General features: G+C 71.2%; 76 protein-coding genes (1 of these 76 running past the window's edge). 38 read left to right on the top strand and 38 right to left on the bottom strand.

What is annotated here, in order from left to right; all coding sequences use genetic code 11:
- On the top strand, positions 1–2,148 hold the 3' portion of the coding sequence (locus tag BLT97_RS18965) for a tetratricopeptide repeat protein (protein WP_176953823.1). Its footprint begins 1,056 nt before the window's first position; only the last 2,148 of its 3,204 coding nucleotides appear in the window; the start codon falls outside the window, past its left edge; its stop codon occupies positions 2,146–2,148.
- A gap of 81 nt (positions 2,149–2,229) precedes the next feature.
- On the opposite strand, the gene greA is transcribed toward BLT97_RS18965, so the two are convergent.
- Both greA and BLT97_RS18975 read right to left on the bottom strand, forming a co-directional pair.
- The gene (gene greA / locus BLT97_RS18970; protein WP_093611764.1) at positions 2,230–2,727 is read right to left on the bottom strand and encodes a transcription elongation factor GreA; all 498 of its coding nucleotides are present in this window, start codon (positions 2,725–2,727) and stop codon (positions 2,230–2,232) included.
- Positions 2,728–2,916: 189 nt separating this feature from the next.
- On the bottom strand, positions 2,917–3,321 hold the full coding sequence (locus BLT97_RS18975; protein ID WP_093611766.1) for a DUF4307 domain-containing protein: 405 nt from the start codon (positions 3,319–3,321) through the stop codon (positions 2,917–2,919).
- Between the two features lie 106 nt (positions 3,322–3,427).
- On the opposite strand from BLT97_RS18975, the gene mca reads away from it, so the two are divergent.
- Together mca and BLT97_RS18985 are read left to right on the top strand one after the other, a co-directional pair.
- Positions 3,428–4,309: a mycothiol conjugate amidase Mca gene (gene mca, locus BLT97_RS18980; RefSeq protein WP_093611768.1), complete on the top strand. Its 882-nt coding sequence runs from the start codon at positions 3,428–3,430 to the stop codon at positions 4,307–4,309.
- The gene (locus tag BLT97_RS18985; RefSeq protein WP_425442728.1) at positions 4,302–4,565 is read left to right on the top strand and encodes a hypothetical protein; all 264 of its coding nucleotides are present in this window, start codon (positions 4,302–4,304) and stop codon (positions 4,563–4,565) included. The genes mca and BLT97_RS18985 overlap by 8 nt, the downstream gene beginning before the upstream one ends.
- Positions 4,566–4,644: 79 nt before the next feature.
- Here the strand turns inward: BLT97_RS18985 and BLT97_RS18990 are convergent, their stop codons facing one another.
- The 3 genes from BLT97_RS18990 to ilvA all read right to left on the bottom strand — a co-directional run bounded on the left by BLT97_RS18990 (position 4,645) and on the right by ilvA (position 7,952).
- Entirely contained in the window at positions 4,645–5,505 is an 861-nt protein-coding gene (locus tag BLT97_RS18990) for an ABC transporter permease (RefSeq protein ID WP_093611772.1), read from the bottom strand.
- Positions 5,502–6,527 carry an ATP-binding cassette domain-containing protein gene (locus tag BLT97_RS18995; RefSeq protein WP_093611774.1) on the bottom strand — a complete coding sequence of 342 codons (1,026 nt, stop codon included), beginning with the start codon at positions 6,525–6,527 and terminating at the stop codon, positions 5,502–5,504. Before BLT97_RS18995 ends, BLT97_RS18990 begins: the two co-directional genes overlap by 4 nt.
- 177 nt (positions 6,528–6,704) lie before the next feature.
- Positions 6,705–7,952 (bottom strand): threonine ammonia-lyase, encoded by a 1,248-nt coding sequence (gene ilvA, locus BLT97_RS19000; RefSeq protein WP_093611776.1) that lies wholly within the window; start codon positions 7,950–7,952, stop codon positions 6,705–6,707.
- A 171-nt stretch (positions 7,953–8,123) separates the two neighbouring features.
- On the opposite strand from ilvA, the gene BLT97_RS19005 reads away from it, so the two are divergent.
- The 3 genes from BLT97_RS19005 to BLT97_RS37900 all read left to right on the top strand — a co-directional run bounded on the left by BLT97_RS19005 (position 8,124) and on the right by BLT97_RS37900 (position 9,621).
- Complete coding sequence (locus BLT97_RS19005) at positions 8,124–8,657, top strand: MarR family winged helix-turn-helix transcriptional regulator (RefSeq protein WP_093611778.1); 534 nt, start codon at positions 8,124–8,126, stop codon at positions 8,655–8,657.
- Positions 8,658–8,888: 231 nt separating this feature from the next.
- Positions 8,889–9,386 (top strand): sigma factor-like helix-turn-helix DNA-binding protein, encoded by a 498-nt coding sequence (locus BLT97_RS37895; protein ID WP_176953824.1) that lies wholly within the window; start codon positions 8,889–8,891, stop codon positions 9,384–9,386.
- Complete coding sequence (locus BLT97_RS37900) at positions 9,373–9,621, top strand: hypothetical protein (RefSeq protein WP_342742749.1); 249 nt, start codon at positions 9,373–9,375, stop codon at positions 9,619–9,621. The genes BLT97_RS37895 and BLT97_RS37900 overlap by 14 nt, the downstream gene beginning before the upstream one ends.
- A gap of 199 nt (positions 9,622–9,820) precedes the next feature.
- On the opposite strand, the gene BLT97_RS19015 is transcribed toward BLT97_RS37900, so the two are convergent.
- Positions 9,821–10,990, bottom strand: coding sequence for a cystathionine gamma-synthase (locus BLT97_RS19015; protein WP_093611780.1), 1,170 nt, complete (start codon positions 10,988–10,990; stop codon positions 9,821–9,823).
- 232 nt (positions 10,991–11,222) lie between these two features.
- Between BLT97_RS19015 and BLT97_RS19020 the strand changes: the two genes are divergently transcribed.
- From BLT97_RS19020 to BLT97_RS19045, 6 genes are all read left to right on the top strand, one after another.
- Complete coding sequence (locus BLT97_RS19020; RefSeq protein ID WP_093611782.1) at positions 11,223–12,080, top strand: MerR family transcriptional regulator; 858 nt, start codon at positions 11,223–11,225, stop codon at positions 12,078–12,080.
- The gene (locus tag BLT97_RS19025; RefSeq protein WP_245769412.1) at positions 12,077–13,096 is read left to right on the top strand and encodes a BtrH N-terminal domain-containing protein; all 1,020 of its coding nucleotides are present in this window, start codon (positions 12,077–12,079) and stop codon (positions 13,094–13,096) included. Before BLT97_RS19020 ends, BLT97_RS19025 begins: the two co-directional genes overlap by 4 nt.
- Before the next feature lie 200 nt (positions 13,097–13,296).
- Positions 13,297–14,418, top strand: a complete 1,122-nt coding sequence (locus BLT97_RS19030) for a hypothetical protein (RefSeq protein WP_093611784.1) — start codon at positions 13,297–13,299, stop codon at positions 14,416–14,418.
- Between the two features lie 98 nt (positions 14,419–14,516).
- Positions 14,517–15,179 carry a peptide-methionine (S)-S-oxide reductase MsrA gene (msrA, locus tag BLT97_RS19035; RefSeq protein ID WP_093611786.1) on the top strand — a complete coding sequence of 221 codons (663 nt, stop codon included), beginning with the start codon at positions 14,517–14,519 and terminating at the stop codon, positions 15,177–15,179.
- A 332-nt stretch (positions 15,180–15,511) separates the two neighbouring features.
- Positions 15,512–16,801: a glycoside hydrolase family 18 protein gene (locus tag BLT97_RS19040; protein WP_093611788.1), complete on the top strand. Its 1,290-nt coding sequence runs from the start codon at positions 15,512–15,514 to the stop codon at positions 16,799–16,801.
- A 67-nt stretch (positions 16,802–16,868) separates the two neighbouring features.
- Positions 16,869–17,096 carry a hypothetical protein gene (locus BLT97_RS19045; protein WP_093611790.1) on the top strand — a complete coding sequence of 76 codons (228 nt, stop codon included), beginning with the start codon at positions 16,869–16,871 and terminating at the stop codon, positions 17,094–17,096.
- Between the two features lie 67 nt (positions 17,097–17,163).
- On the opposite strand, the gene BLT97_RS19050 is transcribed toward BLT97_RS19045, so the two are convergent.
- The 5 genes from BLT97_RS19050 to BLT97_RS19070 all read right to left on the bottom strand — a co-directional run bounded on the left by BLT97_RS19050 (position 17,164) and on the right by BLT97_RS19070 (position 22,328).
- Positions 17,164–17,859, bottom strand: coding sequence for a hypothetical protein (locus BLT97_RS19050; protein WP_093611792.1), 696 nt, complete (start codon positions 17,857–17,859; stop codon positions 17,164–17,166).
- Between the two features lie 71 nt (positions 17,860–17,930).
- A complete protein-coding gene (locus BLT97_RS19055; protein ID WP_176953826.1) occupies positions 17,931–18,839 on the bottom strand; it encodes an alpha/beta hydrolase fold domain-containing protein in 909 nt (302 codons plus the stop codon).
- Positions 18,840–18,922: 83 nt separating this feature from the next.
- Positions 18,923–19,813, bottom strand: a complete 891-nt coding sequence (locus tag BLT97_RS19060; RefSeq protein ID WP_093611794.1) for a LysR family transcriptional regulator — start codon at positions 19,811–19,813, stop codon at positions 18,923–18,925.
- 350 nt (positions 19,814–20,163) lie between these two features.
- Positions 20,164–21,096, bottom strand: a complete 933-nt coding sequence (locus BLT97_RS19065; RefSeq protein WP_093611796.1) for a ketopantoate reductase family protein — start codon at positions 21,094–21,096, stop codon at positions 20,164–20,166.
- A gap of 188 nt (positions 21,097–21,284) precedes the next feature.
- Positions 21,285–22,328 (bottom strand): NAD(P)-dependent alcohol dehydrogenase, encoded by a 1,044-nt coding sequence (locus BLT97_RS19070; RefSeq protein WP_093611798.1) that lies wholly within the window; start codon positions 22,326–22,328, stop codon positions 21,285–21,287.
- 154 nt (positions 22,329–22,482) lie between these two features.
- On the opposite strand from BLT97_RS19070, the gene BLT97_RS19075 reads away from it, so the two are divergent.
- The gene (locus tag BLT97_RS19075) at positions 22,483–23,400 is read left to right on the top strand and encodes a helix-turn-helix domain-containing protein (RefSeq protein ID WP_093611800.1); all 918 of its coding nucleotides are present in this window, start codon (positions 22,483–22,485) and stop codon (positions 23,398–23,400) included.
- A gap of 39 nt (positions 23,401–23,439) precedes the next feature.
- Here BLT97_RS19075 and BLT97_RS19080 read toward each other — a convergent pair whose 3' ends face one another.
- The 6 genes from BLT97_RS19080 to BLT97_RS19105 all read right to left on the bottom strand — a co-directional run bounded on the left by BLT97_RS19080 (position 23,440) and on the right by BLT97_RS19105 (position 32,219).
- Entirely contained in the window at positions 23,440–24,222 is a 783-nt protein-coding gene (locus tag BLT97_RS19080; protein ID WP_093611802.1) for a group II truncated hemoglobin, read from the bottom strand.
- 114 nt (positions 24,223–24,336) lie between these two features.
- The gene (locus BLT97_RS19085; protein ID WP_093611804.1) at positions 24,337–27,651 is read right to left on the bottom strand and encodes a S8 family peptidase; all 3,315 of its coding nucleotides are present in this window, start codon (positions 27,649–27,651) and stop codon (positions 24,337–24,339) included.
- Between the two features lie 152 nt (positions 27,652–27,803).
- Positions 27,804–28,487: an ABC transporter ATP-binding protein gene (locus BLT97_RS19090; protein WP_093611806.1), complete on the bottom strand. Its 684-nt coding sequence runs from the start codon at positions 28,485–28,487 to the stop codon at positions 27,804–27,806.
- A gap of 117 nt (positions 28,488–28,604) precedes the next feature.
- The gene (locus tag BLT97_RS19095; RefSeq protein ID WP_093611808.1) at positions 28,605–30,071 is read right to left on the bottom strand and encodes an ABC transporter permease; all 1,467 of its coding nucleotides are present in this window, start codon (positions 30,069–30,071) and stop codon (positions 28,605–28,607) included.
- A 161-nt stretch (positions 30,072–30,232) separates the two neighbouring features.
- The gene (locus tag BLT97_RS19100) at positions 30,233–31,486 is read right to left on the bottom strand and encodes a L,D-transpeptidase (RefSeq protein ID WP_093611810.1); all 1,254 of its coding nucleotides are present in this window, start codon (positions 31,484–31,486) and stop codon (positions 30,233–30,235) included.
- A gap of 244 nt (positions 31,487–31,730) precedes the next feature.
- The gene (locus BLT97_RS19105) at positions 31,731–32,219 is read right to left on the bottom strand and encodes a hypothetical protein (protein ID WP_093611812.1); all 489 of its coding nucleotides are present in this window, start codon (positions 32,217–32,219) and stop codon (positions 31,731–31,733) included.
- Positions 32,220–32,327: 108 nt separating this feature from the next.
- On the opposite strand from BLT97_RS19105, the gene BLT97_RS19110 reads away from it, so the two are divergent.
- Complete coding sequence (locus BLT97_RS19110; protein WP_093611814.1) at positions 32,328–32,636, top strand: LAETG motif-containing sortase-dependent surface protein; 309 nt, start codon at positions 32,328–32,330, stop codon at positions 32,634–32,636.
- 85 nt (positions 32,637–32,721) lie between these two features.
- Here BLT97_RS19110 and BLT97_RS19115 read toward each other — a convergent pair whose 3' ends face one another.
- Entirely contained in the window at positions 32,722–33,528 is an 807-nt protein-coding gene (locus tag BLT97_RS19115; RefSeq protein WP_093611816.1) for an enoyl-CoA hydratase/isomerase family protein, read from the bottom strand.
- Between the two features lie 143 nt (positions 33,529–33,671).
- On the opposite strand from BLT97_RS19115, the gene hutH reads away from it, so the two are divergent.
- Both hutH and BLT97_RS19125 read left to right on the top strand, forming a co-directional pair.
- A complete protein-coding gene (gene hutH, locus BLT97_RS19120; protein ID WP_093611818.1) occupies positions 33,672–35,210 on the top strand; it encodes a histidine ammonia-lyase in 1,539 nt (512 codons plus the stop codon).
- A 393-nt stretch (positions 35,211–35,603) separates the two neighbouring features.
- Complete coding sequence (locus BLT97_RS19125; protein WP_093611820.1) at positions 35,604–36,740, top strand: GGDEF domain-containing protein; 1,137 nt, start codon at positions 35,604–35,606, stop codon at positions 36,738–36,740.
- Between the two features lie 83 nt (positions 36,741–36,823).
- Here BLT97_RS19125 and BLT97_RS19130 read toward each other — a convergent pair whose 3' ends face one another.
- Positions 36,824–38,053 (bottom strand): adenylate/guanylate cyclase domain-containing protein, encoded by a 1,230-nt coding sequence (locus BLT97_RS19130; RefSeq protein ID WP_093611822.1) that lies wholly within the window; start codon positions 38,051–38,053, stop codon positions 36,824–36,826.
- 144 nt (positions 38,054–38,197) lie between these two features.
- Positions 38,198–39,088, bottom strand: coding sequence for a biotin--[acetyl-CoA-carboxylase] ligase (locus tag BLT97_RS19135; protein ID WP_093611824.1), 891 nt, complete (start codon positions 39,086–39,088; stop codon positions 38,198–38,200).
- A 129-nt stretch (positions 39,089–39,217) separates the two neighbouring features.
- On the opposite strand from BLT97_RS19135, the gene BLT97_RS19140 reads away from it, so the two are divergent.
- Together BLT97_RS19140 and BLT97_RS19145 are read left to right on the top strand one after the other, a co-directional pair.
- Positions 39,218–40,822: an acyl-CoA carboxylase subunit beta gene (locus BLT97_RS19140; protein WP_093611826.1), complete on the top strand. Its 1,605-nt coding sequence runs from the start codon at positions 39,218–39,220 to the stop codon at positions 40,820–40,822.
- A gap of 34 nt (positions 40,823–40,856) precedes the next feature.
- Positions 40,857–41,066, top strand: a complete 210-nt coding sequence (locus BLT97_RS19145) for an acyl-CoA carboxylase epsilon subunit (RefSeq protein WP_093611828.1) — start codon at positions 40,857–40,859, stop codon at positions 41,064–41,066.
- Positions 41,067–41,225: 159 nt separating this feature from the next.
- On the opposite strand, the gene BLT97_RS19150 is transcribed toward BLT97_RS19145, so the two are convergent.
- Positions 41,226–42,527 carry an SGNH/GDSL hydrolase family protein gene (locus BLT97_RS19150; protein ID WP_093611830.1) on the bottom strand — a complete coding sequence of 434 codons (1,302 nt, stop codon included), beginning with the start codon at positions 42,525–42,527 and terminating at the stop codon, positions 41,226–41,228.
- A 197-nt stretch (positions 42,528–42,724) separates the two neighbouring features.
- On the opposite strand from BLT97_RS19150, the gene mmpB reads away from it, so the two are divergent.
- From mmpB to BLT97_RS19165, 3 genes are all read left to right on the top strand, one after another.
- Complete coding sequence (gene mmpB / locus BLT97_RS38915; RefSeq protein ID WP_093611832.1) at positions 42,725–42,853, top strand: morphogenic membrane protein MmpB; 129 nt, start codon at positions 42,725–42,727, stop codon at positions 42,851–42,853.
- 127 nt (positions 42,854–42,980) lie between these two features.
- Positions 42,981–44,459, top strand: a complete 1,479-nt coding sequence (locus BLT97_RS19160) for a peptidoglycan D,D-transpeptidase FtsI family protein (protein WP_093611834.1) — start codon at positions 42,981–42,983, stop codon at positions 44,457–44,459.
- A gap of 109 nt (positions 44,460–44,568) precedes the next feature.
- Positions 44,569–45,189 carry a Maf family protein gene (locus BLT97_RS19165; RefSeq protein WP_093611836.1) on the top strand — a complete coding sequence of 207 codons (621 nt, stop codon included), beginning with the start codon at positions 44,569–44,571 and terminating at the stop codon, positions 45,187–45,189.
- Positions 45,190–45,218: 29 nt separating this feature from the next.
- Here BLT97_RS19165 and BLT97_RS19170 read toward each other — a convergent pair whose 3' ends face one another.
- Entirely contained in the window at positions 45,219–45,674 is a 456-nt protein-coding gene (locus tag BLT97_RS19170; RefSeq protein ID WP_093611838.1) for a hypothetical protein, read from the bottom strand.
- A gap of 355 nt (positions 45,675–46,029) precedes the next feature.
- On the opposite strand from BLT97_RS19170, the gene BLT97_RS19175 reads away from it, so the two are divergent.
- The gene (locus BLT97_RS19175; RefSeq protein WP_093611840.1) at positions 46,030–47,784 is read left to right on the top strand and encodes an acetyl/propionyl/methylcrotonyl-CoA carboxylase subunit alpha; all 1,755 of its coding nucleotides are present in this window, start codon (positions 46,030–46,032) and stop codon (positions 47,782–47,784) included.
- 335 nt (positions 47,785–48,119) lie between these two features.
- Here BLT97_RS19175 and BLT97_RS19180 read toward each other — a convergent pair whose 3' ends face one another.
- Together BLT97_RS19180 and BLT97_RS19185 are read right to left on the bottom strand one after the other, a co-directional pair.
- Positions 48,120–49,070, bottom strand: coding sequence for a DeoR/GlpR family DNA-binding transcription regulator (locus BLT97_RS19180; protein WP_093611842.1), 951 nt, complete (start codon positions 49,068–49,070; stop codon positions 48,120–48,122).
- Positions 49,071–49,278: 208 nt separating this feature from the next.
- Positions 49,279–50,727, bottom strand: a complete 1,449-nt coding sequence (locus BLT97_RS19185) for an NAD(P)H-quinone dehydrogenase (RefSeq protein ID WP_093611844.1) — start codon at positions 50,725–50,727, stop codon at positions 49,279–49,281.
- A gap of 143 nt (positions 50,728–50,870) precedes the next feature.
- Here BLT97_RS19185 and BLT97_RS19190 point away from each other — a divergent pair, with 143 nt between their 5' ends.
- The 4 genes from BLT97_RS19190 to BLT97_RS19205 all read left to right on the top strand — a co-directional run bounded on the left by BLT97_RS19190 (position 50,871) and on the right by BLT97_RS19205 (position 56,129).
- Positions 50,871–51,308 carry a gamma-glutamylcyclotransferase family protein gene (locus BLT97_RS19190; RefSeq protein ID WP_093611847.1) on the top strand — a complete coding sequence of 146 codons (438 nt, stop codon included), beginning with the start codon at positions 50,871–50,873 and terminating at the stop codon, positions 51,306–51,308.
- Positions 51,309–52,059: 751 nt separating this feature from the next.
- Positions 52,060–52,875 (top strand): purine-nucleoside phosphorylase, encoded by an 816-nt coding sequence (locus BLT97_RS19195; RefSeq protein WP_093611849.1) that lies wholly within the window; start codon positions 52,060–52,062, stop codon positions 52,873–52,875.
- A 195-nt stretch (positions 52,876–53,070) separates the two neighbouring features.
- Positions 53,071–54,705 (top strand): phospho-sugar mutase, encoded by a 1,635-nt coding sequence (locus BLT97_RS19200; protein WP_093611851.1) that lies wholly within the window; start codon positions 53,071–53,073, stop codon positions 54,703–54,705.
- Positions 54,706–54,929: 224 nt separating this feature from the next.
- Positions 54,930–56,129, top strand: coding sequence for a glycosyltransferase family 39 protein (locus BLT97_RS19205; protein WP_425442729.1), 1,200 nt, complete (start codon positions 54,930–54,932; stop codon positions 56,127–56,129).
- Positions 56,130–56,197: 68 nt separating this feature from the next.
- Here the strand turns inward: BLT97_RS19205 and BLT97_RS19210 are convergent, their stop codons facing one another.
- The 3 genes from BLT97_RS19210 to deoC are packed head-to-tail and all read right to left on the bottom strand — an operon-like array spanning position 56,198 to position 59,581.
- Entirely contained in the window at positions 56,198–57,094 is an 897-nt protein-coding gene (locus BLT97_RS19210; protein WP_093611853.1) for an aldehyde dehydrogenase family protein, read from the bottom strand.
- Complete coding sequence (locus tag BLT97_RS19215) at positions 57,087–58,523, bottom strand: aldehyde dehydrogenase family protein (RefSeq protein WP_093611855.1); 1,437 nt, start codon at positions 58,521–58,523, stop codon at positions 57,087–57,089. The genes BLT97_RS19210 and BLT97_RS19215 overlap by 8 nt, the downstream gene beginning before the upstream one ends.
- A gap of 5 nt (positions 58,524–58,528) precedes the next feature.
- Positions 58,529–59,581, bottom strand: a complete 1,053-nt coding sequence (gene deoC / locus BLT97_RS19220; protein WP_245769413.1) for a deoxyribose-phosphate aldolase — start codon at positions 59,579–59,581, stop codon at positions 58,529–58,531.
- A gap of 163 nt (positions 59,582–59,744) precedes the next feature.
- Between deoC and BLT97_RS19225 the strand changes: the two genes are divergently transcribed.
- Positions 59,745–60,392 (top strand): PH domain-containing protein, encoded by a 648-nt coding sequence (locus BLT97_RS19225; RefSeq protein WP_093611857.1) that lies wholly within the window; start codon positions 59,745–59,747, stop codon positions 60,390–60,392.
- A gap of 145 nt (positions 60,393–60,537) precedes the next feature.
- Here the strand turns inward: BLT97_RS19225 and BLT97_RS19230 are convergent, their stop codons facing one another.
- Positions 60,538–60,963 carry a hypothetical protein gene (locus BLT97_RS19230; protein ID WP_093611859.1) on the bottom strand — a complete coding sequence of 142 codons (426 nt, stop codon included), beginning with the start codon at positions 60,961–60,963 and terminating at the stop codon, positions 60,538–60,540.
- A gap of 114 nt (positions 60,964–61,077) precedes the next feature.
- Here BLT97_RS19230 and BLT97_RS19235 point away from each other — a divergent pair, with 114 nt between their 5' ends.
- Positions 61,078–61,716: a uridine kinase family protein gene (locus BLT97_RS19235; protein ID WP_107407027.1), complete on the top strand. Its 639-nt coding sequence runs from the start codon at positions 61,078–61,080 to the stop codon at positions 61,714–61,716.
- 602 nt (positions 61,717–62,318) lie between these two features.
- On the opposite strand, the gene BLT97_RS19240 is transcribed toward BLT97_RS19235, so the two are convergent.
- Entirely contained in the window at positions 62,319–63,083 is a 765-nt protein-coding gene (locus tag BLT97_RS19240) for a SigE family RNA polymerase sigma factor (RefSeq protein ID WP_093611861.1), read from the bottom strand.
- Positions 63,084–63,277: 194 nt separating this feature from the next.
- Here BLT97_RS19240 and afsQ1 point away from each other — a divergent pair, with 194 nt between their 5' ends.
- The 5 genes from afsQ1 (at position 63,278) to BLT97_RS19265 (ending at position 67,617) form a co-directional block, all read left to right on the top strand.
- Positions 63,278–63,955 carry a two-component system response regulator AfsQ1 gene (gene afsQ1, locus BLT97_RS19245; protein ID WP_176953839.1) on the top strand — a complete coding sequence of 226 codons (678 nt, stop codon included), beginning with the start codon at positions 63,278–63,280 and terminating at the stop codon, positions 63,953–63,955.
- Entirely contained in the window at positions 63,952–65,730 is a 1,779-nt protein-coding gene (locus BLT97_RS19250) for a sensor histidine kinase (RefSeq protein ID WP_425442730.1), read from the top strand. The genes afsQ1 and BLT97_RS19250 overlap by 4 nt, the downstream gene beginning before the upstream one ends.
- Positions 65,727–66,329, top strand: coding sequence for a hypothetical protein (locus BLT97_RS19255; RefSeq protein ID WP_093611865.1), 603 nt, complete (start codon positions 65,727–65,729; stop codon positions 66,327–66,329). Before BLT97_RS19250 ends, BLT97_RS19255 begins: the two co-directional genes overlap by 4 nt.
- A gap of 432 nt (positions 66,330–66,761) precedes the next feature.
- A complete protein-coding gene (locus BLT97_RS19260) occupies positions 66,762–67,310 on the top strand; it encodes a VanZ family protein (protein WP_093611867.1) in 549 nt (182 codons plus the stop codon).
- Positions 67,311–67,401: 91 nt separating this feature from the next.
- The gene (locus BLT97_RS19265; RefSeq protein ID WP_093611869.1) at positions 67,402–67,617 is read left to right on the top strand and encodes a PspC domain-containing protein; all 216 of its coding nucleotides are present in this window, start codon (positions 67,402–67,404) and stop codon (positions 67,615–67,617) included.
- 128 nt (positions 67,618–67,745) lie between these two features.
- On the opposite strand, the gene BLT97_RS19270 is transcribed toward BLT97_RS19265, so the two are convergent.
- Both BLT97_RS19270 and BLT97_RS19275 read right to left on the bottom strand, forming a co-directional pair.
- Positions 67,746–68,153, bottom strand: coding sequence for a hypothetical protein (locus BLT97_RS19270; protein ID WP_093611871.1), 408 nt, complete (start codon positions 68,151–68,153; stop codon positions 67,746–67,748).
- Positions 68,154–68,300: 147 nt separating this feature from the next.
- Positions 68,301–69,446: an adenosine deaminase gene (locus tag BLT97_RS19275; RefSeq protein ID WP_093611873.1), complete on the bottom strand. Its 1,146-nt coding sequence runs from the start codon at positions 69,444–69,446 to the stop codon at positions 68,301–68,303.
- Between the two features lie 225 nt (positions 69,447–69,671).
- Here BLT97_RS19275 and BLT97_RS19280 point away from each other — a divergent pair, with 225 nt between their 5' ends.
- Positions 69,672–70,439, top strand: coding sequence for a prolyl oligopeptidase family serine peptidase (locus tag BLT97_RS19280; RefSeq protein WP_093611875.1), 768 nt, complete (start codon positions 69,672–69,674; stop codon positions 70,437–70,439).
- Positions 70,440–70,486: 47 nt separating this feature from the next.
- Here BLT97_RS19280 and BLT97_RS19285 read toward each other — a convergent pair whose 3' ends face one another.
- Complete coding sequence (locus BLT97_RS19285) at positions 70,487–71,470, bottom strand: LysR family transcriptional regulator (protein WP_093611877.1); 984 nt, start codon at positions 71,468–71,470, stop codon at positions 70,487–70,489.
- A gap of 62 nt (positions 71,471–71,532) precedes the next feature.
- On the opposite strand from BLT97_RS19285, the gene BLT97_RS19290 reads away from it, so the two are divergent.
- The 4 genes from BLT97_RS19290 (at position 71,533) to BLT97_RS19305 (ending at position 75,321) form a co-directional block, all read left to right on the top strand.
- Positions 71,533–72,822, top strand: a complete 1,290-nt coding sequence (locus BLT97_RS19290) for an MFS transporter (RefSeq protein ID WP_093611879.1) — start codon at positions 71,533–71,535, stop codon at positions 72,820–72,822.
- Positions 72,823–72,969: 147 nt separating this feature from the next.
- Positions 72,970–73,671, top strand: coding sequence for a L,D-transpeptidase family protein (locus tag BLT97_RS19295; RefSeq protein ID WP_093611881.1), 702 nt, complete (start codon positions 72,970–72,972; stop codon positions 73,669–73,671).
- 262 nt (positions 73,672–73,933) lie between these two features.
- Positions 73,934–74,884: a sigma-70 family RNA polymerase sigma factor gene (locus BLT97_RS19300; RefSeq protein WP_245769430.1), complete on the top strand. Its 951-nt coding sequence runs from the start codon at positions 73,934–73,936 to the stop codon at positions 74,882–74,884.
- Between the two features lie 98 nt (positions 74,885–74,982).
- The gene (locus BLT97_RS19305) at positions 74,983–75,321 is read left to right on the top strand and encodes an STAS domain-containing protein (protein WP_093611885.1); all 339 of its coding nucleotides are present in this window, start codon (positions 74,983–74,985) and stop codon (positions 75,319–75,321) included.
- A 109-nt stretch (positions 75,322–75,430) separates the two neighbouring features.
- On the opposite strand, the gene BLT97_RS19310 is transcribed toward BLT97_RS19305, so the two are convergent.
- From BLT97_RS19310 to BLT97_RS19335, 6 genes are all read right to left on the bottom strand, one after another.
- Positions 75,431–76,708: a thymidine phosphorylase gene (locus BLT97_RS19310; protein WP_093611887.1), complete on the bottom strand. Its 1,278-nt coding sequence runs from the start codon at positions 76,706–76,708 to the stop codon at positions 75,431–75,433.
- A gap of 97 nt (positions 76,709–76,805) precedes the next feature.
- A complete protein-coding gene (locus BLT97_RS19315; RefSeq protein ID WP_093611889.1) occupies positions 76,806–77,210 on the bottom strand; it encodes a cytidine deaminase in 405 nt (134 codons plus the stop codon).
- Positions 77,207–78,469 carry an ABC transporter permease gene (locus BLT97_RS19320; protein WP_093611891.1) on the bottom strand — a complete coding sequence of 421 codons (1,263 nt, stop codon included), beginning with the start codon at positions 78,467–78,469 and terminating at the stop codon, positions 77,207–77,209. Before BLT97_RS19320 ends, BLT97_RS19315 begins: the two co-directional genes overlap by 4 nt.
- Entirely contained in the window at positions 78,466–79,578 is a 1,113-nt protein-coding gene (locus BLT97_RS19325; protein ID WP_093611895.1) for an ABC transporter permease, read from the bottom strand. Before BLT97_RS19325 ends, BLT97_RS19320 begins: the two co-directional genes overlap by 4 nt.
- Positions 79,575–81,236 (bottom strand): ABC transporter ATP-binding protein, encoded by a 1,662-nt coding sequence (locus BLT97_RS19330; protein WP_093611897.1) that lies wholly within the window; start codon positions 81,234–81,236, stop codon positions 79,575–79,577. Before BLT97_RS19330 ends, BLT97_RS19325 begins: the two co-directional genes overlap by 4 nt.
- A gap of 234 nt (positions 81,237–81,470) precedes the next feature.
- The coding region (locus BLT97_RS19335) for a BMP family lipoprotein (protein ID WP_143041355.1) at positions 81,471–81,860 on the bottom strand (390 nt) is incomplete at its 5' end.

Genomic DNA, 81,860 nt, shown 5'->3' on the forward strand with positions numbered 1-81,860 from the left:
CCCGAGCGCTCCGACTCCCTCGTCCTCGTCACCGCGCGCAAGCCCCTCGACCTGGGCGCGGACACACCCGCCTGGGTGCACCAGCTCCCGGTCGAACCGCTCGACGCGGCCGGCGCGGAGGAGCTCCTCAAGGCCTCCGCCGAGGACGCGAGCGGACCGTACGACGCCCAAGCGGCCGACAGCATCCACGCGTTGTGCGGCGGACTCCCGCTCTCGCTCCGCATCGCCGGATCCGCCCTCGGCCCCCGCACCCCGCTCCAACTCGCCCGCGACCTGGAGGCGTACGGGCCGGTCGACGCCGTCGAACGCGTCCTGTGGCTGCGCTACACCGACCAGAGCGAGCCCGGCCGCCGCCTCCTTCGCCGGCTCGCGCTCGCGGGCCGCGCCTCCCTCGGCGCCGCGGCCGCCGCCGCCCTGCTCGCCACCGACGAACCCGAAGCCGCCCGCCACCTCACCGCGCTCGCCCGCGCCGGCCTCATCGACCACGTCCGCGGCAGCCGCTACCGGCTGCACGACCTCGTACGGGCCTTCGCCCAGGCCCGCCTCCTCGACGAGGAGGAACCCGCCGAGCGCACCGCCGCGCAGGAACGCCTCATCGCCAACTACGCCGAACTCGCCGACTCGGTGATCCGCCTCGTCGACGGCAAGACCTCCACGCGCGCAGGCCAGTTCGGACCGCACGGCTTCACCTCCCTCGACGCGGCCCTGCGCTGGCTCGACGACGAGTCCTCCTTCATCACGGCCGCGCTGCGGCACGCGGAGGGCGTGGACCAGCAGGCCGTACTCAACCTGCTCGGCGCCCTGTGCGACTACTGCCTGCTGCGCGGCGACCTCTACCGGCTCGGCGAGATCAGCGAGTTGACCGCCGCGGTCGACCAGGGCCTGCTCGGCCGCTCGGTGCAATGGCGTACGGGCATCGCCGCCCGCCAGCTCGGCGAACTCGACAAGGCCCGCACCACCCTCGCCTCCGTCGTCGACCTCTACTTCGAGGCCCACCACGAGGCCGGCGCCGCCCGCGCCCTGTGCTCCCTCGGCATCACCCTGCACCACCAGGGCCAACTCGCCGAAGCCGCCGCCAAGTTGCGCGAGGCCCTCGACCTCCAGGCCTCCCCCTCACTCGACGCCGACCGCGCCTGGACCCTGCACGCCCTCGCCGCCGTCGAACGCGACCGCGCCCAGATCGCCGAAGCCCTCCGCCTCCTCGACCAGGCCCTCGTCCTGCACCAGGCGAGCGAGTCCGTGCACGGACAGGCCTGGGCCCACTTCCAGCTCGGCCAGGTGTGCCTGCGCATGGGCGACGTCCCGCGCGCGGAAGCCGAACTGACCACCGCACTCGACCTGTACGGACGCACCCGCGACCCGCGCGGCGAGGCCTGGGCCCTCACCCAGCTCGCCCGGGCCCGACTCGTCGAGGGGGACATCTCCCCCGCCGTGGACGGCCTGCGCCAAGCGGTCTCACGCCACCGCGACAACGAGGACGCCCGCGGCCAGGCCTGGACCCTCTACTACCTCGGCCAGGCCCTGGAGGAACGCGGCGACCTCGACCAGGCCGTACGGGAGTTGGAGCGCGCCCGCACGATGTTCTCGCGCATGCGGGACGTCTACGGACTCGCCTGCGCCCGCCACCACTCCGGCCGCGTCACCCGCGACCAGGGCGCCGCCCGCACCGGATCGCTCCGCAACTCCGGCTTCGCCCGCCAGCTCCTCGCCGACGCCCGCGCCGACTTCCACCGCATCGGCGTCGCCCACGGCGAGGCCTGGACCTGCCTGGAGCTCGCCGTCGTCGACGCCGGCAACAACCGCTCGGCCCAGGCCCTCGACCTCTGCGACACCGCCGCCGCGCTCTTCGCCTCGTACGGGGACCGCCGCGGCGAGGACTGGGCCCGCTTCCTGCGCTGCACCCTGCTCCCCTACGCCTCCCCCGGCGGCTCCGAAGTGGGCGCCGCCGTGGCCCACGAAGAACTCCTCCAGCTCACCGCGGCCGACCACCCGACCCGCGACGGCAAACTCGGCGAGTACCTGGCCACGTACGCCCTCATGCTGGAGCGCGAGATCGACCTGGAAGCGGGCTGGCAGGCCTGGCGCCTCGGCATGGTCCCCGGACGGCACGCACGCGAGGTCATGGGAGTCAGCCCGGCCGGAGTCTGAACCCCCGCAGACGACAGGGACCCCGGACACGACGGAGCCCCGGCCGACCGGCCGGGGCTCCGCCCTGTCCTGATACGGAACTCAGCCGCTGTACGGCTTGGCATCGAGGATCTTCACCGAGGCCTTCTTGCCGTTCGGCAGCTCGTACTCCGCGTCCTCGCCCTTCTTCTTGCCATTGACCCCCATGCCGAGCGGGGACTGCGGCGAGTAGGTGTCGATGTCCGCGGAGGCGTACTCACGCGAGGCGAGCAGGAACGTCATGGTGTCGTCCTCGTCGCCGTCGAAGGCGATCGTGACGACCATGCCCGGCTCCACGACGCCGTCGTCGGCCGGCGCCTCGCCGACCTTGGCGTTCTCGAGAAGCTGGGTCAGCTGGCGCACCCGGAGCTCCTGCTTGCCCTGCTCCTCCTTGGCCGCGTGGTACCCGCCGTTCTCCCGCAGGTCGCCCTCCTCGCGCGCAGCGGCGATCTTCGCGGCGATCTCGGTGCGTGCGGGACCAGACAGGTACTCCAGCTCGGCCTTGAGCTGGTTGTACGCCTCCTGGGTCAGCCAGGTGACGTTGTCGCTGGTCTGGGTCACAGGTGCTCCTCGTAGGTACTGGGAATACAAAGCATCGCCCTACCCCGAAGAATGTTCCTTCTTGGGTGGGCGAAACCACGAGCCTAACAATTCAGGCGGAAAAGGGGGAGGACGTAACGGCGAGATCTACGTCGTACGAGGTCAGCGCCGCGCGGCCCTGCTGCTGGTCCTGCTGCCGGCCCTCGCGGGTCAGCGCTGGTGGCAGCCGACCAGCTCGGCGGCCGTGGCCTTCTCGGTCGTCCGCAGCGAGAACACCTTGGTGACCTGCTCGGCCCGCTGCTCGAACGCGAAGTCCTTACGGCCCACCTCGGCACCGCTCTCGGCCAGCGCGCGCACGGTGCACACCCCCGCCGTCCCGGCGTCCTTCCGGATGTCGAGCCGCACCTCGACCTCGTCCGCGGACACCACCTTGGAAGCGATCAGCTCACCGCTGAAGGCGTTCTTGCCGGAGATGTAGTCGTAACCGAACCAGCCGACGATCCCGAGCAGCAGCACCCCGAGCACCGCCCCGATCACCTTGAGCCGACGATCGGCCCGCTCGTCCGACGACGCCCCGTAACGGGACTCGGGGAGCGTCCGCGATGCCGCGCTCATGATCGTCCTCTCGGCAAGGGCTGGTGCGGGGGCCGGGGGAATTATCCCGGCCGGGTTTCCGTCACTATAAGAGCTGCCGAAAGCGACTGATGACCGAGGACCCGCCTTGACTGAGCAACTGCGACTGATGGCCGTGCACGCCCACCCCGACGACGAGTCGAGCAAGGGCGCGGCCACCATGGCCAAGTACGTGTCCGAGGGGGTGGACGTCCTTGTCGTGACCTGCACGGGCGGTGAGCGCGGCTCGATCCTCAACCCGAAGCTGCAGGGTGACAAGTACATCGAGGAGAACATCCACGAGGTGCGCCGCAAGGAGATGGACGCGGCCCGCGAGATCCTCGGCGTCAAGCAGGAGTGGCTGGGCTTCGTGGACTCGGGGCTGCCCGAGGGCGACCCGCTGCCGCCGCTGCCGGAGGGCTGCTTCGCGCTCGAGGACGTGGACAAGGCCGCCGGTGAGCTGGTGCGCAAGATCCGTGCGTTCCGCCCGCAGGTGATCACCACGTACGACGAGAACGGCGGCTACCCGCACCCCGACCACATCATGACCCACAAGATCACGATGGTGGCGTTCGATGGTGCGGCGGACGCGGAGAAGTACCCGGAGTCCGAGTACGGGCCGGCCTTCCAGCCGCTGAAGGTCTACTACAACCAGGGCTTCAACAAGCCGCGCACGGTCGCGCTGCACGAGGCGCTCCTGGCGCGCGGCATGGAGTCGCCGTACGGGGACTGGCTGAAGCGCTGGGAGGAGTTCGAGCGGGCCGAGCGCACGCTGACCACGCACGTGCCGTGCGCGGACTTCTTCGAGACCCGCGACAAGGCCCTGATCGCGCACGCCACGCAGATCGACCCCGACGGCGGCTGGTTCCGCGTGCCGATGGAGATCCAGAAGGAGGTCTGGCCGACGGAGGAGTACGAGCTGGCGAAGTCGCTCGTCGACGTTTCCCTCCCCGAGTCCGACCTCTTCGCGGGCGTACGCGACAATGCCTGACATGAGCGCGAATCTGGCACAGGCGGTCCTGCTCGCGAAGGAGCTGGACGAGGACAAGGTCACCCCGGGTGTCCTGGGCTTCCTCGTCTTCGCGGCCCTCGCGGTGGGCGTCTGGTTCCTGATGAAGTCGATGAACCGCCACATGGGCCGGGTCTCCTTCGAGGAGGCTCCGGAGGAGAAGGCGCAGGACGAGACGGCGCCGAAGGGCACAGCCGGGGCGGGTACCGCCCGGCAGGGTGAGGCGCCGAAGGCTTAGCCCGGTCGGTTTTCCGGGGTACGGCGAAGCCCCCGGTCCGGATGAGGTTTGTCCGGGCCGGGGGCTTCGCTGCGTTCGATCAGGCCGAGGCGTTGCGGTACTTGCGGACCGCGAGCGTGCGGAAGACCACGATGATCAGGATCGACCAGATCAGGGAGGCCCAGATCGGGTGCTCCATCGGCCAGGCGCCCGTGACGGACTTCGGGACGCCCGGGATCGTGTTGCCGAAGAGCTCGCGCGCCGCGGCCACGGTGGCGCTGAACGGATTCCATTCGGCGACGTGCTGGAGGAACGCCGGCATGCCGTTGACGGGCACGAAGGCGTTCGAGATGAAGGTCAGCGGGAAGAGCCAGATCAGACCGCCGGAGGTCGCGGCCTCCGGGGTGCGGACCGACAGACCGATCAAGGCTCCGATCCAGGTGAACGCGTAGCCGAGGAGCAGGAGCAGGCCGAAGCCGGCCAGCACCTCGCCGATGTTCGTGTGCGTGCGCCAGCCGACCAGGAGCGCGACGACGGCGAGGACCGCGAGGGTGATCGCGGTCTGCACCGAGTCGGCCAGGGTGCGGCCGGTCAGGACGGCGCCACGCGCCATGGGCAGCGAGCGGAAGCGGTCGATGAGGCCCTTGTGCATGTCGTCGGCGATACCCGCGCCCGCACCCGCCGTGGCGAAGGTGACGGTCTGCGCGAAGATGCCCGCCATCAGGAATTCCTTGTAGGCGTCAGCGCTGACACCGGCACCCGGGATCGCGATCGAGCCGCCGAAGACGTACGTGAACAGCACCACGAACATGACCGGCTGGATGATCCCGAACAGGATCATCTCCGGGATCCGGGTCATGCGGATGAGGTTCCGCTTGGCCACGACGAGCGAGTCCCTGACGGACCCGCTGATGCCGCTTCCGGCTACCTGAGGCTTGACCGTGTCGGTTACGGCACTCACTGCCCGGCCTCCTTCTTGGCCTTCTTCGCGGCCTTGGCGGCCTTCGGGTCCTCGCCCTCCGTGTCCTCCTCGGCCTCCTCGGCCTTGTGGCCGGTGAGCGAGATGAAGACGTCGTCGAGGGTGGGGCGGCGCAGGCCGATGTCGTCGATCTCGATGCCGCGCGCGTCGAGTTCGCGGATGACCTCCGCGAGGAGCTTGGCGCCGCCGGTGACGGGGACGGTCAGCTTGCGGGTGTGGTCGTCGACCGTGTGGCCGGTCGCCGTCTTGGCGAAGCCGCGCAGGACCTCCTGAGCGGTGGCGATGTGCTCGCGCTCGTGCACGACCACCTCGACGCGCTCGCCGCCGGTCTGGGCCTTGAGCTGGTCGGAGGTGCCGCGGGCGATGACGCGGCCGTGGTCGACCACGCAGATGTCGTGGGCGAGGTGGTCGGCCTCTTCCAGGTACTGCGTGGTCAGGAGCAGCGTCGTACCGCCGTCGACGAGCTTCTTGATGACCTCCCACAGCGCCTGGCGGTTGGTCGGGTCGAGGCCGGTGGTCGGCTCGTCCATGAACATCACCGGCGGCGAGACCACCAGCGCGGCGGCCAGGTCGAGGCGGCGGCGCATGCCTCCGGAGTACGTCTTGGAGGGGCGGTCCGCGGCGTCGGCGAGGTTGAACTGCTCGAGCAGTTCGGCCGCGCGCGCCTTCGCGTCGCGCTTGCTCATCTGATAGAGCTGGCCGACCATCTGCAGGTTCTCACGGCCCGTCAAATACTCGTCGACGGCGGCGAATTGGCCGGACAGGCCGATGGAGCGGCGCACCTCGTTGGGGTGCTTGACGACATCGATGCCCGCGACGACGGCCTTGCCGCTGTCCGGGGTGAGCAGGGTGGTGAGGCAGCGGACCGTGGTGGTCTTGCCCGCACCGTTGGGACCGAGAAGTCCGAGCACGGTGCCTTCGGGGACATCGAGATCGACGCCGTCCAGAGCCTTTACATCGCCGAAGTGCTTCACCAGGCCTTCGGCGTAGATGGCGCCTGGCATGTGGGTTCTCCCAGGGTTTGGGTGATTCAGCTACGGAAAGCTTAGATTTGCCCGTCTTTTTGCGCGCGCGGACCAGCGCTTGTGCCAGCCGTCACACCGTATCGCGATACATCGCGTATCCGCATCCCTCTTACGCGAACCCGCGAACCCACGGGCAGGCCCGGGCTGTCGCCACCCTCAGGCCATCACCGTGTAGCCCGCGTCGCGCAGCGACGCCGCCACCTCGGTGCAGTGCTGCGGCCCCTTGGTCTCCAGGTGCAGCTCCACCTCCACCTCCGTGAGCCCGAGCCGCGGGTCGGTCCGTACGTGACTCACGTCGACCACATTGGCATCCAGCACTGACAACGCCGCGAGCAGCGAGGCCAGGGCGCCGGGGCGGTCCGCGAGGCGCAGCCGCAGCGACAGGTACCGGCCCGCCGCCGCCATGCCGTGGCGCAGGATCCGCTGCATCAGCAGCGGGTCGACGTTGCCGCCCGACAGGACCGCGACCACCGGGCCCGTGAACTGCTCCGGCGCGCTCAGGAGCGCCGCGACCGGGGCCGCGCCGGCCGGTTCGACGACCAGTTTCGCGCGTTCCAGGCACAGCAGGAGCGCGCTCGAGAGCGCGTCCTCGGAGACCGTACGGACTTCGTCCACGAGATCGCCAACGATTTTGAACGGGACGTCGCCGGGGCGGCCGACCTTGATGCCGTCCGCCATCGTGGACGGACTCTCCAGGGCCACCGGGTGGCCGAGCGCGAGCGAGGGCGGGTACGCGGCCGCGCCCGCCGCCTGCACACCGATCACGCGCACGTCGGGCCGCAGCGCCTTGACCGCGACCGCGATCCCCGCCGCAAGCCCGCCGCCGCCGATCCCGACGAGGATCGTGCGCACCTCGGGGCACTGCTCGAGGATCTCCAGGCCGACGGTGCCCTGCCCGGCGATGATGTCGGCGTGGTCGAAGGGGTGGATGAACACAGCCCCCGTCGCGCGTGCGTAGTCCTGCGCCGCGGCCAGGGTCTCGTCCACCACCTGTCCGTGCAGGCGTACTTCGGCGCCGTAGTCACGCGTCGCCGCGACCTTCGGCAGCGGGGCGCCCTTGGGCATGAAGACGGTGGAGCGCACCCCGAGCAGCGAGGAGGCGAGGGCCACGCCCTGCGCGTGGTTGCCGGCGCTGGCCGCGACCACGCCGGCCGCGCGCTCCTCGGCGATCAGGCCGGCGATGCGCACGTACGCGCCGCGCAGCTTGAAGGAACCGGTGCGCTGGAGGTTCTCGCATTTGAAGTGGACCGGGGAGCCGACCAGTTCGGACAGGTGGCGGCTGCCCTCCATGGCGGTGACCCGCGAGACGCCGATGAGCATCTTCTGCGCTCCCCGCACGTCGTCGAGCGTGACCGGATGCCGTGGGTGGGACGGGTGCAAGGAGTCAGCCGTGCGGTAGTTCATGACATCGAGTCTTCCAGCTCGGGGCACTCGTGGCCTGGGCGGGGAACGGACCGCCATCGGTTTGCGCAGCGCCGGTACGACAAGAGCCGGGGCCGCGTACCCTGTCCCCCAATCCACCGACCAGGACCGACCACCCGTCGGTCGGCCTCCAGCGTGAAGTGAGCCCCGGCCATGCCCACAACTCCGGACATGACGACCGAAACGCCCCGCGGCGGGAACGGCGGCGAGAAGAGCGTCCTTCTCGACCACCTCCAGCACGAGGTGGCGGTGTTCGCCCGCCGTGCCGAGCAGACCCGGCTCGGCGGGGTCGGCCAGCTGCGCAACTCCATGGACCGTGCCGCGTATCTGCTGCTCAACCGCCTGGACAACGAAGGCCCGATGGGCGTGAAGGCGCTCGCCGCGGCCATGGGGATCGACTCCTCGACCGTCACGCGCCAGGTGGCGCCGCTGGTGGAATCGGGGATGGTCAAGCGCACCTCGCACCCCGAGGACGGGCGCGCGGTGGTGCTCGCGCTCTCGCCGCGCGGTCAGTCGCGCCTGGAGGAGGTACGGGCCTCACGGCGGGCGCTGATGGCGCAGCTGACCGAGGACTGGGCGCCGAAGGAGCGCGAGGACTTCTGCACGCTCCTGACGCGCTTCAACGATGCGCTGTCGGCGCGTATGGGACAGGGTCCGGCCGCCGAGGAGACTCCGCCCGCGTCGTGAGCTGCGGGCGCCGCCCACCCGCGCGCGCTGCCCCGAACCCTGACCGGCGGGCGAGGCCACGACCCTTGCGCGGCCGGCGAGGTCCCGGCCCTTGACCGGCTGGCGATGCCCCGGCTCCTGACCTGCCGGCTCTGTCCGGACTCTTGACCTGCGGGCCGCTCTGGCTCGGTAATGAGACCGGGACCCTTCGTACACGACCCGGACCCCGGCCCGTGGGTCCCGGGAGGTGCGGTGCGAGAGCGGCAGGCGTATCAAGTCGTCCGTCGGACCCGGGAGTTCGAGTCGTTCGTCGCGGGCGCGGCCGGACGTCTTCTGCATGCCGCGACCCTGCTGACCGCCGAACCGGCCGAGGACAATCCGCGCGCGAGGCGGCTGCTGTCCGCCGCGCTCGCGCGCACGTACGCCGCCTGGAACCGGCTGCACGGCGAGGACCCGTACACCTTCGCGCGCCAGCAACTCGCCTACCGCTTCCTGATGATGAGCTGGCGGCTGCGCGAGGACCGCGGCGGCGTCCTCGGCCCGCTCTCGCCGCAGGAGCGCCTGGTCCTCGTGCTGCGTGTGCACGAAGGGGTGGCCGAGGAGCAGACCGCGGCGCTGCTCGGGCTGCCGATGGAGCGCGTGCGCACCCTGTGCTTCCGCGCGATGTCGATCGTCCTGGCCGGGCGGTCCGACGCGCTGCGGCTCACAAGTGCCGAGACTCTACGGGGAGTTGCCCGTGTCCGACCGTAAGGAGAACGAGGTCCGCCGGCTGCTCGGCGCGGGCGCCGCGCCGCAGGTACCGGCCGACCTCCTCGACGACGTGGTGCGGCGCGGCACCCGGCTGCTGCGGCGGCGGGTGCTCGCGCGGCGGCTCGTGTGGTGGCTGGCGCTGGCCGGGTTCCTGGCGTTCGTGGTGTGGGCGGCGGTGGCGGACCCGTTCGCGCCGCCGCCCTCGGAGGTGACACCGCCGTTGCACGGGTGGTGAGTTCGCGTGCGGGCCTCCGCTGGAGGTGAGTTCGCGTGCGGGCCTCCGCAGGAGGTGAGTTCGCGTGCGGGCCTCCGCAGGAGGTGAGTTCGCGTGCGGGCCTCCGCCGGAGGTGAGTTCGCGTGCGGGCCTCCGCCGGTCGTGCTGCGCCCGTACGGGGTGAACGGCCGGGGAGCCGCTCACCCCGTACACGGCGGTCTCAGTCGCCCAGCGCCTGGCGCAGGTCCGCGAGCAGGTCGTCCGCCGCCTCGATGCCCACCGACAGGCGCACCAGGTCGGCCGGGACCTCCAGGGGCGAGTTCGCCGCCGAGGCGTGGGTCATGCGGCCCGGGTGCTCGATCAGCGACTCGACGCCGCCGAGGGATTCACCGAGCGTGAAGAGCTTCGCCTTGTTGCACACGTCCACGGCCGCCTGCTCGCCGCCCTCGACGCGGAACGAGATCATCCCGCCGAAGGCCCGCATCTGCTTGGCCGCGATCTCGTGCCCGGGGTGCTCGGGCAGGCCCGGGTAGAGGACCTGGGTGACGCGGGGGTGGCGGGTGAGCATCTCGGCGATCCTCGTGGCGTTCTCGCTGTGGCGGTCCATGCGGACGGCGAGGGTCTTGATGCCGCGAAGCACCAGCCAGGCGTCGAACGGACCGGCCACCGCCCCCATCGCGTTCTGGTGGTACGCCAGCTCCTCGCCCAGCGCGGCGTCGCCGGTGACCAGCGCACCGCCGACCACGTCGGAGTGGCCGCCCATGTACTTGGTGGTCGAGTGCACGACCACGTCCGCGCCGAGGGCGAGCGGCTGCTGGAGGTAAGGGCTGGCGAAGGTGTTGTCCACGACCAGCTTCACGCCGGCGGTGCGGGCGATGTCCGCGAGGGCGGCGATGTCGGTGATGCCGAGCAGCGGGTTCGAGGGCGTCTCGACCCAGATCACCTTCGTACGGTCGGTGAGGGCCGCGCGTACGGCTGCCGGGTCGCTCGTGTCCGCGACCGAGAACTCCACGCCCCAGCGCGAGACGACCTTGGCGAAGAGCCGGAAGGTGCCGCCGTACGCGTCGTTCGGGATCACCACGTGGTCGCCGGGGACCAGCAGCGTCCGCAGCAGGCAGTCCTCGGCGGCCAGGCCCGAGGCGAAGGCGAGCCCGCGGGTGCCGCCTTCGAGGGCGGCCAGGTTCTCCTCCAGGGCGGTACGGGTCGGGTTCGCGCTGCGGCTGTACTCGTAGCCGCCGCGCAGGCCGCCGACTCCGTCCTGCTTGTAGGTGGAGACCTGGTAGATCGGCGGGACCACCGCGCCCGTCAGCGGGTCGGCGGTGTTGCCCGCGTGGATGGCCAGGGTCTCGAAACTCCGGACGGCGCCGGGGGTGTTGTGCTCGTCGCTCATGGGGCCGAGGGTAGTCGGGCGGGCGGGGGTTGCGGGGCGCTCGGGACGGTCGGTTACGGCGCGCTCGGGACTGTCGGTTGCGGCGCGCTCGGGGTGTGCGTCGGGGTGTACGTCACGGCGCTCTCCGGGCTGCCCGTCACCGCGTACTCCAGTCGCCCGGTCCTGCACGGTCCGTACGGCTGCCGCGGCGCGCTCTGGACTCTCCCCCGGTGGGAGAGTCCACGATGGCTTCGTGCATCACGAACTGCTCACCATCGGACGATTCGCCCGCCTCACCCGGCTCAGCGTCAAACAGCTGCGGCACTACGACGAGATCGGCCTGCTCGCACCGGTCCGCGTCGACCCGGCCACGGGCTACCGCTACTACGCGGCCGACCAGGCACGCGACGCCCTGACGATCGCCCTCCTGCGCGACCTCGACCTGCCGCTGGCGGTGATCGGCGAGACCCTGGCGAGCGGCGCCCCGGACACCCGCGCGAAGATCCTGCGCGGCGAACGCGACCGCCTCGCCGCGCGGATCACCCGCGACCAGGGGCGGCTGCGGATGCTGTCGCGCGTGGCCGAAGGACTTCCCTCGTACGAGGTGACCCTCGAACGGGAGCACGGGCGCCGCCTCGCCGTGGTGCGGGCGACGTGCGCGGCGGCGGACGTGGGGAAGGCCGTCGGCGAGTGCGCGGTCAGGCTGACGGGGCTGCTGGGCGCGTCCGGGGTGCGGTGGCAGGGGCCGCTGTGGGGGCTGTATCCGCTGGATCTGGAGGAGCGGGTGTCGGTGGCGGTGGGGGCGGAGGTCGCGGGGGTCGCGGGGGTGGACGGCGGGCGGCCGGGCGACGAGCGGCTGGACAGCGGTGGGCTGGACGTGGAAGAGCTGGCCGGCGGGGCCGTCCTGTCGACCGTCCACAGCGGCGCGTACGGCGAACTGCCGCTCGCGTACCACGCGTTGTTCACGGCGGTGCACGAGCGGGGACTGACGGCGCGGGGGCCGGTGCGGGAGGCGTACCTGGTGGGGCCGGGGGACGACGTGGCCGTGGAGGAGTACCGAACGCGGCTGGTGGTGGCGGTGGACGAGGAGGAAGAGGAGGCGGTGGCGTGACGGACGAGGGATCCGGGGCGGCCGTGCTCGTCGACGGGGTCGACACCCGGGGCGGGGAGCACTGCGAGACGACCGCGCTCGGCGTGCTGCTGCGGCATGCGGGACTCGACCTGTCGGAGGCGATGCTGTTCGGGCTCGGATCCGGTCTCTCGTTCGTCTACTGGGACGCGAAGTACCTGGACTTCCCCTTCTTCGGCGGCCGGGTCCGGCCCTTCGAACTGACGCGGAACCTCGCCGCGGCACTCGGCCTCGTACTCGACGTACGGGAGACCTCCTCCGCCCGCAAGGCCTGGTCGAACGCGGCGGAGGCGCTCGACGGCGGTCGGCCCGTCGGCCTCCAACTCGACAGCCACCACCTGGAGTACTTCGGCTCGCGGGTGCACTTCGGCGGGCACGTCGTCGCGCTGTACGGGTACGACCCGGCGCAGGAGCGGGCGTATCTCGTCGACACCGCGCAGCAGGGCGGCGCGGTGACCACCTCGCTGGACTCGCTCGCCGCGGCCCGGGCGGCGAAGGGGCCGATGACGGCGCGGGCGCGGTCGTTCACGGTACGGGTGCCCGAGCGCGTGGAGGTGCGCGAGCGGCTCGTCCCCGCGATCACGGCGTGCGCCTCGGCGTTCCTCCGGCCGCCCATCACCAACCTCGGCCACCGCGGCATCGAGAAGGCGGCGAAGCTGGTGCCCGGCTGGTTCGCCCGCGCCACGGACCCGGTCCGCGACCTGCCGCAGGCGGCGCTCCTGATGGAACGCGCGGGCACGGGCGGTGCCCTCTTCAGGAACCTGTACCGCGACTTCCTCGCGGAGGCCTCCTCCCTGACCGACAGCGCGGACCTGCGCGCCGGACACGCGCTGTACGCGGAGGCGGCGGGGCTGTGGACGGAGATCGCCGCACTGATCGCCAAGGCAGGGGAAACGGGCGAGCAGCACTTCCTGGACTCGGCGAGTACGGCGCTGCAGGAGGCGGCGCGGGTGGAGCGGGAGGCGATGGGGCGGTTGGTGGGGCTGGAGGGCCTTTGAGACTGGGGGTCGGCTTCTGGGGCTGGGCGGCACCTGAGACTCGGGGCTCGCCGATGTGGGGCTCTGAGGCTCTGGGCCTCTGGCCCTGCGGCGCTCTGGCCCTGTGGCGCCGCGGAAACCACGGAAACCACGGAAACCGTGGAAACCGCATCCCCCGACCTCCCTCGCCGTTTGCGCAGCCGATCTGGAACCCTTGAACCATGGAAATCCTCTGGGTCCTGATGGCCTTGCTCATGCTCGGCGCCGCCCTCGCCCCGTTCCTGCGCCGCGGGCGCACCGGCGGTATCCGCCTGACCAGCCCCGGCGCCCCCGACGCCGCGGACCCGGCGAACTACGGATTCGCCCTGCAGGAGGAGCTGGACATCCGGATGCCCGGCCCCGACCAGGACCTGCTCGACGTCCTCGAGGTGGTCCAGGGCACCCAGAACTGGAAGGCCGCGTCCCAGCTGCTCGCCGGCACCCCGGCCGAGGGTGAGCTGCGCTGGCAGCGCGTCCAGGCCTTCGCCGGCGCGGCCGCCCTGGAACTGGCCCAGCGTCCCGGCGGCGTCAGCGAGGCGCCCGGCGGACAGTGGCTCAGGGTGTGGCGGGCCGAGGCGCCGAAGGACGCGGGGGGTGCGGCCGTGCACGCCGAGTTCCTCGTCCAGCAGGCCTTCCGCACGGCCACGCCCGGCACCGACGAGCACCGGATCATCCTGGAGGAGGCCAAGGCGGCCTGCGGCGCGGCCGCGCTGCTCGCCCCCGGCGACCCGGTCCCGTACATCATCGAGCTCGCCATCGCCCGCGCCCTCAACTACTCGCGTGCGGACTTCGACCAGCTGTGGCTGAAGATCCTCGACCGCGACCCGCAGCACATGGGCGCGCACCTCGCGGCGCTGCACTACGCGACCGAGAAGTGGCACGGCTCGCGCGAGCAGGCCTACGCCTTCGCGGAGGCCGCGGCCGCCCGCGCGCCGCAGGGCTCCCTGCTCTCCGCGCTCCCCCTCTTCGCGGTCTTCGACCACCTGCCCGAGGTGCAGACGGTCAGCAGCTTCTGGCAGAGCGAGGTGGTGCGGAACGCGATCGAGGGCGCCCAGTTCGCGGTGCACTCGGCCCGTCCCGACGACCCGATGGCCGCGCACGTACGGCATCTCCTGGTCTTCTTCCTCGTACGGTCCGAGCGCTGGGGCGAGGCGATGCAGCAGCTCGTCGCGGTGGACGGGCACGTGGGGGCCCTGCCGTGGACGCAGTCCGCGGACCCGGCCGCGGCGTATGCGGTGTTCCGGGCGATGGCGGTCGCGGGTTACGAGGCGAACGGCGGCAGCCCGGCGACGCTGCCGCACTGACGCGGAATCCCACCGGCCACGCGGACGTTCTCCCCTCGGAACCCACCCACCCGCCAGCCGCCCGCGCCCTTGCTCCCCGTCCCCTCTGGAGGAACCCCATGATCTTCGGCCGCATCCCCCAGCTCCCCACCCCGGAGGAAGCCCTCCGCGGCCGCCCGGAGCCGGCCTTCGGCGTGCCCGAGCGGCACACCGTGCTCGGCAACCCGCTCGCGGGCCCGTACCCCGAGGGCCTCGAGGTGGCCGACTTCGCGCTCGGCTGCTTCTGGGGTGCGGAGCGCAAGTTCTGGCAGACCCCCGGCGTGTGGACCACCCTCGTCGGCTACCAGGGCGGCTACACGCCCCACCCGACCTACGACGAGGTCTGCTCGGGCCGCACCGGCCACACCGAGGTCGTCCGCGTGGTCTTCGACCCGGAGGTCGTCTCGTACGCGGACCTCCTGAAGCTCTTCTGGGAGAGCCACAACCCGACCCAGGGCTTCCGTCAGGGCAACGACGTGGGCACCCAGTACCGCTCGGCGATCCACACCCACTCCCCGGCCCAGGCGGAGGCGGCCGAATCCTCCCGCGAGGCCTACCAGAAGGTCCTGACCTCGTCGGGCTACGGCACGATCACCACGGAAATCCTCCCGGCGGCGGACCGCCCGTTCTACCCGGCGGAGGCGTACCACCAGCAGTACCTGGACAAGAACCCGGGCGGGTACTGCGGGATCGGGGGGACGGGGGTGTCCTGCCCGATCGGTGTGGCGAAGGCTGATGGGTGAGTGCTGGCACCGCCCCTGACGCTCCGGCCGAACTGTGGCTCGCACGACGGCCCGGCGGCCCGCCGATCGCCCACACCTTCACGTGGTAGTACGCGGACCGCTGGGTGCCTTCCACAGCCACATCTTCGTCGTCACCTCGGCCCCCGAAGAGGACGGTCCCGACCCGGAGTTGCACGTCTGCAGACGTCTGCATGCCAGCACGCATATGGGAGCCGGGTGGTGTGGATGCCCTGAGTAGTATGCCGGGGTCTGACCGAGAGCCCTGGATACGGGTGAGGTCAGGCTCTGAGTCCAGGGGGGACCTGCGTCATATGAAACTCCGTCATCATCCCATGATTCTGGCTTTCGTCGGGGTCCTGGCCATCACCGCATCTTTGCTGCTGCCCGCTCAAGCAGCCGACGCCGCCGGGGCCTCACGCAAGGTCGGCTACTTCTCCCGTGCGGCGACGGACTTCAGCGGTGAGAACTTCCAGATCCGCGATCTGGACCAAAAGGGCTCGGCTGCGAAGCTGACCCACCTTCATTACGCATTCGGCGACATCTCACCGAGCGGCGAATGCTACTTCGGTACAGGCGACGCCAAGCACGACTATCAGAAGGTCTTCGATTCCGGCCGCAGCGTCGACGGAGTAGCCGATCGGCCGGATCAGTCCCTGGCCGGCAACTTCAACCAGATCAAGAAGCTCAAGGCCAAGTACGGGTTGCGGACTTCCATCTCCATCGGCGGCGGATCCCGGTCCACGTACTTTTCCGAGGCGGCCTCCACGCCGGAGTCCCGCGAGAAGTTCGTCCGGTCTTGTATCGATCTCTATATCAAGGGAAACCTCCCGAAGACCGACGGCCTGCCGCAAGGCGGGATCGGCTCCGGTGCCGGAGTCTTCGATGGAATCGACCTCGACTGGGAGTATCCGGGTTCGCCTGGGAACGGCACCGTTGGCCGCAAGGAGGACAAGCAGAACTTCACGCTGCTCCTGGCCGAGTTCCGCCGTCAACTCAACCTCCACGGACAGCAGACCGGCAAGTACTACCTGCTCACCGCCGCTCTCGCCGGCAGCACCTACCGCATCAACCCGGGATACGAACTTCCCAAGATCTTCGACTATGTCGATTGGGCGGTGGTGATGGCCTACGACCTGCATGGCGCCTGGGAAACGCCGTTGATCGCCAACCATCAGTCAGCGCTGTACCTGAATTCCGCCGACCCGTCCGAAACCGCACGTAGCTGCGAGATCTATCTCAACAACTTCGTCAACGGCGGTGGTGTCGATCCGGCCCGGCTGGTGCTGGGCGTCCCCTTCTACAGCCAAGGATGGACCGGCGTCACCAACGCCGACCATGGCCTGTTCCAGGTCGCGAAGTCCGGCACCGCACCGGCGACCGACGACTACCGCAACGTCAAGAACCTGACCAACCTCGGCTATACCCGGTACTGGGACAGCACGGCCAAGGCTGCGTGGTTGTTCAACGGCAGCACATTCTGGACGCTTGACGATGCCCAGGTGATGGCGGAGAAGGCCGCATTCGTGAAGGCCGAAGGCCTCGGCGGCATCGGCATCTGGTCAATGGACGGCGACGACAGCCAGGGCTCCCTGATGGCCGAGATCGACAGTGGGCTGCGATAGGCGGTGGCCCCGCGGCATTCGCAGCGAGCTGGGGCGGCACCCACAGCCCCGCCGTACGATCCCGCCCATGATCAGACCGATAGCCGGCCCACCCCGCCCGAGACACCTCGCCTACGCCCTGCTCCTCGTCGCGCTCCTCACCCTCGGCTGGTACGCGGTGCAGCCGGTGTACGAAAGCTGCGTGGTCCTCGGTGAACCGGAGTCCTACGAGGAGGCGGTGGACGCGGGGCTGTGCCCGGCTCCCCACATGCGCTGGGAGACATGGCTCGACCAGGACCGTTCACTGGAGCATTGAGCAGTGCGGTGAGCTACTGGCGGCTGAAGCACGGCAAGGCTCCCGGGTAACGAAGTGGCCCCGGAGCCTACGGGGCCGAGCCGAGGCCGAAGTGGGCGGCCAGCCGGTCGGCCAGGGCAGGTGCCGGGAGTGTTCCGTCGATCGTGAGGGTCAGGAAGCTCTGCGGAGCCGATGCTGAGGCTGATTGCGTGCGGACTTCCTCGTCCCAGAGGGCGTCCCGGATCAGGCGTTTGGTGAGGGCGGTGGTGAGGTCTTCGGAGCCCCAGGTGGCCCTCCTGCGGGTCGTATCGGCGTAGCGGGAAGTAAGGGTGGCCCTCCTGAACTCGGGGGTCGGGAGCAGGAAGACCGCCTGGGTGTGGGCGCGCACGAGCGGGGCCAAGTGGTGCGGCAGGATGCCGAAGTAGTCGACCAGGACCGGGCGTTCGGCCGGCAGCGCCAGCAGGTCCTCGACGAGGAAGCCGACCGTCTCGCCGTGCAGGCTCGGCATCGTGCGGAACACCTCCTCGCCGCTGCGGCCGTGCCACATCCCTCCGGGCGGCAGCGCGCGCAGGGCGGTGAAGTGCGGGTGGCGGTGCGGGGTGCAGCGCTCCAGCCACGCGTGTTCCGCTCGGTCACTGCTGTAGACCGTCACGTCGTGGCGGTCGGCCAATAAGCGCGTCAGCGTGCTTTTTCCGGAAGCCGTGCCGCCGGTCATCCAGCGCACGTGCGCGAGCCGTTCCGTGAGGTCGTGGAGGGGTTGGGTTTTCGGGGTGGCTGAGGCCATGTCTCCATGGTGACGGGTGGATGGTGGATTGCGGTGGGCGCGTTCAGGCCGTGCGCCCACCCGCGTTCGCGTCATGCGCCCGCCGGCCGCGCTCGGGACGCTCCGTCGCCCAGGCGCTCGTCGATCCACCCGGCCATGCGCGCCAACAGCCGCTCCCCCGTAGGGCTTTGCGGGGTCAGCGCTGTGATCTGGAAGGCGTGCGTCAGGGATTCGTGGAGGTCGACCTCGACCTTCGTGCCCGCCGCCGACGCCGCCCGGGCGAAGCGGAGGGTGTCGTCGAGGAAGGCCTCCGCGCCGCCCACCAGCATCAGGAGCGGCGGCAGCGCGCCGAGGTCGCCGTGGTACGGGGACTGGGGCGGCTCGTCGCGCGGGGCGCCCGCCAGGTAGGCCTCCGTGATGCGGGTCAACAGGGCGCGGTCCACGCCCGGTTCGCGTGCCTCGTCGATGGAGGGGGCGGCAAGGGTGAAGTCCGTGAGGGGGGAGATGGTGAGGGCCGTCGCGGGGAGGTCGCGGCCCGTCTCCTTCAAGCGGAGGAGTGCCGACAGGACCAGCGCGCCGCCCGAGGATTCGCCCAGCAGGGCGATGCTGGAGGCGGGGACGCCTGCGGTGAGGAGTTGCTCGTAGGCCCGCACCACGTCGTCCAGGGGCGCGGGGTAGGGGTCCGCGGGCGCCAGGCGGTAGTGCGAGACGAAGACCGGACGGGCGGTCGCCGCGGAGAGTCGGTGGGCGTAGCGGGCGATGAGCTCCGGCATACGCGAGACGAAGCTGCCCCCGTGGGCGTAGACGATGACACCGTTGGCGAGCGAGGCGCCGGCCGCCGCGACCCAGACGCCCGGGGCGTCGAGTTCCGGCAGCTCCCCGGCTCCGTCCGCGCCCGGCGGCAGGGAGAGGTCGAGGGAGGCGATCCCCTGGAGTGCGGCGGCCACTTCGGCTGCGGCGGTTGCGGGGTCCGGTGTCGCGGGGATGCGCGTGATGTTCATGATCCAGAGGTTGATCTGGAGTTGGGGCCTCGGGCAAGCGTCTTTTGGTGCGGGCGGGGCAGGTCGCAGGCGGGAGCGGAAGTTCACTCCGTGAAAGGGCCCATCTCCCGTACGACGCGTGCCAGTGCCCGTACCGGCTCCGTCTCCGATTCCGTGTGCCAGACCAGGGACCAGCGCAGTGGACGGGCGTCCGGGATCGGCAGGTAGGCGAGGTCGGGCCGGGCGCCATAGCGGGCGACATGGGCGCTGGTGATGTCGATGGCGTGCGAGGTGGCGACGATCGCCGGGACCTCCTCGCAGGCCGTGACCGTGTGCCGCCGCTCGATGGGGCGCCCCGAGGGCGTGGCGAACGGCATGTAGGCGTCCTCCCAGTACGCGGGCAGTGGCACGCCGGCGCCGAACAGGCCGTGGTCGCCGAAGATCTCCATGGACACCTTCTTGTCCAGGGCCAGCGGATGGTCGGCGGCCATCATCGCCACCATCGGCTCGGCGCAGATGACCGGGCCGACGGTCAGGTCGGGCTCCTCGACCGGCAGCCAGGCGACGAGGACATCGACGTCACCCGTGCGCAGCGGGGCGAACGGGTCGATGAACGACGAGCGGCGGATGGACAGTTCCCACTGCGGGTGCCGGGCGCGGAAGGCGTCCCAGAACGGTTTGAGGTCGTACGCGTTGTCGCCGATCATGCCGACCCGCAGCATGGCGGTCTTGCCGCTGGCGGTGAGTGCGGCCCGGTCGAGGCTGCGCTGGAGGCTTGCGGGGATCGCCTGGACGTCGTCGCGCAGCTGCCGGCCGAGCGCGGTCAGACGCACCTGGCGGCTGCTGCGCTCGAAGAGCTTGGCGCCGATGCGGCGTTCCTGCTTGGCGATGGACTGGCTGACCGCCGCGGGCGAGAGGCGCAGCTGTTCGGCGGTGCGGCCGAAGTGCAGCTCCTGCGCCAGTGTCAGGAAGATCTCGATGTCCCGGAGTTCCACGATGTTCCCCGTGTCATGGCGATGGGTCGGACTGTCGTCGGCCCGTCCTCACTTGAAGACTTCGGCTGCCTGCGAAGCCCGCGCATCGTTCAGTTCGGATGAACGCTGTGTGCAGCGAACTGCTGTTGTTGTCGCGGCCCGGTTCCGGAAAGCTGGATTCCCGCCGACCGGCCGGCCGCCGCTGCCGCGACGACCGGGCGATTCTGGCATGCGTGGAGGCCGCCTGAACAGGTGAGCCGCCCCACGGACGGGGGGAACGGGGGACGGCTGGGGCACCCCATCGGGGGAGGGTGCCCCAGCCACGTCAGCCACGCCAGCTGCATCAGCCACGCCCTCGGGCCCGACCAGGCTCAGCCCCCGGCCGCCACCCGGCGCTCATGCACCCGCAGTTGAACCGTCGCCAGATCGAGCAGCGGCGTCGCGACGCCCAACTGCCGCGCCCGCGACGTCAGATCGCCGAAGAGGTGCTCCGCCTCGGTGCGACGGCCCTCCACGACATCGCGGTAGAGGGAGGGGACGAGGGGCGAGCCCGCCGCCGTGACCACGGCCGTGCTGCCCGCCAAGTCGGCCTCCGGGACCGGGTGTCCGGCCGCCGCGGCGACCGCCGCCGCCTCCGCCAGGAGCGCCGGGCCGAGCTCCGGGCCACCGGGGACGGCGTTCACCTCGCCGACCGTGCCCCGCCCGAGGCAGGTGAGCGCGCCCATCGTCACGATGAACGCCCACTTCGACCACATCGCCTCGTACACGTCCGGGGACGCGACGGCGTCGAGGCCGGGCACGTCGAGGATCTCCCGTATCGCCGCGACCCGTTCGGAGATGCCGCCCTTCTGCTCCCCGAAGGTCAGCTGGGACATGGCCGCCATGCGGACGATGTCGCCCTCGGGCGAGAGCTTGGTGACCACCTTGACCGTCCCGCCGAGCACCGCGTCCGCGCCGAACTCGGCGGTGAGCCGGTCGATATGGGCCAGACCGTTGAGGAACGGCACGATCACCGTCGAGGGCCCGACCGCGGGCCGGAGCGCCGCGACCGACTCCTCCAGCGTCGTCGCCTTCACGGCGAGCAGGATCAGGTCGTACGGGGCGGAGATCTCCTCCGCGAGGACGAGCTGCGGCTCCAGGGGCGCCCAGTCCTCCGTGCCCTTGCCGGTGATGCGCAGGCCGCGCGCCCGCAGCACCTCGGCGCGTCCGGGACGTACGAGGAAGGTCACGTCGCGGCCGGCGCGGGCGAGCAGCGCACCGAAGTACCCGCCGGTGGCGCCGGCTCCGACTACCAGGATCTTCATGCGAGTTCCTTTCGCGTTCCGCGTCCCGTGCGGAGGGATCGCGTTCCGCCCCGAGTGAACCACCCGGTCTCGGTGGTGCCTACACCGAGACCGGATCCCGGACAGCCGAAGGGCCCGGCCTCCCGCAGGAGACCGGGCCCACCTCACGCCCGCGCGAACGGACTCAACTCACGTACCGGCAAAGGCGGTCAGATCGTCGCCGTGTCGATCACGAAGCGGTAGCGCACGTCCGAGGCGAGGACCCGCTCGTACGCCTCGTTGATCTGCTCGGCGCCGATCACCTCGATCTCCGCGCCGAAGCCGTGCTCCGCGCAGAAGTCCAGCATCTCCTGGGTCTCCGCGATGCCGCCGATCATCGAGCCGGCGAGGGTCTTGCGGCCGCCGATGACCGAGAAGAGGTTCAGGGACACGGGCTCCTCGGGGGCGCCGACGTTGGCGAAGACGCCGTCGACCTTCAGCAGGCCCAGGTACTGGTCCAGCGGCAGCGGGGCCGAGACCGTGGAGACGATCAGGTCGAAGGTGCCGGCCAGCTCCTCGAAGGTCGCCGGGTCGCTGGTGGCGTAGTAGTGGTCGGCGCCCAGGCGCTCGCCGTCCGCCTTCTTGCGCAGCGACTGCGACAGGACCGTCACCTCGGCGCCGAGCGCGTGGGCGATCTTGACGCCCATGTGGCCGAGACCGCCGAGGCCGACGATGGCGACCTTCTTGCCGGGGCCGGCGTTCCAGTGCTTGAGCGGGGAGTAGAGGGTGATGCCGGCGCACAGGAGCGGCGCGGCCACGTCGAGGGCGAGGCCCTCGGGGATGCGGACGGCGTAGTTCTCGTCGACGACGAGGTGCGTGGAGTAGCCGCCGTAGGTGGGCTCGCCGTTCTTGTCCAGCGCGTTGTACGTGCCCGTCATGCCCTGCACGCAGTACTGCTCCAGGCCCTGCTCGCAGTACTCGCACTCACGGCAGGAGTCCACGAAGCAGCCGACGCCCACCTTGTCGCCGACCTTGTACTTGGTGACCTCCGGGCCGACCTCGCTGACGACACCGGCGATCTCGTGGCCGGGCACCATCGGGAAGATGCCCTCGCCCCAGCCGTCGCGGGCCTGGTGGATGTCGGAGTGGCAGATACCGGCGAACTTGATGTCGATCAGGATGTCGTGCGCACCCACCGCCCGGCGCTCGATGGTGGTGCGCTCCAGGGGCGCGTTGGCGGCGGGGGCGGCGTAGGCGGCGACGGTGGTGCTCATGGTCGGGGTTCCCCTCGTGGGTTCGATCTTCCGGTCGCTGATCAGCCTGCCGGAGCCGCAGAGGGCTACCCAGCCCTCTGTCGTGCCTACGTCCCGTGTTCCTACTACTGGCAGGGTCAGGATCCGTGCGTACGCCGGAGGGATACTGGAACGCATGAGTGAGCAGGAATCCGCCGCATCCCCCGACCCCGCGCTCGACCGGCGCGCGGAGCTGAGCGAGTTCCTGCGCACCCGCCGGGCCCGCATCAAGCCCGCCGACGTGGGGCTGCCCGACTACGGGCACCGGCGCCGTGTGCCGGGCCTCAGACGCGAGGAGCTGTCCCAGCTCGCCGGGGTCTCGGTGGCGTACTACACGCGCCTGGAGCAGGGGAACGGGGCGAACGTGTCGACGGAGATCCTGGACGCGATCTCCCGCGCCCTGCGGCTCACCGACGCCGAGCACGCGCACCTGCTGCACCTGACGAAGCCCAAGCAGCACAAGAAGAAGCGCAAGGGCGGCGCCCGCCAGCAGGTGCGGCCCGCGTTGCAGCAGCTCATGGACGCGATGGAGACGGTGCCGGCGTACGTCGTGGGGCGGCGTACGGACATCCTGGCCTGGAACCGGGCGGCCGCCGCGCTCTTCGGCGACTTCGCCTCCTGGCCGGCCGAGGACCGCAACTGGTCACGGATGATCTTCCTGAACCAGCAGATCAGGGATCTGTTCCGGAAGAACCTGGACCAGAAGTCCGCCGACGTCGTCAGCTATCTGCGGATGGACGCGGGCTGCCACCCCGACGATCCGGAGCTCTCCGCGCTCGTCGGACAGCTCTCCGTGAAGAGCGAGGAGTTCCGCCGGCTGTGGGCCGCGCACGACGTGCAGGAGAAGGGGCACGGCACGAAGACCTTCAGCCATCCCCTGGTCGGCGAGCTGACCCTCGCGTTCGAGACGCTGAGCCTGGCCGACGACGCCGAGCAGTACCTGACGACGTACAGCGCCGAGCCCGGCTCCCCCTCGGCGGAGGCGCTGCGGCTGCTCATCAGCTGGGGCACGGACGCCACCACCGCCGACCGTACGGACCACGCCCAGGGCTGATCCGCGCCCGTACGCGGCGGCACGTACGCGGCGGCGGCCTCAGGGCCGGTAGGGCCCGCCCGGCACTCCCCAGCCCCAGGCCGGCATCGGCTGGTCGGGCGGGCAGTCCTCGTCGGAGGCGTCGTTGGAGTAGTACAGCGCCATCCTGGTGCCCCACTCGACGTACGCGACGAACGCCGAGCGGAACTCGGGGTCGCCCGGCAGCTCCGCCTCGTCGGCGGCATCGAGCAGGAGGTTCACCCAGCGCCGCCGCTGCGCCTCGGTGATGTGCTTGCCGAGGTGCTTCAGGGCCATGTGCCGGTGCCCGCCCAGCTCTTCGCTGTACGTCTTCGGGCCTCCGAACACCTCAGCGATCCACAGCGCGACGTGTCCGGCGTGCTCGTGCGGCAGGTCGCGGAACAGCCCGCCGAGCAGGTCGTCGGCGACGACCTTGGCGTAGAAGGCCTCGGTGAGCCGCTCGAAGCTCTTCGCGCCGCCGGCCCAGGCGTACAGCGAGGGCACCGCCGCGCCCTGCCCGGCCACACCGGTCGGCGCGTAGTGCCGCATCTCGGCGATGTCCTTGACGTACGGGCCGACCTCGGCGAAGAACGCACGGAACTCGGCCGAGGCGCGGAAGGTCTCCATGTGCTCGCGCGTGGAGGTCCAGGTGATGCGCAGGATGAAGCTCTCGGGCTCCTCCTCGCACCGGCGCAGCTCGTAGTCCACGCACTGCGGGGAGGCGGCGAGGGACTCCGCGGCGCGTGCGTACGCGGCGATGAACTCCTCGGCGCCGTCGGCGGCGACGGTGTAGCGGATGTACTCGACAGTCCGGCTGCTGCTCATGCCCCGGACGCTACGTCACGAGGGCGGCCCGCAGGAACCACCGCGGGTTCCTGCGGGCCGCTTCAACTCACCGGCGTACTACGGCAGTTGAACCACCTCTGCTCGTACGTGCGCCTACTTGCCGTAGTACGCGTCGTAGACCGACATGGCGGTGGTGTTGCCCTTCTTGTCGCTGATCTTCGCATGGAAGGAGACCGACTTGCCCTTGGCCGGGTTCTTGAACTCGACCTTGCCGTTCTTGACGGTGAGCTTCTTCCAGTTCTTGCCGGCGTCGTAACTGACGTATACGGAAAGGGACTTGAGGTTCTTCCCGGCCGCGGCACCCTGGACGGTCACGGGCATGCTCGTCCTCGCGCCCGCGGGGGCGGTGGAGTCGAGCGCCGTCTTCGGCGCGAAGCGGGCCACCGAGACGGGGAGCTTCGTGAACCCGGCCGTCTTCTTGGACTTGAAGGTGAACGTCAGGGTGACGCGGCTCGTCACCCGCGCCACCGACAGGTCGCGCCGCACCGAGGAGACCAGCTTGTACGAGGCCTCCGCGGACGGCACCTTGAAGAGGCACTCGTCCAGCGGCCGCGCGCACTCACGGAGCTTGGTGCCGTTGCGGTACAGCTGGGTGCTGCCCGACTTGTGCGGCGCCCAGCCTGAGTGGTTCTGCCCGTCGGAGAACACCGCGACGGCGGCGTTGATGTCGTTGCCCGAACGGAACACCCCCAGCTCGGAGTTGACCTTCGGCCCAAAGACGGCGGTGTTGAACGTCTTCGTGTACGTCTTGCCGGCCTTGAGCACCTGCGGGGTGCCGAGGTCGTAGAGCGCGTCGGCCAGCAGCTCGCCCTCCGGGGTGCGTCCGCGCACCTGGCCGAACTCCAGGTTCCAGGCCGCCCCGTTCGCCGTGGACAGATGGACCGTGCGGGTGCCCGGCAGCTTCTGCTCGATCGGACGGCCCAGCATGTTCCCGCCGGTGGGGCTGTCGGCGAGCGCGGCGAGGACGCCGGTCCTGCCGGGGACGGACGCGCCCAGGCCGACCTTGGCCGTGGCCAGGTCGGTGGCCTTGAAGTGCCGGGTGGCGGCGTGGAACTTCACCGGCTTGGCGGCGAACCAGATGTCGTACTCGGTGGCCGCGCCCTTGGTCCAGGTGCCGCTCCACTGCTGGCTGAGCCCGGACAGCGGCAGGCCGAGGTGGGCGGTGCGCAGGTCGGCGAAGGAGTCCGTCGCCAGACCGAAGTCCCAGCCGGACCGCTCGTAGGCGTACGAGGTGTACGCGAACCACGGCTTCGCCGAGGCGTCCGGCACCGTGATGTTCTGGGCCTTCGCCGTACGGGCGTCGAGCGTCAGCGTCACGTCCTTGGTGACGGTGAGGCTGGGCTGCGCCAGCCAGTCGACACCGCCCTTGAAGGTCACCGGGTCCTTGGTGAACAGGGCGTTCAGGGCGTAACTGCCCTTGGGCACACGCGCGGTGACCGTGCCCGAGGCGTCGTCGAGCTCCAGCTCCAGGCCCTCGCCCGAGCCCAGGAACCCGGTGAGGAAGGTGCGGAAGTCCGCCGTCGGCCGCCCGTCCCGCCCGATGTGCTTGAGCGTCACGTCGTACGACTCGCTCTCGCGCTGCACGGACGCGGCCGTGCGCACCAACTGGCCGCCGCCGCTCGCCGTGACGACCGCGGAGTACGCGCCGTCGAGGGTGCCGCCCAGCTTCGTGTCGGCGACCACGTCCACGGAGACCGTGCCGCCCGCCGGCACCGTGACCTTGGTCGCCCCGAGCGTGAAGAAGCCCGCCGGGGCGGCCTGCCGCTTGGGGTTGTAGCCCTGCACCGCGAGATCGAGGATCACGTCCTCGGTGCCCGTGTTCTTGTACGTGAGCTGCTTCGTCAGCTTCGGGTCGTCGGTGTGCGGCCACCGGGCCACCCCGAACGCCAGCGGCGAGGGTTCGGCGAACACGGCCTGCCGGACGGCCCTGTCGACCTGGATACGGCCCGTGCCCTGCTGGAACGGCGTGTACGCGCCGCCCTTGGCGGAGCCGGTGAGCGCGGACTTGAGGTCCTTGGACGTCCACTCCGGGTGCTGCTGCTTGAGCAGGGCGGCGGCACCCGCGACATGCGGAGTCGCCATCGACGTACCCGAAATGGCCAGGTAGCCCGGCGCCGGGTGGGCGACCTCGGGGTCCTTGTCGATGAGGCTGCCGGGTGCGGCCGCGGCGGCGATGCCCACGCCGGGAGCGGTCACGTCGGGCTTCAGGCCGCCGTCGCCGACGCGCGGGCCCCTGCTGGAGAACGGGGCGAGCTTGTCGGAGCGGTCGACGGCGCCCACGGTGAGCGCGGCGTCGGCGCTGCCCGGCGAGCCGACCGTCCGGTCCCCGTACTCGCCGTCGTTGCCCGCGGCGACGGCGAACAGGACGCCGTTCTGCTCCGCGTACTTGTTGACGGCCGCTTCCATCGGGTCGATCCCGGGGGTGTCGGCCCCGCCCAGGCTCATGTTGATGATGTCCGCGCCCTGGGCCACGGCCCAGTCGATGCCGGCGATGATGCCGGAGTCGTCGCCGGACCCGTCGTCGCCGAGCACCTTGCCGTTGAGCAGCTCGGCGCCGGGCGCGACGCCCTTGTACTTGCCGCCCGACTTGGCGCCCGTACCGGCGGCGATGGACGCGACATGCGTGCCGTGGCCGAACTTGTCCCCCGTACCGGCCGAGGCCGAGAAGTTCTTCGCGGCGACGACCTGGTCCTTCAGGTCCGGGTGCGCGGCATCGACGCCCGTGTCGAGGACGGCGATCCTCACGCCCTTGCCGTCGTAGCCGGCCGCCCAGGCCTTGTCGGCGCCGATCTGCTTGACGCTGCGGTCCAGGCTCGCCTTGCGGACGCCGTCGAGCCAGACCTTGGCGACACCGCTGGCCGTGGTGCGGCCGTCGCCGCGCTCCCGGGTGAGGGCCGCCCAGATCTCGGGGGTGTCGTCCTCGGGTGTCGTCAGGGCCTCGGCGTTCAGGGACCTGAGGACCCTGCGCACCGTCGTGCCGCCCGCGTCGCGTACATCGGACCGGGCGCCGGCCGCCGCGCCCTGGTAGCCGACGATCAGCTTGAGGCCCTTGCGATGGGCCTTGCGGCTCTCGGCCTTGCTCAGCTCGGTGACGTCGAAGAGCCTGCGGTCGAGCCGGCCCTCGGCGATCAACTGCTGTGCGTCCAACGGCACGACGAGCGTGTGTCCGGCGGAGCGCTGGACGCGCACCGGTATCTTCTCGCGCCCCTCGGCCCGCTCGATGCCGACGACCTTGCCCTCGGCGTCCACGACCACCCGGTCACCGGTGATCAGCCGGACGCGGTGGTGCCCGGACCCGCCGGACCCGTCCGCCGCGCTCTGCCCGGTCGCCTGCGGCTTCGCCGCGGACGCCGGTGCGGTCATTCCCCCCGCGAGTGCCACGGCCGCCGCTACGGCGACCGTGGACATACCCGCTCTTTTGACGTGTCTGCGCAACTCTCCCCCTGATATCCGTAGTTCGCGTCACTTAGGACGGTCGCTCGGGGAGTTCGGTTGTGCGTACACAGTCATGTTTCCGGTCGGCCTTCGGGGCTGCTTTCCGGCCGCCGCGCGAGAACGCCTCAGGCCGAGGCGTTCTCCGTGACCGTCAGGCGGCCCTTCCTGATGGTCGCGAGGCGCGGCGCCCGCTTCGCGATCGCGCTGTCGTGCGTGACCATCACGAACGTCAGGCCGTGCTCCTTCCAGAGCCCTTCGAGCAGGTCCATGATCTCGTCGCGCATCGACTCGTCGAGGTTGCCGGTGGGCTCGTCGGCGAGCAGCACCTTCGGCCGCTTCACCAACGCCCGTGCGATCGCGACGCGTTGCTGCTGGCCGCCGGACATCTCGCCGGGCAGATGGCCGCGCCGCTCGCCGAGGCCCACCGAGCCGAGCGCCTCGGCGGCCCGTTCACGCCGGTCCTTCGCCTTGAGCTTCAGGGGGACGAGGGCGGTCTCCACGTTCTCCTGCGCGGTCAGCGTCGGGATGAGGTTGAAGGACTGGAACACGAAGCCGATGCTCTCGCTGCGCACCCGGGTCAGGCGCGCCTCGGGGAGGGTGGCGAGATCGGTGCCGTCGAGTTCGACCTGTCCCGCCGTGGGGCGGTCGAGGCCCCCGAGCATCTGCAGGAGGGTGGACTTGCCGCCGCCGGTGGGGCCCTGGATGACGAGACGGCCGCCGTCCTCGATGGTCAGGTCGACGCCGTCGAGCGCCTGCACGCTCGCTTTGCCGCGGCGGTACGTCTTGGTGACGCCTCTGAGGTGGTACATGGTGGATGACTCCTGGAAAGTCCGTCAGGCGTACGGGAGTTGACGGCCCGAGCGCGTACGGGGCCGAAGCTGGACCTGCGGGACCCCGCGGCCCTCGCGCGGGGCCGGGGCACGCGGTTACTCGACGCGGCGCAGGGCGTCCGCGGGGCGCAGCCGCGAGGCGCGCCAGCCGCCGAAGGCGCCCGCGATCAGGCCGCCGCCGATGGCGAGCGAGGCCGCGAGGACGATGGTCGCGAGACCGACCGGGGCGCTGAGCGCGATGTCGAGGGTGCGCTCGGCGGCCTGTCCCATGGGGCCGCCGCCTCCGCCCGGCCCCGAGACGACCATGCCGCCGCCACCGCCGCCCGGTCCGCCGCCCGTGAGCCCGCCGCCGAGTTCGGCGGTGAGGGTCGGCGAGACCGCGGTCACGGCGTAGGCGCCCGCGAGGCCCACACCGATGCCGAGCACACCGCCGATCAGCCCGTTGACCAGGGCCTCGCCGACGACCTGCCGGGTGACACGGCCCGACTTCCAGCCGAGCGCCTTGAGCGTGCCGAACTCGCGTACGCGCCGGCTGACCGCCGAGGAGGTGAGCAGCCCCGCCACGAGGAAGGCGGCCGCGAGCACCGCGTACGAGAGCCACTTGCCCACGTTGGAAGCGAGGCCGGCCGCCGTGTCCAGCGAGCCCGAGACGGTCTTCGCGAGGTCGGCGGAGGTGGTGACGGTGGTGTCCGGGACGTTCTCCTGGATGGCGTCCTTGACCGCCGCGATCTGCTGCGAGTCGGCGGCCTTCACGTACACCGTCGTGATCTTGTCCTTGGAGTCGGAGAGCGTCTGCGCCTGCTTCAGCGGGATGTAGACGTTCGACGGGGCCTGGCCCTTGTCGGCCGTCGCGATGCCGACGATCTCGAACTCGGTGCCCTTGACGGAGATCTCGTCGCCCGTCGTGAGGTCTTCCTTCTTCGCGTACGCGGAGTCGACGACCGCGACCTTCGCGTCGGTCTCGGAGTCCTTGAAGGTCCGGCCCTTGGTGAGGGTGGACGAGGTCAGCGGGCCGAGGTCCGGCTTCGTGACGTCCGTGCCGAAGACGGTGAAGGAGTTGACGCCGAAGTCCGCGCCGCCGCCGCGCACCCGGCCCTGGCCGCCCTCGCCGGGCTTCTGTCCGGGCTCGGCGGGCGCCGCCTCGATCTCGCCGCGCTTGAACTCGCCGCTGATCTTCAGGTTGGTGAGGCTGAGCCCGCCGACCGCGTCGGCGACGCCGTCCTGCCGCGCCACGGTGTCGACGGTGGAGGCGCCGAGCGTCTGGAAGCCCTGCACCATCAGCTGGTCGCTCGCCTGCTCCTCGCCGTCCTCGTTCGCGTCGAACCGGAAGCGGGGGCGCTGCGGTGCCTCGCCCTCCTCGGGCTCCTCCTGCGCCTTGGTGACGGTCATGTCCGTGCCGAGCCCGTACAGCGACTCGAGGACCTTGCCCTGGGCCTGCTTCATGCCCGCCGAGACGGAGTTGACCACGATGACCAGGGCGATGCCGAGCGCGAGCCCGGAGGCGACGACGAGCGCCGCCTTTCTGCGGCGGCGCAGCTCACGCCGCAAGTAGGTGAAGAACATGCGGCTGAAGGTAGGAAGGGCGCGTGATGGCGGGATAAGGGCCGTGTGAGAGCGCGATGAGAAGGCCAACGGCGCGGAAACACCGCTTCTGGTACGGGAGATGGCCCGCACCTCGCGTGCGAGGTACGGGCCATCGGGGTCCCGGGGGCGGGCGGCGCGGGTCAGGCCTGCGAGCCCGCCGTCCACTCGGCCCAGCTCATGTTCCAGCCGTTGAGACCGTTGTCGGGGGCGATGGTCTTGTCGCCGGTGTTCTTGACGATCACCACGTCGCCGACCATCGAGTTGTCGTAGAACCAGGCACCCGGGGTGTTCGGGTCGTCGGCGCCCTTGGCGTCCTGCAGACCCACGCAGCCGTGGCTGGTGTTGGCGGAGCCGAAGATGCCCTTGCCCCAGTAGTTGCCGTGGATGAAGGTGCCGGAGGTCGACAGGCGCATCGCGTGCGGCACGTCCTTGATGTCGTACTCGCCCTTGCCGTCGTCGTCCGTGAAGCCGACCGTCGCACCGTTCATCCGGGTCTCCTTGAACTTCTCGGAGATCACCATCTCGCCCTCGTACGTCTTGTTCTCGGGCGCACCGGCGGAGATCGGGATGGTCTTGATGACCTTGCCGTCGCGCTCGACGGTCATCTGCTTCGTCTTGGCGTCGACCGTGGAGACCTGCGAGCGGCCGATCTTGAAGGTGATCGACTTCTGCTGGACGCCGTAGACACCGTCGGCGCCCTCGACGCCGTCGAGCTTCAGGTCGAGCGTGACGGTGGAGCCGGCCTTCCAGTAGTCCTCGGGGCGGAAGTCGATCCGCTGCGAGTTGAACCAGTGGCCGACGACCTCCTGGCCGCTGCTGGAGGTGACGGTGATGCCCTTCTGGACATGGGCCTTGTTCTCGATCGCCTTGTCGAAGTTGATCGAGACCGGCATGCCCACGCCGACGGTGGAGCCGTCCTCGGGCGTGAAGTTGCCGATGAAGCTGTTGGTGGGCGCGACCGTGGTGAACGTGGTGTTCTCGTGCGCGTCGCGGCCCTCGGAGTCCTTCGCGACGACCGCGACCTTGTAGGTGGTCGCGCGCTCCAACTGCGCGTCCGGCTTCCAGGTCTTCTTGTCCGCGGAGAGCGAGCCGGCGACCTTCGTGCCGTCGGCGGTGGTCATGGTGACCTCGGTCAGGGTGCCGTCCTTGACGGTGACCTTGCCGGCGTTGTTGATCGAGGCGTTCTTCGACCCGTTCTTCGGGGATACGGATATTCGGGCGGCGGAGGTGTCCTGCGCGGCGGCCTGGTCGGTCTTCTCCTGCTGCGAGTCCTTGCCCTTCGTCCCCTCGTCCCCGCTGCTGCAGGCCGAGAGCACGAGCACGCCACCGAGCAGTGCGGACACGGCCACAAGGCCCCTGCTCCGCTTGCTGTCCGTCATCACACGCTTCTCCATCGTTGCCGAATCCCCGGAAAACCCCGAAAGTCCCCGTTTGTCCCCGTGCCCAGCGAAACTGCGCACACCCTTACAACACGCGTACCAGCTCACCCGGTTCCGAAACGGCACCGGATGTGGCCGAGGACACGCATCCTGTCCAGGCATTTCGACAGGACGGGCGCCCATCGGACGCCACACGACGAAACCCCGGACGAGCGGTCCGACGGACCCGCACGACCGGGGTTCAGTACCCACGTCGAGCCTACGCGCCGACCGCGGCCGCTCCGTAGGGATGCGTGTGATTCTCGTCGCGTTCGCGACCTTGATCGCCTTCGCCGCGTTCGCCGGATCCGCCGTGTTCGCCGTATTCGCCGCGCTCCCCCTCTTCCTCCTCCCACTCGGGCTCCTCCTCTTCGTAGGCGAGGTCGCCGTCCTCGTCCAGGAGGTCCTCGTCGTCCTCGTCCCACGCCTCGTCGGGGACGTGGTCGACGGACTCGCTGCTCCAGGAGGCCTGGGCCAGTTCGACCCCCGGCACCTCCGCGACCAGGTCGAACGGGTCGACGAGGTAGGCGAGCGCCTCGGCCGCCTCCTCCTGCACGGCGGATTCGGCGTGCACGCGCTCGTCGTCCGGCATGTACGCGTCCTCGCCGATGCGGTCGAGCGCGGCACCGGCCAGGGCGCCCTCGTCGGTGACTTCGAGGACGAGTTCCACACGTAGGCGCACGAAACGGGATGTCTCAGAGGTGGTCATGGACGGAGCGTAAGTCGAAAGCCACCCTCCACTTTCGCGCGACCCGCTGGGTTCACTACCATCGCCGCAGACGGTCCAACTTCCGGCACCACTAGGGGGATCGACTCCGTGTCACCCGCACGCCGTTCACTTCTCACCGCCACCGCCGCAGGGTCCCTGCTCGGCGCTCTGTGGTTCGTTCCTTCGGCGACGGCCAGTGGGGAGCAGAAGGAGCAGGCGGCCGCGGACGCGGCGGCCGACCGGGCGCAGTCCACGGGAACGTCGGCCTACGCGGCGCCCGCGCCGAACACCGGCGGGACCCGGCTCGCGGAGACCGGGTCGACGGACACCACCCCGTACATCGCCGGCGGCCTCACCTTCCTGATCTCCGGCGTGGGAATCTTCGCGCTCAGCCGCCGCCGGGTCGTCGAGGCCTGAGCCGCCGCGCCCCCGGGCCCCGGCCGCCACGACCGCGGGCCCCGCCCCCGGGTGGGGCGAGGCCCGGCACAGGCGTCCGCTGCGGCTACTCGCCCGGCCACCGGGGCGCGCGCTTCTCGTTGAAGGCCGCGACGCCTTCCGCGCGGTCGCCGGAGAAGGCCACCGTGCGCCAGGCGGCGTCCTCGACGTCGAGGCCCGCGCGCAGGTCGAGACCGTGCCCGAGCCGCAGCGCACGCTTGGCGGCCCGCAGCCCGACCGGCGAGTTGGCGGCGATGCGGGAGGCGAGCGCGAGTGCCTCCGTACGGTCCTCGCCGGCCGCGACGAGCTGGTCGACCAGGCCCAACTCCCGTGCCTCCGCGGCCTCCACGCGGCGGGCCGAGAAGATCAGCTCGGCGGCGCGCGCGGCACCCACCCGGCGCGGCAGCAGCTGCGTACCGCCGCCGCCGGGGATGACACCCACGGAGACCTCGGGCAGGCCGACCACGGCGGTGGCGTCGGCGACGATCAGGTCGCAGGACAGGGCGAGTTCGAAGCCGCCGCCCAGCGCGAAGCCGTGCACCGCGGCGATGGTGGGCATGGGCAGTTCGAGCACACCGGTGTAGGCGGCGCGGGCGACCGGGCGCTGGCGGAGCAGCTCGGCGTCGGTGAAGGAGTTGCGCTCCTTGAGGTCGGCGCCCACGCAGAAGGCCCGCTCGTGCGAGGACGTGAGGACCACGACGCGGGCGTCACGGTCGGCGGACAGGGCCGCGCAGGCCTCGCCAATCGCGGCCGCCATGGCGCTGGACACCGCGTTCATGGCCTTGGGCCGGTCCAGCACGAACTCGGCGACGTATCCGTGCCGGCGCACGGCCACGAACTCGCCGTACCGCTCCTCGTGTGCCGCCTCTGCCATGGGTCACCCTCCCTGTTAACGGACGTTCACCGACCTGGGCATCATGGCAGACGCCGCCCCGCCGGACGCCCACCGGTAACGGTCACTCCCCGAACCCACCCGTGACACATTGCGATTCAGTCCGTAGGCTGCTGAATATGACTATGCACACCGTGGTGCTCGGGACGACCGGCACCACCCCTGCCGACGTACTTGCCGTGGCGCGCCAGAACGCGAAGGTCGAGCTGTCCGCCGAAGCCGTCACCGCCCTCGCGAAGGCCCGCGAGATCGTGGACGCGCTCGCCGCGAAGCCCGAACCGGTCTACGGCGTCTCGACCGGCTTCGGCGCGCTGGCCACGCGCCACATCAGCACCGAACTCCGGGCCCAGCTGCAGCGCAACATCGTCCGCTCGCACGCGGCCGGCATGGGTCCGCGCGTGGAGCGCGAGGTCGTGCGCGCGCTGATGTTCCTGCGCCTGAAGACCGTCTGCTCGGGCCACACCGGTGTGCGCCCCGAGGTCGCGCAGACCATGGCGGACCTCCTGAACGCCGGGATCACGCCCGTCGTGCACGAGTACGGCTCCCTCGGCTGCTCCGGCGACCTCGCCCCGCTCTCCCACTGCGCGCTCACGCTGATGGGCGAGGGCGACGCGGAGGGCCCGGACGGCACGGTCAGGCCCGCCGGCGAGCTGCTCGCCGAGCACGGCATCCGGCCCGTGGAGCTGCGCGAGAAGGAGGGCCTCGCCCTCCTCAACGGCACCGACGGCATGCTCGGCATGCTGCTGATGGCCATCGACGACCTGGAGCGGCTCTACAAGAGCGCCGACATCACGGCCGCGCTCTCCCTCGAAGCGCTCCTCGGCACGGACAAGGTGCTCGCCCCCGAACTGCACGCCATCCGCCCGCACCCGGGCCAGGGCGCCGCGGCCGCCAACATGCTTGCCGTCCTTGAGGGTTCGGGCCTCACGGGTCACCACCAGGACGACGCCCCGCGCGTGCAGGACGCGTACTCGGTGCGCTGCGCCCCGCAGGTCGCGGGCGCGGGCCGCGACACCCTCGCGCACGCCGCGCTCGTCGCCTCGCGCGAACTGGCCTCCGCCGTCGACAACCCGGTCGTGCTGCCCGACGGCCGCGTCGAATCCAACGGCAACTTCCACGGCGCCCCGGTCGCGTACGTCCTCGACTTCCTCGCCATCGCCGCCGCCGACCTGGCGTCGATCTCCGAGCGCCGCACCGACCGCCTGCTCGACAAGAACCGCTCGCACGGCCTGCCGCCCTTCCTCGCGGACGACGCGGGCGTGGACTCGGGCCTGATGATCGCCCAGTACACGCAGGCCGCCCTGGTCAGCGAGATGAAGCGGCTCGCGGTCCCCGCGTCGGCGGACTCCATCCCGTCCTCCGCGATGCAGGAGGACCACGTCTCGATGGGCTGGTCGGCGGCGCGCAAGCTCCGTACGGCCGTGGGCAACCTCGCCCGCGTGATCGCCGTCGAGCTGTACGCGTCGACGCGCGCGATCGAGCTGCGGGCGGGGCTGACCCCGGCGCCGGCCTCGGCCGCCGCCATCGCCGCGGCGCGCGAGGCGGGCGTCGCCGGCCCCGGCCCGGACCGCTACCTCTCCCCCGACCTGGCGGCCGCGGAGTCGTTCGTACGGGACGGGGGGCTGCTCGCCGCAGTGGAGAAGATCACCGGCCCACTGGCGTAGCCACCGCCTGGGGGGGCGCAGCCGCGCTCCAGGCGCGAGCGCCGGCCGACACCGGCGGGGACGCGCACTCCCACCGGCCGGCAGCCGCGGCTCCGGCGGAAGGGGACGGGGAGGGGTGCCGGTTACACGGGCACCCCCCACCCGGACGACCACGCTCGCAGACCTGCGGCGCCATTGCCCGTGTAACCGGTACCCCGGACCGGCACCGACCCCAAACGAAACCCGCACGCGCATCGGAACGCAGCCGACGGCGACCGCAGACGACGGCGACCGCAACCGACGGCGACCGCGACCGACGGCGACCGCAGGCGACGGACACCACAGACGAGAGGGCAACCCCGACCGGAGGGACGAAAAACCCCCAATTCCCCCATACCTCCCTACGCTGGGGAGATGGCAGAGGAAAACCGCCTGGCCGGCGTCGTACGCGTGGCACAGGCCATGGCCGCCGCGCACAGCCCGCGCGAGTCATGGCTGGCCGCGGCGCACGGCGCCCAGCGCGCGCTCGGCGGCAGCTTCGCCGCGCTCTCGGTCTGGGAGCGCGAGCGCGGACGGCTCAAGGTCCTGGTCAACGCCGGCGAACGGGCCCCCGGGGAGGAGGAGTTCCCCGACAACGAGACCTATCCCGTGCACCAGTTCCCGGAGATCACCGAGTTCCTGCACGAGCGCTGGGCGGGCGGCGGCGAGCCCAACGCCTGGGTCGAGACGGCCGAGGGCCCGACCGACGGAGCCGGCGGCTACTGCCACCAGCGGGTGGCCGCCCTGCGCCGCCGCGGCCGCGGCTGCTGCGTGGTCGCCCCGATCGTGCTGCACGGGCGGGCCTGGGGCGAGCTGTATGTGGCCCGCCCCGCCGGAGCTCCCGTCTTCGGCCGCGAGGACGCCGACTTCGCCACCGTACTCGCCGCCGTGATCGCCGCGGGCCTCGCCCAGACCGAGCGCCTCGAAGAGGCCCGCCGGCTCGCCTTCACCGACGCCCTGACCGGCCTCGCGAACCGGCGCGCGGTGGACGCCCGCCTCGACGAGGCCGTGGAGCTGCACCGCCGCGACGGCACGGTGGTGTCCCTGGTCGTGTGCGATCTGAACGGCCTCAAGCGCGTCAACGACACCCGGGGCCACGCGGTCGGCGACCGCCTCCTGGAACGCTTCGGCTCGGTCCTGTCCCTGTGCGGCGCGATGCTCCCCGGCGCGCTCGCGGCCCGCCTGGGCGGCGACGAGTTCTGTCTGCTCTCGGTGGGTCCGCCGGCCGACGACGTCGTACGGGTGGCGGGGGAACTCTGCGTACGGGCCGCGGACTTGGACCTCGGCGAGGGCGTGGCCTGCGGTGTCGCCTCGACGGGCGACCCGATCGGCCCGCTGCGCTCGGCCCGCCGCCTGTTCCGGCTCGCGGACGCGGCCCAGTACCGCGCGAAGGCGGCCCGCGCGACCGAGCCGGTGGTGGCGGGCCGCGAGGGCCCGGAGGACCCGGTCATCCGCCTGGCGGACACACCGCAGCCGGAACGCAAGGGGGAACGGCGCCGGTTCCGCCGGTGAGGACTGCCCCGTGGGGGTGTGGGGGCGTCAGCCCCCACAGATACGCCGCCGCGGAGCAGCACGCGGGCGCAGCCCGCCACAGCTCAGCCTCGCCGGGTCAGCAGCCAGGGCTCCACCACACCGAGCCCCCGCACCGGCCGCTGCCACATCGGCTGCAACGCGAACCGGTACGACGGCGGCGTCTCCCCCGCGGCCAGCGCCTTCTCCGCCTCGGCCGCCGCCTCCGCCTCCGACACCGGCGCGTCCCCGGAGCGCTGCAGGTCCTGCGCGAACGCCCCGTCCACGAGGACGGCGTCCTTCGGCGCTATGGACGTGAGCCGCGACGCCAGGTTCACCGTCGTACCGAACACGTCGCCCATCCGCGTGGTCACCGTGCCGAACGCGATGCCCACACGCAGCTCGGGCATCGTCTCGTCGCCGGCCATCGTCTCGATGAGCCGCAGCGCGATCTCCGAGGCGGTCCCGGCGTCGTCCGCCGCGAACAGCACCTCGTCGCCCAGCGTCTTGATCAGCCGCCCGCCGTTGGCCGCGACCAGATCCGCGGACGTGGTCTCGAACGCCTCGACCAGCTCGCCGAGTTCCTCCTCCTCCATGCGGCGCGTCAGGCGCGTGAAGCCGACGAGGTCCGCGAAGCCGACGGCGAGCCGCCGGTCCACCATCTCCTCGTCGTCCGCGGCCTGCACGACCCGTCCCGTCGCGGCCGCGAGCTGCCGCCGCCACACGTAGACGAGGAACTCCTCCAGTTCCGGCAGGAGCAGCTCCATGAGCGGATACGTGACCTCGGTGCGGGTCATGCCCGGCTCGGGCGGCTCGGTGAGGCCCGCGAGGAACGAGTCGATCTGCCACTCGGCGAGCCGCGCCGTGGTCTGCCCGGTGGAGCGCGCCACCTGCACGGCCATCGCCTCGCTGAGCAGTCCGGCCTCGACGAGACCGGCGAGCCGGCGCAGCGCGAGCACGTCCGCCTCGGTGAGCGCCTTGGCCTGCCCGATGTCCGCGAAGCCCATCGCGCGCCAGAAGCGGGAGGCCAGCTCCATCGAGACGCCCGCGGTGCGGGCCGCCTGGAACGGGGTGTAGCGCCGCTCCGCGCCGAGGATCAGCCCTTCGAGGCGCAGCGCCAGCGGGTCGGTCTCGCTCTCGGCCCGCTCGGGGCCGCCGGCCGCCGCCTGCGCGGCGTGGTCGACCGGCCGGGGGCCGGGCTCCTCGTCGTGCCCGCCCGGAGCGCCGTCGGCGGTGCCGCCCGGCGTACCGGCGGACGCGTTCTCGGCGTGCGCGGTGGCGGAGCCGGCGTGGGAGCCCGAGTCATCGACGGTCACTGCCTGCTGCCCTGCCCTTCCGCACTCGCTGCCGCTGCGTACACCCGCATCTGCGCCACTTGATCTGTCACGGCCCCATAACGACTGACGAACGGGCTCAACGATACGGCAGGTGTGGGCTGGCTCACGTAGGTACGGAAGTCCTCAGGCGGACTCGCTGTCCGTGCCGTCCCCGGACGCGGCCCTCAGATGCACCACGTCCCCGGCCCCGACCGCCTCGCGGCCGCCGCCGTCCGTGGCGATGACCAGCCGTCCGTCGCCGTCGAGGGCGACGGCCTCGCCGACGAGGCTGCGCTCGCCCGGCAGTTCGGCGCGTACCCGGCGCCCGAGCGTGGCACACCCGGCGGCGTACGCCTCCTGAAGTCCGCACGCGGCCGGGTCGCCGGCCGCCTTGCGCCAGGCCCCGTACCACTGCTCGAGCGAACGCAGCACGGCGCGCAGCAGCGTGTCGCGGTCCAGGAGGCGGGCCCCGGCGAGGGCGAGGGAGCCGGCCGTCGGTACGGGGAGTTCGTCCGCGGCGAGGTCCACGTTGAGGCCGATGCCGAGCACGACGAAGCGCTCGCCTGCGCGTTCGGCGAGGATGCCGCCGGCCTTGCGCTCCTGGCCGTCGACGGTGACGAGGAGGTCGTTGGGCCACTTCAGTGCCGTGTCGATGCCGGCGACGCGCGAGAGGGCGGTCGCGGTGGCGACGCCGGCGAGCAGCGGCAGCCAGCCGAGCCGGTGCACGGGGATCTCCGCGGGCTCCAGGAGCACGGAGAAGAACAGGCCCGAGCGCGGCGGCGCGCTCCAGGTCCGGTCGAGCCGCCCACGGCCCGAGGTCTGCACCTCGGCGACGAGGACCGCGCCCTCCTCCGCCTCCCCCGCGGCGGCGTGCGCGGCGAGGTCGGAGTTGGTGGACCCGGTGGCCTCCACGACGTCGATGTCGCAGTACAGGCCGCCGTCGGTGTTCGTCAGCGCACGGCGCAGCGCGGCCCCGTTCAGCGGGGGCCGCTCCAGGTTCGACCAACGGTTCGCGGAGGGGTTTTCGCTCGTCATGCAAGACAGACTAGGTGTGGGGAACACCGCACTGCCGGTAGCGGTCCGCGCTACTACGCTACGCATCAGTAGCCAAGCGTTCTCATACGAGCATTCGTGTTCTTCGAGCAGGCAGGGAGCCGCATCCCGATGTCCGAGCCGCAGCAGGCGTCCGAGCAGACAGCGCAGATCGACATCCATACGACCGCGGGCAAGATCGCCGATCTGCAGCGGCGTATCGAGGAAGCGACCCATGCGGGTTCGGCGCGCGCGGTGGAGAAGCAGCACGCCAAGGGCAAGCTGACGGCGCGCGAGCGGATCGAACTGCTCATGGACGAGGGCTCGTTCGTCGAGCTCGACGAGTTCGCCCGGCACCGCTCGACGGACTTCGGCCTGGAGCAGACCCGCCCGTACGGCGACGGTGTCGTGACCGGCTACGGCACGGTCGACGGCCGTCCGGTCGCGGTGTTCTCGCAGGACTTCACGGTCTTCGGCGGTGCGCTCGGCGAGGTCTTCGGGCAGAAGATCATGAAGGTGATGGACTTCGCCCTCAAGACGGGCTGCCCGGTGGTCGGGATCAACGACTCCGGTGGTGCGCGCATCCAGGAGGGCGTGATGGCCCTCGGGATGTACGGCGAGATCTTCCGCCGCAACACCCACGCCTCGGGTGTCATCCCGCAGATCTCCCTGGTCGTCGGCCCGTGCGCGGGCGGCGCCGTGTACTCCCCCGCCATCACCGACTTCACGGTGATGGTCGACCAGACCTCGCACATGTTCATCACCGGACCGGACGTCATCAAGACGGTCACCGGCGAGGACGTGGGCTTCGAGGAGCTGGGCGGCGCGCGCACCCACAACTCCACCTCGGGCGTGGCCCATCACATGGCGGGCGACGAGAAGGACGCGATCGAGTACGTCAAGTCGCTGCTCTCCTACCTGCCGTCGAACAACCTGTCCGAGCCGCCGGCCTTCCCCGAGGAGGCCGACCTCGAACTGTCCGACGAGGACCGCGAGTTGGACACGCTGATCCCGGACAGCGCGAACCAGCCGTACGACATGCACACCGTCATCGAGCACGTCCTCGACGACGGTGAGTTCTTCGAGACGCAGTCGATGTTCGCGCCGAACATCCTCACCGGCTTCGGCCGCGTGGAGGGCCGCCCGGTCGGCATCGTGGCCAACCAGCCGATGCAGTTCGCGGGCTGCCTGGACATCAACGCCTCGGAGAAGGCGGCGCGTTTCGTGCGCACCTGCGACGCGTTCAACGTCCCGGTCCTGACCTTCGTCGACGTGCCGGGCTTCCTGCCGGGCACCGACCAGGAGTACGGCGGCATCATCCGCCGCGGCGCCAAGCTGATCTACGCGTACGCGGAGGCCACGGTCCCGCTGATCACGATCATCACGCGCAAGGCGTTCGGCGGCGCGTACGACGTGATGGGCTCCAAGCACCTGGGCGCGGACCTCAATCTCGCCTGGCCGACGGCCCAGATCGCCGTCATGGGCGCACAGGGCGCGGTGAACATCCTGCACCGCAAGACCCTGGCCGCCGCCGAGGACGTGGAGGCCACGCGCGCCCGGCTCATCCAGGAGTACGAGGACACGCTGCTCAACCCGTACACGGCGGCCGAGCGCGGCTACATCGACGCCGTCGTGATGCCCTCGGAGACCCGCCGCCAGGTCGTCCGCGGCCTGCGCCAACTCCGTACGAAGCGCGAGTCGCTGCCGCCGAAGAAGCACGGCAACATCCCCCTCTAGGCCGACCTGACGACGACCGCTAGGAGGTCCGCCGATGATGATCAAGGTGGTCCGGGGCAATCCGACCCCGGAGGAGCTGGCCGCCGCTCTGGCGGTGGTCCAGGCGCGCGCCGCGTCCCTGAGCGCTCAGGGCCCCGGCGCGCCCGCCCCGGCCGACGCCTGGTCCGACCCGGCCCGCGTGGCCCGCGACCGCCTGCCCGCTCCGGGGCCGACGGCGTGGGCGCGTACGTACTGGCCCGGATAGGCACACGGAACACAGCGCACGGATAACGGCGCGCAGAACACAGCACGCGGATAGCGGCGCGCGGAACACAGCACGCGCAAAGGCCGGCGGACCCACGTCCGCCGGCCTTTCCGTACGCGTACGGGTGCAGGAGGCACGCGGGTCCCGGCACCCGTCCCCTCACACGCGCGGCGAGGTCTCCAGGACCCGCTCCAGCTCCGCCGCCATCCGCGCGTACCCCTCGTCATCGGGGTGCAGGGCGTCCCCCGAGTCGTAGCGCGGCGCGATGCGCTCGGGGTCGGCGGGGTCCGCGAGGGCGCGGTCGAAGTCGGCCACCGCGTCGAACTCCCCCGAGGTGCGGATCCACGCGTTCACCTCGTCGCTGACCCGCGCCGCGTGCACCCCGTGGTGGTCCGAGCCGCCGAACGGCAGCAGCGTGGCGCCGACCACGCGCACCCCCCGCGCGTGCGCCTGGCGGATCAACTCCCGGTATCCGGCGATGAGTTCCTGCGCCGAGACCTCGGGGGCCGGCCAGAAGGTCGGCCGCTCGTACCCGGCCTTCTGCGCCTCCGAGAACCCGATGTCGTTCACTCCTTGCAGCACGACGGCCGTGGTGACCCCGGGCTGGTCGAGCACGTCCCGCCCGAAGCGGGCCGTGCCCCGGTCCCCGTACCAGGCCGAGTCGTTCAGGACGAGGTTGCCGCCGATGCCCGCGTTGAGCACCGGCCGCTCGATGCGGTCGGCGAGCGCGTCGGAGTAGCGGCGGTTCGCGCCGGGGGTGGAGCCGAAGCCGTCGGTGATCGAGTCGCCGAAGAGCGCCACCGCGCCCGTGCGCGGCCCCTCTGCCACGTCCACGCCCGTGAGGTAGTACCAGGACTGCGTCTTCTCGTCGAAGGCGCGGCCCGTGACGTCGGCGCGGTGGTCGCCGTCGGCCCGGTAGGTGTCGGCGAAGCCCTGCGCGTGGAACGTGGCCGGTCCCGTGGCGCCCGCCAGGTACAGCGTGACGGTGACGGACTCCTCGGCGCCGACGTCCAGGACGGCCGGATCGCTCGCGGTCTGCCCTCGGGCCGGGATCACCGTCGACTCCTTCCCGCCGAAGGTCAGCCGCCGCACCGACCCTTTCTCCACGGCGGCACCCTCGCCGGAGCGCGCGATGGTCGCGCCGGTGATGTGCAGGGGCCCGGCCCCGTAGGCGTTGGAGAGCCGGATACGGGCCCGCTCACCGGCCTCGCTGACGCGGACGACCTGGCGCAGTGTCTGGTGCGAGAAGCCCTGTTGCGACCAGTTCGCCGTGAACCCCTCGCTCGGGCGCTGCGGGGACGCCGCCCAGGCGGCGGTCCATGCGGAGGTCCGGCTGGCGGATGCGGGTGCGGCTGCGGGATCCGCCGCGGGCCCGGCGGTGGCCTCGGTGCCCGCGAGCAGCGTGAGGCCGAGGGTGGCGGCGGTGAGCGGGGCGAGGGCACGGCGCAAGGACTTGTTCATGACACACCTTCTCTAACGGGATTGCAGTTCCTTTAAGGCCAGACAGACAGTAGCAGACTTCATCGCCCTAACGGAACAGCGGACCCTTTAGCGGCTAACCAGGCCTACGTGAAGGACAGTTGGGGCACGCGGTACGGAGCGGCAGTTGAGTACGCGTACTCAGGCGCCGCGGCGGCGGGAAGCGGAGTATCGACCTCATGCTCTGGTCCGACCCCGAGAACAAGCCGCCCAAGGAACTGCGCGACATGCAGGCGATGATGCGGCGCGCGGGCTTCGTGCTCGCCCTGGCGATGGTGCTCGCGATGTTCGTCCTGGGGGTGCACTGAAGGCTCGTCCCCGGGATGCACCGAGAGACCGGCAGAGGCCGGTATCACCCCCACCCGGGCTGCCGCAACCGGCCGGGGCGTCCTATCGTCCTACTGCGGAAGCAACTGCCGGGGAGGGGCGCACCAAGTGAACAAGCCATTGCGGCACATCGCCATCTTTTGTGGGCTGCTTGTGCTCGCACTGCTCATCCGCGCGAACTGGATCCAGTACGCGCAGAGCGACGATCTGAGCAAGCACGAGAAGAACCGCAGGGTCACCATCGAGCGGTACGCGCAGCCGCGCGGCAACATCCTCGTGGCCGGTAAGCCCATCACCGGTTCCAAGGCCGTCGACGGGCAGGACTACAAGTACAAGCGGACCTTCAAGCAGGGCCCGATGTACGCCCCCATCACCGGCTACTCCTCGCAGGCCTTCGGCTCCACCGCTCTGGAGAACCTGAACGACGAGCTGCTCTCCGGCACCGACGACCGGCTGTTCATCCAGAACACCGTGAACATGCTGACCGGCAAGAAGCAGCGCGGCGGCGACGTCTACACGACCATCGACCCGGACGCGCAGAAGGCCGCCTTCGAAGGCCTCGGCAGGCTCAACCTGAAGGGCGGCGTCGCCGCGATCGAGCCGGAGACCGGCAAGATCCTCGCGCTGGCCTCCACCCCGTCGTACGACCCCTCGACGTTCGCGGGGATGAGCAAGGCCGACGGGGACCAGTGGAAGAAGCTGAACGCCGACAAGGCCAAGCCGCTCGTCAACCGGGCGCTCAAGGAGACCTACCCGCCGGGCTCCACCTTCAAGGTGCTCACCGCCGCGGCGGCCATCGAGGCGGGCAAGGTCACGGACGTCAACGAGCCGACGGACACCCCCGACCCGTACAAGCTCCCCACCACCTCGACCTTCCTGCCGAACCACACCGAGGGCCTGCCCTGCAAGAACGCCACGGTGACGGACGCCATGGAGGTCTCCTGCAACACTGTGTTCGCCAAGCTGGCGGACGAGGTCGGCAAGGACAAGATGCGTGAGGTCGCCGAGGGCTTCGGGTTCAACGACGGCGAGCTCGACACCCCGATCCGGGCCGCCAAGTCCATCTACCCGTCCGAGATCGACCGTCCGCAGACCGCGCTCAGCGGCATCGGCCAGGGCTCGGTGACCGCGAGCCCGCTCCAGATCGCGATGCTCGCCGCCGGGATCGCCAACGACGGCAAGGTCATGAAGCCGTACCTGGTCGACGAGTTGCGCGGCCCCGACCGGGACGTGCTCGCGAAGACCACACCCTCCGTGCGCTCCGAGCCGATCTCCGCCGACACTGCCGCGCAGGTCCGCGAGGCCATGGAGTCCACCGCGAAGAACGGCTCGGGCCGGCCCGCCCTCCTGGAGGACCAGGGCATCACCGTGGGCGCCAAGACCGGTACGGCCCAGCACGGCGCCAACAACGAGCTGCCGCCGTACGCCTGGTTCATCTCCTACGGCAAGAACAGCGACGGCAAGCAGGTCGCGGTCGCCGTCTTCGTGGACCCGGGCCAGGACATCCCGCGCGCGGACATCGCGGGCGGCAAGCTGGGCGGCCCGATCGCGAAGGACGTGATGAAGGCGGTCCTCCTGAAGGACTGACGCCTTCCGCAACTGCCGCTTCCCGTACGGGAGAAGGGCCCCTGACCGTCACGGCAGGGGCCCTTCCTCGCGTACGTGAGCGGCTGCCCCGCCCGTTACCCTGGCCCGCATGACTGCTCAGCCCGCCCGCCGCCTGATCCTCGCCTCCCAGTCCCCCGCCCGCCTGGGCCTGCTCCGCCAGGCCGGCCTCACCCCCGAGGTGATCGTCAGCGGCGTCGACGAGGACGCCCTCACCGCGCCCACGCCCGCCGAACTCGCCCGCGTACTCGGCGAGGCGAAGGCGCAGGCGGTGGCCGCGCGCCCCGAGGCGGCCGGCGCCCTGGTCGTGGGCTGCGACTCGGTGCTCGAACTCGACGGCCAGGCGCTCGGCAAGCCCGCCGACGCCGAGGAGGCCACCGCGCGCTGGAAGGCGATGCGCGGCCGGGCCGGGGTGCTCCAGACCGGGCACTGCGTGATCGACACGGCGAGCGGACGGCAGGTCTCGGCCACCGCGTCCACCACGGTGCGCTTCGGGGAGCCGAGCGACGCGGAGATCGCCGCGTACGTCGCCAGCCGTGAACCCCTGTACGTGGCGGGCGCGTTCACCCTCGACGGCCGCTCGGCACCCTTCGTCGACGGCATCGAGGGCGACCACGGCAACGTCATCGGGATCTCGCTGCCGCTGCTTCGCCGGCTGCTCGCCGACCTCGGTGTGCAGATCACCGACCTGTGGGCGCCCGCGGAGGACTGAGAGGGGCCCTCAGGGCCCTCTCCTGGTGCTCAGGCGGCCTGCGGCGCCCCGTCACCGCCCGCCGGAGCCGGGGGCGCGTCCTCGGGTCCGGCCGGCTGCTTCTCGTATCCCATGAGGCTGAGCACCAGCAGGCCGAACATCACCATCATGAAGACGAACGCCGGCCAGCCGACCATGCCCACGGTGAGCGCGCCGAGCACCGCGTGCAGCACCGCCGCGCTGATCAGCAGGATGCGCGCGAACCGGCCGTGCGAACGGCCCCGGATCGCGGACAGCAGCAGGATCAGGGCGCAGGCGCCGAGGTAGAGGAAGACCACGCCGGCGAGCACGAAGCTGGACGTCGACATGACGTCCGGGTCGAGCCCGGCGAGCGACATCGACTGGGCGTCGGCGATCTTGCCGAGCGCCACGTTGACGATCACCAGGCCGACGGCCTCGACGACCAGCAGGATCGCGGCCACGATTGCCGCCGTTCTGCGCACCACGCGTACCCCTACCCCTGGTTACACCTACACGTCGCCGCGAACGCTACTGACGGGTAGGGCGATCGACAAGGGGTACGGGCCACCCGCCGGGCCGCCGGGCAAAGTTTGATACGGCCATTCGTAGGGACTCCACAAAGAAACGCGCGGAGGCGCTGGTCGCCAAGACAGAGACCTGCACCACATTCCGCGGCTACCGTGCTGTCGGGAAACCCGGCGTACCGTGGTGCGACAAGGGATTTCGCGAGTGGAGCGGCCCTCGCATCACACTCCGTGTGGGCAAGCTCACCCTTGGGGACGGGTCGAAAGCCCGTGTCGGCAGTCCCTAAACTCAGCTTGTTTCAAGGAGGGAGCCATCGTGCGCAAGGTGCTGATCGCCAACCGTGGCGAAATTGCTGTCCGCGTGGCCCGGGCGTGCCGGGACGCAGGGATCGCGAGCGTAGCCGTCTACGCCGACCCGGACCGGGACGCTCTGCATGTACGGGCCGCGGACGAGGCGTTCGCCCTCGGGGGTGACACCCCGGCGACCAGCTACCTGGACATGGAGAAGGTCCTCAAGGCCGCCCGTGAGTCCGGTGCCGACGCCGTCCACCCCGGCTACGGCTTCCTCTCCGAGAACGCGGAGTTCGCCCAGGCGGTCCTGGACGCCGGTCTGATCTGGATCGGCCCGCCGCCGCACGCGATCCGCGACCTGGGCGACAAGGTCGCCGCGCGGCACATCGCGCAGCGCGCCGGCGCCCCGCTGGTGGCCGGCACGCCGGACCCGGTGAGCGGCGCCGACGAGGTCGTCGCGTTCGCCGAGGAGCACGGTCTGCCGATCGCGATCAAGGCCGCGTTCGGTGGCGGCGGCCGCGGTCTGAAGGTGGCCCGCACCCTCGAAGAGGTCCCCGAGCTGTACGACTCGGCCGTGCGTGAGGCCGTGGCCGCCTTCGGCCGCGGCGAGTGCTTCGTGGAGCGCTACCTGGACAAGCCGCGGCACGTCGAGACCCAGTGCCTGGCCGACTCCCACGGCAACGTGGTGGTCGTCTCCACCCGTGACTGCTCGCTCCAGCGCCGCCACCAGAAGCTGGTCGAGGAGGCGCCCGCGCCGTTCCTCACCGAGGAGCAGAACAAGCAGCTGTACGCGGCTTCGAAGGCGATCCTGAAGGAGGCCGGCTACGTCGGCGCCGGCACCGTCGAGTTCCTCGTCGGCCTGGACGGCACGATCTCCTTCCTCGAGGTCAACACCCGCCTCCAGGTGGAGCACCCGGTCACCGAAGAGGTCACCGGCATCGACCTGGTGCGCGAGATGTTCCGTATCGCCGACGGCGAGGAGCTCGGCTACGGCGACCCCGAAATCCGCGGCCACTCCTTCGAGTTCCGCATCAACGGCGAGGACCCGGGGCGCAACTTCCTTCCGGCGCCCGGCACCGTGACGAAGTTCGAGCCGCCGACCGGCCCGGGCGTCCGTCTGGACGCCGGTGTCGAGTCCGGCTCGGTCATCGGCCCGGCCTGGGACTCGCTGCTGGCGAAGCTGATCGTCACGGGTGCGACGCGTGAGCAGGCGCTCCAGCGCGCCGCGCGTGCGCTCGCGGAGTTCAAGGTCGAGGGCATGGCCACGGCCATCCCGTTCCACCAGGCCGTGGTGGTCGACGAGGCCTTCACCGCCTCGCCGTTCAAGGTCCATACCCGCTGGATCGAGACCGAGTTCGTCAACGAGATCAAGCCGTTCGCGGTGACGCCCGAGGCCGAGGACGAGGACGAGGCCGGTCGCGAGACCATCGTCGTCGAGGTCGGCGGCAAGCGCCTGGAGGTCTCGCTGCCTTCCTCGCTCGGCATGACCCTGGCCCGCACGGGACTTGCGGCCGGCGCCAAGCCGAAGCGCCGCGCGGCCAAGAAGTCCGGCCCGGCGGCCTCCGGCGACACACTCGCCTCGCCGATGCAGGGCACCATCGTCAAGGTCGCGGTCGAGGAGGGCCAGGAGGTCGCCGAGGGCGATCTCATCGTGGTCCTCGAGGCGATGAAGATGGAGCAGCCGATCAACGCGCACCGGGCCGGCACGGTCAAGGGCCTGTCCGCCGAGGTGGGCGCGTCGCTCACGTCGGGTGCGGTGATCTGCGAGATCAAGGACTGATCAGCACGGGTCAACTCCCGTACGAGAAAGGGCTCCTGGCGCTGCGCCGGGGGCCCTTTCCCGTGTCCAGGCCCGGGCGTGTGTGGTGCCTTGTCCCGTACGTCGGACGCGTACGGCATCTTCCCGTACGTCGGACGCGTACGGCATCTTCCCGTACGTCGGACGCGTAGGGCGCCTTCCCGTTCCGCGGACGCGTGCGGTGGCCGTACCGGCCCGCGGCCGAGGCGGACTTCGCCCCGTACCGCGCGGGCCCGGACCGTCCGGAGTCCTGCCCGGACACCCACCGGTCGTACCGAGTGGGCCCGGCCTCAGCTCCGGCGGACGGCTCCCTCCGGCTACCTGCGCCGGAGGTCTGCCACCCGTGCCTCGCCCGCGCTTGCCAGGGCGCTTGCCGAGCGCAGCCCCTGGGGGGCGCCCGGGACTCCGCGGCGCTGGCCCGGGAGAGGCACGTCCCGGCGTGGCTGGCGCCCCGCCGGGACGGGATCGGCGCCCTGCACCGGACCTGACGCTCCGGCCACCGCGACCTGCACGCCCTGGTCGGCCAGGGCCTGGAGCTCGGTGGCGGCGCGCTCGTCGTGGGCCGGGGGCTCGTCCGTGACCAGGCGCGTGATGACGTCCGTCGGCACCGTCTGGAACATGGTGTCCGTGCCCAGCTTGGTGTGGTCCGCGAGGACCACCACCTCCGCCGCGGCCTGGACGAGAGCCCGGTCCACCGACGCCGAGAGCATGTTGGACGTGGAGAGCCCGCGCTCCGCGGTCAGACCGCTGCCCGAGAGGAAGGCGCGGGAGACCCTCAGGCCCTGGAGCGACTGCTCCGCACCGCTGCCCACCAGGGCATAGTTCGAGCCACGGAGCGTCCCGCCGGTCATCACCACTTCGACACGGTTGGCATGCGCCAACGCCTGTGCCACCAGAAGGGAATTGGTGACGACGGTCAGGCCCGGCACGCGGGCGAGCCGGCGGGCCAGCTCCTGCGTGGTCGTGCCCGCGCCGACGACGATGGCCTCGCCCTCTTCGACGAGTCCCGCGGCGAGGTCGGCGATGGCCGTCTTCTCGGCGGTCGCGAGGTGGGATTTCTGCGGGAAGCCGGATTCACGGGTGAATCCGCCGGGGAGGACCGCACCGCCGTGGCGGCGGTCCAGGAGTCCTTCTGCCTCCAGCGCCCGCACGTCCCGCCGTACGGTCACTTCGGAGGTCTGGACGACGCGGGCGAGCTCACGGAGCGAAACGGCCCCGTTGGCGCGCACCATTTCGAGGATCAATTGGCGACGTTCTGCAGCGAACACGAAACTGACAGTAACCCCAACGTCCGTCTGGTTTCAGCACTTTGCGCCGAATTACAGAAGATGAGCGTATGGGGACAGCAGAAGTGGTATAGGGGCCCAGTCCGCTGGCCTATGCCAGACGACTGGGCCCCAACGCAGCGTAACCGACGGCTAGTTGGCGGTGTGAGGCTTCCTCACCTGCGGCAACGGACCCGCCGGCGCGGGCGGTTCAGCCCTCGCCGGTCGCCTTGCGCGTGTGCAGCTGGCGGGCGACCTCGGCGATCGAGCCCGACAGGGAGGGGTAGACCGTGAACGCATTCGCGATCTGTTCCACCGTCAGGTTGTTGTCGACCGCGATCGAGATGGGGTGGATCAGTTCCGAAGCGCGCGGGGCGACGACCACGCCGCCGACCACGATGCCCGTACCGGGACGGCAGAAGATCTTGACGAAGCCGTCGCGGATGCCCTGCATCTTCGCGCGCGGGTTGCGCAGCAGCGGGAGCTTGACGACGCGGGCGTCGATCTTGCCGCCGTCCACGTCGGCCTGCGTGTAGCCGACCGTGGCGATCTCGGGGTCGGTGAAGACGTTGGACGAGACCGTCTTGAGGTTGAGCGGGGTGACCGCGTCGCCCAGGAAGTGGTACATCGCGATGCGGCCCTGCATGGCGGCGACGGAGGCGAGGGCGAAGACACCGGTGACGTCACCGGCGGCGTAGACCCCGGAGGCGGACGTCCTGGACACCTTGTCGGTCCAGATGTGACCGGACTCCTTCAGCCTGACCCCGGCCTCTTCCAGGCCCATCCCGGCGGTGTTGGGGATGGCGCCGACAGCCATCAGGCAGTGCGTGCCGGAGATGACGCGGCCGTCGGAGAGCGTGACCTCGACGCGGTCGCCGACGCGCTTGGCGGACTCGGCGCGCGAGCGGGCCATGACGTTCATGCCGCGGCGGCGCATGACGTCCTCGAGGACGGCGGCGGCGTCCGGGTCCTCGCCCGGGAGCACGCGGTCGCGGGAGGAGACGAGGGTGACCTTCGAGCCGAGCGCCTGGTAGGCACCCGCGAACTCGGCACCCGTGACACCCGAGCCGACCACGATGAGCTCCTCGGGGAGCTCGTCGAGGTCGTAGACCTGGGTCCAGTTGAGGATGCGCTCGCCGTCCGGCTTGGCGTCCGGCAGCTCGCGCGGGTGGCCGCCGGTGGCGATCAGGACGGCGTCGGCGGTGAGCAGGGTCTCGGTGCCGTCGGCGGCGGTGACGATGACGTCGCGCGTGCCGTCGATGCCGGAAGGACCGGCGAGACGCCCACGCCCCCTCATGACCTTCGCGCCGGCGCGCGTCACGGAGGCGGTGATGTCGTGCGACTGGGCGAGCGCGAGGCGCTTCACACGCCGGTTGACCTTGCCGAGGTCCACGCCGACGACGCGGGCCGGGCTGTCGGGGTCGGGGGTGTCGTCCTCGACGATGATGCCGAGCTCTTCGTACGACGAGTCGAAGGTGGTCATCACCTCGGCCGTCGCGATCAGAGTCTTGGACGGCACGCAGTCGGTGAGCACCGACGCCCCGCCCAGACCGTCGCAGTCGACGACGGTCACCTCCGCGCCGAGTTGAGCCGCCACGAGGGCCGCTTCGTATCCGCCGGGTCCGCCACCGATGATCACGATCCGAGTCACGTACTCCATTGTCCCGCACGACCGCGGGGCTTTCGCCCCCGGGGGCGCCGCCCGGGTCGGCGCCCGGGCCGTGTCCCGGGGCGGGGCTGGGCCCGCACCCGGCCTCACCAGTCCGCACGCCCACCAACGGCCACTGCCGTACCCTCAAACTCATGTCGCTCTACGCCGCGTACGCCGGCAATCTCGACCCGCGGCTCATGTCCCGCCGCGCCCCGTACTCGCCGCTGCGCGCCACCGGGTGGCTGAACGGGTGGCGCCTGACGTTCGGCGGGGAGCACATGGGGTGGGAGGGCGCCCTGGCCACGATCGTGGAGGCACCGCGCTCGCAGGTCTTCGTCGCGCTGTACGACATCGCGCCGATGGACGAGGACTCGATGGACCGCTGGGAAGGCGTGGGGCTCGACATCTATCGGCGGATGCGCGTACGGGTGCAGACCCTGGAGGGCGAGCTGCCCGCGTGGGTGTACGTACTCAACGGCTACGAGGGCGGGCTGCCCTCGGCACGCTACCTGGGCGAACTGGCAGACGCGGCCGAGTCGGCCGGGGCGCCGCACGACTACGTGATGGAGCTGCGCAAGCGGCCTTGCTGAGTGTGGGGGGCCGGGTGGGGGTCGGGATCGCGTGCGGTGCGGGGCCGCGTGCGGGTCGGGTTCCGCGTGCGGTTCGGGTTCGCGTGCGGCCGAGTGCGGTACGCGGCGGGGGTGCAGGGGGCGGAGCCCCCGCCAGCTGATGCGTCCGGCGCGCCTCCTCCTTCGGTCCTGTCGCGCCCCGCGTCCGGTCCGGGTCCGCCCTACGTGGCGCGGTGCGGGCTGCCGATTGCGGTACGTGCCGGGGGTGCAGGGGGCGCCCCCCAGGTGGTGCGGCTGGTTGGTGCGCCCCTTCGGGCGACTCTCACCCACGGCCCGGCCCGGCTCTCGCTCGCGGTATCGGTCTCAGCTGCGGCCCTGTGCACTTCCCCCGTCGCCCCAACCCCCCTGACCCGCCTGGCCAAGCCCGTTGCGTGTGCGGGTGCGATCCGCGTTCCCGTTCGTTTGGGGTCGGTGCCGGTCCGGGGTACCGGTTACACGGGCAATGGCGCCGCAGGTCTGCGAGCGTGATCGTCCGGGTGGGGGGTGCCCGTGTAACCGGCACCCCTCCCCGTCCCCTCACGCCCGGAGCGCGGCTGCCGGCCGGTGGGCGTACGCGTCACGACACCGCCCGGCGTTCCGTGCGGCTCCGGCTTCCGTGGGCTCCGTACGGCGGGGTGTGAGGTGGGGCTTGGGGGATCCCACAAGAGGTTCCCGCCACACTCGTGGGCCGCAGGTCTACGCGCGTAGGCCCAAAACGGCTACCCTCTTCCGCGTGAACGCTTCGAATACGCCCCCCACCGACCCCTACGCCACCGCCGACGCCGCAGCGAGCAGGCTGCGCGAGCTGACCGGGGCCGAGACCCATGACGTCGCCCTCGTGATGGGCTCCGGGTGGGCTCCCGCCGTCGACGCCCTCGGCACCCCCGAGGCCGAGTTCGCCGTGACCGAGCTGCCCGGCTTCCCGCCGCCGGCCGTCGAGGGCCACGGCGGCAAGATCCGCTCGTACAAGATCGGCGACAAGCGTGCGCTGGTCTTCCTCGGGCGGACCCACTACTACGAGGGCCGTGGCGTCGCCTCCGTGGCGCACGGCGTGCGCACCGCCGTCGCCGCCGGCTGCAAGACGGTCGTCCTGACCAACGGCTGCGGCGGTCTGCGGGACGGGATGCGTCCGGGTCAGCCCGTGCTGATCAGCGACCACCTCAACCTGACGGCGACCTCGCCGATCGTGGGCGCGAACTTCGTCGACCTGACCGACCTGTACTCGCCGCGGCTGCGCGCGCTGTGCAAGGAGGTCGACCCGACGCTGGAGGAGGGCGTGTACGCGCAGTTCCCCGGCCCGCACTACGAGACCCCGGCCGAGATCCGCATGGCCCGCACCATCGGCGCGGACCTCGTCGGCATGTCCACCGTGCTCGAGGCGATCGCCGCGCGCGAGGCGGGCGCCGAGGTGCTCGGCATCTCGCTGGTCACGAACCTCGCGGCGGGCATGACGGGCGAGCCCCTGAACCACGAAGAGGTCCTCCAGGCGGGCCGCGACTCGGCCACGCGCATGGGCCGCCTGCTCACCCAGGTGCTCGACCGCATCTGAGGGGTACGTGTGGGGGCGGGCTCCGTCGTACGGGCGGGGCCCGCTTGTACGGACGGGGCGGCTCCCCTCGTACGGGGCGGGAGCACTCCTCCCGTACACCCGCAAGGGGGATCTGCCCCGAAACCCCCACAATCCCCCCGCACCCCTCACTCCCCGCAACCCCCCGGAAGCCGGAAGTCCCGAAAGGCAATCCACGTGTCGGAAGAACTCATCGCTCGCGCACAGACCTGGCTCGCCGAGGACCCCGATCCGGAGACCCGCGAGGAACTCGCCAAGCTCATCGAGGCGGACGACCGCGACGCGCTGGCGGAACGGTTCGCCGGGACGCTTCAGTTCGGCACCGCCGGGCTGCGCGGTGAGCTGGGTGCGGGTCCGATGCGGATGAACCGGTCCGTCGTCATCCGCGCGGCCGCCGGCCTCGCCGCGTACCTCAAGGCCAAGGGGCAGACCGACGGCCTCGTCGTCATCGGCTACGACGCCCGCCACAAGTCGGCCGACTTCGCGCGCGACACCGCGTCCGTGATGACGGGCGCGGGGCTGCGTGCCGCCGTGCTGCCGAGGCCGCTGCCCACCCCCGTGCTCGCCTTCGCCATAAGGCATCTGGGCGCGGTCGCCGGTGTCGAGGTGACCGCCAGCCACAACCCGCCGCGGGACAACGGCTACAAGGTCTACCTCGGCGACGGCTCGCAGATCGTGCCGCCCGCGGACGCCGAGATCGCCGCCGAGATCGCGGCCGTCGGGGCGCTGGCCGACGTGCCGCGGCCCGACAGCGGCTGGGAGACCCTCGGAGACGAGGCCGTGGAGGCGTATCTGGCGCGTACGGACGCCGTCCTGAAGCCGGGCTCGGCCCGCACCGCGCGGACCGTCTACACGCCCATGCACGGCGTCGGCAAGCAGACGCTGCTCGCCGCGTTCGCGCGGGCCGGCTTCCCCGAGCCCGTCGTGGTGGCCGAACAGGCCGAGCCCGACCCGGACTTCCCGACCGTGGCGTTCCCGAACCCGGAGGAGCCGGGTGCGATGGACCTCGCGTTCGCCGCGGCCGAGCGCGAGCAGCCGGACCTGATCATCGCGAACGACCCCGACGCCGACCGCTGCGCCGTGGCCGTCCGCGACGGCGGCACGTGGCGGATGCTGCACGGCGACGAGGTCGGTTCGCTGCTCGCCGCGCATCTCGTGCGGCGGGGCGTGGAGGGCGTGTTCGCCGAGTCGATCGTGTCCTCGTCGCTGCTCGGGCGGATCGCCGCGAAGGCCGGTCTCGGGTACGAGGAGACGCTGACCGGGTTCAAGTGGATCGCCAAGGTCGAGGGCCTGCGGTTCGGTTACGAGGAGGCGCTGGGCTACTGCGTCGACCCCGAGGGCGTACGGGACAAGGACGGCATCACCGCGGCGCTGGCCGTGGCCGAGCTGGCCTCCGAGCAGAAGGAGCGGGGCGGCACGCTGCTCGACCTGCTCGACGAGCTGGCGGTGGAGCACGGGCTGCACGCGACCGACCAGCTGTCCGTGCGCGTCAAGGACCTGTCGCTGATCGCGGACGCGATGCGCCGGCTGCGCGAGCAGCCGCCGACCGTGCTCGCCGGCCTCGACGTCGTACGGCGTGAGGACCTGACCGAGGGCACCGAGACGCTGCCGCCGACGGACGGGCTGCGCTACACGCTGGACGGTGCGCGCGTGATCGTGCGGCCGAGCGGCACCGAGCCCAAGCTCAAGTGCTACCTGGAGGTCGTGGTGCCGGTCGAGGGCGGCGTGGCCGGGGTGCCCGCGGCCCGTGGGCAGGCCAAGGAGCTGATCGCCGCTCTGAAGCGTGATCTGGCGGTGGCGGCCGGGATCTGAGCCGTCGTCAGACCTGATGGGGTGGACCGCCGTTGCGGTGGTCCACCCCATCGTCGTATGCGGCTCCACCTCATCGTCGTCTGCTCGTCGTGCGCAGCCCTCCCCCTCGTACGTCTGACGGGTGATTCCTGGGCGGCAGTTGACGCAACGGGACTTCCGCCCGTCACCTGGCCGAGGAAGTGCTGACCGGTAGCGCACTCGCCCAGACCCAGGAGCCGCAGCCCGTGTCAGCCACCACCCAGGCGAACCGCCCCGCAGCGCTGCTGCCCGCCTCGCGCCGCCGTCCCCCGGCGCGGCAGGCCCCGCGCCCCACCCGCGCCCTCGCGCACGCGCTGCGGCACGCGGCCCCCGCGCTCGCCGCCTACGCGGCCGTGCGGCTGACCTGCCTCGCGGTCCTGTGGACCTGGGCGCACGCCGAGGGCGTCGGGGTGTGGGAGACGGTCGCCTCCGACTGGGACGCCAACTGGTATCTCGGGATCGCCGACCAGGGCTACGCGCGCGAGCTCGGCACGAAGTTCGACTCCAACAACCTGGCCTTCTTCCCGCTCTACCCGGTGACCGTGAAGGTGCTCGCCGCGTTCACGCCGGGCTCGCGCGCGACCGTCGGGCTGCTGTTCGCGGTCGCCTGCTCGTTCGTCGCGGCCTGGGGTGTGTTCGCGGTGGGCGACCGGCTGTACGGGCGGCGGGCCGGGGTGCTGCTCACCGTGCTGTGGGCGGCGTTCCCGGTGTCGGCCGTGCAGTGGATGGGGTACACCGAGTCGCTGTTCACGGCGTTCGTGGCCTGGTCCCTGTACGCGGTGCTGCGCGGCGACTGGCTGTGGGCCGGGTCGCTGGCCGCGCTGTCCGGCCTGACCCGGCCGACCGGGGTCGCCCTCGCGGCGGCCGTCTCCCTGGCCGCGCTCCTGTCCCTGCGCCACCGCCTCGACCGGCGCGCGCTCGCGGGCGCCCTGCTCGCCCCGCTGGGCTGGCTCCTGTACGTGGGCTGGGTGGGCCACCGGCTCGGGCGCTGGGACGGGTACTTCGCGGTGCAAAAGCTGTGGCACAACGAGCTGGACGGCGGCCGCGAGACCCTGCGCATGGTGCGCGAGCTGTTCTTCTACGACTCCGACCCCGAGCTCTTCCTCGTCATGGTGACGCTGACGATGGCCGCCGCTGCCCTGCTCTTCCTCGTCTGCCTCAAGCAGCGCCAGCCGCTGCCGCTGCTCGTGTTCAGCGGGGTGCTCCTGGTCATCGTGCTGGGCTCGGGCGGGGTGTACTTCCCGCGGGCCCGCTTCCTGCTGCCGGGCTTCCCGCTGCTGCTGCCGGTGGCGTTGTACGTGGCCGGGCTCGCCCGCCGGCGGGCCGCGCTGGTCGTGACGGCGGCGGTGCTCGGGTCGGCGTACTGCGGCGGGTACATGCTGCTGGTGTGGCCGAGCGCGCCCTGAGGTCTCCCGCACACGGGTGGGCCCCCTGGTACGCGTACCAGGGGGCCCACCCGTGTCTCGGGCACTGCTCAGTAGGACGAACCGCCCGAACCCAGCGAGCCCGTCGGGTGCCAGACCGTCTTCGTCTCCAGGAAGGCCGTCAGGCGCGAGGTGCCCGGGTCGGCCGACCAGTCCACAGGCTGTGGACGAAGGACGCGCTTCAGGTTGTCCGCCGCCGCGACCTCCAGCTCCTTGGCGAGCTGCTCGTCGGCGCCCGCAAGGTCGATCGCGTTGACGTCCTGGTGCGCGGCGAGCGGCGCGGCGATCTCCGCCGTACGGCCCGAGAGGATGTTGACCACTCCGCCCGGGACGTCGGAGGTGGCGAGCACCTCGGCGAGGCTCAGCGCGGGCAGCGGACGGTCCTCGGCGGCGACGACCACGGCAGTGTTGCCCGTGGCGATCACCGGCGCGAGCACCGACACGAGGCCCAGGAAGGACGAGTCCTGCGGCGCGACGATCGTCACGACGCCGGTCGGCTCGGGCGAGGACAGGTTGAAGAACGGGCCCGCGACCGGGTTCCCGCCGCCCGCGACCTGGGCGATCTTGTCGGTCCAGCCCGCGTACCAGACCCAGCGGTCGATCGCGGCGTCCACGACGGCGGCCGCCTTGGCCTTCGACAGGCCCTCGGCGTCCTGGACCTCGCGGACGAACTGCTCGCGGCGGCCTTCCAGCATCTCCGCGACGCGGTACAGGATCTGGCCGCGCAGATACGCGGTCGCGCCCGCCCAGCCGCCGAAGGCCTTGCGCGCGGCGACCACCGCGTCACGGGCGTCCTTGCGGGAGGACAGCGGGGCGTTGGCCAGCCAGTTGCCCTTTGCGTCGTTCACTTCGTACACCCGGCCGCTCTCGGAACGAGGGAACTTCCCGCCCACGTACAGCTTGTAGGTCTTGAAGACGGACAACCGCGCTTCAGTCGACTCAGACATCGAGGTACGCCTCCAGACCGTGCCGGCCGCCCTCGCGGCCGAAGCCCGACTCCTTGTAGCCGCCGAACGGCGAGGTCGGGTCGAACTTGTTGAACGTGTTGGACCAGACGACGCCCGCGCGCAGCTTGTTCGCGACGGCGAGGATGCGCGAGCCCTTCTCGGTCCAGATGCCGGCCGAGAGCCCGTACGGGGTGTTGTTGGCCTTGGCGACGGCCTCGTCCGGCGTGCGGAAGGTGAGGACCGACAGGACCGGGCCGAAGATCTCGTCGCGGGCGACGGTGTGCGCCTGGGTGACGTTCGTGAACAGCGTGGGCGCGAACCAGTAGCCGGTGGAGGGGAGTTCGCACTCCGGCGACCAGCGCTCGGCGCCCTCGGCCTCACCGGTCTCGACGAGCGCGGTGATCCGGGAGAGCTGCTCCTCGGAGTTGATCGCGCCGATGTCGGTGTTCTTGTCGAGCGGGTCGCCCAGGCGCAGGGTGCTCAGGCGGCGCTTGAGGGAGTCGAGCAGCTCGTCGTGGATCGACTCCTGGACGAGGAGCCTGCTTCCCGCGCAGCACACCTGGCCCTGGTTGAAGAAGATGCCGCCGACGATGCCCTCGACGGCCTGGTCGATGGGGGCGTCGTCGAAGACGATGTTGGCGCCCTTGCCGCCGAGTTCGAGCGTGAGCTTCTTGTCGGTGCCCGCGAGGGTGCGGGCGATCTCCTTGCCGACGGCCGTGGAGCCGGTGAAGGCGACCTTGTTCACGTCCGGGTGCGCGGTGACGGCGGCGCCCGCGTCCCCGTATCCGGGAAGGATGTTGACGACGCCCTTGGGGAGCCCGGCCTGGCGGCAGATGTCCGCGAAGAACAGCGCCGACAGCGGGGTGGTCTCGGCCGGCTTCAGCACGACCGTGTTGCCGGTCGCGAGGGCCGGGGCGATCTTCCACGCGAGCATCAGGAGCGGGAAGTTCCACGGGATGACCTGGCCCGCGACACCGAGGGGCTTCGGGTCCGGGCCGTAGCCCGCGTGGTCGAGCTTGTCGGCCCAGCCCGCGTAGTAGAAGAAGTGCGCGGCGACCAGGGGCAGGTCGGCGTCGCGGGTCTCCTTGATCGGCTTTCCGTTGTCCAGGGTCTCCAGGACGGCGAGCTCGCGGCTGCGCTCCTGGATGATCCGGGCGATACGGAAGAGGTACTTGCCGCGCTCGGCGCCCGGCAGCGCGGACCACTTCTCGAAGGCCTTGCGCGCGGCCTTCACCGCGCGGTCCACGTCCTCGGCGCCGGCCCGGGCCACCTCGGAGAGGACCTCCTCGGTGCTCGGCGAGACGGTCTTGAACACCTTGCCGTCCGCGGCCTCGGTGAACTCGCCGTCGATGAACAGGCCGTAGGACGGGGCGATGTCGACGACGGCGCGCGACTCGGGCGCCGGTGCGTACTCGAACAGGTTGGTCATGTCGGTCAGTCCACCGTCACGTAGTCGGGACCGGAGTAGCGTCCGGTGGCCAGCTTCTGACGCTGCATCAGCAGGTCGTTGAGGAGGCTGGAGGCGCCGAAGCGGAACCAGTGGTTGTCCAGCCAGTCGGGCCCCGCCGTCTCGTTCACCAGGACGAGGAACTTGATCGCGTCCTTGGTGGAGCGGATGCCGCCCGCGGGCTTCACGCCGACCTGTACCCCGGTCTGCGCGCGGAAGTCGCGCACGGCCTCCAGCATCAGGAGGGTGTTGGCGGGCGTGGCATTGACGCCGACCTTGCCGGTCGAGGTCTTGATGAAGTCCGCTCCCGCGATCATGCCGATCCAGGAGGCGCGGCGGATGTTGTCGTACGTGGACAGCTCGCCGGTCTCGAAGATGACCTTGAGGCGCGCGTCCCCGCAGGCCTCCTTCACGGCGCGGATCTCCTCGTAGACCTTCATGTAGTGGCCCGCGAGGAACGCGCCGCGGTCGATCACCATGTCGATCTCGTCGGCGCCCGCGGCCACCGCGTCCTTGGTGTCGGCGAGCTTCACGCCGAGGGCGGCGCGGCCGGCCGGGAAGGCGGTGGCGACAGAGGCGACCTTCACGCCGGAGCCCGCGACCGCTTCCTTGGCGGTGGCCACCATGTCGGGGTAGACGCAGACCGCGGCGGTCTTGGGCGTCGTACGGTCCGTCGGGTCGGGGTTGACCGCCTTCGCGCCGAGCGCGCGGACCTTGCCCGCCGTGTCGGCGCCTTCCAGGGTCGTCAGGTCGATCATCGAGATGGCCAGGTCGATGGCGTACGCCTTCGCCGTGGTCTTGATCGACCGCGTCCCGAGGGCGGCGGCCCGCGCCTCGAGCCCGACCGTGTCCACGCCGGGCAGGCCGTGGAGGAAGCGGCGGAGGGTGGCGTCGGAGGAGGTCACGTCGGCGAAGGAGGCCGTCGCCTCCCGGGCCGCGGGGGCCTTCCCGGCGCGCTCGGTCTGCTCGCCGGCCTTCGCTCGGGCCTTCTTCTCGCCCTTGGCCGGCTTGTCTGACTTGGGGACTGGGGGCATGGTCACGAGGGGAGCATATCTACGCGCGTAGCGGCTTGTGAAGTCCTCGGGCCGGGACGGGCATACGCGGACGGGGGCCGCGGACGGCGGACGGGGATTCGGGCCGCGGCCCGTGACCTCGGTCCCACCCCGCCGCGCCGGGCGGAATCCCTGGGGCAGAATCGACGGCATGAGCTCCTCCGACGAGTCCCAGAACAGCCGCCCCGAGCCGGGCGAGACCGCGACGCCGGACCGTGTCTTCCGTTCCGGCGCCGGGATCGCGGGCGGCGTCCTGCTGCTCGGGCTCGGCGCCTGGCTCGGCGGGGACGCGCTGGTGCGCGGCGCGGGTACGGCGCCCTGGCTGGCGCTCGCCGCGCTCATCGCGTTCGTGCCGCTGATCGTCGCGTACACGCTGCGGCCCGCGGTGTACGCGAACAACCAGCGCCTGAAGATCCGCAACCCGTTCCGCACGATCGTGCTGCCGTGGGCGGCCGTGGACGACGTACGGGCCTCGTACTCGTGCGAGGTGCTGTCGGGGGAGGCGAAGTACCAGCTGTGGGCCATCCCCGTGTCGCTGCGCGCCCGCAAGGCGGCCAACCGCCGCCAGGCGCGCGCCGCCGCCGAGGACACGAGCGGCCGGACGTCCGTCCTGGCCACCTCGGACCGCCCCCTGCGCGCCTCGGCCGACCAGGCGGTGGACGACCTGCGCGAGCTCGCCGAGCGCCACGGCCGCGATGCCGCCGCGCAGGGCGGGGTCGAGATCCGCTGGGCCTACGAGGTGATGGCCCCGGTGGTGGCCGGGGGGATTCTGCTCGCGGTGCTGCTGCTGATCGGCTGAGGGGGGCGGCTCGGGCTGTTCGGCTGAGGGGGACGGCTCGTGGTGATCGGCTGAGGGGTACGGCTCGGGTTGTTCGCCTGAGGGGACGGCTCGGGCTGATCGCCTGAGCGCATACGACTCCGGGCGCTCGGCGCAGCCGTACGGGCTAGCCCGGCAGCAGCTGTGCCGCCCGGCCGACCACGGGCAGGTCCGCGACCGAGCCGCCGGCGGCGATCGGGCCCGTCACCAGGGCGGAGCTCACCGGCTTGAAGTCGGCCACCTGGGTGGCCACCGCGTTGTCCAGCGGGTCCACGCCGGTGCCCGCGAGCGGGTCCAGGCGGAGGTTCTTGGCGGGGCTGACGGCGAATCCGACCGCGTCCGTCACCGCGCGCCCCGGGGTGGCCGAGTCCACGTCGCCCACCGGGGTGCCGACCCCGAGCGCGAGCGGCACGGCGACGGCGCCCGCACCGCCCGCCGACGCACCGAGGGCGAGGCCCGTCACCGAAACGACCAGGCCCGCCCGGGCCGCCGCCCTGCCGCGACGCTTGGGGGCCGCGTGCCGTGCGGCGTGCCGTGCCTTGTGTGCTGCCATGGTCCACCTCGCGGGTAATCGTGAGGCCACGCAGCGTAGTTGAGGTGTGAGGTGTGTTTCAAAGCACGTCCGCCGGGATGAGCCGAACGAGGACATGCCTCACACTGGTGTTCCGTGAGTTCCCATCCCCCGATACCGACCCGCGTCGTCCTGCTCTGCGGCCCCTCAGGCGGCGGCAAGTCGCGCCTCGCGGCCCTCTCCGGGCTGCCGGTCCTGCGCCTCGACGACTTCTACAAGGAGGGCGACGACCCGACTCTGCCGGTCTTCGCGGGCACCACGGACATCGACTGGGACTCCCCCGCCTCCTGGGACGCCGACGTCGCCCTCGCGGCCATCGTCGAGCTGTGCCGTACGGGGCGGACGCGGACGCCCGTCTACGACATCTCCACCAGCTCGCGCGTGGGCGAGGAGACGCTGGACATCGAGCGCACCCCGCTGTTCATCGCCGAGGGCATCTTCGCGGCCGAGCTCGTGGAGCGCTGCGCCGAGCTCGGCGTGCTCGCGGACGCGCTGTGTCTGCGGGGGCGGCCGTCGACCACGTTCCGCCGCCGTTTCCTGCGGGACCTCAAGGAGGGCCGCAAGTCCGTGCCCTTCCTGCTGCGCCGCGGCTGGCTCCTGATGCGTTCCGAGCGCTCGATCGTCGGCCGGCAGGTCGCGCTCGGCGCCCACCCGTGCAACAAGGAGGAGGCCCTGGGCCGCCTCGCCGCCGCGGCTGCGGGCCGCTGTCAGAAGACGCGTACGGCCGCTTCGTAACGGATCCGCTGACGCGGACGGGCAGGCAGGCTGTCGCGGAGGGGCCGGGGGCGGACGGGTCGTCGCGGACGGGCCGGGACGGACAGGCCGTCACGGACTCGCAGTAACGGGCGGGCCGCCGCAAACAGGCGGGGTCGGACGGACCCTCGCGGACGGGCAGGGACGCATAGGCCGTCACGGGCTCGCAGTAACGGGCGGGCCGCCGCGAACAGCGGGGGTCGGACCGACCGTCGCGGGCGGGCAGGGACGGACAGGCCGCCGCGGACGGGCCTGGACGCACAGACCGTCACGGACTCGCAGGAACGGGCAAGCCGTCACAAACGGGAGGTGGGGCGGGCCGCCACGGACCGCCGGGACCGGGCGCGCACAAGCAGCGGGACCGGACAAGACCCCCCGGCCTCTCCGGTCCCGCTGCCTGCTGCTCCCCCTCGTCCCCCGTGGGAGAGCCCCCCGTTTTCCCCGTTACCCCCCGTGCGCCCTGCGGGATCCCACGTCCCCCGTGGATCCCACCGGGCTCTCCGGTGCCCTTCAGGGCTCCGGACCCCCATCCGGCCGCCGCCTCCCCCCGGGGACGGCGGCCGACACCTCGTACGAGGAGCGGCTCAGGCGACCAGCTCGCCGAAGCACTCCTCCTGGTCGCGGCCGAAGGCCAGGACCTCGTCCTCGCGCAGCCGGCGCAGCGAGCGCCAGATGCTGGACTTCACCGTGCCGACGCTGATGTCGAGGATGTCGGCGATCTCCGGGTCGGTGCGGCCCTCGTAGTAGCGCAGGACCAGCATCGTGCGCTGGAGTTCCGGCAGCCGGGCGAGCGCCTGCCACAGGACCGCGCGCAGCTCGGTGCCGCGCATCGCGTCCGTGTCGCCGGCCGTCTCCGGCAGCTCCTCGGTCGGGTACTCGTTCAGCTTGCGGCGGCGCCACGCGCTGATGTGCAGGTTCGTCATGGTGCGGCGGAGGTAGCCCCCGACCGCGGCCTTGTCCGAGATACGGTCCCAGGCCTTGTACGTCGAGAAGAGGGCGCTCTGGAGGAGGTCCTCGGCCTCGAAACGGTCACCGGTGAGGTGGTAGGCGGTGGCGTACAGGGAGGCGCGGCGTTCCTGCACGTAAGCCGTGAACTCGGCCTCCGAGCGGGGCGCCTGCTCCCCCGAGTCCTCCCTGTACGCGGCTCCCCCGTCAGTCGGTCCGGCCACGTCGATCACGGTCATGAACCCCGTGTGACCGGTGTGCTGACGTCCGGCACCACGAGCGCACCCCCGCCCGCTCACGGCGCCGGACTTCTCGTAACCCCCGTTGCCCCCGTTGGCCTTCGCGACATCGTGCAGACGCGTGACAACTGCGCTTGTGCCGGTGCTGTGCGACAGCGTGTTCATCTCGCGCCCCCCGTCGTGGAGTCCGTGGTGTTTCCGTGTGCTGAGAATCCTGCCCGGCCACTTCGACGGCGGTGTCAGCCGACTGTCACAGACCTGTCACAGGGGGCTGTGTCTTTATGGGGGTCCTACGGGGGTTGGGTTCAGGAGCTGCCCAACTGTCGATACGGAGCCGTGCGATGGGCCAGAATGACCTGGTGCCTTCCCTGTTGCTGATCGAGGACGACGACGCCATCCGGACGGCCCTGGAGATGTCACTGACACGCCAGGGTCACCGCGTGGCCACGGCTGCCACCGGCGAGGACGGCCTGAAGCTGCTCAGCGAGCAGCGGCCGGACCTCATCGTGCTGGATGTGATGCTGCCCGGCATCGACGGCTTCGAGGTGTGCCGGCGGATCCGGCGCACGGATCAGTTGCCGATCATCCTGCTCACCGCGCGCAACGACGACATCGACGTGGTGGTCGGCCTGGAGTCCGGCGCGGACGACTATGTCGTCAAGCCGGTGCAGGGCCGGGTGCTGGACGCGCGGATCCGCGCGGTGCTCCGCCGCGGCGAGCGGGAGGCCAACGACGCGGCCACGTTCGGTTCGCTGGTGATCGACCGCTCGGCGATGACGGTCACGAAGAACGGTGAGGATCTGCAGCTGACGCCCACCGAGCTGCGGCTGCTCCTGGAGCTGAGCCGCAGGCCCGGACAGGCGCTGTCCCGGCAGCAGTTGCTGCGGCTGGTGTGGGAGCACGACTACCTCGGCGACTCGCGCCTTGTGGACGCCTGTGTGCAGCGGCTGCGCGCGAAGGTGGAGGACGTGCCGTCCTCGCCGACGCTGATCCGTACCGTGCGCGGCGTGGGCTACCGCTTGGACGCGCCTCAGTGACGACGCGTACGCCGCGGAGCCACCGGTCCGCCGGGGCGCCGGACGCCTCCGACTCCCCTGCGGGCAAGGCGCGTTGGGGGCGGCGGGTGGCCGCGAAGCTGCGGTTCACGAGTCTGCGGCTGCGGCTGGTCGTGGTGTTCGGCCTGGTCGCGCTGACCGCCGCCGTCTCCGCCTCGGGGATCGCGTACTGGCTCAACCGCGAGGCCCTGCTCACCCGCACCCAGGATGCCGCGCTGAACGATTTCCAGGAGGAGATGCAGAGCCGCGCGGCCACGCTCCAGCTCGACCCCGGACAGGCCGAACTCCAGGACGCGGCCAACCTGATGGCGCGCAGCAGCCAGCAGTACAGCGTGCTGCTCATCGCCGAGAGCGCGGACGGCCAAGTGCTCTCCGCCAAGGCCGGGACCCCGGCCACGTTCACGCTCGACGACGTGCCGGCCTCGTTGCAGGACGCGGTGAACGAGCCGCAGCAGTCGGCCTCCGGGGGCGAGGCCACGTATCGGATGTTCTGGCAGCGCACCGAGTCCGGCGGGACGCCGTATCTCGTCGGCGGTACGCGCGTGACGGGCGACGGGCCGACCGGCTACATGCTGAAGTCGCTCGCGCCCGAGCAGAAGGACCTGAGTTCGCTGGCGTGGTCGCTCGGGATCGCGACGACGCTGGCGCTGATCGGGGCCGCGCTGCTCGCGCAGGCCGCGGCGACCACCGTCCTGAAGCCCGTGCACCGGCTCGGAGTTGCCGCGCGGCGGCTAGGCGAGGGCAAGCTGGACACGCGCCTGCGGGTGTCGGGCACGGATGAACTGGCCGAGCTGTCACGGACGTTCAACCGGACCGCGGAGTCCCTGGAGAAGAAGGTCGCGGACATGAGCGCGCGGGAGGAGTCGAGCCGGCGCTTCGTCGCGGACATGTCCCACGAGCTGCGTACGCCGCTGACGGCGATCACCGCGGTGACCGAGGTCCTCGAAGAGGAGGAGGACAGCCTCGACCCGATGATCGCGCCGGCCGTACGGCTCGTGGTGAGCGAGACGCGGCGGCTCAACGACCTCGTGGAGAACCTGATGGAGGTCACCCGCTTCGACGCGGGCACGGCCCGGCTGGTCCTCGACGACGTGGACCTCGCGGACCAGATCACTGCGTGCATCGACGCGCGGGCCTGGCTGGACGCGGTGGACCTGGACGCCGAGCGCGGCATCATGGCGCGGCTCGACCCGCGCCGGCTCGATGTGATCCTGGCGAATCTGATCGGCAACGCGCTCAAGCACGGCGGCTCTCCGGTGCGGGTTTCGGTGCGTACGGAGGGCGAAGGCGGCGAGGAGATCGTGATCTCGGTACGCGACCACGGTCCGGGCATCCCCGAGGAGGTGCTGCCGCACGTCTTCGACCGCTTCTACAAGGCGAGCGCCTCGCGGCCGCGGTCGGAGGGGTCCGGGCTCGGGCTCTCGATCGCGCTGGAGAACGCGCACATCCACGGCGGCGAGATCAGCGCGGCGAACTCTCCCGAGGGCGGTGCGGTGTTCACGCTGCGGCTGCCGCGGGATGCTTCGGAGCTGGTGGAGCGGGGGCGGGGTGACGGGGCGGGGGCCTCGGGTGGGGCCTCGGGTGGATCGGAAGGGTCTGACGGGTCTGACGGGTCGGATGGCTCGGGTGGGTCCGGTGGGTCGAGCCGGGCCGGTGGGTCTGACGGGTCCGGTGGGCCGGGCAGGTCCGGTGGGTCGGGCGGTTCGGGTGCGTCGGGGTCGTCTGCTTCCGCCGGCACCGTGGAGGGGGCGCGATGAGGCGGCGTGGTGCTGCCGTGGCGCTGCTCGCGGCGGGGCTGCTGGCCGGGCTCTCCGGGTGCGGGATCCGGGCCACCGAGGTGCCGACCGAGTTCGGGACCGCGCCGTCCCGGGTGCCGTGCACGCGCTCGGCGCCCGACGTCAGCGCGCAGTCGGCCGCGGGGCTGCCGGTGCAGGTGTTCCTGATCTGCGGGTCCCAGCTGGTGAGCGTCGACCGGTCGGTCACGCTGGCGGACGGGCGGTCGGCGAACGACCGGGTGGACCTGGCCCAAGCGCTGCTCGACGAGCTGCGGGAGCTGCCGTCGGGGGCGGAGGACAAGGCCGGGTTCAGCTCCGACGTGCGGTCCGCGCTCACCGTACGGGGGCCTCAGCGGGGTGACCCCGAGCGGGCGCTGCGGCTCAGCACGCCGCCCGAGCGGCTGTCGGCGTTCGCGCGGGCGCAGGTGGTGTGCACGCTGGTGCACGGGGTGGGGGCCGGTGAGGAGGCCGTGCTGCTCGGCGGCACGCAGGAGGACTCCGCGTTGCGGAGCTATCGGTGCACGGATGAGGTGCGGGCGCGGCCGGAGGTTGTGCCGGTGCCTTCGGGGTCGGTGGGGTGAGGGTTCTTTTTTCGGGGGCCGGGTCCGGTTGGGCTGAGGTGGGGTTGGGCTTTCCCCTACCCGCCCCTCCCCGAAACCGAGGGCTCCGCCCCCGGACCCCTGGGTGGGCACCCAAGCCTGGGGCTTCGCCCCGGGGACCCGCGCTGGGGCTGCGCCCCGGCCCCCCTGGGTGGGCACCCACGCGGGGGCTTCGCCCCCTGCACCCCCTTTTGGGGCTTCGCCCCTTGCCCCCGTATCGCGCCTGAACGGCGCTCGTCCTCAAACGCCGGACGGGCTGATAGTTGCCCCACGGGCTGAAGAGTGCCCCGCGGCTGACAGTTGCCCCACGGCTGCGTTGCCCCGTAGCGGCCGCGGCCGACAGTTGCCGCACCACTTCCCTCCGCTTCCCGGAAGTGCGGAACCGTTTCAACGTGAGGCTGCGTCTAGGGGGGCGTGCAGCGTCAGGGACTTGGCGGGGTTGCCGTCATCCGCTTTCGTGCGGCAGGAGTCGTGCTCCTCGTCGCGCATCTCGCTTTCGTCGGCTGGCTCACGCTGCGGCCCCTCGATGTCGCCTGGGTGACGGCCGCGAACCTGCAGCCGTTCGCCGGGATCAAGGCGGATCTGGCGCTCGGGCCCGGTCAGGCCGTGCGCCGGATCGGCGAGGCGCTGGCGCTGCTGGCCCCGCTCGGGGTGCTGCTGCCGATGGCCGGGGGCCGGCTGCACGCCTCCACCTTGGGGTCCTTCCTGCGGACCGTCGCGGCGGGCGCGATGCTCTCGCTCGGTATCGAGCTGCTCCAGACCGCCGTACCGGGACAGGTCGTCGACATCGATTCGCTCATGCTGAACACCCTCGGCGTGGCCGTCGTGCACCTGGCCGTCGTACCGGCGGCGCGGGCCCGTATCCGCCGTATGAAGGGGGTTCCCAAGCGGGCCCCCCTCCCCCGGGACGAGGTCCCTCAGGGGTCGACCCCGACGATTCCCAGGGTCGGGATCGCCCCGTAGCCTGACGTTTTGTCCCGCTCGCGACCGTAGTTTTGAAGCAGATCGAGGCACCGACCAGGGAGCCTCACCAACGGTTCGCGAAGGAGCCACCATGACCGCCCTTGCCCGCCCTCGTAACGGACGGATGATCGGCGGAGTGTGCGCAGCGCTGGCGAAGCGCTTCGGCACCTCCGCGACCACGATGCGCGTGATCTTCCTCGTCTCGTGTCTGCTGCCCGGCCCCCAGTTCCTGCTCTACCTGGCGCTGTGGGCGCTGCTGCCCGCCGAGAAGGGCTCCGTCCACAAGGACACCGCGCCTGCGTGGTAAGCACCACCTTGAGCACCATCCGTACCTGAACGGCGAAGGGCGCCCGCCCGGAGTGAGAACTCCGGAGGGCGCCCTTCCGCGTGGCCGCGGCTCACGCGTACGCAGGCCGTACGCGGGCGACGTGCTCGTCAGCCGATCGGCAGGCCCGAGACGGGCAGACCGCCGCCGACGCCCGGCAGACCGCTGACCGGGAGGCCGTCCACGGGCAGGCCGCCGGCCACCGGCAGGGAGCCCGGGTTCACCGGCAGGCCGCCGAGCAGGCCCTTGACCGGGTCGGCGTCGGCGGGCAGCGCCTTCTCGACGGTGGGCTTGGCGGTGCTCAGACCGTTCGTGAGGGCGTTCTGCCCGGCATCCACCGCCTCGGACGCGCCCGGCAGGGTCTTGGTCACCTGGCCGACCGGCAGGTCCTTGGCGACGGAACCGACGGCCTGGGCGGGGTCGGGCAGAGCGGGCGCTGCCGACGCGGCGGATGCGCCGGCTGCGGCGAAAGCGGCACCGAGAGCGGCGACACCGAGGGTCTTGGCAGACTGCTTCATGGTGAATACGTCCTTGGAGACGGGGAGTTCTTGAGCGGTCCCGCAAGCTATCCACGCTCGCTGCGCGCCCGCAAACACCGTCAACGCACGAAAAACGGCCGCGAATTGATCTTCCCGGCCGTTTCTGCGTACGCGCTCTTCGCCTGCTCAGGCCTCGGAACCGCTGGTCGCAGCGGTCTGCTGGAACAGCCACTCCGACTTCAGCTCGGCGTAACCGGGCTTGATCACGTCGTTGATCATGGCCAGTCGTTCATCGAAAGGAATGAATGCTGATTTCATCGCATTGACTGTGAACCACTGCATGTCGTCGAGCGTGTAGCCGAACGTGCCGACCAGGTGCTCGAATTCGCGGCTCATGCTCGTGCCGGACATCAGGCGGTTGTCCGTGTTCACGGTCGCGCGGAAGTGCAGCTTGCGCAGCAGGCCGATGGGGTGCTCGGCGTAGGAACTGGCCGCGCCCGTCTGAAGGTTGGACGTCGGGCACATCTCGAGAGGGATGCGCTTGTCTCGTACGTACGCGGCGAGCCGGCCGAGCTTCACGGTGCCGTCGTCGGCGACCTGGATGTCGTCGATGATCCGCACGCCGTGGCCGAGGCGGTCCGCGCCGCACCACTGAAGGGCCTGCCAGATCGAGGGCAGGCCGAAGGCCTCGCCCGCGTGGATCGTGAAGTGGTTGTTCTCGCGCTTGAGGTACTCGAAGGCGTCGAGGTGGCGGGTGGGCGGGAAGCCGGCCTCGGCGCCCGCGATGTCGAAGCCGACCACGCCGAGGTCGCGGTAGCGGTTGGCGAGCTCGGCGATCTCCAGGGCGCGGGCCGCGTGGCGCATCGCGGTGAGCAGGGCGCCGACGCGGATGCGGTGGCCGTTGGCCTTGGCGCGGCGCTCGCCCTCGCGGAAGCCCTCGTTGACCGCCTCGACGACCTCTTCGAGGGTGAGGCCCTTCTCCAGGTGCTGCTCGGGCGCATACCGGATCTCGGCGTAGACGACGCCGTCCTCCGCGAGGTCCTCGGCGCACTCGGCGGCGACCCGGAAGAGGGCCTCCTTGGTCTGCATGACGGCGCAGGTGTGCGCGAAGGTCTCCAGGTAGCGCGGCAGCGAACCGGAGTCGGCGGCTTCGCGGAACCAGATGCCGAGCTTGTCGGGCTCGGACTCGGGAAGGCCTTCGTAGCCCGTCTCTCGGGCGAGATCGATGATCGTCCCGGGGCGCAGGCCGCCGTCGAGGTGGTCGTGAAGCAGCACCTTGGGGGCCCGGCGGATCTGGTCCGGGGTCGGGGAGGGTGTGGTCTGGCTCGTCATTTCCGCACTCTAACGCCTACGCGCGTAGATTGCTCCTCTCCGTTACGGATTCGCTGCCTGCGGGGTTCCGATACGGGGCGAGTACCGGTCGGATGCGGCTCGGGTACGGGTCGGATACGCCCTCGGCCGCCCCTGCTGCCCCCCTGCTGTGACATCCCACGTCGATACGTAACAGTGATCGCCGGTCCAGGTTCCGTACACCTGTATTTCTGAGACTGTTCTGCCATGGCACAGGAAGCAATGCCGGTGCGCGGGGCCCGACTTGGGCGGGCCATCGGGCACGAGCTGACTCCGGGGCGCAGCGTCGGCGGTGTGGTGCTGCTGCTCCCGGCCGGGGACGTGACCTCCACGCGGCGGGCCCACCCGCTCGCGCTCGCCAACGTGCGCGCGCTCGGCCGCAGGCTGGCCCGGGCCGGACGCGAGGAGGGCCTGGTCGCGCACGCGGTGCACTACCGCTGCCGGGGCTGGAACGGGACGGACGCCCAGCCCGCCGCCGACGCCCTGTGGGCGGCCGACGAGGTCGTACGGCGCTACGGGGACGTGCCCGTCTGTCTCGCCGGGATCGACATGGGCGGCCGGGCGGCGCTGCACGCAGGCGGGCACAGTGCCGTCAACTCCGTGCTCGCGCTTGCCCCTTGGCTGCCCGACAAGGATGTCGCGCTCGCGCCCGAACCGGTGAAGCAGCTGGTGGGGCGGCATGTGCTGATCGCGCACGGGACCAACGACGAGCGGACCGACCCCGAGTTGTCCTTCCGCTATGCCGAGCGTCTGAAGAAGACCAACCGGGACACCGCACGCTTCGAGGTGCACTCCGACGGGCACGCGATGCTCCAGCACCGGGCCGAGGTGTTCGCGCTCGCGGTGGACTTCGTACGCGGTGCACTGTTGGGGCAGCCCTTCGCGCGGCCGGTCGCGGACGCGTTCGCGGCGCCGCCGCCGCTGGGGCTGCGGATGCCGCTGGCTTCTGGGTTCGGGCGGGCGTTGATGCGCTGAGCGCCCCGGTGGGGTGGGGTGCCGGCGGCTTCAGGGTGAGTGGCCGGTCAGGCGAGCAACCGCCCCTTCCGCGTCAGCAGGAACCGTTTGAACGCCGCGACCGGCGGTGTGTCCGGGTGGCCCTCCAGCCAGGCCACGCCGATCTCGCGGACCGCGCGCTGGCCCACGATCGACAGCTCCACAACTCCCGGGCGGGGGCGGGCCGGTGGCGGCAGCAGGGCGACGCCGAGGCCCACCGCGACGAGGCCGCGCAGCGTCTCCGCCTCCTCGCCCTCGAAGGCGATACGCGGACGGAAACCCGCCTCCGCGCACAGGGCGTCGGTGATGCGGCGCAGTCCGTAGCCCGGCTCCAGCATGATGAAGGCCTCCTCGGCGGCCTCCGCGAGCCGGATGCGTTTGCGCGAGGCGAGGTGGTGGTCCTCGGGGACGACCAGGCGCAGGCGCTGCTCGTCGAGGCGGCGGGCCGCGAGGTCGGGGGCGTCCGGGACCGGGGACGTGAGGCAGAGGTCGAGTTCGCCCGAGCGCAGGTGCTCCAGCATCCACTCGCCGTAGTTCTGCACGAGCGTGAAGCGGACGCGCGGGTGGTCGGCGCGGAACGCGCGGATGAGCTCGGGGACCGTCTCCGAGCCCATGGTGTGCAGGAAGCCGAAGGCGACCTTGCCGGACTCGGGGTCCGCGTCGGCCCGTACGGACTCGGCCGCGCGCTCCACCTCGCCGAGCGCGCGCTCGACCGTGGCGAGGAAGGTGCGGCCCGCGGCGGTGAGCGAGACGGTGCGGCCGTGCCGGGCGAACAGGTCCACGCCCAAGTCGCGTTCGAGCCGGACGAGGGCGCGCGAGACCGTGGACTGCGGGACCTGGAGCTGCTGGGCAGCGCGCGTGACGTGCTCGGCGCGGGCCACCGCGGCGAAGTACGCCAGGCGCGGCGCGAGGACCGCCGACCAGGACTCCGGGTCCAGTTCGGCCAGCTTCTGGATGTCTTTTGTGTCACTGTTCGGTGACAGGCCCGACGGTGACCTCGACTCATGCGGCATGGGAACGATTATCGCGAGTCCGTGCATTGGACGCATGAATCGAGCGGGCCTAATTTCGAAGCATGCCTGCCGCCAGTAGCAGGGCATCCGCCCACACCGCGGGTGCCCTCGCCCCCCAGTCCCCTGACACCGCTCCGGAAGATTCCCGGCTCGCGCCCGGCCTCCCCGGCTACCGCCGGATCAGCCTCGCGCTCTTCGCCGCCGGCCTCGCCACCTTCGCCCTCCTCTACTCCACGCAGGCCCTACTGCCCGCCATCTCCGGCGAGTTCGCGGTCACCGCGGACGACGCGAGCTGGACCGTGTCCGCCGCGACCGGGGCGCTGGCCCTGTTCGTGCTGCCGCTGAGCGCGCTCTCGGAGCGGTTCGGGCGGCGCACCCTGATGACCGTCTCGCTGAGCGTGGCCGTGGTGGTCGGGCTGCTCGTGCCCTTCGCGCCGAGTCTGGGCTGGCTGGTCGCGCTGCGCGCCGTGCAGGGTGCGGCGCTCGCGGGTCTGCCGGCCTCCGCGATGGCGTATCTCGCGGAGGAGGTGCGGCCGAAGGCGCTGGTCGCCGCGGTCGGTCTGTTCGTCGCGGGCAACAGCATCGGCGGCATGAGCGGCCGTATCGTCTCCGGCTGGATCGCGCAGGCCTGGGGCTGGCGCGCGGCGCTGCTCGCGGTCGGCGTGATGGCGCTGGTGTGCGGGCTCGCCTTCCGTGCGCTGCTCCCCAGGCCCCGTAACTTCAAGGCCGGTTCGCTGAACCCGCGCGCCCTGTACGGGACGGTCCGCGGCCATCTGTCGAACCCGCTGCTGGTGCGCCTGTACGTGATCGGCGCGCTGTTCATGACCGTCTTCGGCGCGGTGTACACGGTGATCGGCTACCGGCTCGTGGACGAACCGTTCAGCCTGCCGCAGGGCGTTGTCGGCTCCGTCTTCCTCGTCTACCTCGTCGGCACCGTCTCCTCGGCGACCGCGGGCAAGCTGGTGGGTCGGCTGGGCCGCCGGGGCGCGCTGTACCTGGCGGTCGGCACCACGGCCGCCGGTCTGCTGCTCTCGCTGACCAGCTCCCTCGCGGGCATCCTGCTCGGCCTCGTGCTCATCACGGCCGGCTTCTTCGCGGGGCACGCGGTGGCCTCCTCGTCGGTGAGCCGGACCGCGACCACCGGACGCGCGCAGGCCTCGGCGCTGTACCAGTCCGCGTACTACATCGGCTCCAGCGCGGGCGGCACGCTCGGCGCGCTCGCCTTCCACGCGGGCGGCTGGCCGGCCACCGTCGTGCTCGGTCTCGTCGCGGTGCTCGGCGTGGTGTCGGTGACGCTCTACGGGTCGCATGCGGCGCGTGTGGAACAGCGGATGCTCCTCGCGGCCCGGTAAGTACGGACTGCTCCGAACTCCCCTGAATTTCCCAGGAATTGGCAGGGATTTCGGTACAACCAGGCTTACTTCAGGGTCGTCCTATCAGCAGAGACTTCCCGGCACTCTTCCGCCGGGAGGCTCACTGCGCCGAAAGGGACGACGGCCATGCGTAGGAGAGCACGGAGAGTGGTTGCGGCCACGGGGGTCACGGCACTGGTGGTACCGCTGAGCGTGGCGCTCAGCGCGGGTTCGGCAAGCGCGGCGAGCTGTACGACGAGCACGGGTCCGTATCAGAAGCAGGTCGAGAAGTTCCTCGGGCTGCGCGTGGACGGACGGCAGTCCGCCGCCGACTGCACGGCGATACGGGCGTTCCAGACCAAGCATCTGATCAAGCCGAACATCGGGTACGCGGGCCCCGTCACCTGGGGCGTGATGAGCCTGATGCTCAAGCAGAAGCCCGTACTCGCGGCGAAGAACCCCAATGCGGCGGGCAAGTGCCCGACCAACAAGGGCCGTATCGCCTGCGTGGACCTGACGCTCCAGATCAGCTGGATCCAGGACGGCAGGACGCTCAAGTACGGTCCGGTGCCGGTGCGGACGGGGCGCAACGGCGCGGAGACCAGGACGGGCGCGAAGAAGATCTACCTCCGCAAGCTCAACCACTGGTCGACCATCTACAAGGTGTGGATGCCGTACACGCAGTTCTTCGACGGCGGCATCGCCTTCCACCAGGTGGACAAGAGCATGTACGCGCCTCCGGGCTCGGGCGGCTGCGTGAACATGCGCAAGGCCGACGCCCAGAAGTACTGGAGCATGCTGAAGAAGGGCGACGACGTGTACGTGTACGGGCGTAAGCCCGGGACGTGACAGGTCGCCGGTGAGGTGACCCCGGCCGCGTGACGCTCCGGCCAACCTTTGGCCGGATGTCAAGGGCTGGGACGGGTTTTCGCTGCTCACGGGCGATTGTCAGTGGGGCCCTGTAGCTTTCGAAGTGCCAGTGTCGAGGGCTACAGGGGTGAACCCAATGGCGGGATCGTCTGATCTGAGTGGTGCGGGCCGAAGCGGTACGGGTCTGGGGGGTACGGATCCGAGCGGCTCCGTGGGGACCAGGGAGGACCTGGACCTGCGGATGGAGAAGCACCGGACCGAGCTGACCGGGTACTGCTACCGGATGCTCGGCTCCGGCTTCGAGGCCGAGGACGCCGTGCAGGACACTTTCGTGCGCGCCTGGCGTGCGTACGACAAGTTCGAGGGGCGCTCCTCGCTGCGCTCGTGGCTGTACCGGATCGCGACGAATGTGTGCCTGGACATGCTGAACGCGGGGAACAAGCGGGCCCGGCCGATGGACCTCACCGAGCAGGCCCACCAGGCGACCGCGGTGCTCAACGAGCGTTCGGAGATCACCTGGCTGGAGCCGGTCCCCGACGGCCGTGTGCTGCCCTCGTCGGCGGACCCCGCGGAGACCGCGGTGGCGCGCGAGACGGTCCGCCTCGCGTTCGTGGCGGCGCTCCAGCACCTGCCCGCCAAGCAGCGTGCGGTGCTCATCCTGCGCGAGGTGCTCGCGTGGAAGGCCAGCGAGGTCGCGGAGCTGCTCGACACGTCGGTGGCGTCGGTGAACAGTGCGCTGCAACGGGCGCGGGCCACCCTCGCGGACACCGGCGGTGTGAAGGAGACGGACACCGTCGACCCGCTGGACGACGAGCAGCAGAAGCTGCTCGACCGCTATGTGGCGGCCTTCGAGGGCTATGACATGGAAGCCCTGACGTCCCTGCTCCACGAGGACGCCATCATGTCCATGCCCCCGTTCGACCTGTGGCTGGTCGGCCACGAGGACATCGTCAACTGGCACCTCGTGCAGGGCGCCAAGTGCCGCGACGGAAAGCTCATCGCGACGGTGGCCAACGGCACGCCCGCGTTCGGCCAGTACCACCTCAACGAGGACGGCACGTACTCGCCCTGGGCGCTCCAGGTCATCGAGATCACGGACGGGAAGATCTCGGGGCTCAATGCCTTCCTGGACACCAAGCGGTGGTTCCCGCTGTTCGGGCTGCCGGAGTCGTTGCCGGCGGGGGCCGCGTAGGAGGCGGGGCGCGGCAGTCCCCGCCTGCCCCTGTCCGGGGAGTGAGACCGTCCCGGCGGCGGCCGATGAGTTTTCGGCGCCGGGACGGTCTCCCCTGCATGACTACCGTTGAGCCCGTCGTCCTGCGCCTCGCGGCGCCCCTCACCCGTGCCCAGGTCCCGCAGCTGTGCGCGCACCTGAGCGGACAGCTGGAGCGGACCGGCGCCGACGAGGTGATCGTCGACGCCCTCGCCCTGCACCACGCGGGCCAGGCGGACTTCGCGGTGATCGACGCACTGGCCCGACTACGCCTCACGGCACGCAGGGCGGGTGCGGGGGTCAGGATCCGCGACCCCGGACCTGCGCTGCTCCGGCTGCTCCAACTGACCGGTCTTTCCGAGGTGTTGGGCGCCGTGGAGGAGCGAGGGCGCGAGCCCGACCCCGACTTGACGGGGTGAGACGGGCGAGGGGCGCCCGGACGGTATCCGTCCGGGCGCCCCTCGCTGTGCCGGTGCCACTTCAGGCGACGCGTTCCGTGGAGCGTCAGGCCATGAGGCCCGTGAAGCGTCAGGCGATGCGGTCCATGACGATCGGGTTCGGGTCCACCGCGGTGCCCTCGGGGGCGATCTCGTACGCCGAGGCGAGGGACTCGATGGCGTACGCGAAGCGCTCCGGGGTGTCCGTGTGCAGGGTCAGCAGGGGCGCACCCGCCTGTACCGCGTCGCCGGGCTTGGCGTGGATCTCCACACCGGCCGCCGCCTGCACCGGGTCCTCCTTGCGCGCGCGGCCCGCACCCAGGCGCCAGGCCGCGACACCGACGTCGTACGCGTCCAGGCGGGACAGGACGCCGGAGGACGGCGCAGTGATCACGTGCTGCTCGCGGGAGGTCGGCAGCTCCGCGTCCGGGTCGCCGCCCTGCGCGGCGATCATGCGCCGCCACACGTCCATGGCCGAGCCGTCCGCGAGGGCCTTCGCCGGGTCGGCGTCCTTGAGACCGGCCGCGTCCAGCATCTCGCGGGCCAGCGCGAGGGTCAGCTCGACCACGTCCTTCGGGCCGCCGCCCGCCAACACCTCGACGGATTCGCGGACTTCGAGCGCATTGCCCGCGGTCAGACCGAGCGGGGTGGACATGTCGGTGAGCAGCGCCACGGTGCGTACGCCGCTGTCGGTGCCCAACTCGACCATGGTGGAGGCGAGTTCGCGGGCGTCCTCCAGGGTCTTCATGAAGGCGCCGGAGCCGACCTTGACGTCGAGGACGAGGGAGCCCGTGCCTTCGGCGATCTTCTTCGACATGATCGAGGAGGCGATCAGCGGGATCGACTCGACGGTGCCCGTGACGTCGCGCAGCGCGTAGAGCTTCTTGTCGGCGGGGGCGAGGCCGTCGCCGGCCGCGCAGATGACCGCGCCGGTGGAGTCGAGGACGTCGAGCATCTCCTCGTTGGACAGCAGCGCGCGCCAGCCCGGGATCGACTCCAGCTTGTCGAGGGTGCCGCCGGTGTGGCCGAGGCCGCGGCCGCTGAGCTGCGGCACCGCGGCGCCGCAGGCCGCGACGAGCGGGGCGAGCGGCAGCGTGATCTTGTCGCCCACGCCGCCCGTGGAGTGCTTGTCGGCGGTGGGGCGGCTCAGGCTGTCCCAGCTCATGCGCTCGCCGGAGGCGATCATGGCGGCGGTCCAGCGGGCGATCTCCTGACGGTTCATGCCGTTGAGGAGGATCGCCATGTTGAGGGCGGCCATCTGGTAGTCGGCCACCTCGCCGCGGGTGTACGCGTCGATGACCCAGTCGATCTGCTCGGGAGTCAGCTCTCCCCGGTCCCGCTTGGCTCGGATGACGGTGATGGCGTCCATGGGGGCCTTCCTCGTTGTGCGGTGCAGTGCGGTGCGATGCGGTGCAGTGCGGTGCGATGTGTGGGGTGCCGGCCGCGGCGCGGGCGGTCGGCGCCGGTCAGCGGTTCAGGTGCTCCGGGCCGAAGGCCTGCGGGAGCATCGCCGAGAGCGGGACGATGCCCTCCGGGGTCTCCACGAGGAGTTCGGGGCCGCCGAACTCGTACAGGAGCTGCCGGCAGCGGCCGCACGGGACGAGGATCTCGCCCCGGCCGTCCACGCAGGTGAAGTGGGTGAGCCAGCCGCCGCCGCCCGCCGCGAGGGACGAGACGAGGCCGCATTCGGCGCACAGGCCGAGGCCGTACGAGGCGTTCTCGACGTTGCAGCCCGTGACCACCCGGCCGTCGGAGACCAGCGCCGCCGCGCCGACCGGGTAGCCCGAGTACGGGGCGTAGGCCCGGGACATCGCGTCCCGGGCCGCCGCTCGCAGTTCCCCCCAGTCAGCTTCCTGACGGGGGTCGGTCATTTGCCCTGGCCCTTGTAGTAGGGCTGGCCGTCCGCCTTGGGCATGCGCAGACGCTGGGCCGACAGGGCCAGGACGAGGAGGGTCACGACGTACGGCGTGGCCGTCACGAACTGGCTCGGGACCTCGTTGGTGAGCAGGTACCAGACCAGGACGAGGGCCGCCACGGCCGAGGTGACCAGGGCCGGCACGTACCGCTTCTGCCAGATCATCCAGCCGATCGCGATGACCAGGAGGAAGAACAGGAGCAGGAGCAGCGCGTGCACGTTGGTGCCGCCGCCGCGCAGGTTGAGGCTGTCGGTGTAGCCGAACAGGCCCGCGCCGAGGGCGAGTCCGCCCGGCATCCAGTTGCCGAAGATCATCGAGGCGAGACCGATGTAGCCGCGGCCGCCCGTCTGGCCCTCGAGGTAGATGTTCGCGGAGACGATGGAGAGGAACGCTCCGCCGAGTCCCGCGAAGCCGCCCGAGATGATGACGGCCAGGTACTTGTACTTGTAGACGTTGACGCCGAGGGACTCGGCGGCGACGGGGTGCTCACCGCAGGAGCGCAGGCGCAGACCGAAGGACGTGCGCCACAGGATCCACCAGGAGACGGGCACCAGGGCGATCGCGATGACGGTCAGCGGGGACAGGCCCGTGACCACGCCGCCGAGCAGGCCGGCGATGTCCGAGATCAGGAACCAGCCCTTCTCGTTGAGCGAGTCCAGCCAGGTGGACAGGCCCGGGATGGAGAAGGTGCCGAGCGATTCGACCGGCGGGGACTGCTTCGAGGTGCCGCCCTCGACGCCCTCGAAGGCGAAGGTGGACATGTAGCGGGTGGCGCCGATCGCGAGGATGTTGATCGCGACACCGGACACGATGTGGTTGACCTTGAAGGTGACCGTGGCGATCGCGTGGATCAGACCGCCGATCGCGCCGCCGATGACACCGAAGACCAGACCGGTCCACGGGCCCCACTGGTAGCCGGCCCAGGCGCCGAACCAGGTGCCGAGGATCATCATGCCTTCGAGGCCGATGTTCACGACGCCTGCGCGCTCGGCCCACAGACCGCCGAGACCGGCGAGGCCGATCGGCACGGCGAGCTTGAGCGCGGTGGACATCTGGCCGACGGAGGTGATGCCGTCCGCACCGGTGATCAGGCGGACGATCGAGACCAGCACGAGCAGGCCCGCGACACCGATCATGATCATCGGCAGGGAGAGCTTGCGGCCGGTCGGGCGCGGCTGCATCTTCGGCTTGTTGACGTCGGTTGCCGTCGTCATCGGGCAGCCACCTCCTCGGAATTCTTCGACTTACGGGCTGCCGCCGCGAGCTCCTCGCCGACGCGCTGCTGCTGACGCTTGAGGCCCCACTGACGTACGGCCTCGTACGAGATGACGACCGCGAGGACGATCAGGCCCTGCATGATGACCGCGATCTCCTTGTCGTAACCGCGGTAGTCGAGGTCCTGCGAGGCCTTGTCGAGCCAGGCCCAGAGCAGGGCCGCGAACGCGATGCCGACCGGGTGGTTGCGGCCGAGGAGCGCGATGCCGATGGCGGTGAAGCCGAGGCCGGCCGGGAAGGTCAGGCCGTAGGTGTGCGAGTCGCCGAGCAGGATCGGCAGACCCGAGATACCGGCGAGCGCACCGGAGATGAGCATGGCCATGAGCACCATGCGCTTGGCGTTGACACCGCTGGCCGCGGCCGCGGACTCGGAGGCGCCGGTGGCGCGCAGGTCGAAGCCGAAGCGGGTGCGGCCGAGGACCAGCCAGTACGCGATGCCGACGAGGACGGCGAGGACGATGAGGCCGTAGACCTCGCCGCCGGGCAGCTCGAAGCCGGGGATCCAGCCGGACTCGTTCATCGGGCCCGTCGTGGAGTTGTTGCCCTCCAGGACACCGAAGTTCTCCGGCAGGGTCAGCCAGGCGATCACGCTGGTCGCGATGGCGTTCAGCATGATCGTGGCGACGACCTCGCTGACGCCGCGGGTGGTCTTGAGGATGCCCGCGATACCGGCCCAGAAGGCGCCGGTGAGCATCGCGACCAGGATCAGCATCGGCACCTGGAGGAAGGACGGCAGCGCCACGTGCGCGCCGACCAGTGCGGTGGTCATGGCGGCCAGCCGGTACTGGCCGTCGACGCCGATGTTGAACAGGTTCATCCGGAAGCCGACCGCCACGGCGACGGCGGCCAGGTAGTACATCGTGGCCTGGTTGATGATCAGGACCTGGATGTCGGAGAACGTGGCCTGCTCGAACATGATCGAGTACGGCTCGAACGGGCTCTTGCCTGAGACGAGCAGCACGATCGAGGTCAGTGCCACGGCCACGACCAGCGCGATGGCCGGTCCGGCGAGTGCGAGCAGCACCCGCTCCTTGTCGAACTTCTTCATCGGGCCTCGTCCTCCGGGGCTTCCTGCGGGTCCGGCGTCTCCACGACGTCCGGCGCGTCTTCGCGGGCCTGCTGCTCGAGCAGCGTGGCCTCGCTCAGCTCGGCGTCCTCGTCGTGCTCCAGGTGGCCGGTGGCGGCACCCGTCATCGCGGAGCCCAGCTCCTCGGGCGTGATGGTCGCCGGGTCGGCGTCCGCGACGAGCCGGCCGCGGTAGATCACGCGCAGGGTGTCGGAGAGGCCGATGAGCTCGTCGAGGTCGGCGGAGATGAGCAGCACCGCGAGTCCTTCGCGGCGGGCCTCGCGGATCTGGTCCCAGATCTGCGCCTGCGCGCCGACATCCACACCGCGGGTGGGGTGGGCGGCGATCAGGAAGCGTGGCTTGTGGCTCATCTCGCGGCCGACGATCAGCTTCTGCTGGTTGCCGCCGGACAGGGAGGCCGCGGTGACGTCGATGCCCGGCGTACGGACGTCGTACTCGCGCACGATCCGCCGGGTGTCCTCCTGGGCCGCCTTGAGGTCCAGCCAGGGGCCCTTGGCGTTGGGCTTCTCGGTGACGTGGCCGAGGATGCGGTTCTCCCACAGCGGGGATTCGAGGAGCAGGCCGTGGCGGTGGCGGTCCTCGGGGATGTACCCGATGCCGTCCTCGCGGCGCTTGCGCGTGGGCCAGGCGGTGATCTCCTCGCCGGCCAGGCGGATCGTGCCGGAGTCGGCGCCCTTGAGGCCGATCAGCGCGTCGATCAGCTCGGTCTGGCCGTTGCCCTCGACGCCCGCGATTCCGAGGACTTCGCCCTCGTGGATCGTGAAGGAGATGTCGTCCAGCAGCGGGCGGCCGCCCTCGGCCTCCAGGCGGAGCCCCTCGACCTGGATCATCGGGCGGTCGGTGACCGTCGACTCGCTGGTCTCGGGGGTGGGCAGGGCGGAGCCGACCATCAGCTCGGCCAGCTGGCGCGGGGTGGTCTCGGACGGGATCGCCGTGCCCACCGTCGTACCGCGGCGGATGACGGTGATGTCGTCCGCGACGGCGAGGACCTCGCCGAGCTTGTGCGAGATGAAGATGACCGACAGGCCCTCGGCCTTGAGCTCGCGGAGGTTGTCGAAGAGCGCGTCGACCTCCTGCGGCACGAGGACGGCGGTGGGCTCGTCGAGGATCAGCGTGCGGGCGCCGCGGTAGAGGACCTTGAGGATCTCCACGCGCTGGCGGTCGGCGACGCCGAGGTTCTCGACGAGGACGTCGGGCTTGACCCCGAGGCCGTACGCGTCGGAGATCTCCTTGATCTTCTTACGGGCCTGGCCGCCGATGCCGTACAGCTTCTCGCTGCCGAGCACCACGTTCTCCAGGACCGTGAGCTGGTCGGCGAGCATGAAGTGCTGGTGCACCATGCCGATGCCGCGGGCGATCGCGTCGGCGGGGCTGGACAGGGAGACCTGCTCGCCGTTGATCGCGATGGTGCCCTCGTCCGGCTTCTGCATGCCGTAGAGGATCTTCATCAGCGTCGACTTGCCCGCGCCGTTCTCGCCGACCAGGGCGTGCACGGTGCCCTTGCGGACGCTGAAGTGGATGTCGTGGTTGGCCACGACACCGGGGAAGCGCTTGGTGATGCCCGCCAGTTCTACGGCAGGCGCCTGGCCGTCGGCCGGAGGGCTGCTGGACGCTTTGATGGCGACTCTCCTCAGGGAAGGGGCGTCCTGCGCAACGCCCCTGGTTCAACGTCAGTGTTGAAGCCCGGGCTTCGTCTCAGTGGCGGAGCCCGGATCGAGGGCCGCGTGCGGGTGGCCCTCCGTGAAGGGAAGGAAACGGGGTACGGGAGATGATGCTCGCCGTACCCCGTTCCCGTCCCGTGTCACGACGGTGAACGTCCGGATGTTCAGGGTCCGTTCGTGACGTACAAGGTCTTACGGGGTGGTCTTGACCTTGATCGAACCGTTCTTGATGCCCTCTTCGGCCTTCTTCACGGCCTCCTGCACCTCGGTCATCTTCATGAACTCCGGGTTGGAGTCGGCGAGCGCGACACCACCGGACTTGAGGTCGGCGCGGATGACGCCGGTCTCGGGCTTGCCGTCCTGGACGGACTTGGCGAGGTTGAACACCGCGTCGGAGACACCCTTGGTGACCGAGGTCAGGATGTAGTCCTTGTACTTGGCCAGGGCCTTCTGGTTGTACTGGTCGGAGTCCACGCCGATCGCCCACTTCTTGGCGTCGGCGGTGGCCTCGATGGTGCCCTGGCCGGCCAGACCGGCGGCGTGGTAGATCACGTCGGCGCCGCCGTCGAGCATGCCCTTGGC

Origin of the sequence: Streptomyces indicus (assembly GCF_900100315.1) — a bacterium.
Lineage (GTDB): Bacteria > Actinomycetota > Actinomycetes > Streptomycetales > Streptomycetaceae > Streptomyces > Streptomyces indicus.

What these genes read in the sequence shown, in the direction of transcription:
- BLT97_RS18975 (WP_093611766.1), bottom strand. Translation starts at nt 3,321, where the DNA reads ATGAGCGCGGCATCGCGGACGCTCCCCGAGTCCCGTTACGGGGCGTCG.
- BLT97_RS18985 (WP_425442728.1), top strand. Translation starts at nt 4,302, where the DNA reads ATGCCTGACATGAGCGCGAATCTGGCACAGGCGGTCCTGCTCGCGAAG.
- BLT97_RS18995 (WP_093611774.1), bottom strand. Translation starts at nt 6,527, where the DNA reads ATGCCAGGCGCCATCTACGCCGAAGGCCTGGTGAAGCACTTCGGCGAT.
- ilvA (WP_093611776.1), bottom strand. Translation starts at nt 7,952, where the DNA reads ATGAACTACCGCACGGCTGACTCCTTGCACCCGTCCCACCCACGGCAT.
- BLT97_RS19005 (WP_093611778.1), top strand. Translation starts at nt 8,124, where the DNA reads ATGCCCACAACTCCGGACATGACGACCGAAACGCCCCGCGGCGGGAAC.
- BLT97_RS19015 (WP_093611780.1), bottom strand. Translation starts at nt 10,990, where the DNA reads ATGAGCGACGAGCACAACACCCCCGGCGCCGTCCGGAGTTTCGAGACC.
- BLT97_RS19030 (WP_093611784.1), top strand. Translation starts at nt 13,297, where the DNA reads ATGGAAATCCTCTGGGTCCTGATGGCCTTGCTCATGCTCGGCGCCGCC.
- msrA (WP_093611786.1), top strand. Translation starts at nt 14,517, where the DNA reads ATGATCTTCGGCCGCATCCCCCAGCTCCCCACCCCGGAGGAAGCCCTC.
- BLT97_RS19040 (WP_093611788.1), top strand. Translation starts at nt 15,512, where the DNA reads ATGATTCTGGCTTTCGTCGGGGTCCTGGCCATCACCGCATCTTTGCTG.
- BLT97_RS19045 (WP_093611790.1), top strand. Translation starts at nt 16,869, where the DNA reads ATGATCAGACCGATAGCCGGCCCACCCCGCCCGAGACACCTCGCCTAC.
- BLT97_RS19050 (WP_093611792.1), bottom strand. Translation starts at nt 17,859, where the DNA reads ATGGCCTCAGCCACCCCGAAAACCCAACCCCTCCACGACCTCACGGAA.
- BLT97_RS19055 (WP_176953826.1), bottom strand. Translation starts at nt 18,839, where the DNA reads ATGAACATCACGCGCATCCCCGCGACACCGGACCCCGCAACCGCCGCA.
- BLT97_RS19065 (WP_093611796.1), bottom strand. Translation starts at nt 21,096, where the DNA reads ATGAAGATCCTGGTAGTCGGAGCCGGCGCCACCGGCGGGTACTTCGGT.
- BLT97_RS19070 (WP_093611798.1), bottom strand. Translation starts at nt 22,328, where the DNA reads ATGAGCACCACCGTCGCCGCCTACGCCGCCCCCGCCGCCAACGCGCCC.
- BLT97_RS19075 (WP_093611800.1), top strand. Translation starts at nt 22,483, where the DNA reads ATGAGTGAGCAGGAATCCGCCGCATCCCCCGACCCCGCGCTCGACCGG.
- BLT97_RS19080 (WP_093611802.1), bottom strand. Translation starts at nt 24,222, where the DNA reads ATGAGCAGCAGCCGGACTGTCGAGTACATCCGCTACACCGTCGCCGCC.
- BLT97_RS19085 (WP_093611804.1), bottom strand. Translation starts at nt 27,651, where the DNA reads ATGTCCACGGTCGCCGTAGCGGCGGCCGTGGCACTCGCGGGGGGAATG.
- BLT97_RS19090 (WP_093611806.1), bottom strand. Translation starts at nt 28,487, where the DNA reads ATGTACCACCTCAGAGGCGTCACCAAGACGTACCGCCGCGGCAAAGCG.
- BLT97_RS19095 (WP_093611808.1), bottom strand. Translation starts at nt 30,071, where the DNA reads ATGTTCTTCACCTACTTGCGGCGTGAGCTGCGCCGCCGCAGAAAGGCG.
- BLT97_RS19100 (WP_093611810.1), bottom strand. Translation starts at nt 31,486, where the DNA reads ATGGAGAAGCGTGTGATGACGGACAGCAAGCGGAGCAGGGGCCTTGTG.
- BLT97_RS19105 (WP_093611812.1), bottom strand. Translation starts at nt 32,219, where the DNA reads ATGACCACCTCTGAGACATCCCGTTTCGTGCGCCTACGTGTGGAACTC.
- BLT97_RS19115 (WP_093611816.1), bottom strand. Translation starts at nt 33,528, where the DNA reads ATGGCAGAGGCGGCACACGAGGAGCGGTACGGCGAGTTCGTGGCCGTG.
- hutH (WP_093611818.1), top strand. Translation starts at nt 33,672, where the DNA reads ATGCACACCGTGGTGCTCGGGACGACCGGCACCACCCCTGCCGACGTA.
- BLT97_RS19125 (WP_093611820.1), top strand. Translation starts at nt 35,604, where the DNA reads ATGGCAGAGGAAAACCGCCTGGCCGGCGTCGTACGCGTGGCACAGGCC.
- BLT97_RS19135 (WP_093611824.1), bottom strand. Translation starts at nt 39,088, where the DNA reads ATGACGAGCGAAAACCCCTCCGCGAACCGTTGGTCGAACCTGGAGCGG.
- BLT97_RS19140 (WP_093611826.1), top strand. Translation starts at nt 39,218, where the DNA reads ATGTCCGAGCCGCAGCAGGCGTCCGAGCAGACAGCGCAGATCGACATC.
- BLT97_RS19145 (WP_093611828.1), top strand. Translation starts at nt 40,857, where the DNA reads ATGATGATCAAGGTGGTCCGGGGCAATCCGACCCCGGAGGAGCTGGCC.
- BLT97_RS19150 (WP_093611830.1), bottom strand. Translation starts at nt 42,527, where the DNA reads ATGAACAAGTCCTTGCGCCGTGCCCTCGCCCCGCTCACCGCCGCCACC.
- mmpB (WP_093611832.1), top strand. Translation starts at nt 42,725, where the DNA reads ATGCTCTGGTCCGACCCCGAGAACAAGCCGCCCAAGGAACTGCGCGAC.
- BLT97_RS19165 (WP_093611836.1), top strand. Translation starts at nt 44,569, where the DNA reads ATGACTGCTCAGCCCGCCCGCCGCCTGATCCTCGCCTCCCAGTCCCCC.
- BLT97_RS19185 (WP_093611844.1), bottom strand. Translation starts at nt 50,727, where the DNA reads ATGGAGTACGTGACTCGGATCGTGATCATCGGTGGCGGACCCGGCGGA.
- BLT97_RS19190 (WP_093611847.1), top strand. Translation starts at nt 50,871, where the DNA reads ATGTCGCTCTACGCCGCGTACGCCGGCAATCTCGACCCGCGGCTCATG.
- BLT97_RS19210 (WP_093611853.1), bottom strand. Translation starts at nt 57,094, where the DNA reads ATGTCTGAGTCGACTGAAGCGCGGTTGTCCGTCTTCAAGACCTACAAG.
- BLT97_RS19215 (WP_093611855.1), bottom strand. Translation starts at nt 58,523, where the DNA reads ATGACCAACCTGTTCGAGTACGCACCGGCGCCCGAGTCGCGCGCCGTC.
- BLT97_RS19225 (WP_093611857.1), top strand. Translation starts at nt 59,745, where the DNA reads ATGAGCTCCTCCGACGAGTCCCAGAACAGCCGCCCCGAGCCGGGCGAG.
- BLT97_RS19230 (WP_093611859.1), bottom strand. Translation starts at nt 60,963, where the DNA reads ATGGCAGCACACAAGGCACGGCACGCCGCACGGCACGCGGCCCCCAAG.
- BLT97_RS19240 (WP_093611861.1), bottom strand. Translation starts at nt 63,083, where the DNA reads ATGAACACGCTGTCGCACAGCACCGGCACAAGCGCAGTTGTCACGCGT.
- BLT97_RS19255 (WP_093611865.1), top strand. Translation starts at nt 65,727, where the DNA reads ATGAGGCGGCGTGGTGCTGCCGTGGCGCTGCTCGCGGCGGGGCTGCTG.
- BLT97_RS19265 (WP_093611869.1), top strand. Translation starts at nt 67,402, where the DNA reads ATGACCGCCCTTGCCCGCCCTCGTAACGGACGGATGATCGGCGGAGTG.
- BLT97_RS19270 (WP_093611871.1), bottom strand. Translation starts at nt 68,153, where the DNA reads ATGAAGCAGTCTGCCAAGACCCTCGGTGTCGCCGCTCTCGGTGCCGCT.
- BLT97_RS19275 (WP_093611873.1), bottom strand. Translation starts at nt 69,446, where the DNA reads ATGACGAGCCAGACCACACCCTCCCCGACCCCGGACCAGATCCGCCGG.
- BLT97_RS19280 (WP_093611875.1), top strand. Translation starts at nt 69,672, where the DNA reads ATGGCACAGGAAGCAATGCCGGTGCGCGGGGCCCGACTTGGGCGGGCC.
- BLT97_RS19285 (WP_093611877.1), bottom strand. Translation starts at nt 71,470, where the DNA reads ATGCCGCATGAGTCGAGGTCACCGTCGGGCCTGTCACCGAACAGTGAC.
- BLT97_RS19290 (WP_093611879.1), top strand. Translation starts at nt 71,533, where the DNA reads ATGCCTGCCGCCAGTAGCAGGGCATCCGCCCACACCGCGGGTGCCCTC.
- BLT97_RS19295 (WP_093611881.1), top strand. Translation starts at nt 72,970, where the DNA reads ATGCGTAGGAGAGCACGGAGAGTGGTTGCGGCCACGGGGGTCACGGCA.
- BLT97_RS19300 (WP_245769430.1), top strand. Translation starts at nt 73,934, where the DNA reads ATGGAGAAGCACCGGACCGAGCTGACCGGGTACTGCTACCGGATGCTC.
- BLT97_RS19305 (WP_093611885.1), top strand. Translation starts at nt 74,983, where the DNA reads ATGACTACCGTTGAGCCCGTCGTCCTGCGCCTCGCGGCGCCCCTCACC.
- BLT97_RS19310 (WP_093611887.1), bottom strand. Translation starts at nt 76,708, where the DNA reads ATGGACGCCATCACCGTCATCCGAGCCAAGCGGGACCGGGGAGAGCTG.
- BLT97_RS19315 (WP_093611889.1), bottom strand. Translation starts at nt 77,210, where the DNA reads ATGACCGACCCCCGTCAGGAAGCTGACTGGGGGGAACTGCGAGCGGCG.
- BLT97_RS19320 (WP_093611891.1), bottom strand. Translation starts at nt 78,469, where the DNA reads ATGACGACGGCAACCGACGTCAACAAGCCGAAGATGCAGCCGCGCCCG.
- BLT97_RS19325 (WP_093611895.1), bottom strand. Translation starts at nt 79,578, where the DNA reads ATGAAGAAGTTCGACAAGGAGCGGGTGCTGCTCGCACTCGCCGGACCG.